This window comes from Embleya sp. NPDC059237, from assembly GCF_042754105.1.
Lineage (GTDB): Bacteria > Actinomycetota > Actinomycetes > Streptomycetales > Streptomycetaceae > Embleya.
On the sequence record NZ_JBHZAE010000023.1, the window covers coordinates 112,472 to 197,932 of the forward strand.

The following is an 85,461-nucleotide window of genomic DNA, read 5'->3' on the forward strand; positions in this document are numbered from 1 at the left end:
AGATCGGACAGGACCGGGACGTTCAGCGCGTCCACCTGATGCCCGGTCAGGTCGATCGAGTCGAGCAGGAAGCTGGTCAGGCCGAGCACGAGCGCGTTCAGGGCGAGCCCGACCACGTAGGTGTTGACCGACAGGCGGTGGCTGAACTCGGCGTGCACGAAGCCGATGACCAGGCCGGCCAGCATGCCGAAGACCAGGCCGAAGGACGCGGAACCGGTCATCGAGGCACCCCATACGGCGTTGAACGCGCCGCCGAGCATCATCGCCTCGACCGAGATGTTGATGGTGCCGGCGCGTTCCGCGATGTATTCGCCGCAGGCGGCGAACGCCAGCGGCACGGTGAGCCGGACCGAACTGGCCAGCACCATGGCGAGGTCGTCGATCATGGCATCCTCCCGGTCTCAGGCCGCGCCGGCGGTACGACGGCGTCGCACCTCGGCGTAGGCGGCGGGGAACACCGTGGCCAGCACCATCAGCGCGGTGACCACGGCGACGATGTAGCGCGGAACCCCGGTGGCGGACAGGAATCCACCGCCCGCGCGCAGCGCGCCGAAGAACAGCGCGACCGGCACGGCGAGCAGCGGCTTGTCCCGGGCGACGAGCGCGACGAGCAGTCCGTCGAAGCCGACGTTGTCGGCGAAGCCGTCCTGCATGCGGTGGCCGTTGCCGGTGAGCATCACGCCGCCGGCCAGGCCGGCGAACGCGCCGGAGGCGAGCAGCGCACCGCCGCCGACCAACACCGCGCCCACGCCGGCCCGATGCGCGGCCTTGGGGTTGAGCCCGAGCATGCGCAGCCGGAAGCCGAGGCGGGTGCGGACCAGGACCAGGGAGGTGCCCACGGCCAGCACCAGCGCGACGAAGATGCCCGCGCCGATATTGAAGTCGGGGTATTCGCCGATCCGGGGCAGCCAGACCGACTCGGCCAGCATGTCGGTCTGCGAGGTGGTGACCTGCCCCGCCACCGCCTTCTCGCGCAGCAGCGACGGGGAGTTGACCGCGTACGAGACGGCCTGGTTCGCGACGAAGATCAGCAGCAGCGTGCTGATCACCACCGCGACGCCGCGCCAGTAGAACAGCAGCGCGGCGATGCCGGCCCACAACGCGCCGCCGACGGCCGCGCCGAGCAGGGCCAGGGTCAGCACCAGCGGTCCCGGGCCCGGGGTGAACAGCGCGATCGCCGCGCCGACCGCGGCGCCGACCAGCAGTTGGCCCTCCTGGCCGATGTTGAAGATGCCCGCACGGGCGGCGATCACCGAGCCGACGGCGACCAGCAGCAGCGGTGCGGCCTGGTCGATGCTCTGCCCGATGGCCGCGCCGTCGGCCAGGCTCCCGTCGTACATCGCGTTCGCCGCGTCCCACGGGGACTGGCCGACCAGCGCGATCAGCAGGCCGGCCAGGGCCAGTGCGGTGGACAGCGAGAGCAGGTAGAGCAGCGGGGTGCCCAGGTCGGCGAGTCGGGGTCGGCGGCGCGCGTCGGGTTCGGGCTCCGCGACGGCGGGTGGTGGTTCGGAGATCAGCGTCCCGGTGGTCGACGTCATGCCGCCTGGCCTCCCATCATCAGGCCCAGTCGCTCGGTGTCGACGTCGGCGCGGTCCATCTCGCCGACGACGGCGCCCCGGTGGATCACCGCGACGCGGTGCGAGAGGGTGAGGATCTCGCCCAGTTCGGTGGACAGGAGCAGGACCGCGATGCCCTCCCGGGCGGCGGCGTGCAGCCGCTCGGTCATGTACTCGATGGCGCCGATGTCCAGGCCCCGGGTGGGCTGCGCGGCCACCAACACCCTGGGTTTGCCGGCGAGTTCGCGGGCAAGTACCACCTTTTGCTGGTTGCCGCCGGACAGTTGCCGCATCGGGGTGTCCGGCGAGGGGGTGGCGATCTCGAACTCCTCGATCAATCGCCGGGCCCGCTCGGCCATCCGGCGCCGGCTGAGCAGTCCCCGGCGGGTCACCGAGGACAGGTCGGCCATCATCAGGTTCTCCGCGACCGACATGTCGAGCACACAACCCGACACGTGTCGGTCCTCGGGCACCACGCCGACCCCGGCGGCATGCATCGCGCCGGGCCGGCCGGCGGCGACGGCCCTGCCGCACACCTCCACCCGGCCGGCGTCCAGCGGCAGCAGGCTGGAGAGCAGATCGCCCAGTGCCGCCTGGCCGTTGCCCTCGACACCCGCGATGCCCAGGATCTCCCCCGCGCGGACCTCCAGGCTCAGCCCGCGCAGGAGCGGGCGCCGGTCGGCGGCCCGGGCATGCGCGTCGTTGATCCGCAGGCGGACCTCGCCGGCCGCCGGACGCGGCTCGGGGGCGGGGGCCGCGGCTGGTTCCCGGACGTCCAACACCGCGGTGCCGCCGGTCGGTTCGCCGGTGCCGGGCTCGATCAGTGCGTCGAGCGCGCCGACCGCGGACGCGGCGGTCCACTTGGACAGTTCGCGCCCGACCATCTCCCGGGCCAGCGCCCGGACATCGGTGTCGGCGGTGGCCCGCCTGGCCACCACGCGCCCCTGGCGCATGATGGTGACCCGGTCGGTGGCGTGCACGATCTCGTCCAGCTTGTGGCTGATCAGGATCACCGCCTTGCCCTCGTCGGCGACCACCCGGCGCAGCACGGTGAACAGTTCGCGCGATTCCTCCAGGGTGAGTACCGAGGTCGGCTCGTCCAGGATCAGCACCCCGGGGTCGCGGCGCAGACACTTGACGATCTCGACCCGCTGCCGCTCGCCGGTGGACAGGTCCTCGACGTACGCGTCGGGGTCCACCCGCAGGCCGTAGCGGTCGCCGACCTCGCGCACCAGCGTGCGCGCCCGGTCCCGGTCGACCCGGCCGCGGTCGCCGAGCACCACGTTCTCCCACACGCTGAGCCGGTCCACCAGGCTGAAGTGCTGGTGCACCATCGAGATGCCGTGCGCCGCCGCGGCCGAGGGGTCGGCGATGGTGGTCTCGGTGCCGCGCAGCACGATCCGTCCGGTGTCCGGGACGACCAGGCCGAGCAGGATCTTCATCAACGTGCTCTTGCCCGCGCCGTTCTCGCCGAGCAGGCCGTGGATCTCCCCGGCCCGAACCCGCAGCGAGACGTCGTCGCAGGCGCGCACCGCGCCGAACCGCTTGCCGATGCCGAGCAGTTGCACGACGGGGACGGTGAGCACCGAGGCGGCGCCGGGGTGTTCGGCAGGCCCGTCCAGGGAGGGGGCCGCGGGCTCGGGTGTCGGTCGGGAGGCGGTCACGGCGGTGTCACTTGCCTGCGGCGACGGCCTCATCGACCTTCACCTTCCCGCTGCCGATGTCCTGGATCAGCGTCTGGAGCTGCTGCGCCTGGTCGCCGGTGGGCTTGCAGAGCTTGACGGTGGGGACCGGGTCCTTGCCCAGGTGCCACTCGCGGGCGACGCCCATCCGCAACGTGCCCTTTTTGAAGTCCTCCAGGGCGCCGGCGAAGTAGGCACCGGGGCTGAAGATCACCGAGATCGCGTACTGCGCGCCGGGCGTGCCGCAGCGGTCGGTGCCGGGGGTGAGCGCCGGGACGCCCTTCTCGTTGGCGAGTTGGGTGACCACGTCGGTGGCGCCGCCGAGGTAGGGGTAGATCACCTTGACGCCCTGGCTGATCTGCGCCTGGGCGGCTTCCTTGGCCTTGCCGGAGTCGTTGAAGTCGCCGGTGTAGGTCTGCACCATCTCGGCGTCGGGCACGACCTTTTTGATGCCGGCCTCGAACGCCTTGGCCACGTCGCGGGCGAACTGGAGGTCGGGGCCGGTGATGTAGCCGGCCTTCCTGCCGCCGTTCTCCTTGAGGACCAGTCCGGCGGCGTAACCGGCCACGTACAGCGCCTCGTTGATGTAGTCGAGCGACTGGGTGAACTCGGCAGTCTGGGTCACGCCCTGCCCGCCGCTGATGTACCAGGTGGTGCCCTTGCACTGGGGTTCCTTGGCGGCGCTGAGCGCGTCCTTGAGTTCGCTGGCGCCGATGGCGATCATGTCGACCTTCTGCCGACACAGGTTGCGCGCCTGCTGCACGGCGTTGGCCGGGTTGATCTTGTCGACCACCACCAGCTTCCAACCGTTCGCCGTGGCATAGGTGTTCGCCTCGTCGACGAAGCTCTGGTAGTAGCCCTTGTCCTTGGTGTCGCCGGGGCTCATCACCCCGATGACGACCTTCTTGTCCTTGTTCACGTCGGGTTCGTTGGCGGGGAGGGTGCCGGCGCCGGGGGCACCGGCCGAGGCGGGCGCCCCGGCGGGGGTGGTGGAGGACGAGGAGGAACCGCCGCCACAGGCGGTGAGGAGCAGTCCCGGTATGATGACCGAGGCCGCGATGACTCGAACCATGTTCTTCATCGGAAGGTCTCCAGACGAATCAGGGCGCGTTGGTTCGACACGGACCGACGGGTACGCGGCGATCCGGGCGGGCACGGTGGGCGTGCCGTTGCCGGGTGTGCGGCCGCGGGCCGGGGTGGGATGTCGGTCCGGCGGAGGAACCCGTTCCGGTTGCGCGGGGAAATCCGGCCCGGAAGCGGGTGGGGGTCGGTGCGCGGTGCCTGCGGCGAGCGCAACCGTCCGACAGTGGTGGGGTGTTGCGGTGGTACGGGGACGTCGTGCGGGTGGCTCCGGGCGGGTGGGGCGTCAGCGGTACTCGTCGCGCGGCGGGGTGAAGATGTCCAGGATCCAGGTCTCGCCGTGCTCGGGGTCGCCGATGAACAGGCTGTCCCCGTGGTCGCAGCCCTTGGGCGCCCAGTAGACGTCGCCGGGGCCGAGCACCCGTCGCTCGTCCGAGTCGATCCGGAAGTCGAGCCTGCCCTTGAGCACCATGCCGTACTGCTCGTGGTCGGGATGGTCGTCGTAGGGGGTGGGGCCGCATCCCTCGCGGATCCGCCACAGGGTCAGCATCAATTCGTCGCCGGTGTAGACCCGGCGCCGGAATCCCGGCTTGACCTCGACGAACTCGGCGTCGTCGAAGGCCCAGACGCGTTGCGTGTCGCTCATCTCGATGCGGTCCTCTCCGGGTGGTGTGCACGGTCGTGGGGGAGGTGGCGGGCGAGCCGGCTCGGGTGGGGACCGCGCCGGGTCCGCCCGGGTGCCGTACCGGTTGCCGGTGTCGTGCCGGTGTCGTGCCGTTGCCGTACCGGTGCCGGTGCCGTGCCGGTGCCGGCCGGGTGTGGCTCGGCGCGGGTCTCGAACGGCGGGTCTAGAACATCCGGGCGGTCATCTGTCGTTCCACCTCGCCGAGGTGTTCGGCGGCTGCGTGGGCGGCGGCATCGGGGGCGCCGGCGGCGACCGCCTCGGCGATGCCGCGGTGCGAGCGGCAGGATTCGGCGATCACCTGACGGACCGCCTCGGCGTTGCCCTCGGCGGCCAGGAGCGAGGCGAAGTCGCCGGACGCGAATACCGCGTCGAGCACCTTCGCGTACAACTCGCGCAGCGTGGTGTTGCCACACGCGCGGGCCAGTGCCGCGTGGAAGCGGCGGTCCTGGCGGCGGAACGCCTCCAGGCTCATCGACGGGTCGAATCCGGCCGCCAGTTCGCCGATCTCGGCCCGCTGGTCGGGCTCGGCGCGCAGCGCGGCCAGTCGGGCGATGGCGACCTCGGTCACCTGGCGTACCTCGAACAGTTCGGACACGCGCAGCTTGCGGCCGTCGGCCGCGTCGAAGGAAACCCCGGGCAGCCGCTCGGCGACATGGAAGCGGTTGCCCCGCTTGACCAGGCAGCCCAGCGAGACCAGGCCCTGGATCGCCTCGCGCACCGAGGTGCGGGCCACCCCGAACTGCTCGCACAGCGTGCGTTCCGGGGGCAGTTGGGCGCCCGGTCGCAGGTCGCCCTCGCGCACGCTCGCCAGGAGCGCGTCGCGGACCTCCTCGGAGATCGTGCGGCGCGCGACCTTGGCGAACGGGATCCGCTCCCCCGGTGCCCGCAAGGGCACTACTCGCCCGCCAGGTGCGCGAACCGCTCGCGTTCGGCGTCCAGGTCCAGTGGGCGGATGATCGCCTCGTGTTCCTCGTCGCCCCAGTACTCGGGCGGGACCAGCCACATGACCTCGAATTCGAGGCCGTCGGGGTCCTTGGCGTACAGGCTCTTGTTGGCACCGTGGTCGCTCGCGCCGATCAACGCACCTGCGGTGGCGAGGCGTTGGCGGGCCTCGTCCAGGTCGTCGAGGGTGGGAACCTCCCACGCGATGTGGTACATCCCCACGGTGCGCCGACCGGCCTGGGACTCGCCGGCCTCGGCGCCGATGGTGAAGAACGCAATGTCGTGGTGGTTCTTCGACGCGGGGGCCCGCATGAAGACGTAGCTCCCGGGCGGGCCGTCGATGACGGTGACGAAATCCAGCACCTCGTTGTAGAACCGGGCGGTCTTGTGCGCGTCGCGCACGTACAGCACCGCGTGGTTCATCCCGGTAACGGCCACGATCGGGCCTCCTCAGGGTGTGGGTCAGGCTGTTGGTCTGACAATCAGAAGGTATGAAGCTCGGTCAGGTGTGGTCATTGGTCCCCGAGCACAACCCGGCGCTTCACCCGCTGTGCACCTGGACGTTCACCGCCTTGGTGCGGGTGTAGGCGTCCACCCCGGTCCTGGCGAAGCCGCTGGCCCGGCGCGGCTCGCCGCGTCCGCCGTTCATGTCCGGCGCGAAGTGACAGTTCACATTGACCTCGCCGCAGTCCAGCGCGTCCGCGAATCGGAACGCACGTTCGATGTCCCGGGTGAATACGGTGCCGTTGAGGCCGTACCGCGTCCCGTTGGCCAGCGCCACCGCCTCCGCCTCGTCGGCGAACGACATCGCGGCGAGCACCGGCCCGAACACCTCCTCCTGTTCCACCTCGCACCCGCGCCGAACCCGACCGAGCACGGTCGGCGCGACATAGCTCTGCGGCAGGCCGTCGGGCAGCATCGGTTTGCCGACCGCGGCGGCGTCCCCGGCGGCCAGGGCCCGGTCCACGAAGCCCCGGACCCGGTCGGCGTGGCGGGGGTTGATCAGGGGCCCGATGAAGGTGTCCGGATGCAGCGCGTCGCCCACCGGCAGGGACGCCGCGGCCGCCGCCACCGCCTCCACCACCCGCTCGTACACCGACTCCTGGACGAGCAGCCGACTGCCCGCGACGCACACCTCGCCCATGTTCACGAACGCGGCCATCATCGCCCAGCCGACCGCCTGGTCCAGGTCGGCGTCGTCGAACACCACCACCGGCGACTTGCCGCCCAGCTCCAGATGTACGGGGGTCAGGTTGCGCGCGGCGGCGGCCAGTACGTGCCGGCCGGTGTCGGTGCCGCCGGTCAGGCTGATCAGGTCGATCCTGGGATCGGTGATCAGCCGCTCGCCGACCGTGGCGCCGGGGCCGAGCACGATGTTCAGCACCCCGGCCGGCAGCCCCGCACCGGTCAGCAACCGGCCCAGCTCGACCAATGTGACCACCGCGTCGACCGGCGGTTTGGCCACGATCGAGCAGCCGGCCGCCAGCGCCGAGGCGATCCGCTGACTGCCCGTCATCAACGGGCCGTTCCACGGCAACAACTCGACCACCACGCCGGCCGGCTCGCCGAGCCGCAGGGTCAGCAGGTCCGGGCCGCCGCCGGGCAACAACTCGGGCGGGAAGGACGAGCGCCGCACGTCGCCGTGCGCGGTGCGACAGATCGCCGCGGCGTAGGAGAACGCGTTGGCCGCCTCGTAGACGTCGTTCGTCAACGCCCCCGAGACCGCCTTGCCGGTGTCCATCGCCTCCAGGGCCGCCAGTCGGGGCGCGTCCGCGCGGATCGCCGCGGCCACCGCCTCCAGCACCTCCGCCTTGCGCGGCCCCGGCATGCGGCGCCACACTCCGGCGTCGAAACTGCTGCGCGCCGCGACGATCGCCGCCTCGACCTCGGCGTCGGTCGCCGCCAGCCAGGACGCCGGGTGCCCGCCCGTGGAGGGGTCGACCACCGGCCGCGCCTCGCCGTCGAAGGATTCCCGGCCGGCGATCAACTGCGGGTACGGATCCGAGCGCAGCCAATCGGCACGTATGCGCGGCTCGCCGGTGCTGGTGTCGTCGGTCATGTGGGCAACTCCCTCGACGCGGTGGATGGGCCCCGGCCGGTCCGGTAGGCCCGGTGGGTCCCGGTGAGCCCTGGCGGGTCCCAGCGGGCCCATGGGTCCGGGCGGGTCCCGGCGGGTCCGCCGGAGCGGCGCGAGCCGTGTCGGGCACCGCAACCTGGAAGCCTCGCCCGACACGGCACCGGGCCAGGTTTTCCCTCGTCGGCCTGTGCTCGCATTGTGTTCCCGGCATGGACTGGGCGCACTTGATTGTGCTCCGGGCCACGATGCCGGCGGCCGGCGCCGGGCCTAGTGTCCCCAGACATGGCGACTGCGCAGGTGAAAGCAACATGAGCGGCCCCGGGCCGGCCCGGCCGGAGCTGCTGGTCGCGGGCGGTGACGTGGTCACCATGAACCCGCGCCGCGAGGTGCTGCTCGGCGGCGCGGTCGCCGTCGCCGGGGAGCGCATCGTGGCCGTCGGCGCCACGTCCGATTTGCGCGCCCGCTGGCCGGGCACCCCCGAACTGGACGCGAGCGACTGCGTCGTCACCCCCGGCCTGGTCAACGCCCACCTGCACCAGACCGGCGACCCGCTGGCCCGCGCACGCATCCCCGACGACCTGCCGCCGGGTGCCTCCGTCGACACCTGGGCGGTGCCGCTGCACGCGGCGCACCTGCCCGCCGACGACGAACTGTCCGCACTGCTGTCCGGCGTGGAGAGCCTGCGCAACGGGGTGACCACCGTGATCGAGGCGGGCACCGTGGCGCACCCGGAGCGGGTGGCCGCCGCGATGCACGAGGTGGGCATCCGGGGCGGGATCGGCGCCTGGGGGTGGGACGTGCCCGGCGCGCCGTTCGCCGCGCCGGCCGGCGAGGTGCTGGACCGGCTCGCCGCGCTGGTCGACGCCCACCCGGCCGGCGGCCGGGTCGAGGGATGGGTCACGCTGGTCGGGCACGGCCTGGCCTCCGACGAACTGCTCGCCGGCGCCGCCGCGTTGGCCCGTACGAGCGGCGCCCGGATGACGATGCACCTGTCCCCCTCCGGCGCCGACCCCGAGGACTACCTGCGCCGCACCGGCCGCCGGCCCGCGCTGCACCTGGCCTCGCTCGACGTGCTCGGACCGCATCTGCTGCTCGCCCACGCGGTGTGGCTGGACGACGCCGAGGTCGAGGCGCTGCTCGCCACCCGCACGGCGGTCGCCTACTGCCCGTGGGCGTATCTGCGCCTGGGCCAGGGCGTCACCCGCGCCGGCCGGCATGCCGAACTGCTGCGCCGCGGCGGGCGGATCGCGCTCGGGACGGACGCGGCCAACGCCGCCGACGCGGCCGACCTGCTGCGTACCGCCGCGCTCGCGGTGGGGCTGGCCAAGGACATGGCGCTCGACCCCACCGGACCGGGTGCCGCCGAGGCGCTGGAGTTGGCCACCATCGGCGGCGCCGAGGCGATCGGCATGGCCGACCGGATCGGCTCGCTGGAGCCCGGCAAATACGCCGACCTGGTGGTGCACGACGCCACCGGCCCGCAGTGGACCCCGCGCGGCGATGTCGCGCAGCAGTTGGTGTGGTCCGCCGACGGGCGTTCGGTGCGCGACGTGCTGGTCGGCGGCCGGATCGTGGTGCGCGACCACGCGTGCGTCGAGGTGGACGAGCGTGCCCTGCGTACCGCCGCCGCGCACGCCTCCGAGGCGCTGCTCGCCCGGGCGGGTGTGCCGCTGCGTGCGCGCTGGCCGACCCTGCGGGCGTACTGAACGCCTTCCCCGCTGTTTTTCCGCCGCAGTCTTCCCGCGAAGTCGAGGAGCCCCCATGCGAGTTGCCGTTGTCACCGCGCCCGAGCAGGTCGACCTGCGCGAGGAGCCGGTCCCCGAGGTCGGCCCCGACGACGTGCTGGTGCGCGTCGGCCGTACCGGCATGTGCACCATGGAGCGCCGGCTCTACCTGGGCACCAAGCCGATCTACCCGGTCGCCCCCGGCCACGAGGTGGCGGGCGAGGTGGTCGCGGTGGGCGCCGCCGTGGCCGGGCTGCCCGGGGTCGCGGCGGTCGGCGATACGGTCACCGTCGACCTGCTCACCCGCTGCGGCACCTGTACCTCGTGCCGGCGCGGACGCAGTGCGCTGTGCAAGCAGCCGCAGGGCGGCGCGCTCGCGGACGGGACCATCTCGATGGGCGCCGGCTTCGCCGAGTTCGTCAAGGTCAAGGCGCTCCAGGCGTATCGCACCGGCTCGGCGCCGATCGCGCACGCCGCGATGGGCGAACCGCTGGCCTGTGTGGCACATTCGGCCCGGCTCGGCGGACTGCGCGCGGGCGATCGGGTCGCGGTGATCGGTGCCGGGTTCATGGGCCGCCTGCACCTGGCCCTGGCCCGGTTCAAGGGCGCCGCGTCGGTCGGCCTGATCGACATCAGCGAGGAACGCCTGGCCGAGGCCCGCGCGGCCGGCGCGGACTGGACGAGCACCCCGGAGCAGGCCGTCGAGACCGGCGGCCGGCAGGACGTCGTGTTCGTCACCGCCGGCGCCCCGGGCGCCCTGGAGGGCGCGCTGTCCCTGTGCGACGACGGCGGCACGGTGGTGCTGTTCGGCGCCTTCCCCAAGGAGGTGCTCGCCGGGGTCGGGCCGGACCTGATCCACCATCACGAACTGAGCATCGTCGGCGTGTACAGCCAGGAGCCGCAGGACTGGACCGAGGCCGCCGCGATCATCGGCTCCGGCCGGCTGGCGGCCGACCTGGACGCGCTGGTCACCGCCACCTATCCGCTCGCCGATGTGGACGCGGCCTTCCGGCTGGCCGCGAAGTCGCCCGTCTACCGTGTCCTCGTGGGCGGTTGAGCATGCCCGGCACCTCCTCCGTCGTGGTCGGCGTCGACGTCGGCAGCAACTCGGTCCGCGCGCTGGCCCTGGATCCCGACGGCGCGGTCCTGGGCGGTACCTCCGCCGGCTACCCCGGGGCAGCGAACTGGCGCCCCGGGCACGCCGATCCGTACGCCTGGTTGGCCGCGACCACGCAGGCGCTGGCCGAACTGCGCGCGCTGGTGCCCGGTGCGGCCCGTCCCGCCGGGCTGTGCCTGGGCGGGCAGAGCCCGACGACCGTGGTCGGGGGGATCGAGGCGCCGGGCGGGGGCTCGGGGGTCGACTCGGGTGTCGGCTCCGGCGTCGGCTCCGGGGTTGCCGCGCTGACCTGTCGGCATCCGGCGGGGGCTACCGGCTCGCCCGTGGAGCAACACCACGCCCAGTACGCGGCGTTGCGCGCCGAGCACGGGCCCGACGTGCGGGCCTGGCAGCTGTACGACTGGCTGGCCGCCCGATTCGGCGCGGGTCGGGCGCAGGCGCGGTGGCCGGGGGATCCGGCGCTGGGCGACTACGGACCGGTGGTCGCCACCGGGTCCGTGGTCGGCGTGCTGGGTACCGGGCACGATCTGGCGGCGGGCACCCCGCTGGTGGCCGGTGCGCAGGATGCCTATCTGGCGTTCTGGGCGGGCGGGTTGGATCGCCCCGGGCGAGCCCTGGACCCCGGCGGGCGCACCGGTGGGCTGGCCGTGGCGGTGGCCGCCGGTTCGCCCGCCGCCGACGCGTACGCGCTGCCGGCGGCGGTGCCCGGGGTCGAGATCGTCGGCGGGCCGGTCGCCGCGCACGGGCTGATCCTGGAGTGGCTGCGCGACCTCACCGGGCGCGAGGTCCGCGACCTGTTGGCCCTGGCCGCCGAGGTACCGCCGGGCGCGCGGGGCGTGATGGTCCTGCCCTACCTCGAGGGCGAGCGCGCGCCGCGCTGGAACCGCGAGTTGCGCGGCGAGGTCTTCGGCCTGACCTCGGACAGCGGTCCGGGCGAACTGGCCCGCGCCGTCCTGGAAGGCACCGCGTACGGCCTGGCGCACATCGCAACCGGCCTGGCTGCGCAGGGAGTTCGCCTGGACACCCTGGTGTGCGCCGGCTCGCCCGCGCGCAGCGCGCTGTGGTGTTCGATCAAGGCCTCGGTACTGGGCGTTCCGGTCGAGGTGCCCGTCGAGACGGACCTGGCCGCGTACGGCGCGGCCCTGGCCGCCGGCGCCGGCGCGCGCTGGTGGCCCGCGCCCGGGGCCGGTCGGGCGGGCGACTGGCCGCGCCCGGCGATGACCGTGCTCGACCCCGAGCCCCACCCCGAGTACGCGGCCGGACTGCGCCGCTTCCTCGACCTCGGCGACGCCGCCCAGCGGCGCGCGTCCGCCGCTGTCATCACCCCCACCCGCTCCGAGGAGTCGACGTGCCCAATCCGGTGATCTTCATGGACCTGCCCTCCCCCGACGTGGAGGCCACGTCCGCCTTCTACGCGGCGTTGTTCGGCTGGGAGTTCAAGCGGCGTCCGGCCGACGAGTTCAGCGAGGTGCTGCCCGGGGTCAAGCCCAACCTGGGCATCCGCCGCGAGGCCCGCCCCGCGGTCGGTCCGGTGCCGCGCATCTACGTGATGGTCGACGAGCCGCCCGCCTACCTCGACAAGGCCGTCGCGGCCGGGGCGAGTGTGTTGTGGGAGGAGAAGCCGTGGGCCGAATTCGAGGCCCGCTACGCCGCGTTCCGTGACCCGTGGGGCAACGAGGTCGTGCTGTGGCGCGACAAGGGCACCTACTTCACGCATGGTCACGCCCACCAGGTCTGACTTCTCGTCATGCGCGGTACGGCCCAACCGCCGTTCCGTGCCCCGCCCTTCGGCGTAGCCGAACCCTCGGAAAGGATCCATCCGTGACCAACACCCTGGTCTTCGTCGACATGCCCACGCCCGACGTGCAGGCGACCACCGAGTTCTACCGCGAGTTGTTCGGCTGGACGATCAACCCGCGCCCGCAGGGCGTCTTCCACCAGATCGTGCCCGGCGAGGGGCTGCACCTGGGCCTGTTCGACGAGGCCGCCCAGGTGCCGGACCCGGCGCCGCTGCCCCAACAGCCCCGCTCCGGACTGCACTCGCGGGTGTACATCCTGGTCGACGCGGCCCCGAGCGAGTATCTGAACAAGGCGGTGCTGCTCGGCGCGACCGCGCTGTGGGAGCAGTGCTACTGGGAGGAATTCGGCGGTCACCACGCCTCGTTCCTGGATCCGTGGGGCAACCAGATCGTGATGTGGGAGAAGTGAGGCGGGGCCGCGGCGCCGATCCGCGTCGATGCGGATCGGTGCCGCGGCCCTGACGGACCGATGGATGAATCGGCGGATCAGCCGATCAGCGTCCAGGCCGGGAACACGCCGTTGGCGTCCTGGCGGCTGTGCAGGACCTGGCCGCGCGGGTCGACGATGAGCAGTTCCACCCGACCGTCGCGGTCCACCGCGGCGCCCGGCGTACCGACCTGGAAGCCGCCCCGGTCGACCCAGGCGCCGAACACGTTGTTGGGCGTGCTCTGGCGGGCGTAGCTCACGCCGCCGCCTCGGTTGCGGGCCATCAGCACGATGCGCCCGGTGCCGTCGGTGACCGCGGCGGGCTCGCCGATGCCGGACTGGCCGCTGCCGACGACCGTCGAGCCGGGCCAGTTGCCGCCGGGGGTGGTCTGGTAACGGACCGCGATCTCGGCGGTGCCCTGCTGGCGGTAGTACAGCTCGATCCGGCCGTCCTGGTCCCGGGCCGGCATCGGGCGGCTCGCGGGCACCACGACCGGGAAGGTGGTGTCCGTGGTCATCGCGCCGTTGGGCGTGGACTGGTACCAGTGCAGCACGTGGTCGACCGTCGGCGCGAACAGCTCGATCCGGCCGTCGGCGGTGACGATCCCCGTGGGCGGACCCTGGATGCCCGAACCGCCCATGTCGGCCCAGCCGCTCCAGGCGCCGTTGATCTGGGTCTGCCAGCGCGAGCTGATCCCACCGCCCGCGTTGCGGACGAAGAACTGGAGTCGGCCGTCCGCGTTGGCGATCACCGCCGGCACGCTCACCAGGAGCGCGTTGGCACCGCCGTTGGGGTTGCCGAAGGCACCCCAGGACCAGCCGCCACCGCCGAGTTGGTAGCGGGTGACGATCTCGCCGGTGTCCCGCCGCTGGCCGAAGACCTCCAGGCGGCCGTCCTGGTCCGCCGCGACGGTCAGGCCCGCGTCCAGCGGTCCACCGGGGTTGCCGTGGGTGACCGGCCCGCTCCACACCAGGGCGTCGTCCTGCGACCATTCCAGCAGGTCGCCGCTCTGGACGACGAACGCACGCAGGCGCCCGGCCGAGTCCCGGCCGATCCAGTTCGTGCCGCGCGGCGAGCGCGGGTATTCGCGGCTCGACCACTCCTCGTACTGGGTCAGGTCGGTACCCACCAACTCGCTGTCGTGGGCGATGTACACGTTGGCCGTGGCCCACTTGGCGGCCTTCTCGGCGGGCGAGAGGTTCACCGGCATGTTGCTGATGTTGTAGTCGCGATACCGATCCAACAACACCCGGTTGTTGGTCGCGCCGTACGCGATGTAGGCGGCCTCACCGAACCGGGCGGCGGCCACGTGGTCGGCGTGGTCGTGGAACAGGTTCGGGTCGGGCGCGGTGTCCTGGATGCGCACCGAGGTGGCGCCGAGCGTGCTGAGCAGTTCCCGCAGCACGTTGATCAGGTCGGCCCGGGTGTAGCTCTGCGGCCAGACCACCCCGGCCGCCTGGCCGTTGACCCGGATGGTCTGGAGCGAGGTCTCGGTGCCCGCGAACAGACCCTCCAGCGAGCCGGCCTCCGTGCCGTGCCCGTCCGGCAGGCTGAGGAAGAACAGGTGCACGTCGGGTCGCTGCTTGAGCGCGAACTTCTGCACGGTGTGGCCGAGTACGGTGACCGCGGTCGAGTCCCAACACCCCGCCGGCCCGGCCGCGGCACCGTCACAACCGCTCACCCCGGCCATCTGCGCGTAGGCGGCGAGTACGCCCGCCTGCCGGCCGGCCGCGTACACGGCCGCGTCGTCGCCGGTCTTGAAACCCTGACCCGCGGTCACATAGATGGTGCTGGTGGATATCCCGGCGGAAAGCCCCGCCTGGATGTCCGGATTCATGAACAGCAGGTCGTCGTCCTCGTGCGCGACGATCTGTACGAAGTGCGACGCGAGCGGCGCCGTGAGTGACGATTCCAACGAATCCGGGATCACTTCGTCGGCGGACACGCTCGGACGAAGCTCGGTGGGAATGCGACGTATGTGCACGGAACCCCCTAGGAGAGACGCCGTTCACGGCATGCCGACCGCCACCGGAGCGAAGGGCGGTCTACCCGGTCCGGCGCACGGAAGCCCGACATTCGGGGTCCCCCACGCCACCGATCCGAGGCATGCACGAGTACGGCTATTTTACACCCCCCACCTGCGGAAACCCTGTACAGACCGGCCCCCCAGGCGGTTGATCGTCGGATCGTACCCGGCTCCGCCGACGAGCGCTCGCATTCCCCCGCACGCCACCGCGCCGGCGACCGCGCGGCGGGCGACCCCGATCACCCGGCGTCAACCTCGCTCGGGTCGCGAAACCGGCGGCGGGTAGGGCGAATCGGCCGGATTGACGTCGGCACCGGGGCGTACCAACGCATCCAGGCGGGCCAGCGTGGACGAGGCCAATGTCACTTCGCAAGCGCCGAGTTGGGATTCCAGTTGATCCGGGGTGCGCGGGCCGAGGATGGCGGAGGTCACCTGCGGGTGGGCCAGAACGAAAGCCAGGGCCAACTCGGGGAGGCTGCAACCGGCTTCGTCTGCGATCGCGGCGAACTCCTCGACCAGGGCCGTCTTCGCGGCGCGGATCGTGGTGTCGGCGTGGTCGAAGTGCTCGGCGTTGCGCACCGCGCGGGAATCGGGCGAAACCGCCCGTCCCATACGGTATTTGCCTGTCAACCAACCGCCGTTGAGCGGGCTGAACACCAGCACGCCCAGACCGTGTCGGCCGCAGGTGGGCAGCGCGGCGTGCTCCGCGTGCCGGGCGAAGGCCGAGTAGGCCAGTTGTTCCGTCGCGAACGGCTGATGCCCGTGCCGCTCGGCGGTCCAGCGCGCCTCCACGATGGCCTCGGCGGGCAGTGCGGAGGAGCCGATCGCGCGCACCTTGCCCTGACGAACCAGGTCGGTCAGCGCGCCCAACGTCTCGTCCATGTCGGTGGTCGGGTCGGGCCGGTGCAGTTGGTACAGATCCAGGTGGTCGGTCTCCAATCGGCGCAGGCTGTCCTCGACCGCGCGCATGATCCAGCGCCGCGAGGCCCCCCGGCGCAGCGGCGCGTCCGGGTCCATCGCCTCGCCGAACTTGGTGGCGAGCACCACGTCGTCGCGGCGGCCCTTGAGCGCCTTCGCCAGGATGCGCTCGCTCTCCCCGAACGCGTACACGTCGGCGGTGTCCACGAAGTTGATCCCGGCGTCGAGCGCGCGATGCACCATGCGTACGCACGCGTCGTGGTCGGTGTTGCCCCACGCGCCGAACATCATCGTGCCGAGACACAGCCTGCTGACCCGGATGCCGGTGCGACCGAGCGGGGTGTACTCCACGGGTGTCCTCCCAGGGTGCCGTGCTTCGGACGTGCTCCCCCGAGGCTGGCACGCCGGTACGTGTGCACCGATGTGGTCCGGGCGCAGCGCGAGGGCCGTTTGTTCGTGCCTGAAGCACATATCGGGGCCGATTCGCGCCGCCTACCTTCGGCTGTATCGCAAACATCCCAGGTGACGGGGAGGACGTTGTGCTGACGGACCGGATCGGGGCCGCGGAACATGCCCTGGACGAGCGGGTGGCGGAACAACGCCGGACCGCGACCGCTCGCGAGGGCGACGGTTTGGTGGACGCCCCTCTGCCGAGCGAGATGTTGCAGCCTTGGGAGGTCTGGGATCGGGACCTGTTCGATCTGGAGATGATCCGGGTATTCGCCCGCTCGTGGATCTGGCTGGGCGACACCGAGGACCTGCGCCGGCCCGGCGACTTCATCACCGGGCGGATCGGAGCCCAGTCGGTCCTGGTGGTCAAGCAGCGCGACGGCTCGGTCAAGGGTTTCCTGAACAACTGCCGGCACCGGGCCTCCGGCGTCGCGTTCGACGCCGCGGGCAACTGTGGCAAGGCGTTCGCCTGCCCCTACCACGCATGGACATACGGGCTCGACGGCACGCTGTTGTCGATTCCGGACATGAACCGGATGTACGGTCCGGACTTCCCGCTGCACCGGTACGGCCTGGTCCCCATCCGGGTGCACGTGGCCTTCGACAAGCTCGTCTTCGCGTGCCTGTCGCACAAGGCGCCGTCGTTCGAGGAGTGGATCGCACCGCTGCTGCCGCGTTACACGGCGTATCGGATCGGTGACTACCACCGCTACCACCGCGAGTTGGACGAGGAGTATCCGTTCAACTGGAAGGCGTTCGTCGAGAACTCCAACGACGACTACCACGTGCGTTTCGTGCACCGCCGGTTGAACAAGGTGCGCAAGCAGATGGACACCGTGGTGCGCTTCGAGGGGCGAACCACCAGCGGCTACAAGCCGCACAGCGACGCGTACGACATGTCGCTGGGTCGGACCGACCTGGGTGAAGAGGATCTGCGGGGCAGCTACGCGGAGTTCGTCTATCCCAATCTGACGCCGCTGCCGTACGCCTCCCAGCTGATCATGGTGCGGGCGGATCCCATCGCGCCCGATCGCACCCGGCTGTTCTCCCGGATCTACGGGCTGACCGATGATCTCGACGTGCAGGAGCGGGAGTTGGTCAATCTGGAGCTGACCAACAAGGAGGACACCGACATGGTGACCGTGCTGATGGAGAACCTGCGGTCGCCGTTTTATCGGGTGGGTCCGCCCAGCGCGTGGGAGGGCCGTGCCCAGCACATGATGCGGCAGATCCGTCAGGACATGGCGACGCCGCTGGCGGCGGACGAGTTCGACGGGCCGATCGACTGAGTGCCGTCGGGCGGCGGCGCAAGCACAGGCGGCACACACACGGAGCACGCCCACGCAGCACACGCAGCACACGCACCACACCGGACCGAGAGGAGCCACCGCGATGGAACCGACGTTGACCGAGGCCCGCTGGACCCATATCGCGCTGCCGTCGTCCGACCTGGAGGCGGCGATCGACTTCTACACCTCGTTCACCCCGCTGGTGGTCGTGTCGCGGCACAGCGACGACGCCGGCGCCAACGCGTGGTTGTCCAATCCCAATCAGGTACAGACGCCGTTCGTGCTGGTCCTGGTCGCCTTCGACAAGGACCGGGGTAATCCGCAACCGCAGCTGACGCCGTTCGCGCATCTGGGCATGGAAGTGCCGTCGCGGGGCGACGTGGACACGATCGCCGAGCGGGCGCGTGCGGCCGGCTGCCTGCACTGGGAGCCGATGGATGTGCCGCCGCCGGTGGGCTACATCTGCGCGCTGAAGGATCCGGACGGCAATGTCGTGGAAATCTCGCACAACCAGCAGGTGTTCGCGGAGGTTCGTGAGCTGTGGGGTGAGCGGGAGGGCGGGGGCGGCGCGGTTGTTCGGGACGGCGGGGATGTTCGGGGCGGTCGGAACGTGCGGGCCGATGCGTGAGTGAGGCGGCGGCGGGGACTCGGGCGGCGGTCGAGGCGTATGTCGCGGCGCTCAACGGGGGTGATCCGGACACGATTGCGGACCGGGTGAGTGTCGACTTCCACAACGAGCACACCTCGGCGCTGGGGCGCAGTCTGCGTGGGCGGGCCGCCTATCGCGAGCGGCTGCCGCACTTCCTGGCCGAGTTCGAGGAGTTGCGCTATGTCGTGGAGGAGCTGCTGGTGGACGGCGATCGGGCCGCGCTCGCCTACACGATGACGTGCCGGCCGCGTGGCTCGCGGGCCGCCGAGCCGGTGCGGATCCGTGGGGTGTTCCGGTTTCGGGTGGTGGGCGGGTTGGTGGCGCATCGCGTGGACTACTGGGATGGGGGCGAGTTCGAGCGGCAGGTCGGGGGCGCCGATGCGGCGCGGCCGGGGCCGTCCGCCGACACCGACGTGGACTGAATGTGTTTTCGGCTCCGCCGACTCGGGTGGAGAACGATCGAAGGGAACGACTGTGCAGACCTATTCCGCTACCGGAGCGGGCAAGCTTCGGCGGATGCGTCGGATGTTCGGCGCGGACGGCCGGGCCGTGTTCGTCGCCATCGACCACGCCGCCTACATGGGCGAGGGGCCGCCGCTGGGTGAGCCGATGGCGCAGATCGCCGCGGGCGGTCCGGACGCGGTGCTCGCCACCTGGCATCTGGCTCGGGCCTACGCCGACACCTTCGCCGATGCGGGTCTGGTGTTGCGGATCGACGGTGGCGCCTCGGAGTTGGGCGAGTTCGCGCCGGGTGATGTCACCGACATCATGCATCTGCCGGAGCAGGCGCTGAAGTTGGGCGCGGACTGTGTGGTGGTGCTGGCCTTCCCCGGTGCGCCGGACGAGCATCTGTCGTTGCAGCGGCTGGCCCGGCTGACCTCGGAGTGTGAGCAGCTCGGCCTGCCGGTGATGGCGGAGATGATTCCGGGGGGCTGGGGCAAGGCCGTGCCGTGGACCACGGAGAACGTGGCGCGCGCGGCGCGGATCGGTGCGGAACTGGGGGCGGACATCGTCAAGACCGTCTGCCCGGGCCGGCCCGAGGAGTTCGCGGCCGTGGTCGAGGCGTGTCCGGTTCCGGTGGTGGCGCTGGGTGGGCCGAAGTCGGACAGTGAGGACGAGGTCGTCGCGTTGGCGGGCGGCGTGGTCGCGGCGGGCGGGGCGGGGGTGGCCTTCGGGCGGAACGTGTGGGGGTCGGCCAAGCCGCAGTTGCTCGTGGAGCGGCTTCGCGATGCGGTCCATGGGGGCGGGGCGGGCTAGCGGTCTTGGTGGCCGGTCCTCAAACGCGCCCAGGGCCGGGCTCGGGCCGGGTGGCACCGGGCCGGCCTGCGGCCCGGCTGTCCTCAAACGCCGGACGGGCTGGAATGGCTCGGTCGGCCCTGCCCGGAACCGAGCACGGGCCCGATGCCCCCGGGCCGGCCTGCGGCCCGCTTGTCCTCAAACGCCGGACAGGCTGAAGTGGGTCCGTCGGCCCCGCCCAGCGCTGGGCTCGGGCCAGGCGACACCGGGCCGGCCTGCGGCCCGCTTGTCCTCAAACGCCGGACGGGCTGAGGGGGGTCCGTCGGCCCCGCCCAGAGCCCGACTCGGGACCGGTGCCGTAGGGCCGGCCTGCGGCCCGGCTGTCCTCAAACGCCGGACGGGCTGGAATGGCTCGGGCGGCCCCGCCCGGGACCGAGCACGGGCCCGATGCCCCCGGGCCCGCCTGCGGCCCGCTTGTCCTCGAACGCCGGACGGGCTGCGGGGGGTCCGTCGGCCCCTTCCAGGGGCTGGGCTCAGGCCCCGTGCTGCGGGGCCGGCCTGCGGCCTGGCTGCCCTCGAACGCCGGACGGGCTGAAGTGGGTCGGGCGGCCCCGGCCAGAGCCCGGCTCGGGACCGGTGCCGTCGGGCCGGCCTGCGGCTCGGATGTCCTCGAACGGCGGATGGGCCGAATTGCCTGGGGCTGAGTCTGGGATGGGTGCTGCCGGGTGGTTGGACTCGAACGTTGGACGGGCTGAAGTGGATCGGGAGTTGCGATTATGTTTCAGCGGGTTACCTCCGTGTCTCGGGTGGTCGTTCGGTTTGCCGGGGATTCCGGGGACGGGATGCAGCTTGTGGGGGATCGGTTCACCGCGCAGAGCACGCTTTTTGGGAATGACGTGTCCACGTTTCCGGATTTTCCTGCGGAGATTCGGGCGCCGGGTGGGACGTTGCCTGGGGTTTCGGCGTTTCAGATTCAGTTTGCGGATCATTCGGTCAGCACTCCTGGGGACGCCGCCGATGTATTGGTGGCGATGAATCCGGCTGCTTTGCGAGCCAACCTGGGTGGGCTGCCGCGTGGGGCGGACGTCATTGTGGATACCGATGAGTTCACCGCGCGGAATCTGGTCAAGGCCGGATATCCGGCGGGGGTCGACCCGCTTGTCGATGGATCGTTGGCCGGCTATCGGGTGCATGCGGTGGCGTTGACCGGGCTGACCGTGGGCGCGTTGCGGTCCTTTGATCTGCCCCGGCGGGATGCCGAGCGGGGTAGGAACATGTTCGCGTTGGGGCTGCTGTCGTGGATGTATCACCGGCCGACCGAGGCGACCGTGGCGTTTTTGCGGGAGAAGTTCGCTCGGCGGCCGGAGTTGGCGGCGGCCAACGTGGCGGCGTTCACCGCGGGTTGGAATTTCGGGGAGACCACCGAGTCGTTCGGCGGTGGGTATCGGGTTGCGTCCGCGCCTCGGGCGCCGGGTCGGTATCGCACCATCACCGGCAATCGTGCGCTCGCCTACGGGTTGATCGCCGCCGCCGATCGGGCCGGACTGCCGCTCTTTCTCGGGTCGTACCCGATCACGCCGGCCTCGGACATCCTGCACGAACTGAGCCGGCAGCGGCATTTCGGGGTGACCACGTTCCAGGCCGAGGACGAGATCGCCGGGATCGGGGCGGCGCTCGGTGCGGCCTTCGGTGGCTCGCTCGGGGTGACCACCACGTCCGGGCCGGGGTTGGCGCTGAAGTCGGAGACGATCGGGCTCGCGGTCTCGCTCGAACTCCCACTGGTGGTCGTGGACGTACAGCGCGGTGGGCCCTCGACCGGGCTGCCCACCAAGACCGAACAGTCCGATCTGCTCCAGGCGTTGTACGGGCGCAACGGCGAGTCGCCGGTGCCGGTGTTGGCCGCCTCCTCCCCCGGCGATTGTTTCGCCGCCGCCGTGGAGGCGGTTCGGATCGCGGTCACCTACCGCACGCCGGTGGTGCTGCTCTCCGACGGCTACCTGGCCAACGGCTCCGAGCCCTGGCGGGTGCCGAACGTTGACGAACTACCAGTGATCGACCCGGCGTTCGCAACCCGGCCCAATGCGGTCGACGCCGACGGCGCGCCGTGCTTCCAGCCCTATCTGCGCGACCCGGACACGCTGGCCCGGCCCTGGGCGGTGCCCGGCACGCCCGGCCTGGAGCACCGGGTGGGTGGTCTGGAGAAGGCCGACCGCACCGGGGAGATCTCCTACGACGCGGCCAACCACGATCACATGGTGCGCACCCGGCGGGCCAAGGTGGACCGGATCGCGCGTGACCTGCCGCCGCTGGTGGTGGACGATCCGGGCGGCGCCGCCGAGGTGTTGGTGCTCGGCTGGGGCTCCACGGCCGGGCCGATCGCCGCCGCGTGTACCGAAGTCCGCGCTGCCGGAGGCGCGGTGGCCCGGGCCCAGCTGCGTCATCTGGACCCGTTCCCGGCCGATCTCGGCGAACTCCTCGGCCGCTACCGGCGGGTGCTGGTCCCGGAGATGAACCTGGGCCAACTCGCGGGCCTGCTGCGGGCCCGGTACCCGGTCGACGTCGAATCCCTCACCCAGGTGCGCGGCATGCCGTTCAAGGTGGCCGAACTGCGCACCGCGATCGAGAAGGTCGCCGCCGATGTCTGACACGCCCCTGCTCACCATCGCCGAACGGCCGGCATCCCCGCCGACCGCCCGCGACTTCCGCAGTGACCAGGAGGTGCGCTGGTGCCCGGGCTGCGGGGACTACGCCATCCTGGCCGCCGTTCAGGGCTTCCTGCCCGAACTGGGCCTGCGCCGGGAGAACATCGTCTTCGTCTCGGGCATCGGCTGCTCCAGCCGCTTCCCGTACTACCTCAACACCTACGGCATGCACTCGATCCACGGCCGGGCACCGGCGATCGCCACCGGCCTGGCCGTGTCCCGTCCGGATCTGAGCGTGTGGGTGGTCACCGGTGACGGCGACGCGCTGTCCATCGGCGGCAACCACCTGATCCACGCGCTGCGCCGCAACGTCAACCTGAAGATCCTGCTGTTCAACAACCGGATCTACGGTCTGACCAAGGGTCAGTACTCGCCCACCTCGGAGACCGGCAAGATCACCAAGTCCACCCCGATGGGCTCGCTCGACCACCCGTTCAACCCGCTGTCGGTGGCCATCGGCGCCGAGGCGTCGTTCGTGGCCCGGTCGATCGACTCCGACCGCAAGCACCTGACCTCGGTGCTGCGCGCGGCGGCGGCGCACGAGGGCACGGCCCTCGTGGAGATCTACCAGAACTGCAACATCTTCAACGACGGCGCGTTCGAGCGGTTGAAGGCGCCCGGCACCCGGGACGAGCACGTGTTGCGGCTCGAACACGGGGCGCCGATGCGGTACGGCCCGGCGGGCGCCCGCACGGTGGTGCGCGATCCGGGCGGCGGGTTGCGTCCGGGGGCCGGGGACGACGCGGTCGTGGTGCACGACGCGCATATGAGCGACCCGGTCCCGGCGTTCGCGCTGTCCCGGTTGCCGGAGGCGGGTGGGCCGACCCCGATCGGGGTGTTCCGCAGCGTGCGCCGACCCACCTACGACGGCGCCGTGGTCGAGCAGGGCCGCCGAGTGCGCGCCGAGCGCGGCCCCGGCAGCGTGGCCGACCTGCTCGGCGGCGGCGATACCTGGACCGTGCCGGCGCCCACCCGAAGCGAGGCGAGATGACCTACGTCATCGGCACGAACTGCGTCGACGTCAAGGACCGTACCTGCGTGGCGGAATGCCCGGTCGCCTGCATCCACGAGGGCGACCGCATGCTCTACATCCACCCCGAGGAATGTGTGGACTGCGGCGCCTGCGAACCGGTCTGCCCGGTCGAGGCCATCTATCACGTGGACGACCTGCCGGCCGACTGGTTGTGGCACCTGGACGCCGCCGCCGAGGCCACCGCCGGACGGACGGACGCGGAACCGGTGTCCGACCCGGCGACGGTAACCGCGCTGCCGCCCGCGATCCAGTGAACCTCCTTGCTGTTGACCCGAGTTGATTCAGCTCTCCGTACACCCGAGAAGAACAGGAGGCCCGAGATGACCGACTGGCGCCTTGCCGTGGACATCGGTGGCACCTTCACCGACGTGGTCCTGTTGGATGCCGACACCGGCCGTGTGGTGGTCGAGAAGACGCTGACCACCCCGGCCGCCCCGCTCGGCGGCGTCCGGACGGGGGTGACCTCGGCACTGGCCAAGGCCGGCATCACGCCGGCCGACATCACCCGGCCGATCGTGCACGCCACCACGCTGATCACCAACGCCTTGATCGAGGGCAAGACCGGCCGGGCAGCGCTGGTGACGACCCTGGGCTTCGGCGACACGCTGGAGATCCGCAACGAGCACCGCTACGACATGTACGACCTCCAGATCGAGTTCCCGGCCCCGCCGATCCCGCGCGAGCTGGTCTTCGAAATCGACGAGCGCACCACCGCCACCGGTGAGGTCCGCACCGCCCCGAGCGAGGCCGAACTCGACGCGCTGGCCGCGCGGTTGGCCGCGCACGAGGTGGAGTCGGTCGCGGTGTGTCTGCTCAACTCGTACGCGGACGCGACCAACGAGCGGGCGGTCGCCGAGGGGTTGGCCAAGCGGCTGTCCGTGCCGGTGTGCGCGTCGCACGAGGTGACGCCGCAGATCCGCGAGTATCCGCGCATGGTCACCACCGCGTGCAACGCGGCCACCATGCCGGTGATCGGGCCCTATCTGGCCGAGTTGCAGGCCTGGTTGAGCGCCGAGGGCTTCGGCGCATCGGTGCTGATGATGCTCTCCAACGGCGGGGTGGTCTCCGCCGACGACGCCCGTCGGGTACCGATCCGACTGGTCGAGTCCGGGCCGGCCGCGGGCGCCCTCGCCGGTGTCTGGTATGCCCGAAGGCTGGGTGAGGAACGGCTGTTCTGCTTCGACATGGGTGGCACCACCGCCAAGTCCTGCCTGATCGAGGACTATCGGCCGGAGTTGACCAACGCGTTCGAGGTGGCCCGGGTCTACCGGTTCAAGAAGGGCTCTGGCTACCCCTGTTCGATCCCCTCGGTCGACCTCGTGGAGATCGGCGCGGGCGGCGGCAGTCTGGCCCGGGTGGACGAACTCGGCCTGCTCAAGGTCGGTCCCGACTCCGCCGGGGCCGATCCGGGCCCGGTCGGCTATGCCCGAGGCGGCACCGTACCCGCCACCACCGACGCGGACCTGGTGCTCGGGCTGCTCGACCCCCAGTACTTCCTGGGCGGCGAAATGCCGCTCGATCTGCCTGCCGCCCGGGCCGCGTTCGCGCCGCTCGCCGAACGGCTCGGCGCCGGCGCCGACGCGGACCACGTCGCGGTCGGCGTGTACGAGGTGATCAACCAGAACATGGCCGCCTCCGCGCGGATGCACGCCGTCGAGCGCGGCATCGACCTGCGCGGCGTCTCGCTGATCGCGTTCGGCGGTGCGGGACCGGTGCATGCGTGCGGAGTCGCCACGCTCCTGGAGGCGCCCCGGGTGATCTTCCCGGTCAACGCGAGCGTGTTGTCCGCGTTCGGCACGCTGGTCAGCCCGGTGCGCATCGACCTGGCCCGCAGCATGGTCCGCACCCTCGACGAGGGGGTGTCCGCCGACCGGGACACGCTGCTCGCGGACATGCGCCAGGAGGCACGTCGGGTACTGGCCGCCGCCGGGGCGGAGGCGGGCGATGTGCGCTACCGCTACGGCCTGGACGCGCGCTACGAGGGCCAGGGCAACGAGATCACCCTGTGGGTGGGCGAAGGCGACGCCTGGCCGACCACACTTGCCGACACCGTCGAGCAGTTCCACACCGAGTACCAGAAGATCTACGGGCTGCGGATCCCCGACGTCGGCGTCGAGGTGGTCACGTGGCGGGTCGCCGCGTGGTCGGACGCGCCGGGCTTCGAGGTACCCACGGTGCCGATCGGCGCGGGCGAGCCCACGCCGAACCGCTATCGCGCCGCGCGCTTCCGGTTGGGCGCGCCCGCCGTCGACGTCCCGGTGTACCGGCGGGCCGAACTCGGGGCGGGGCACCGGTTCGTCGGGCCCGCACTGGTCGAGGAGCGGGAGACCACGTCGGTCATCCCCGACGGCTGGACCTGCGAGGTCGCGCCGGACGGGTCGATCGTGGCCACGGCGACGGCTGCCGCTCCCGCTGCTTCCGGTGTTTCTGCCGCTCCTGCTGTTTCTGCTGCCGCCGCCGGCGCTGCCACCGCTGCCACCGAGGAGGGATCCGCGTGACTCGCACCTTCGACGCGATCGAGTTGGAGGTCCTGTGGGGCTCCCTCGTCGCGACCGTCAACGAGCAGGCCAAGGCACTCCAGCGGGCCGCGTTCAGCCCGATCGTGCGCGAGGCCGGCGACCTGGCCAACGCGCTGTTCGACCGGCGCGGTCGGATGGTCGCCCAGGCCGTCACCGGTACCCCCGGGCACATCAACTCGCTGGCCATCGCCTGTCGCAACATCCTGGACCGGCACCCGGTCGACTCGCTCGCCCCCGGGGACGTACTGGTCACCAACGACCCGTATCAGACCGCCGGGCAACTGCTGGACGTCACCGTCCTGGTGCCGGTCTGGCGCGGCGGCCGGGTGATCGCCTTCTTCGGCTCCACCATCCACCACACCGACGTCGGCGGCTACGGCATCGGCGCGGGCGCGCGGGACGTGTTCGAGGAGGGCCTGTGGATCCCGATCAGCAAGCTCATGGTCGGCGGCGAACGCAACGAGCCCGTCTGGGACTTCATCCTGGCAAATGTCCGCCAACCCACGCACATGGCCGGTGACCTGCACGCCCAGATGGCCTCCGGCGAGGTGGGCGCGGCGCGGCTGAAGACACTGCTCGACGCCTATGCGTTGGCGGACATCGAGGATCTGGGCGACGAGGTGATCCGCCGCTCCGAGGAGGCCACCCGGCGAGCGATCCGGGCGCTGCCGGGCGGTACGTACGAGGCCGCGTCGGTGTTGGACCTGGCGGACGGCTCGGAGATCACCATCAAGGTGGCGGTCACCATCGACGCCGAGGCGGGCGAGATCCTGGTGGACTACGCCGGTTCGTCCGGGGCGAGTCCGTTCGGGATCAACGTGGTGAAGAACTACACGCACGCCTATACGACGTTCACCCTGCGCAGCCTGCTCAATCCCGATGTGCCCAACAATGCGGGCTCGTTGGCGCCGATCCGGGTCGAGGCGCCGGTGGGCAGCATCGTCAACGCGGTGTCGCCGGCGCCGTGCACCGCGCGCCACGTGGTGGGCATGTTCCTGCCGATGCCGCTGCTGAACGCGATGTCCCAGGCGCTGCCGGAGGCGGTGATGGCCGAGGGTTCGGCGGCCGTGTGGACCATGCAGGTCAGCGGACACGACGCGGAAGGCAGGCCGTTCATCACCGCGATGTTCACCTACGCGGGCGGCGTCGGCGCGCGGGCCGGCAAACCCGGGCTGTCCACCACCTCGTATCCGACCGGCGTGTCCGCCGTGCCGTTGGAGGTGGTCGAGGCGTCGGCACCTATTCGGTTCCTGCGCAAGGAACTTCGGCGCGGTTCGGGTGGACTCGGCGCGCAGGAGGGCGGGATGGGGCAGACCATCGAGTTCACCGTGGACTCGCCGTCGCCGTGGGTGCTCAACGCGGTCGCCAGCCGGCTCGCGCGCGGCCCGCGCGGGATCTTCGGCGGCGGGGAGGGGGCCACCGGGCGCTTCCTGGTCAACGGCGAACCGGTGCGCACGCAGGCCCGGATCACGCTGCAGCCGGGGGATGTGGTGCGGCTGGAGCTGCCGGGCGGAGGGGGGTACGGGACGCCGGTGGCGGCGGGGGTGGCCGGGGCTGCTGGGGCGGGCGGCTCGGCGTGACGCGTGGGCGTCGGCGCGCGGCTCCTGCCTGGTCGCGCGTCGGCGCCCGGTCGCGCGTCGGCGCCTGGTTGTGCGTCGGCGCCTGGTTGTGCGTCGGTGCCTGGTTGTGCGTCGGTGCCTGGTTGTGCGTCGACGCTTCGCTGGGCGCCGACGGCCGGTTGTGCTCCGACGCCTGATTGTGCGTCGACGCTCGGTTGCGGCGCACCCGTACGGTGGCGAAGTTCCGTGAGTTTTGTGCCGTCAGCCGAAGTCCTCATGTCCGTACGACAGTTGCCTTGGAGGTTCATGTGGCGTCCGAAGCGCCCACCTTCGCCGCGTGCTGGTCCGCGACCGTGGCCGGTCGGCCGCATGCGCCGTTCCTGATCTGGGAGGGGCCGGACGGGGAGGTGACCCGCTGGACCTATGGCGAGTTCGACGCTCTCGTGGCGCGGGTGGCCGGCGGGCTGACCGCGCGTGGCGTGCGGCCCGGGGACCGGGTCGGCATCGTGCTGCGCAACTGCCCGGCGTACGTGGCGTTGTGGCTCGCCTTGGTCCGGCTCGGTGCGGCGATGGTCTGCCACGATCCGTCGGCGACTGCCCCGGAACTGGCCGCGCAGCTGCGGCGGACAGGGGCTCGACTCGGGTTCTGCGCGCCCTCGCGTGCCGCCGACTACCGGGCGGCGGCGCTGGATTCGGACCCGGCCGTGGTCGTGGTCGAGGTCGGGGAGGACGACACCGCTCTTGCGGTCCTGTCGGGTCGGCCGGCAGTGGTCGGTGATACTCCCCCACCGGGGCCTCACGGCCTCGCGGGGTTGATGTTCACCTCCGGCACGACGGCCGCGCCCAAGTGTGTGATGGTCACTCAGGCCAACTACGCCTTCGCCGGAAACGTGATGGCAGCTGCTGCCGAACTTGGCTCTGATGACCGGCAGTTCGTCGTGCTGCCGATGTTCCACGCGAACGCGCAGTACTACTCCTTCGCGGCGGCGATCGCGGTGGGGGCGAGCGTGGTGTTGTTGCCCACCTTCTCCGCGAGCCGCTTCGTCGCCCAGGCCGCTCGGCATCTGGTCACCCACGTCAGCCTGTTCGCCGCGCCGATCCGGATGATCCTGGCCCGGACGGCGCGGCGGGAGCCGGTCGCCGGTCTGCGGGTGCGGCATTGCTGGTACGCGCAGAATGTGACGGACGAGCAGTACGAGCGCTTCGCGACGCTGCTCGGCGGTTGTCGGCCGCGCCAGTTGTACGGCATGACCGAGACCATCCCGGCGGTGCTGAGCAATCCCGTCGCGGCGCCGATCCCGGGGTCGATGGGTCGGCCGACGCCCGGGTGCGTGGTGGCGTTGCACGACGGGGAGATCGTGGTCGGCGGTACGCCCGGGGTGAGTCTGTTCGCCGGGTATCTCGACGATCCGGCCGCCACCGCCGCCGCCTACCGGGACGGCTGGTTCGTCACCGGGGACCGCGCTCGGGTGGACCCGGACGGGCACTTCCACTTCGCCGGCCGGCGTGGCGATGTGCTCAAGGTGGCCGGGGAGAATGTCTCGATCGTGGAGATCGAGGCGGTGTTGGCCGAACATCCGGCGGTGCTGGAAGCGGCCGTGGTGGGTGTACCGGACGAGATGCGCGACGAGGTGCCGGTGGCGTTCGTGGTGGCCGCGCCGGGGGTCGAGCCGGCCGCGCTCGACGACCTGGCCGACTGGTGCGCGGCGCGGCTCGCGAAGGCGAAGCGGCCGGTGCGCTTCGAGCGGGTGGCGGAGTTGCCGCGTACCTCCGTGGGCAAGATCCGCAAGTTCCTGCTGACCGAGAGGACTTCTCCGTGACCGACGTCGTACCCTGGCCGCTGCCCGCCACCGCCGCGCTTGCCGATGTGCTGCAACTCCGGGATCGGGCGGGGTGGTTGACGCCGCCGTTGCGGCCGTTCCACCGGGGTTCGGGCGCTGTGCTCGGGTCGGCGCGTACGGTGCGGTTGGCGGCCGGGGCGGGCACGCACGGGCTCAAGCCGCTGCATGCGCTGCTCGCGGAGGACCTGGCCGGCCGGGTGGTGGTGATCGGCGGCGCGGACGCGGCTCCGGGGGCGGTGTGGGGCGAGATTCTGAGCACCGCCGCGTTGGCCCGGGGGGCGGTCGGCGCGTTGATCGAGGGGGCGGTGCGGGACGTGCCGGCGGTGGCCCGGCTGGGGTTGCGACTGTGGGCCCGGTCCGAGGCGACGGCGGGTCCGGGCGGGGCGGTACATGTGGCCGAGATCGGCGGCCCGATCCGGATCGGCGACACCGCACTGGTGGAGGGCGATCCGATTCTGCTCGACGAGGGCGGTGCGGTGGCGTTGCCGGCCGCCGACGCGGACGTCCTGCTGGCGGAGGCGCTGACGTATCACCGCGCGGAGGAGGAGGTGCTGGCCGCCCTGACGGCGGGCCTGCGCCTCCCCCGGGCCTACACCCCCAAGGCCGAGGCGATCACCCGTCTGCGCAACCGCTGACGCTCGGGACGCACGTGTGGGCCGCCGGCGCGGTGCTCGGCGGCCCACACGTGATCGGGGCAGACGTCAGTCGTGGGCCGGCTGCTCCAGGAAGGAACGGATCGCATCGGCGACCCGGTCGGGGAACTGGGCGTGCGCGTAGTGGCCCGCGCCCTCGACGAGTTCGAGCCGGGCGAGGCCCTTGGGCATGGCGTCGACGACGGCCCGGCCCTCGGCGCCGGCGTCGGGCCAGTCGGGGTCGAGGGTGCCTTCGAGGACGAGCGCCGGGCACTGGATGTTGCCCAGTTCGGCGCCGGCGTCGGTGGGCGGGACCATGCCCATCCTGGCCACCACGGCCATCCGTCCCGGGCGGCGCAATTCGGTGTCGAGCGTGGCGATTTGGGCGGCGAAGTCGGCCGGCTTGGTACCCGGGTAGGCGTGGTCGAGGTAGCGCTTCCACACCCCGACGTTGCGGAACATGCCGGCGCCCATCAGCAGGGTCATGCCCTTGCGGTAGCGGGCGTTGGACCCCAGGGCCCGGAAGTCGACCTTCTGGGCCCGGGTGAACGGGGCGATCTCCACGATGGCGTCGACCAGTTCGGGCGCCCGAGCCGCGGCGATGGTGGCCGATCCGCCGGAGAAGGAGTGTCCGACGATGACGGCGGGGCCGCCGCCCAACTCCCGGATCAGGGCGAGTAGATCGTTCGCCGTGTCGGTGCGGGTGTAGGAGGGCCATCCGACGGTCGACTCGCCGTGCCCGCGCAGGTCCACACAGGCCACGCGGTATCCGGCGGAGAGCAGGATGTCCGCAAGCTCCCGAAAGACCGACCGATTGTTGCCCATGCCGGGCGAAAGCACCACCAGCCGCCCCTCGCCGCGCACATCGTAGGCAAGCCGCCCACCCTCGATCTCCAGGAACTCGGTCATCGCCGTCGCCTTCTTCCCCGTGACGCATCCTCGAACACCCCGAAGCTAACACCGTTAGCCACCCAAGTCAACGACCCCACCCACCCCAGGAACCCCACCCACCAACCCAGCCGAAAGAACCCGACACGGGAGCGAGACGAGACCAAAGGCGGGTACAGCCACGCACCCGGAGACGGCCGGACGCGAAGGCGCACGGTCGGGCGCGGTCGGATGCGGAGGCCGGCGGGCGCGGTCGGGCCCCGAAAGAACCCGACACGGGAGCGAGACGAGGCCCAGACGCGGATACAGCCACGCACCCGGAGACGGCCGGACCCGAAGGCGCGCGGTCGGGCGCGGTCGGATGCGGAGGCCGGCGGGCGCGGTCGGGCCCCGAAAGAACCCGACACGGGAGCGAGACGAGGCCCAGACGCGGGTACAGCCACGCACCCGGAGACGGCCGGACCCGAAGGCGCGTGCGGAGGCCGGCGGGGCACGGGCACGGTCGCGGAGAGGTGACGCACGGCGTGGCGCAGCGTGGTGGCACCGGCGGCGAACCGACGACGGCGCGGAGCGGCGAGGGAACGCGGTGAGACGACCGAGCGGGTTGCGCAGGGCGGAGACGTCGGCGAGGCAACAGCACACGGCAGCGTCTCGGGAATCCCGGCCGACCGGTGGATATCACCGGGTGACCCAGCGGATCTCCCGATCCCCGGATCCGCGACCCACCGGGCCGGCGGATCGGCGGGCGGGTGCGGGCGCAGAGCCGGGCGGGTGCAGGCCCGAAGGCGAGCGGGTGCGGGCGCGGAGGCGAGGGGTGGGGCTGCCGTGGCCGGAAGGAGGCCGGCGTGAGCGTGGGTGGTGTCCGGCGCCCTCCGGCGTGCGGGGGTGGGCGTGCGTGCGTGGTGGATCGGGTTTGGGCGGTGGCTTTGTGGTGTGTGGCCCTGTGGAGGGCTGGGGTCTGGTGTCGATCAGGTTCTGCGGGAGATGACCATGATGTATTCGCAGGGGGCGTTCGTTCGGTTGGCGAAGCCGTGGTCCGCGTCGGCTTGGAAGAACAGCGAGTCGCCTGTGTCCAGCGTTTCGTTGATACCGCCGATCGCGACGGTGAGGGTGCCTTCGAGGACCACGAGTTGTTTCTCCGTCCCCGGCGGGTACGCCGGCAGCAGCCCCGTGGAGACCTGTGCCGGGAGGTGATGGACGACCATCTCGGCTCGCCCCGCACCCGGCGCCGCCGACACGATGTGCCGCTCGAAGCCCGTTTCCGGGTCACGGAAAACGGGGCGATCGTTCCTGCGCATGGCAACGGCCACCCCGGCCCCGGCGGCAGCCGGCGCACCGATCAGGTCCGAGAGCGACGCGTCGAGCGCGTGGGCGATCCTGGACGCGACACCGATCGTCGGGCTCTTCTCGCCGCGTTCGACCTTGGACAACATCGCCCGGCTCACCGACGACCGCGTGGACAACTGCTCCAGCGTCAGGCCCGCCTCCTCGCGGCGTCGCCGCACATTGCCGCCGAACGCACCGGCCAGGTCGTCACCGTGCCGTGGCTCGGCCGCGTTCTCGTCTTGCTCGACCACCGTGCTCCTCGATCGATGGATGCCTCACTGCCCACAGTGTAGGGTTTCTTCTATAGAAGATTCAGCGTCTTCCATCAGAGACGTGCTGTGTGCGCCCGATACGACGGAGGGGTTCCATGCGTTTGATCTCGAGTGGCCGGCACCATGCCACGTTCGAATTCGGCGATCTGCAGGTGGTCGCATTGCGAGACGGGTACATCGACATGCCGCCGACCCGGCTCCGCGACGAGCACGGGTGCACGCTCGACGAGTTGCCGGCCGCCGTACCGCTGGCCGGCGACAACCTGCGGCTGTCGGTCAACGCCTTCTTCTTCACCGACGGCACGCGGTCGGTGCTCGTCGACACCGGCGCGTCCGACGTTTGGCACGAGCCCACCATGGGATTGCTCCACGACGCGTTCGACGAAGCGGGCATCGACCGCGCGCGAGTCACCGATGTGGCCATCACCCACAGACACGAGGACCACGTGAGCGGCCTGATCGCGCCGGACGGTTCGGAGGCGTTCCCCAAGCTCGAACGCGTGTGGATCGGCGCGGGCGACGTCTCGGTGTTCACGGGCCGGCTCGAACCGATCCGCGACCGGGTCGTACCGGTGACGGACAAGGTCGCGATCAACGACTGGACCACCGCGATCCCGACGCCGGGCCACACCCCCGGTCACACCGTCTACGAGGTCGGGAGCGGCGCCGGCCGGCTGCTCGCCTGGGGCGACACCGTGCACGTTCCCACGCTTCAATTCGAACGGCCGAAGGTGACCTGGGAGTTCGACGGCGACCAGTCCCAGGCCCGCGCCGCACGGGCGGCACTGCTCGAACAACTCGGCCGGCCATACCACTTCGTCGCCGGCGCCCACCTCGACTCACCCGGCATCGCCCGCGTGACCCCCTCCGGCGACGGTTACGCGCTGGAATACCTCGCACCACCGATCGGCTGATCGAACCCGCCGGCGGCAGACCGCGCCCGCGTTCTGCGGGTAGCAGGCGTATTCCCCGCGCGTACAGCTGGGCCACGGGCACCACCGGGAAAGCCCGGGCGCTCGTCCCACCCGCGATCGCCCGTCGACTCGTGCCACAGGGTGTACTACGGCAAAGGATGGTCGGCGCAAGAACGCGACCCGGCCCGCCCCCGGTTCGGTTCGGGGGGCGGGCCGGGTCGTTCTCGGGTGTGGTGGCGTTACTTCGCTGCGGCCTCGGCGGCGGCGAGCTTGACGCAGACCGCGACGGCCCGCATGGCGCGGTGCACCTCGTCGACGGTCGGGTAGCTGGGGGCCAGCCGGATGTGGTGGTCGCGCGGGTCGTTGCCCTCGGGGAACGCGGCGCCGGCCGGGGTCAGCGCGACGCCGACCTCCTTGGCCAGCCGGACCACCTCGGCGGCGCAGCCGTCCGGCACCTCCAGGCTGACGAAGTAGCCGCCCTCGGGCCGGGTCCAGCTCGCGATGCCGAGCGCGCCCAGTTCGCGATCCAGGACCTCGTACACCGCGGCGAAGCGCGGCTCCAGCAGCTCGCGGTGCAGCTCCATGTGCGCGAGCACGCCCTCGGCGTCGCCGAAGAAGCGCACGTGCCGCAGCTGGTTGACCTTGTCCGGGCCGATGGTCTGCTTGGCCAGCAGCCCGGTCAGCCAGGCAGTGTTCGCCGCGGAGGAGCCGAAGAAGGCCACCCCGGCGCCGGCGTGGCTGATCTTCGAGGTCGAGCCGAAGACGAACGCGCGGTCGGGGTTGCCCGCCTCGGCACAGGCGTCCAGGATCGACAGCAGTTCGACCGGCTTGTCGGTCAGGTGGTGCACCGCGTAGGCGTTGTCCCAGAACAGCCGGAAGTCCGGCGCGGCGGTGGGCATCGCGGCGAGCCGGCGCACCGTCTCGTCGCTGTAGCTCTCCCCGCTCGGGTTGCTGTACTTGGGCACACACCACATGCCCTTGATCCGCGCGTCGGCGGCGACCAGCGCCTCGACCGCGGCCAGGTCCGGGCCCTCGCCGGTGAGCGGGACCGGGACCATGCCGATGCCGAACCGCTCGCACAGCGCGAAGTGCCGGTCGTAGCCGGGCACCGGACACAGGAACAGCACCTCGGGCTCGTCCACCCAGCGACGCTCGGCGCCGGGCACCTTGGACAGCAGCGCGTGCGCGATCACGTCGTGCATCAGGGTCAGGCTGGCGTTGCCGAGGGCGAGCAGCTGCGCGGCCGGGACCTGCAGCAGTCCGGCGAAGATCTCCCGCAGCTCGGGCAGGCCGTTGAGCCCGCCGTAGTTGCGGCAGTCGGTGCCGTCGGCGGCCTTGAAGTCGTCGCCGCCGGGCAGCGAGAGCAGCCCGTTCGCCAGGTCCAGTTGTTGCGGCGAGGGCTTGCCCCGGGTGAGATCGAGGCGAAGTCCCTCGGCCGCGAGGGCCGCGTACTCCTCGCGAACGGCCGCGAGGTCGATTTCCGGACTGGACACGTCGGTGCTGAGCGGCACGAGATCCCCAAAATAGGCGGAGGCCGCAGACACGTGCGGCGGGGGCCCGCCCAATCTAGCAATACCCGGGGCCCGGCTCCGCCCCGACGGCGGCCCCGCTCCCGGATCGACGATCACGCGCCGCCGCGACTCCTCGTTCGTTCATCCGTTCGGGAAGTCCGCCCGCACGAAGTGCAGCTCGCGCCGGGAGCGGTGGTCGTTGATCAGGCTGTGCGTGTCCACGAACAGGGTCAGCGCGTCCTCGGCGAGCCGGCCCACGTACTCCACCGTCCCGGACCCGTCGGTCGCCGCGAACGAGATCGCGGCCCCGTCGAGGTGGTAGGTGCCCTGGCTGCTGCCCTCGTGCCGGGGCCCGAACCAGCGACAGATCAGCGGGATCATCTCGGCACCGGTCACGCAGGTGACGGTGCTGACCCGATCCGGGTCGGTGAAGCGGACGTAGTGGGTGAACGAGAGATCGCCCATCACGGTTTCCGGCTCGACGTCCACGTACAGCCCGTCGCGGCGCGGCACCGGCCCGCCTCCCGCGAGCGGCGCCGCCTTGGGATCGTCCGGGTCGGTCGGTCCACGGAACTCGCCATCGCCGTCCAACGGTTGCTCCTTCGGTCGATTCCGAAGGACGCTACCGCTCGCGCGCGCCGGCGCCCGTGCCCCGGGCCGGCGGGTCCGCGCGGCCGGCGCCGCGGCCCGCCCGCCGGGAGCCGGACCGCCGGGATTCCTGCGATGTAGGCCCCCCGCAGAGGGGTGGTGCCGCCTACGATCGGGCGAGACATCCTCGATTCGGGAGCAGGACGATGAGCTCGTGGCGGACGACGAAGCGCTTTCGGCCCGGCGGCGCGGTACCGGCGGGCACGGAGGCGGCGGGGGCTCGGCGGGCGCCCGTGGTGGTGGACTGCGCGCTCTACGACAAGGGGGTCCGACGCCCCGGTGAGGTGCCGTTGCAGGACGCACTCGACGCGGCCGAGGCGAGCGAGGACTGCTTCGTGTGGATCGGGCTGCACGCCCCGCTCACCGAGGATCTGGCCGAGATCGCCGCCGCCTTCCACCTGCACCCGCTCGCCGTGGAGGACGCGGTCGAGGCGCATCAGCGGCCCAAGCTGGAGCGCTACGACGACACCCTGTTCCTGGTGCTCAAGACCATCGTCTACGTCGAGCACGACGCGCTGACCGCGACCAGCGAGGTGGTGGACACCGGCGAGATCATGGTCTTCGCCGGCGACAAGTTCGTCGTGGTGGTCCGCCACGGCAGCGCGCCGCCGCTGGTCGAGCTGCGCCAGTCCCTGGAGGCCGATCCCGAGCGGCTCGGGCACGGCCCGGCCGCGGTGGTGCACGCGATCACCGACCGGGTGGTGGACGACTACCTGCTGGTGGCGGACAAGGTCGAGGACGACTTCGAACGCCTGGAGGAGGAGGTGTTCTCGCCCCGGCCGAGCAACGACGCGGAGCGCATATACCAGCTCAAACGCGAGCTGATCGAGTTCAAGCGCGCGGTACTGCCGCTGGCCCGGCCGCTGGAGCGGCTGGCCGACGGGGGGCTGCCGGGGGACGGCACGGTCTTCGACGCCTATCTGCGCGATGTGGCCGACCACCTGGCCCAGGTGCGCGAACGGCTCGTGGCGTTCGACGAACTGCTCGACTCGATACTCTCGGCGAGCCTGGCCGGGGTGACGGTCCGGCAGAACACCGACATGCGCAAGATCGCCGCCATCGCGGCGATCCTGGCCGTCCCGACGCTGATCGTGGGCATCTACGGGATGAACTTCGAACACATGCCCGAGCTGAAGTGGACGTACGGCTATCCGAGCGTGCTGGTCGTGATGGTCGGTGCCTGTGTCCTGATGTTCCGCGCCTTCCGCCGCAACGACTGGTTGTGAGTCCCGGCCGTCGCGGCCGGGGTTCGGCTCAGCGCCGGGCCGGTACGGCTGCCGCGGGGACCGGTTCCGGGGCCGGTCGGGGTCGGTCGAGGGTGGCGGGCCCGGGCGGGCGGCCGGGCGGCGGGCCCGGGTGGGTGGGTCGGCGCGGCCGGATGCGCGCAGGCGCGGCCTCGCCGGCGCGGTATTCGACCAGGCGCGTCCGTACGCCCGCCCAGGTCGCCCCGGCCGCGGCCAGGACCAGGAGCGTGGCGATCAGGCCCAGGTCGGCGAGCGCGTCGCGGCCGGCGTTCGCCTCGGCGTCCATGTGCGTGCGGTTGATCGCGGTGACCGCCTCCAGCGACTCGATCAGGTGGTCGAAGGCCCAGTTGGAGTTGTTCTCCCGGTGGCTGGTGGCGAAATCGATCGCGCCCCGCAGGTCGCCCCGGGTGACCATGGTGCGCAACTGCCGGTCGTAGTCCTGGTATCGGGTGTACCAGCGCAGCGCGTCCTCGGCCGCCGCACGCTCGCCGGCGAAGGTGATGTTGCGGAACTCCCGGCCGAACCGCCCGTCGAACGGCGGGGTCGCCCCCTTCGCGAGGCCCGGGAGGCCGGTGATCGCCGACCGCAACGCCTCGGCGTAGCCGTCGAGTCGCACCCCGTCGAAGCCGGCCAGCTCGCGGGACTTGGCCTCGAACGCGCGTTCCGCGTCCGTCGCGCGGGCGCGGTCGAGCAGGAATCGGCTCTCGTCGCGGTTGGCGTCCGTGGCCACGGCCCGGGCCCTGGTGAGTTCGAGGACCGAGTCGAACGCGTCCTTCTTGGCGGTACGCAGGTGCTCGGCGGCGGCCAGGGTGGCACCGGTACCCGTCCACACCAGCGCCACGGCCAGCACGGTCGCGATCAGCATCCCCGGATTGACCACCCGGCGCGTGCGCACGGCCACGAACGCCTGCCCGCAGAGCAGGACGCCGATCGCGCCCGGGCCGAGCGCGAGCAACCAGCCGCCCAGGTCGCGGGCTCGCCCGTAGGTGTCGCGATAGGTCGCCTCGACCGCGCCGGCGTTGGCCGCCGAGAGGCGATCGGCCTCCGGCAGCAGGGTGTCGCGCATCAGGTCGGCCGCCTGGCGCAGCAGCGGGAGCGCGGGTGAGGCGTCGGTCAGGGCGCGGGCGTCCGACTGCCGGTCGAGCAGGGTCGCCTGCCCGGCCAGGTTGTCGTACAGCCCGACCTTGTCGACGAGGTCGGCCAGCGTACGCCGGGCCTCGTCGCCTTCGATGCCGGCGCCGGTCTCCTCGATCGCGTCGCCGAGCGCCTTGCGCTCGGCCGCGTAGTTCGCCGCCGCCTGCTCCCGGGCGAAGCCCAGCCCCCGCTCGTCGCCGACCAGGACGGTATTGGCCAACTCGGCGTCCATCCCGGACAGGGCCCCGTGCAGCGCGTTCGCGGACACGACGCGCGGACCGGCGCCGGCGCCGACCGTACGCAGCCCGTCGTCGGCGGCGGAGATCGCCGCGAGCAGGACCCCGAGGTAGGCGACGAGCGTCACGACCACGCCGGCGACGAGGAGCCGCAGCGAGACGGGCGTGGTCAACCGCCTCGCGCGCCCACCCCCGGCACCCACCGGATGGTCGCGGCGAGGCCGACCCCGGAGCGCCATCCACCCGCCACGACCACGCCGAGCACTCGGTCTCGGACCCGAATTCCCGCTGTTCCCCGTGCTGTTGCTCCCCCGCATGACGCCGACGCTAGGCAACACCGACGACTTGCACCGTTGCCGGAACGAACCCGTACGCCCTGCATACGCGTTCACGCGGAATCCGTACGCGTCCTTGATGCGGAAGGGGGGCGTTCGCGGGGGTGGGAGCGTTCGCGGGCGCGGGGTGGGGGTTCCGCGCGGCGCGGGCCGGGGGTTCACGAGACGGGGGCGTGAGGGGCTGCGAGGCGCAGGTGTGGGGTGTGCGGGTTCGTGGGGCTTGGGGGCTCGTGGGGGTGGGGCGAGGGCGGGTGGCGGGTGGGGGCGCTGCCGGGGGTACCGGGCATGGCGTGTTTGTACGTGGGTGTGTCAAGAGGGCGTCAGGTGGGGGTGGTTTGGGCGTCAGGGGGGTGTGAAGGCGGGAAGTGGGGTGGCTTGGGGAACGTAGCGTCGGATCCATGGCACGGCCCTCGGGGCTCGCTCTCGGCACGTTCCTCAATGCGTGTCCCGGGCGGGGTCGACGGTTTCCCGGGGGTCGTGCCCGATGCCGAGTGGTGTCGGGCACCTGAGGCCGTCATTTCGCGCCGGGAGGAGAACCCCATGAAGGTCACGGGCTTGGGTATCGCCGCCGTGGGAAGCTGCTCGGCCGCCGCGCCGACGTCGGCGCTGCTGCTCGACGAGGCCGCCGTACGCGACACGTTGGCCCGTTGCGGGCTGAGCGGCCGCGACCTGGACGGGCAGTACTGCCTGCTCTGTGACGAGGCCGCCGCCGGCGCGCCGATCGCGTTGTCCGGGCGGCTGGTCCTCGACCGGGTCGGCGTCGGGCGCATCCACGCCTACCACGCGGTGCACTGCGGCGATCATCCGCTGTCCGCGCTCGGCACGCTCGCCGCGCACCTCGGGGTCGACCCGGCCGCGCGGCGCGGCCTCGTGCTGGCGCCCGCCCACGACGAACACCCCGCGGCGGCGGCCCTGGTCCTGGAGAAGGGGCTGGACCGCCATCGTCTGCTGGCGGTCTCCGTACGGGACCCACACCGTGCCGGCGCCGGTCACTCGCGGGTACGGATACCGGCCCGGGAGCGCACGCCCGTTCGTGTCGGCGCCGGATCCGGCGCCCGCCGGGTCGAACCGGGCCGGTCCGCCGTGGCCACCATGGTCGACCGGGTCCACGTGTCCTGGCGGGAGCACCACGGCGAGTCGCTGCGGAACGACCCGATCGCCGTGTCGGCCGTGGTCGCCCAGACCCTGCGCCAGGCCGGCATCCCCTGGTCGACCATCGACCACGTCGCGCTGCACACCCCGTCCGCCGCGACCAACCGGGCCTTCCGCCGCCACTTCGGCCTCCAGCACCACCAGGTCACCGACATCGGCCCGGAAACCGGCCGCCCGCGCGCCACGGGCCTGCTCATTGCCGCCCGGATGGTGCTCGAATCCGACCGCCCGCGCGGCACCCGCGTCCTGCTCACCTCCCTGGGCGGCGACGGCGCGATGGCCGCCGCCGTACTGGAGATCTGAGCGCGCCGAACCCCCGCAACGCGGCTCCGCCGCCGACAGCGGGCCTCGGCTAGGGCTTCACCCGTAGGCCGGCGATCAGGATCTGCGCCAGCCGCCGCGCGTCGTAGCGGGCGTCGTTGTCGGCGCCGATGCAGAGGTTGCCGACGCCGCGCATCAGGTCGTACGCCTCGATGTCGGGGCGGATCTCGCCGGCGACGGCCGCGGCGGCCAGCAGTTCGGTGCACACCGGCAGGAGCCGATCGAGGAAGTAGTGCAGCAGCGCCTCGAAGCCGGCGTTGTCCGACTGCAACACGGCCGCGAGGCCGTGCTTGGTGACCAGGAAGTCGACGAACAGGTCGATCCAGCGCCCCAGCGCGACGTACGGGGTCGCGCTGGTCGCGAGCAGCTCCGGTCCGGCCTCGGCGCAGGTCTGCACCTGGTGCCGATACACCGCGATGATCAGGTCCGCCCGGGTCGGGAAGTGGCGGTAGATCGTGCCCGTGCCGACCCCGGCCCGGGCCGCGATGTCGCGCACCGGGGCCTCCACGCCCGAGGTCACGAAAACTGCGGCGGCGGCATCGAGCAGGATCTCCTCGTTGCGCCGCGCGTCCACGCGCTTGGGCCGCTCCACGCCGTCCTTCACCCTGCCGCCCCTCTCCCGCCGGATCCGCCGTCGGAACAGCGTTCCGCTTGTCCATGATGCCAGAGCGGGTACGGCCGGCCCGCTCCCGCTCGGCGCGACGATCGCGCACGCCGGCCGGGTGTGGCCGCCGCCTCGATCGATCCGGTCGGCCCGCCGCCGGTGCCCGATACCGTACGGGCCGGCCGCCGCAGCCCGGCCTCGTCCACCGTCGTGGCGCAAGTCCCGTGGATCCGGCGGGCGTTGGCACTGCGGCAGGCGGGGGCGCCGGCCCGCGGTGAGGGAGTCCCGGTCGCGAGGGTGGACGGGCGGATGCCGGCCCGCGCCGGGGCGGTGCTCGACGGGCCGGCCGACCGTGTCGGGCACGGCCCGTTCGTGGCCGGGATCATCGCGGCGCGGCCGACGTCCGGATTGGGGTTCGGCATCGACCCGAGCAGCCGCACACCCGCCAGGCGCGCGAGCACCGCACAGTGCGCCGTGACCGGCGACGGGCCCGGCCCGCGCCGTCGTCACCGCGGTCCACGTGGGCGCGCGGCGCCGAGGCGGGCAATCCGCGGAGCTTCCCGGCGGCGTATCCCGACGTGCTCACGGCCGGCACGATCGGCCCGGACGGCGCATGCGCGGCGTACGCGCAAACCCGACCCGTGTCTGGGCCCGGGCCGCACCGGGCGTGTCGGCCCGGGCCGCTTCGCCGGGAGCGGGGCGCGGCGGCGGCGGTGCGGCGGCATACGGAAGGGCTGCCACGGCCGGACCGACCCGGCAACGGGTGCTCCGTGTCCCGAGGCAGGCCGCACCAGTGGCCGAACCCGAGCCGGCCCGGCGCCCTTCCGCCCCACCGGCCGACCTGTGGCTTACTCCGCCCGGCCCGGCCGCGCCGCCCCCCACCTACCCCACCGGCGCCCCCCGCGCCGCCAACCGATGCCGGGCCGCGCGTCGTTCCGCCTGGCGGGCCGGGTTTGGCACCGGGGCGGCCAGCAACAGGTTGCGGGTGTACGGGTGTTCGGGGTCGGTGGTGACACGCGCCGCGTCCGCGCATTCGACGATCTCGCCGCGCGACATCACCGCGACCCGGTCGCTCACGTGGCCGACCACCGACAGGTCGTGCGCGATGAACAGGTAGGCCACGCCGGTGGCCTGCTGGAGTTCGACGAGCAGGTTGATCACCTGCGCCCGGGTGGACAGGTCGAGTGCGCTCACCGGCTCGTCGCAGATGATCAGGCGCGGCCCGGGCGCGAGCGCGCGGGCGATGGCGACACGCTGCCGCTGGCCGCCGGAGAGTTCGCGGGCCGCGCGGGTGGCGGTGTCCGCCGGGAGACCGACCGCGTCGAGCAGTTCGCCGATGCGCTCGCGCGCCGCCCGACGGGTGTGCGTGTGCCGCGCGGTGAGCGGTTCGGTGAGGATGTCCCCGATGGTCATCGACGGGTTCAGCGAGCCGTACGGGTCTTGGAACACCACCTGGATGTCCCGGCTCAGCCCGCGCCGCGCCCGGCGGCCCAGGCCGTCGATCCGGGTGCCGGCGAAGGTGATCGTGCCGCCCGCCACCGGCGCGAGGCCGAGTACCGCGCGCCCGAGGGTGGTCTTGCCGGAGCCGGACTCGCCGACCAGGCCGAGGGTTTCGTGCGCGTGCACCTGCAGGCTCACCTCGTGCAGCACGCGCAGCGGCGGGCGCCGCCGACCGCCGGTGCGGTACTCCACCACCAGTTTGTCGACGGCGAGCAGCGGCTGCGCCGGGTCTGCGGCGGCCGTCGCGTTCACCGGTTCCATACGATCACCTCGTTCTCCACCCGGACGCAGCGCACCGCGCCGTCCCGGTGGGTGGTCGGCTCCGGGTGGACCGCGCAACCGGGTGCGGCGTACGCGCAGCGCGGGGCGAATCGGCAGCCGCTCGGCCGGTCGTGCACCGAGGGCACCCGGTCCGCGATGGTGGGCAGTCGGCTCCGGGCGCCGGCGCCGTCCGGGATGGCGGCGAGCAGCGCGGCGGAGTACGGGTGCGCCGGGCGGGCGAACAGGTCCGCCGAGGTCGCGGTTTCGACGATCTCCCCGGCGTACATCACCGCCACCCGGTCGCAGATGTCCGCGACCACCCCCAGGTCGTGGGTGACCAGGATCATCCCCATGCCGTGCTCGCGCTGCAGCGAGCGCAACAGGTCCAGGATCTCGGCCTGCACGGTGACATCGAGCGCCGTCGTCGGCTCGTCCGCGATCAACAGGTCGGGTTCGGCGGCGACGGCGCCCGCGATCAGGATGCGCTGGGCCATGCCGCCGGAGACCTGGTGCGGGTAGGCAGCGAACACCCGGGCCGGGTCGGCGATGCCCACCCGGTCCAGGAGTTCCAGGGCCCGGCGGCGGGCGGCGTCGCGGGACAGGCCCAGGTGCGCGCGCAGCGGCTCGACCAGTTGGCTGCCGATCCGGAAACTGGGGTCGAGGTTGGACATCGGGTCCTGCGGGATGTAGCCGATCCGGCGCCCGCGCAGCGCGTTCACCTCCCGCTCGGACAGCGCCGCGAGGTCACGCCCGTCGAACACCACCCGTCCGGCCCGGATTTCGCCGCCGGCGGGCAGCAGGCGCAGTACGGCCAGCGCGGTTTGCGTCTTGCCGCACCCGGATTCGCCGACCAGGCCCAGGATTTCGCCCCGATCCACGCTCAGCGACACCGCGTCCACGACGGCGGCCTCGCCACCGGGCGCCGGGTAGGCGACCTCCAGGCCGTCCACCACGAGCAGCGCGCCGGTGTCGACGCCCACCGCCCGCTCGCGAGCCGGCCCCCGTACCCGCCGGCGCCGCGTCGCCGAGGCGGGCTTCGGCGCGTCCTCGAAGGCGTCCCGAAGTCCCGCGCCGAGCAGCGTGACCGCCAGCACGGTGAGGGTGATCGCCGCGCCCGGCCACACCGACAACATCGCGTTGTCGTACACGTGTACCGAGGCGTCGTTGAGCATCGCCCCCCAACTGGCCCGGTCCGCCTCGCCCAGGCCGAGGAAGGCGATGCCGGATTCGATGATCAGCGCGAGGCCGAAGATCAGCGACGCCTGGGTGATGATCGGGACCCGCACCACGCGCAGGATGTGCCGCCCCATGATCCGCGGGTCGGACAGGCCGGCCACCCGCGCGGCGTCCACGTACGGCTCCCCGCGCACCCGTTTCACCTCGCCGCGCACCAGCCGAAAGACCGGGGCGGCGGTGAGCACGCCGAGCACGACCATCGAGCCGACCAGGCCGGGCCCCTGCACCGCGACCAGCGCGAGCAGGACCACCACGCCGGGCAGGGCCAGGAACAGGTTGGCCACCCAGCTCGACAGCGCGTCCCACCAGCCGCCCACGTAGCCGGCCGCGAGCCCGGTGGGCACGCCGATCAGCAGCGCCACCCCGGTGGCGATGGCGCCGGCGAGCAGGCTGGTGCGGCTGCCGTACAGCAGTCGGCTCAGTACGTCCCGGCCGGAGCCGTCGCCGCCGAGCGGATGGGTGCCGGACGGGTCGGCCAGGACCGCGTCCAACGCAGCCTTGTTGGGCCCGTGTTCGCTCAACAGGCCCGCGAATACGCCGGTCACGATCACCAGCAGCAGCACGGCCGAGGCGGCGACCGCGATCGGGTCCCGGAGGAAGCGCCCGGCGGGCCCGTGCCGGCGCGGCGCGGCGGCCGGGACGAACTCGGGCGCGGGCTTGCCCCGTTCCGCGGACTCCACCGGGGCCTCGGCGGTCGGCGGCGCGACCGCCGCGGTCTGGTTGTCGTTCATCTCATGCCGACTTTCGGATCGAGCACGCCGGTCGCCAGATCGACGACCAGGTTGACGGAGACCACGACGCACACGCTCACCAGGACGACCCCCTGCACGGTGGGTACGTCCGACTGCGAGGTCGCGCCGATGGCCAGCGAACCGAGCCCGGGCAGCGCGAAGATCTGCTCGATCACCAGCGCGCCGCCGAGCAGCCCGATGAACTGCAGGCCGACCACGGTCAGCGCGGGCGGGGTCGCGTTGCGCAGCACGTGGACCAACAGCACGCGTCGTAGCGGCAGTCCGCGGCTGCGCAGGGTGCGCACGTAATCCCGCTCCAGGACCGTGGCCACCGCGTTGCGGGTCTGCTGGGCGATCGCGGCGATCCCGGAGACGGCGATCGTGGCCACCGGCAGCACCAGCGAACGGGCCCAGTCCACGGGCGATTCGGCGAGCGGTACATAGCCGGTGGCGGGCAGCCAGTCGAGCTTGACCGCGAACAGGGCCACCAGCAGGATGCCCACCCACAGGCCCGGGATCGCGAAGCCGGCCACCGCGAGCACGTGCACCGAGCGGTCCACCATCCCGCGCCGGATCGCGGCGAACAGCCCGAGGGCGATGCCGAACAGCGCGCAGACCAAAGTCGCGGTCAAGGTCAGGGACAGTGTCACCGGCAGTTTGGTGCCGATCGAGTCGGCGACGTCCAGACCGGTGGTCCACGAGGTGCCCAGGTCGCCGCGCAGCGCCGCCCACAACCAGTCCAGGTAGCGCGGCACGACCGGCTGGTCCAGGCCCAACTCCGCGCGTTTGGCCGTTAGTTGCTCGTCGGTGGCGGACACGCCCAGGATGCCGCGGCCCGGGTCGGGCAGCAGGTCCATCAGGAAGAAGGTCAGCGCGGAGACCACGAGCAGCAGGGCGACGGCCGAGATCAACCGACGGGTGAGGAAGGTGATCATGGCGACGCTCAGCCGGCGAGCTTGTAGTCGGACAGGGAGAAGAAGGTCTGCCCGGGCTGGTTGCTCAGCGTGATCCGCTTGGCCGAGAACATCACCGTCTCGCCGCGGAAGAGCGGCGCGAACCACGCCTGTTCGACCACGTGTGCGTTCAACTGGCGGTACAGCGGGCCCTGGTCCTGATCGCTCGCCTTGGCGATCCGTGCCAGCAGGTCGACCGCGACCGGGTCGTTGACCTTGAACGGATTGGTCGGCGCGGTCGGCGACAGCAGCGCGTTGGCGTCGATCCAGTTCTGCGTGGTGCCCCAGACGTACATGAACGCCGGGAATCGGCCGCTGAAGTACTGCACGGAGAGCTGGTTGGTGCTCACCGGGGTGTACTCGACCTTGATGCCGACCTGGTTCAACTGCTCGGCCAGCACCGGGTAGATCGCGGGCACGAAGGCGTTCTCGCTGGGCAGGCTGAGCTTGAAGCCGTCGGGGAAGCCGGCCTCGGTGAGCAGCTGCTTGGCGCGGGCCGGGTCGTAGGGATACTTGCGGTCCAACTCCGGGTCGTAGGCCGGGGATCCGGCCGCGAACATCTGCGTGGTGGGGGTGCCGACGCCGGCCATGATGGCCTTGAGGATGCCGGGGCCGTCGACCGCGTGGTTGATCGCCTGACGCACGCGGGCGTCCTTGAGCGGCGGGGCGATCTTGCCGTCCCGGTCGACCAGCCACAGGCCGGTGACCTGGCCGGGTTGGCGGGTCACGGTCAGGCCGGCCTGTTTGGCGGCGTCCATCCGGGCCGGGGCGCCGATGCCGGCGTCGGCCTGGCCGGTGAGCAGCGCGGTGGTGCGGGCGTTGGTGTCCGGGATCGCCTTGATCACGACCTTGTCGAACGGGTACGCGGCGGGGGTGCGGTAGCGCGGGTTGCGGGTGTAGGTGTAGCGGTCGCCGCGGGTGGTGTGGCCGGTGTCCAGGATGTACGGGCCGGTACCCACGGGTTGCGCGTTGGCGTCGGCGAAGGCTTTGGGACCGACCATCATCCCGGCGACCAGACCGAGGTTGAACAGCAGTGCCGGATCGGGGGTCTTCAGGGCCAGTTCGACCTCGGTGGGGCTGTTGACGGTGACGCCGGCGACGGTGGCGACGGCGAAGGAGCTGGGTCCGTTGCTCGTGGCCATGCGGTCCAGGTTCTGTTTGACCACGGACGCGTCGAACGGGGTGCCGTCGCTGAACGTGACGCCCTCGCGCAGGGTCATCCGCAGGTGCCGGCGCTCGGGGTCGGTGTAGGTCCACGCGGTGGCCAGGCCCGGGCCCACGCTCTGGTCGGGGTTGACCGTGGTGAGCGCGTCGTACAGGGGCTGGAGGTAGGCGAGCATGTTGCCCCCGGCCGTCTTCGCCGGGTCCAGGCTCGCCGCGTCGGCCGCGGCGGCCAGGGTCAAGGTCTTGCCGCCGGCGCCCTTCGAGGTGTTCGAGCCGCCGCAGCCGGCAACGGCGGCCACGACGAGTCCGGCGGTGGCGAGGGCCGCTACGCGGCGGCGTCCCAGGATGGTCATGACTGGTCCTTAGTCGAATTCGCGGGACGAATTCGGGAATCGAATTCCCCGGTGCGGTCGGCCGGCCGAAATGTTGGCCGTTACACGTAACGGAAGTGTGCGGTCGGGATACCCGGCGTATTCACGCGACGGTTACGTGGGTGGATGGATTCGGCTGGGCATTTCGGCCGACCTCGCGGCGTGCTCGAATCGCCGCCGGACGGCCCGGGGGTGCGGGTGGGCGCGGCGGGTGCTGCGGCGGTGCGGGTGTGGTGGGACGAAGGTGGCGCGGGCGCCGGGTGGGGTGGGCCCGGGTGGGCCCGGGTGGGCCGAGCAGGCCAGGCCGGTGGGGTCAGGCCGGGTGGGCCGCCCGCCACGTGTTCGCCTGGGCGGCGATCAGCGCGGTGAGGTCGCCCATCGCGACGTTGTAGTCGACGGTGTGCGTGCCCAGCGGGACGGACAGGCCACTGTCGGGGAACATCCCGGCGCCGCCGGTGATGTCGAACCAGGTCGCGGTGCCGTTCGCGTCCTGGGTGAAGGCGCACTTCCCGCTGATCCTGTCCTGGTATCGGGTGTAGCCCGACGGGTCGTCGGCCAGTTCGTACGCGGACAACACGTGCGCGAGGTGGCCGCGCGGGTTGAGCCGGTTGCCGTCCATCAGGCGGCGGGTGGGCATGTACATGTCCAGCGGTGTCGCCGTGTCGGCCGGTGTGCCGCGCAACAACGCGGCCGGGTTGACGCACATCATCTGGTGCCCCGGTATCGGTGTGCGGCCGAACGCCGATCCGGCCGGGAGCCCGCCGCCGGGCGGCAGCGCGTAGCTGTTGTAGGCCACCACGCACCCGGTCGGGATCGGCGCCTGGGGCCCGGAGCGTACGCACGTGGGGATGTGCTGGAAGGTCGAGGCCGGGTCGGCGCCGCCGCCCTGGGTCCCGCCGATCGGCACTTGGAGGTAGCCGCCGAGCAGCACCGCCGACACCAACCGGTCCTGCACGGCCGGGTTGCCGTCGATCTCCTGCTGCATCACCCGGGACAACACGCCGGTGCCCTGGGAGTGGCCCAGGAGCACCACGCCGCGCCGCTGGTGGGTGACCGGGTCGGTGTTGTGGTTGGCCCAGTAGTCGCGCCAGGCGTCCAGGACGTCGCGCGAGCCGGTCTCCGCGTCCAGCGGCACGCCCAGGCCGCCGACCAGCAGCTCGGAGAACGACGCCTGCCGATACATCGGGGCGAACACCCGACACGTGCCGGCGAAGCGGCCGATCTGGTCGAGGGCGGCCGCGAGCGCGCTGTTGGACGGGCTCGGGGGCAGGGATCCGATCCGCAGCAGCGGGTTGGGCAGCAGATCGACGGTGGGGTACGCGTAGAAGCAGTCGATCTGCGGGTTCGCCGGTGCGGCGAACGGCTCGGGTACGCGCGAGCCGTCGGCGCGGACCGAGGTGGCGTCGAGTGTGGTGGTCGCCCCGTTGAGGTAGCGGGCGCTGAACGTGCCGTCGGGGCCCGGGCGTTGCGGGTTGCCGGCGAGGTCCTGATTGCAGGGGTTGGTCGCGAGGCCGGGGCGACAGAGCCAGACCGTCTCCTTGAGCGGGGAGGTCAGGCTCTTGCCGGCCGGGTCGGCGGTCGAGGTGGTGTTCGCTGGGATGTTCGTGGCTGTGTTCGTGACGGTGTTCGCGGCGATGTTCGTGGCGCTGTTCGGCGTGCTGTTCGGGGCGGCGGACGTGCCGGTCGGGATGACGGCGGCGGCCAGGGTCAGGGACAGCGCGCCCAGGGCGAGGAAGATTCTCGATCTGCTCATGGCGTGAGCTCCGATCCAGGTGTCGTGAACTTTCGACGAGATGGAACTTACTAAGGACTAAGTAAATAATCTAGAGTGCCGATGTGACTGAGAATTCGGATGCACGTAAACCAGCCGTCGGCCGCGCCCGGGGCCGCACCAAGGCGCCGACCGCGAAGGGGGAGGAGCGACGTCGGGAGATCGTCGCCGCCGCATCGGAATTGTTCGCCCGGGCGGGCTTTCGCGGCACCGGTATGGCGGAGGTGGCCCAGCGGGTCGGCATCACCGAGCCCGGCCTGCTCTACCACTTCGGCAGCAAGGAGGGCCTGCTCCGGGCCGTGGTCGAGCACCGGGACCTGCGCAGCCAGGCGTTCGCCCGGGACATCGCCGCGGTGGGCGGGCTGCAGGCCCTGCGCGAGATGCCCGCGTTCGCCCACCGCAACCGCGAACAGCCCGGTCTGGCCAAGCTGTTCGCGGTGCTGCTCGCGGAGAACCTGGATCCGGGCGACCCCGAGCACGACTTCTTCGTCCGGCGCTACCGCGAGATGCGCGCGGTGGTCGCCGGGATGATCCGCGAGGGCCAGCGCGGCGGCGAGATGCGGGCGGATGTGAGCCCGGAGCTGAAGGCGATCGAGATCCTGGCCGCGCTCGACGGCATCGCCTCCCAGTGGCTGCTCGATCCCGAGGAGGTCGACCTGGTGGTCAGCATCGAGGAGTACGCCCGGACGCTGATCCGGGACCTGGCCACCCATCCCGAGCCGGCCGAGACCGGCGCGCCCGAGGAGGTACAAGGATGATCGACGGCGGCGGTCGGGACTTCCCGCCCGCGTTCCTGTGGGGCGCGGCGACCGCGGCCCACCAGGTCGAGGGCGGCCTGACCGACAACGACTGGATCGACTGGGAGAACGCCGGCCGCACCGCCGAACCCAGCGGCGCGGGCATCGACCAGTGGCGCCGCTGGCCGACCGACATCGCGCTGCTGGCCGAACTCGGGCACACCGCGCACCGGATGTCGATCGAGTGGTCCCGGCTCGCGCCCTCACGCGGAGTGTGGGACGCCGCCGCGTTCGACCATTACGCGCGGGTGCTGGACGGCCTGTACGAGCACGGCCTCGCGGCGTTCGTCACCCTCCAACACTTCACCCTGCCGCGGTGGTTCGCGGCGTCCGGCGGCTGGCTCGCGCCCGACGCGCCCGAGATCTTCGCGGAGTTCGCCGCCGAGGCCGGGCGGCGGCTCGGGGATCGCATCCCCTTCGCGGGCACGGTCAACGAGCCGCAGATCGTCGCTTTCAACGGCTACCTGAAGGGCAACCACCCACCCGGGTACCGCGATCGGGATCGGATGGTCACCGCCAACGAGACCCTGATGCGCGCGCACGACGCCGCCGTGACCGCGTTGCGCGCGACCGCGCCGAACACGCGGGTGGGCGTGTGCCTGCAACTCCCGCTGGTCCAACCGGCCGACCCGGACAATGCCGCCGACGTCGAACTCGCGGACTGGTACCGGGAGATGCTGGTCAGCCGGCACCTGGAACACCTGCGCGACGCGCCCGATGCGGGCGATTGGGTGGGCGTGCAGTACTACACCCGCGCCCGGGTGAACGCGGCCCTGGAACAGCAGCGACTCGGCGAGCCGCCGGCGGGCACGCCCACCACGCAGATGGGGTGGGAGGTCTATCCGGACGGGCTCACCGAGATGTTGCGGCTGACCGGCAAGACCACCGGCCTGCCGATCTACATCACCGAGAACGGCATCGCCACCACCGACGACGCCGAGCGGGTGGCCTACCTGGACAGCCACCTGCGCGCCGTCCGGGCCGCCCTCGCGGACGGCGTCGACGTGCGCGGATACCTCCACTGGTCCGCGTTCGACAACTTCGAGTGGACACACGGCTACCGCCCCCGCTTCGGCCTGATCGGCATCGACCGCGACAACGACCTGCAACGCGTGATCCACCCCAGCGCACACGCGTACCACCGGGTGATCACAACGGGCCGGCTGGCCGCCCTCCACGAGCCGGCAGCCGCCCCGAACGGGCCCTCGGCCGCCGACCGCGCGAAGCCCGGTGCGGGCGCAGTCGTGCCCGAACCCGCCTCGACCACGCGCCCGGCCACCGCCGGTGGTGGCGCGGAGGCGGACGCGACCGGGAGCGGGGGCGGCGGCCATGCAGGCGGCGGTTCGGCGGGGAGCGGCCCAGGGGGGTTCCCAGCCGTGGGGACCAGCCCGGCCGCACCTCCGGCCGCCGGCCCTGCGGAGCCCGGTGCGGGTGGGAGCGCGGCTGTCGGGCGGGCTGCGTCCGGGCCGGCCAGCTTCTCGTCCGGCGGCTCGACCGATGCGGGCGGCCACACGGAACCCGGGGCGGCTCACCCCACGCCCGACGAACGGACCCATCACGACGGCCGTGCAAAGCCCGGGACGGTTTGCCCCACGCCCGACGGTCCCGCCGATGCCGACGGCTGCGCGGAGGCCGGGGCGGCTTGTTCCACGCCTGACGAACCGACCGATGCAGGCGGGCACGCGGGGCCCGGGGCGGGTCGCTCCACGCCCGACGGTCCGGGCGATCCCGGCGGCTGCGCGGGGGGTGCGACAGGGCGCTTGTCGGCCGGCCGGTCGGGGCTTTGTTCCGGTTCGGAATTCCATGAGTTGTCCGGTCGTTCGGCCGGCTTGTTGAAGGAGATGCTTGTGAGGATCGATCCGCCTGTGGTGCGACTGTTGCAGCGTGTGGCCGCCGGGGCGCAGCCCGAGTCGCGGGATCTGGCGTTGCGGCGCGCGCAGTCGGCCGCCACCATGCGGCTCGCGGCGTTCCCGCCGGGGCCCGACATCGAGGTCACCGAGCACACCGTGCCCGTCGCCGACGGCGAGATCGCGGTGCGGGTGTGGCGGCCGAGGAACCCGCAAACGCCCGTCCCCGCCTACTTCTTCCTGCACGGGGGCGGCTGGGTGCTGGGCAACCTGGACACCGCCGAGGCCGAGTGTGGGCCCGTCGCCTCGCTCGTCCCGTGCGCCGTGGTCCACGTCGACTATCGGCTCGCCCCCGAACACCCCTTCCCCACCCCGCTGGACGACTGCCTGACCGCCTACGCGTGGCTCCTGGAACACGCCGACGAACTCGGCATCGACCCGAACCTGGTCGCCATCGGCGGCGCGAGCGCCGGCGGCAACCTGGCCGCCGCGATGTGCCTGGCGCTGCGCGACCGCGGCCTGCCGCAGCCCAGCCTCCAGGTCCTGGACGCCGCCCCGTTCGACCTCACCCCGATGCCGGACCCGGTCGCCGCCGGCGAACCGGCCCGACCCGGCCTGTCGGTCGCCGAGTTCAACACGTTCGCGCGGCACTACGTGCCGGAGGCCGAGGCCGCCGTCAACCCGCTCGTGTCCCCGCTGCGCGCCGCCGACCTGTCCGGCCTGGCCCCGGCCCTGGTCGTGGTGGCCGAGTACGATCCGCTGCGCGACCAGGCCGAGGACTACCTCGCGGCGCTGCGCGCGGCCGACGTCCCCGCCGCCGGCATCCGCGTACTGGGCCACATCCATGGCGGCTGGGTCGTCCCGGCCACGGTCACCCACACCCTGGTCAACGAAATGCGCGCCGCCGCCCTGCGCCACGCCTTCGCCGGCACCCTGGTCGGCCCACTGACCCCGCGCCTGATCGACCGCATCGCCGCCGCCGAGCCGGCCCCGCAGCCCGCCTGACCGGCGGCCCGGCACGTCCGGGCCGAACCGGGACGGCGGCCGGCGCCGCACGCCGCGACACGTGCCCGTCGCGGCGCGCGGCGCCGGGTTCAGCGGACCGTGACCTCGTCGACGAAGACGACGGCTCGGCCCGTACCACCCGCGCCCCGACGCTCGAACTGCACGCCGATCTCCCGGATATCGCCGGGCGAGCCGACCCCGGCCAGGTTGAGGGTCAAGGTCGTGGCGTCCGGCCCGAGCGGAACGGCGCCGGCGTCGTACCACGTATTGGCGGCGGTGGTCTTGACGTAGAGCTTGGCCGTGCCGCCCGACGCCGTGGCCCGGACAGTGGCGGTCAGGGTTCGGCGACCGGACAGGTCGGACTGCGCGCGGCGGTCCACGTACGCCTCCGGGGCCGCGAGGTCGATCTCGGCGCCGAGCGAACGGCCGCCCTCACTCGCCCAATCGTTCGTACTCGCGGGCGCGGTCGCGGTGAGGTAGCCGGTCCAGCCCTCGGTACCGGACTCGAAACCCGAGAGCAGGGTCGGCGCGGCAATCGCGGTGACGTCGTCCACGTACACCGCGCTGCGCCCGCTCGCGCCCGGGGCGGGCCGGAACAGTACGCCGATCTCGCGGACGTCGCCGAGGTCGGCCACGCGGCTCAGATCCAGGCTCAACACCGCGCCGTTCGGGCCGATGCGGACCGCTCCCCCGTCGTACCAGGCCGACCCCGCGCCGGTGCGGAGGTAGAACTTGGCGGTGGTGCCGGCGGCGTGGTTGCCCCACTCGGCGGTGCGGACCGTCGCGGTCAACGCCCGGTAGCCCGTCAGGTTTTGCGGGGCGACGCGGTTCAAGTACGCCTCGGGGGCGGCAAGATCGATGTCCGCTTTGAGGGATCGGCTGCCCTGCGCCGCCCATTCGTCCACCGACCAGGGCCCGGCCAGGACCTGCCATCCGCCCCAACCCTGCGCGCCGGACTCGAAGTCCGCGAGCGGGACGGGCGTTCCGGCGGGGATGAGCCCACCCTCGGTGCGCGCGGACAGCGCGATCTCACCGCGCGTGATCGTCCACGGGTCGCTCATCAGCCGGGCCGCGCCGGTGTTGGCGGTGGGCCGCCACTGGTCGTTCCAGGCCATGAAGTAGGCGGTGGCCGGGAATCGGGTACGGATCGCGTCGATCCACTTCCCGTAGTCCAGCGGTATCTCGATCACCCCACCGGGACCGCTTCGCGGCCCGATCTCGGCGAACGCGAACGGCTTGCCCAGCGCGACGAGTTCGTCGTACCCCTGAACGGCGGCGGGCTCGCGCACATAGCAATCCAGGCCGACGACATCGGTATACGCCCCACCCGGGTAATAGGACGAGCGTTTGCCGTAGTTGCAGTCCGGCGCGTACACCCACAGCAGGTTGTGCAGGCCCTTGACCTCGGTGAGATAGCCGTACATGTCACGCCACACCGCGGCGAACGTCTGCGGATCCTGCGCACTCCACCAGAACGAGTCGCCGTTCATCTCGTGCAACGGCCGGAACAACACCGGCACACCCGCATCCGCGAGATCGCGCAACCCCTCCGCGACCCGGTCGAGTTCGGCCTGCCAGCGCCGACCGGTCCCGGTGGTGCGGTCGGTGAGCCGATCGAACGTGGCCAACTTGCTGAACAGCCCGCTCCAGTCCGGCTGATCCGGATTGGGCAGGTGGGCGCTGACGGTGACCAGGCCACCGGACGCCGCCCAGTCCTTCAGGGTCGCGTTGCAGGTGTGGTCGATGGCGTTGCCGTCATGCCCGTAGTCACACCCCAGCAGCCCGGGATACGCACCGGTCTGCGCCTTCGACTCCTCCACCTGGTCGAGGGAGAAGGTCTTCCCGCTGTATCCGGCGAACTGTCCGGACACCACCCGGTTCTGCGCCCGATTGCCCAAGTGCCCGAGCCAGTCCCGGACATCGCGGGTGGCGGAGGTGGCCTGCGCATCACTCGGCGGCACCGAATGCGCCCGAGCCGCCGACACCCCCGTCCCCGTCGAAACCACCAACGCAGCCACCAAGGCCGCACATCTTTGCCCCCATCGCGATCGCACGCAGCTCAACCCCCGTCGAAAGTGATCATCACGACGGCACACAGGCTAACCACGTCGGCGACGGCACGGTCGACGTGCGGACCATGACCTCTCGCCCTTTTGGCTCGATTCCGCCCGATGGACATCCCCGATGCTCGTATTCTGACCCCGCCATGGCGGAGTGCCGACTGGGGTGACGATGGAACCCGGCCGGATCATCGGGGGACGCTACGAGACGATCACGCCCACGCGACGCGGTCGTCGCGATCGTGGCGGTGAAGTATGGGACGCGCGCGACCTGTTGCACGGCCACATCCTCACGCTCGAACTCCACTGCGCTGCACCCGATGCCGTGACGAACCTTCCTCAGGGGCGTACGCCGGGGGCGGTCCGGTTCGATCACCCGCATGTGGCCACCTTCCATGACTGGGGTATGGACCGGGACACCCTGTTCATCGTGACGGAGCGGCTCCACGGCTCCACCATCGAGGAACTCGTCCGGCGGAACGGGTTGATCCACGGCGAACTCCTGTACACCATCGCCGTCGGGATCTGCGAGGCGATGGACGCGGGGCATCTGTTCGGGGTCATCCACCGCGACCTCAACCCGCGCAGCGTGATGCTCACCGGCAGCCACCACTGGGTGAAGGTTCTCGATTTCGGGATCGTCGAATTGCTGGAGACTGTGGTTCCTCCGTTGCGCCTGGTCACCGCGAGCTGCGCGGCGCCGGAACGCCTGACCGAGGACGGCGACGAGCGCACGGACCTGTACGCGTTCGGCAGCCTGCTGTTCCTGATGGCCACCGGTCGAGCACCCTTCGTCGGGGCCGATGACACGGAAATCATGCGACGCAAGGCGGCCGAGGACGCACCTCGACTCGACACCCTTCGGCCGGACACACCCGCCGCGCTGACAACGCTCGTGGCAAGTCTCCTGGAGCGCGATCCGGCACGACGCCCCCGGTCGGCTCGAGAAGTGCGCCTACGCCTCGACGGCATCGGGCTGTGGAATCCCCGGCCCGATTTCGGGCCGGGGATTCCTGCGGCCGGGGTCGGCAACGCGCCACCCACACCGGGCCCGCCGCCTCGGTCCGCGCCGGGAAGTCACGGCCCGCGTCCGCACGCGTCCGGTCCCCCTCGCGATGTGTACTCCGACATCCCGGACCCGGACATGGACCCTCCGCTCAGCAGCCCGAGGCGGTCGTCACGGGGTGGACGGATTCGTGGGCTCGTCGACCGGCTCCGCGCTCGCTGGGCCTCGACCGACGCTCACCCGCCGGGCGACGACGCCCAGTACGACGAAGCCTGGGGCTTCGATGAGGTATCCCTCCCCGAGGACTCGGAGTACGTGCTCGATATCCACGACGAGGCGCTGTTTTCCGCCGAGCGATCCGTCTTGGTGAAGCAAGTCTTGGCGGGCCTCTACCCGCGTTCCGTCGAACCGTCCGCCCGGGCGGCGATCAGCCCCGGCGACCTCGATCGGGTGGACGCGCAGGTGATCAACTTCCGCATCGAGGACGCGCCGACGGACACGGAAGGCCGACTGCGCGTCGATCGGGCGTACGTCGGGATGTTTCGCGTGGGCGCGGACGATCCGCGGAACCTGGCCGAGGGAGAGCGCCGCATCCCGGCCGCGGACATCCCGGCCGCGGGCCTGCACACGACGTGGGTCGTGTGGTCGAACACCGTGATGCTGGAGGCGCATTCGGGTGTCGCCGCCGGGTACGACGGCGTCGAGGTCTCCGTGGCCGAGGAGGGGGAGCGTACCCAGTGCATGGCGCGGTTCGACCTGCTCGTCCCGCCGTCGGGCGAGTCCACCGCACGCCGACTACGGCTGACCCCGCGCGTCGCGGACGGGGCGCGGATCGACGTCATGGTGTTCGTCGGCGAGGACGTCTACCGCGAACTCGTCATCCGCCTCGATGTCTTGGCCGACACGCCTCCCGCTCCCGCGCCGACCTCGTCCACCGCGTCGACCCCGTCGGGCCGGCCGGGCCCGTCAGTGCCATCGGCCCCCACGTTACCCCCGGCGGTCCCCGCACCCCCGCCGCCCCCGGCACCCTGGGCACCTCCGGAGCCCCCGACTCCCCCGACGCCCCCGCCGCCGCTCGCGCGCCCGCCACAACCCCATCCGCCCACGCGTCCCGGCCCCCGCCCGCCCCGCGTACGGTCGGCGACCCGCGCGTCCCCCCGCGGCGCCGGAATCACGTCCATGCACCTCACGCGCAGCCTGCCCGCCAGGCACACGCGGCCACGAACCGCGCCCGCCGAAGAACCCCGTGACCGCACCACACTCAGCCTCTTCCTGGTGCCGCCCCAAGCCTTGTGGGAGAAACGCGCGTTCACGCCCGCCATCGGCACCGACCTGTACACACACGGCCAAGTCCCCTGGACCTTCAAGGACGTCGCCAGACAACGCATCGCCGAGGCCCGACGCGCCCTCGAAGAGGTGCGCGAACTGCTCGCCGAGCACTGCCCCGACATCACCCCCGCCGACCTCGAAGCCCGCCTGGCCCACTACCGGTTCGACAACCCCGCCCGCCCCGACGCGTACGCCTTCGGAACCACCGACCCGAGCACCCGGGACACCATCGCCCGGGACCGCCGGATGCGGAACCTGGCATACGCCGGCGCCCGCCTCCGCGACGCGTTCTTCCCACCCGGCACCGCGCTGCGCGAACGCATCGACGCGCTCGGCCCCGGCGACCACCTGCGGATCACGTGGTACCCCGAACCACCATACGAACTCCCGCACGTGCCCTGGGGTTTGATGTACCGCGGCGGCATCCCCGCGCAGGGCGCCCCGATCGACGCCGACGACTTCCTCGGCCTGCGACTGCGGATCGCGCACCGCGCCCACCGGCGCGAGTCGGACCGCGCCCTGGAACCGGCCGCGACCCGGGCCCACCTGCTGTACTGGGGCGCGGGGGCGAATGACGAGACCGCCCGCGCGGCACGCGAGCACGAGGCCGAACTACGCTCTTGGTCACCGCTGTTACTGCCCGCCGCCGCGGACAACCGCAAGGCCGAGCTGACCGAGTTCCTGCGTTCGCCCGCACCGCGCCCGGTGTCCCTGGTCTACGTCTACTGCCAGTGCACGACCGGAACCGGAACGGCACCCGTACTACGCTTCGGCGCGAGCAACGACGACGAGGACGTCCTGGAGTTGGTCGACCTCGGCGACGAACCCTTCGCGGACCAACCCCTGGTCTTCGTCAACGCGTGCGAAACGGTCTCCGCCGACGCCTTCTTCACCAACGAACTCCGGGAAACCTTCCTCAGCCGGGGATGTCGGGCGTACATCGGCACCGAGTGCAAGGTCCCGACCGTGTTCGCGGCCCGATTCGCCACCGTCTTCTTCCACTTCCTCTACACCCGCGACCACCACACCCGAAATCCCACCGCCGTCGGGGACGCCCTCGCACAGGCCCGGCGGTTCTTCCGGAACGTGTACGGGCACCCCGGCGGGTTGTTCTACTCCGCCGTCGACGACGACCAGGTCTTCGTGGCCCGCTCGGACGAGGTCAGCACCGCGCTGGGACACCACACACCGACGAACGGCTTCGGCCACGGACCGCCCCGGACGAGGAGACCATGACCGAGCCCACCGCGGACCCGATCCCGCGCTTCCTCACCGCCGACAGCAACGAGCGCCTGGCCCTGGCGCACGACCCCCGCGCGAGCGCCGCGCTGACCGAACTCCTCGGCGCCGACGCCCTCGCCGAACTGCGCGGCCTCTCGCCCACCGGCACACCCCACCTCGGCGACGCGGGCCCCGTCGACCTGATCTTCGTCCCCGGCGTGATGGGCAGTGTCCTCGCGAGCCAGGGCCTGGGCGGGGTGTGGTGGCTGGACATCCGCTCCCGCGCACACATCGACGACCTCGCGCTGTCCCCGGACGGACACCACGACGCGCACCCGGCGTTCCGAATCGCCCCCGTCGCCGTCGACGCGAGCTACGAGAGTTTCCTCCTCGCCGGCGCGCGGCGCGCCGACCTGCGGCACAGCGCGTTCGCCTACGACTGGCGCAAGCCCCCACACCTCGGCGCGGACCTGCTCGCCGAACGTATCCTCGCGCTGCGCCCGAAGCCGGACACCCGCCGCCCGGTGCACGTGGTGGCGCACAGCATGGGCGGCCTGATCGTGCGCACCGCGCTGATGCGCCACCCCGAACTGTGGCGGCACATCGGCAGGATCGTCTTCCTCGGCACCCCGCACCACGGCGCTCCGGCCATCGGCGGCTACCTGAAGAACCACCTGTGGGGATTCGACACCCTCGCCCTGCTCGGCCGCTACCTGAGCCGCGACACGCTCCGCTCGATGTGGGGTGTACTCGGCCTGCTGCCGGCGCCCGCCGACGTCTACCCCGGCGGCGAACACCCGCACCCCTGCCTCAACTTCGACGCATACCGCGCAACGGACTGGCGCCTGGACCTGTCGGCGGCCGGCGAACTGCGCCTGCAAACGGTCCTGGACGCCGCGGCGGCGCACCACCGCGCCCTGCACACCTGGCACGCGGAACTGGGCCAGAGCCGACGCGATCGGATGGCGGTGATCGCCGGGGTCGGCTACCGCACCCTTTTCCGCCTCGCCTACGTCCCCCGTTTCGGGCACCGGTGGGAGCACATGGACCGCGTCACCCGCAGGATCCCGGGCAATCCGCACCGGGAGGGCGACGGCCGGGTGCCCGTCGCCTCGGCCCGCCTCGCCTCCATCGGCGAGATTCGCTACGTGCGCGGCGAACACGGCGCCCTGCCCGCGATACCCGCCGTCCAGGACGACACCTGGCGCTTCCTCACGGGCCGCCCCATGCGTCTGCCCCGAACGCCGGCCGCCGCCCTGAGCCCGCACCTCGCCGGCGACGAAGCCGTGTCCACCCCCGCGCTCACCGGCTCCCGCGTGGATCGCGACCGGGATCCGGAGGATCCCGGCTACCTCGACTTCGACGCCCCCTCCCCCGATGTACTGGACGGCCTGGACGAGCGGCTGGAGGCGGGCCGGCTACCGGACTTCGTCCGAACCCGGCTGCTGTGACCGGGCGGCACCGGCGTCCGTCGGTGCGCACAGGGTCCGGCGGACCGCGTCGCGGAGCCAGCGGTGGGCGCCGTCGGCGGTGTGCCGGGGGTGCCAGGCCATGCCGATGGTCACCACCGGCAGGTCCAGGGGGATGTCCAGCAGACGCAGCCCGAGGGCTTCGGCGTCCCGGGTGAGGGGCGAGGGGGCCGCGCCGGGAAGCGCGGCGGGTACGAGGCACACGACGTCACTGCGGGCGGCCAGGGTCATCGCGGCCAGGTGAGCGGGAAGGACGATGCCGACCCGCCGCCGCAGGTCGTGCTCGGCCAGCGCCGCGTCCAAGGGGCCGGTGAACCTGCCGCGGCGGCTGACCGCGACGTGTTCGGCGGCGGCGAGCCGAGCCGGCGTCAGCTCCCCCTCGGTCAGCGGATGGCCGGGCCGCACGGCCGCCACCATGCGCAGCTCGACCAGTGCCTCGACCCGGGTCTCCGGATCCACGTGGTCGATCGAACCGACCTCCAGGTCGATCCGGCCGTCGCGCAGCGCGGGCCCGGCCTCCAGTTCCTCGGCCCGGATCCGGAACGAGACACCCGGCGCCTCCCGCCGACCCAGCTCCAGCAGCCCCGGGGCCAGCGCCGCGCCGACCACGTCCGCGGCCTGGAGCGTGAACGTGCTGCGCAGGCCGGCCGGGTCGACGCTCGCGCCCGGCCCGAGCAGCGCTCCCAGGCTGCGGACGACCGCGGCGGCCTCCTCGCGCAGGGCCTGGGCGCGCGGGGTGGGAACCATGGCCTGCCCGGCCCGGACCAGGAGGGGGTCTTGGAGGATGCGGCGCAACCGGGCGAGGTTGCGGCTCATCGCGGCGGGCGAGGTATGCAGCCGCGCGGCGGCGCGCGTCACGCTGTGCTCGGCCAGCAGGGCGTCCAACGCGATGGCGAGATTGGCGTCGATGACCGGATCCGGGCTGCTCACCAGCATTATTCCATTTCAGTCAATGATTCCGTGCCGAAGTTCCCATTGTGGCATCACGGTGACCCTCAGCAGGATGAGGGACGTAACGAACCGGCACGACACACGAGGTTTTCCATGATCGTCATCACCGCTCCCACCGGGAACATCGGCCGTCACCTGCTCTCCGCGCTGCTGAAGTCCGCCCCCGCCGCGGGCGAGGAACTGCGCGTGATCGTGCGCGACCCCGCCCGACTCCCCGAACAAGCGCGCGGAGCCGTCGACGTGGTCACCGGCTCGCATGCGGACGCCGACGTCCTCGACCGGGCCTTCGACGGCGCGGACGCCGTCTTCTGGCTCGTCCCCCCGGACGCCGCCCTGACCCCGCACGACGCCTACATCGGCTTCAGCCGCCCCGCCGTCAAGGCGCTCGCCGCCCACGGGGTCGGCCACGTCGTCGGCGTCTCCGCACTCGGCCGCGGCACCGCGCTCGCCGACCGGGCCGGCATCGTCACCACCTCGCTGGCCATGGACGACCTCATCGCCGAAAGCGGCGCCGCCTACCGGGCCCTGGCCTGCGCGTCCTTCTTCGAGAACTTCCTGGAAGAGGCCGACTCGATCCGCGAACACGGCTTCTTCACCGACACCGTCGAGGCCGACCGCAAGGCCCCCCTCGTCGCCGTCGCCGACATCGCCGCCGCCGCGGCCGACCTGCTCCTGGACCGCTCCTGGACCGGCACCGGCAGCGTTCCCCTCCTCGGACCCGAGGACCTGTCCGTCAACGACCTGGCCCGCATCATGACCGAGCAGTTCGGCCGCCCCGTGCGCTACGAGCGCCAGTCGCTCGACGACATGTACACCACCCTCGTCGGCTACGGCCTCAACGAGGCGTTCGTGCAGAGCATCGTCGACATGAAGCGGGCCAAGGACCAGGGCCTGGACGCCGGCATCACCCGCACCCCGGAAACCACCTCGCCCACGAGCTTCGAGCAGTGGTGCGCCCAAATCCTCAAGCCCGCAGTCCTGTCCTGAGATCCGCCGCCGAGCGCCCGGCGCCCGGCGAACTCCCCGATACCACCTACCACCCGCCTTGGAGGCATCCCGATGTCCACCGACCAGACCGAACCCCCGGTCACCGCGTTCATGCTGGTCAAGACCACACCCGAGTGGCTCGCCCTGACCGTCGAGGAACGTGTGCACGCCTTCACGACCCAGGTCCTGCCGGCCATCGAGGCCAAGACCACCGGCGTGCGATCACGCTTCTACGACACGGAGTTCTACTCCGTACGCGTCACCGACGTCTGGGTATGGGAGGCCGACGACCACAAGGCCTACCAGCTCCTGATCGACGCTCTGCGCGAAACCCCGTTCTGGGACCGCTACTTCGAGATCGTCGACCTCCTCGTCGGCACCGAGAACGGCTACGCCCGCACGTACGGCCTCGAACCCGTGACCACCATCAGCACCTGACCCACCGATGCCACCTCACACTCGTGAGGCGACCGGCTGTCGCCGGGAGTTGAGTGAAACGCTCGGCCGGGATTCCCGAATCCCGGCCGAGCGTTTCGCGTTGCCCACTCGCTACGCGCAGGAATCCGCCCACACGTGCGAACGCGGGAACACGCTCCCGTCGAGGTTGCGGCGGCTACCGGGGGGAACGCAGCCGATTTCCTTCTGCAGGTGTTTGTCCGCGAAGTAGGTCACATTGATCAAGGTCTCGCCCGCCGCGGCGCCCTTTCCGTTGTTGAAGACCGATCGTGGCGCAGTGGTGCCCGCCCAACTACAGACGTTCTTCCCCGCGAGCCAGTCGGCTTCGTCTCCCACCCAGGCACACATCCGGCCCCCGCCGTCGGGCTCGGTGAAGAAGCAGACGCTGCCCGGGATGCAGCGGTCATAGGCGACGGGAGTGGCCGGGGCCGATGGCGTACCCGCCGGAGCGGACGGGGGTTCCGACCCCTTGGCCGTCGGGGAGTTCGAGTCGTCCGAGCCCAGGAGAAACGCCGTACCCGCCGCCACCACGCAGACCGCCGTGACGAGGGCGGCGGAGAGCAGGAGGCGTTTTCGGCGCGACGACTCGGGGACCCCGGTGGGAAGTTGCAGCCGCTCGATGCGCCGGAGCAGGGAGCGCGCGTCGTGCGGGGCGCGCGCGTCGTGGCTCGGCGCCAGACAGTCGCCGATGATCTCCCGCCACCCGGGCGGCAGTTCTGGAGCCAGGCGCAGATCCTGCTCGCCTCGTACGTAGTGCGTCAGCGCCGTGCGGCGCGCGGCGGCGGTGGGCCCGGGCAGCGGCATGGTCCCAGTGAGCACGAGGTGGGCCAGGACCCCGAACGCCCAGATGTCGGCGGTGGGGCGCACCAGTCGGCCGCGTTCGGTGATGTCGCTCCACAACAATTCGGGCGGGGTGAAGTCGGGTGTGGCGAAGCCGGGCGCGTAGGCGTGGGTGCCCTCCAGCTCGGCGGCCATGTTGAAGTCGGCCAGCCGGATGGTGCCGTCCGCCATTACCAGTACGTTGCCGGGCTTGAGGTCGCCGTGCACCCAGCCGGCCCCGTGCAACTGCACCAGCCCTTCGCAGATCTGGGTGAGCAGCACCGGCGCGGACGGGGGTTGCGGTGTCCGGCTGAGGACTTGATCGAGCGAGGTTTCGGCATGGTCCAGCACGAGGACGGTGGCACCGTCGAGGTCGGGCAGATCCGGGTCGTCGACGGTCAGCACGTCGTGCATGCGGATGAGCCGAGGCGCGTGCACGCGGCGCAGCACCTCGATCTCACGCTCCGCCAGGTCGCGCAGGTGCCGCAGTTGGCGCGGCGTGCGCGTGCCGGTGGGCAGGAACTTCAGCGCGGCCCGGCGCGGTTCGACCGCCGTGGTGCGACGCGCGGTGTACACGCTGCCGAACCCGCCGGAACCCAGCAGGCGTTCGACCCGCCAGGAGCCGATCTCGTACCCGTCGGGCACGGTCACGGTGCTCGGTCGCGGCTGCTGCCCGGTCACCGCTCCTCTCCGACGCCGGCGTCCTCACCCAGGAGGGCCAGGTCCTCTTCCCGAACCAGATCGAAGCGCAGCGCCACCGCGACCAACGACTCCTTGATGCCGTTGCGCCGCAGGCCCGTCTCCGCGCTTTCCCGCGGTGGCCGCAAACGCAGCTTCACGGCAAGGTAGTTGATGTTCCACTGGACCGTCGCACGGTTGGCCGCGGACCACCCCGGACGCAGCCGCCGTACGATCTCCTCGGACGTGGGCAGCGCGGTGTGCGCCGGCATGTCGCGCAGTCGCGGCTCGCACAGGGCGACCAGGACCGCGAAGTAGCGTTTGCTGCGATCCAGGCAGAAGGCCGGCACGGTGGTGGCGCCCTGCGGCTCCCACGGCTCCGAACCCAGGTAGTCGTGGCGCGGCGCCCACACCTCGACGGCGAGCAGTTCGTCCGCCGCGGGTAAGAGGATGCGCGCGAACTCGAAGGGAATGGGCGCGTCCAGGCGACCGGGAGCGAGCTTGATGTGCTCACCCGCTCCTTCCGGGTTCTCCACGACATAGGTCTGCCGGCGGTTGAGATTGCTCAACGTCCAGAACGCACCCACGGCCGTGATCTCCCCCGCCAAGCGGGACACCCCCTTGTGGGCGAGCACCAGACTGTGGCTGTGACCCAAGAACTCGGCCTCGCGGCCGAAGACCAGCCGCTCACCGGGAACGAGGCCCACTTGGTCCTGACGTCCCGTACATCCCGGCGGTACCACGATGATGCCGTGCATACATCCCCCATGAGTTTGTCGACCAGCGTACGGCCGCACCCGGTCGTCCATGCCGCGGTTCCAACATCTCGGTTCGTGGGGACAACCGTGGGGCGGGCTCGGGGTGACGGTTCGGGTCGGTAGCGTGGTCGGCGTGCACATACATCCCGAAGGCGAGGCGCCGGTGGCGGAGTTCCCGTGGTTGGGGGACCTCGCCCGGGTCGCGATGTTGCTGAATCCGGCGAGCGGTGTGCCCGATGTGGGTGACAGCGGTGTGGGCGGGCCGTTGTTGTGGCCCGCCGGAGAACCGTGGCCGCAGTGCTCCGTCGGTCACTGGGTCTACCACCGCGACCCGCTCAGCGCGGCGGAGCGCCGGGAGTGGCAGGAGATGGACGAGGCCCGCAAGGCCCGCGCACGCAACGGCACCGGCGCACACAACGTCCTCACGCACGAGGAGGCGGCCGCGCAGAAGCAGATCATGAACGGTGCGAGTTCCCTGGACATGCTCACGTGGGAACGGATCTCGACGCGACCGGACCCGTGTACCGATCCCGTGGCGATGGTGCCCGTGCTGCAGTTGCGCGCGTGCGATGCCCCTCGCGTGTTCGAGGGACGCGACACGGACCTCCTCCAGGTGTTGTGGTGTCCGAACGACCACGAACACGAGGACGTGGCCGGCGGATACCCGTACGGCGGCCCGCGGCTCGAACTGCGGTGGCGGCGCAGCACGGAGGAAGGGCTCACCCCGGCCACACCGCCGCAGCCGCGACGGGCGGCGGACGGGTACATCCCGCAGCCGTGCACGCTGAGCCCCGTCGAGGCACAGGACTTCCCCGAGCACGACGACCTTCCGGAGGACCTGCGGAACGTGGTCGAGACCTGGTGCGAGAAGCAAGACTGGGACTACCACGCCGATTTCGCCTGCCTGGACGGATGGAAAGTCGGCGGTTGGCCGTCCTGGCACCTCACCGACCTCCAGCGGATCATGTGCTCCCGACCGGATTGCGGACGCCGCATACAACTGTTCCTGACGATGGACAGCGGCGGTGATCCGTCGCTCACTGTCGGCCGCTTCGGTGAACTGCGTGTGTTTGTCTGCCCCGAAGACCCGGGTCACCCCATCGCCTCGAACATTCAGTAGCCGGTTTCGGCGAAATCCCGCGCTCCCGCTTGGACCATCGCGGTCGCCACCCGCCGCCCCCGGGGCCTGCGCGCCCTGGTCGTATCCGGCGGTTTCGCCGCCAACCCGGTCACCTCGAAACCGTGGAAGGCCCTGATGCGGGCGATCGGCAAGGCCCGCGGCCCGCTCTACCGACAACTGACGCTGCGAGCCCACGCCCACCGGCTCGCCTCCCCGTTCGACGGCGAGGGACAGGTGCCCTGGAACGAGGGGCGCAGCCGCGAACTGTTCCTCGACAACACCCCCGCCGTCTCCTTCGGCGCCCGCGTGCGGACTGCTCTCGCGGCCGACTACGTCGACGTGCTCGGCCGAATCCAGGTCCCGACCGGCCGACCACCCGCGACGGCGCCCGTGCGTAGGGCCGAACACCTGCGGTTGGCGATCCTGGCAGCGCAACGCGAAGGCAACCGGCTGCTGATCCAGGCCCTCAAGCCCCACGGCATCACCCCGTCCCAGGCCGAGGTGCTGCGGCTGCTCCAGCAGCACGGCACCTTGAGCCTGAGCGGGCTCGGGCAGCTCCTGGTGTGCGAGAGCGGCACCAACGCCAGCCGGCTGGTCGACCGCGTCCGCGTCCGCGTCGAACCGCCGGAGACCCGGCCCGACCTGCTCATCGACCGTGTCGCCGCCTGTTTTCGAGACTTGATCATGCTTGTGGTCCGACGATGGGTGCGTGACGGGTTGGCGTAAGGCGTGTCTGGTGGGTGTGGCGGTCGTCGGGGTGGTGGCGGCGGTGGGGTTGGTCGTGTTGACGGTGGTCGCCGATCTCGACGCGGCGGCCGCGGTGGGCAGTGTGGTGGGGGCGGTGGCGGGTGTCGCGTCGACGTGGGTGTCGGTGGCGGCGTTTTTGGGGGCGGCCGGGTCGACGACGGTGCGTGCGGATGGCGGGTCGAACGCGGCGGGCGGGGACATGCGCAACGCCTCGGCCCGTGACACCGGCTCCGGTTCCGGGTCGGCTCCGGTGTCCGGGCCGGGTGTGTCCGCGTCGGGCGGATCGAACGCCGCAGGTGGAGACATGGACGGTCCGACCGCGCACCGCGGCCCGTGACGCGGTGGCGCCGCCCCGCGCGGCCCGCCGAAGCCGACGCCCCTACCGCGGTGCCGGGTGTTTCGGCGACGGCGGGGTCCAACGCGGCGGGGCGCGACCTGGTCAACCCGGTGGCGATCCACGCCGAGTACGCGTTGCCGGCGGAGGCGTACGCGCCGATCCCCGACGACGCCGCCCGTCCGGGGGTGGCGAACATTCGCCGCACCGCGTTGTTCGTCGGCCGCACCGGCGAACTCGGCGCGCTGGAGACCGCGTTCACCCGGACCGGTGAGGTCGTCGTGCACGCGGTGCACGGGTTGGGCGGGGTCGGCAAGTCCGCGCTCGCCGCGCACTGGGCGGCGGCCCGGGACGAGCCGGTGCGGTGGTGGATCACGGCGGAGGACCCGGCGAAGGTCGACGCGGGACTGGCCGCGCTCGCGCGTGCCCTGCACCCCGGACTGGGCACGCTGCCCGCCGAGTTGCAGACCCAACGCGCCGTCACGTGGCTCGCCGGCCACGACGACTGGCTGCTCGTCCTGGACAACGTCGAGGACGCCACCCACATCGACCCACTGCTCGACCGGATCGCCGGACGGGGCCGGATCCTGATCACCACCCGCCGCGCGACCGGCTGGCACCATCACGCCACCACCATCCGCCTGGACGTCCTCGAACCAGCCGAAGCCGTGGACCTGTTCACCCGCATCCTCACCCACCAGGGCCCACGCGAGACCGACGGCGCCGACGCGGTCTGCGCGGAACTCGGACACCTGGCCCTGGCGGTGGAACAGGCCGCCGCGTACTGCGCGGAAACCGGGGCGGGCGATCCCCTTGTACGAACGCACTCTCGCCGACGCCGAGCGGGTCCTCAGCCCCGGTCATCCGTTGATTGCAGCGGTGCGCGTGGGCCTGGAACGGGCGCTGTCCACGTAGCAGGCAATGGCGGCCACCCGCAGGGTGGTTACGGCGGCCCAGGCTTGAACAGCCCAGCCGCCGGCGACGTCCCGAGCGGTGTGAGGCTGTGATGACGGCGCGTCCTACGGCTCGACGTCCGTCCGGTCCGAATCGGGCGGGTTTCGGAGGGATGGGTTCAGAGTCGGTAGCAGCCGTATGCGCGTGGGGCGGGGGCGCCGGGTGGGGTGGGGAAAGGGCGGGATCTGGCGGGTGGGGCGCCGTCGCTTGGGAACCAGATGCCGTCGTCCGGTACGAGGAGGGTGAGTGAGGCCGTCCAGGTGGGTTGGGCCGGGTCGAAGGGTTGCACGCGGGCTTCGCCGGTGTTCGGGTCGATGTGTTCGATCGTTCCGGGCGGGTGGGTTCGGCGCAGGCTGTCGCTCGTGTGTTTCGCCTTGTCGCCGACTCCGATGCGGCCGGGCCTGGGCGGTGGCGGGATTCGGCGTGCGTCGTCCGAGGGCATGACCCAAATGACCCGGCCGCCGCGCGGTTGCACGGTGAGCTTTTGGCCGCCGTCCGGGAGGGGTTGCGCCATGAGGATCTGGCCGGGCCGGCGCACCTCGCGGATGGCGTCGTTGGTCGGTTCGACCCAGTCACCCTCGCGATACATCACGGCCCACCCCCGCAATTTCGGCGGATTCGTCTTCCAACACCCGCAGGTGGCCGCAGTGCGTCCGGAACTCGGTGCCGCCGGCGAGGCGCACGAACGCCTGGAGGTTGATCACGGCGGCGAACGTCCCGATCCGGCCGGAGAGTTCGCATCGGACGGCGCGCTTGCCGTTGGCCTTCCAGAAGCGGGCCACGTGGTCCGTGGTCCAGTCGTGCGGGTCCTCGGGATAGTTATCTACGGTGGGCATACCTGTCCTCTCGGTTGCCGCCAGTACTGATTCGGCCACTCTGTGAACAAGCATCGATCCGACGCCTAGGCTGCAATAGCCATTGGGGTTTACGTGACCTGCCATAAAGGGGGGATCCATGAGCGATGAGGCCCAGGACGAGGCGCCAGTCGTAGAGGTGTTCGGACGCATGGTCGCAACGCTTCGCGAAGCCGCCGGATACCGGCAAGCCGAACTCGCGCGCGCCACCTATGGTTTGAGTCCCGCCCGGTTGAACCAGATCGAGCGAGGAACCGGGCACCCCCCGACTCTGGCGAACGCAATAGCTTTGGATGCCACCCTCAATAGCGATGATCTCCTGACGAAGCTGTGGAAGCACGTCACCAGTCGGATCTTTCCGGCGTGGTCCCAGCCCTTCATGGATTTCGAGAGCAGAGCCGTCGAGATCCGCAAGTATCTCGTCCAGTTCGTGCCTGGCCTTCTCCAGACGGAGGACTACGCCCGGGCAGTGCTGCGCTTGGGCCGGGCGCTGCGGGATGAGGCTCAGCTCGAAGAACGGGTTCTCGGTCGATTGGGTCGGCAGGAAAGGCTCACCGGTCCGGACGCGCCACATCTCTGGGTGGTTCTTGACGAAGCTGTCATTCGGAGACCAGTCGGCGGGCCAGACAGCATGCGTCAGCAGCTTGCGCGACTACTCGCAACCGAGCACCACGACCGAATCAACGTACAGATTCTCCCCTTCGGTGAGGGTGAACACCCGGGCATGGGGGGCTCGTTGACGCTCCTCACGATGCCGGACAAGCGCAAGGTCGCCTACACCGAAGGCGCGGATGTCGGACGTATGATCGAGGATCCAACCGAGGTCGGACAGTGCACCATCACTTACGATCTGCAACGGGCGCGAGCCCTACCGGTCGGAATGTCCATGAACATGATCCGAGAAGCCATGGAGGGCCTGGACCGTGCGCGCTTCCCGAGTTCAGCTCGAACCCTACGCCTGGCGAAAGTCCAGTCACAGCAATTCAGAGGGAGGAGACTGCGTGGAAGTCGGCACCGCCACCTCCCTCGTCCCCGTTCGTGACAGCAAGGACCCGGAGATAGGCCGGCTCATATTCGGCGCCGCCTCGTGGGCGGCGCTGACGGCTTCGCTGCGGGCCTGACATCCCGTCAGCCCGGTGTCGTGTGGCCGGCGCGTGTGAAGCGGGCGCCCCACTCCCGGATGTGTGCGGCGAACTCCGGTGGGCCCAGGATCTCGAACTCGGCGCCCACGTTGCCCAGTGCCTGGGTCGGCCAATCCAGGGACGTCGAGGTCATGGTGAGCAGGCAACTGTCCCCGTCGAGCGGTTCGATCGTGCCCCAGCGGCCGACCAGTTGCCGCACGTGCGAGGACGGCGCGTGCACACGGACCTCGACTGTATACGGAGCCGGCGCCCCGCTCGCCGCCCGAACGAAGGCCACGGCGTCGTCGGCCGGTAGCGGGCGCGGTCGAAAGCGCGCGCCGGTCGCCGTCGGGTCGGTCAACCGGTCGAGGCGGAAACTGCGCCAGTCGTGCCGAGCGAGGTCGTAGGCGACCAGGTACCAGCGTCCGCCGAGCGCGACGACGCGGTGCGGCTCGACCTCGCGCTCCGTAGGCGCGGACCCCCTGGCCGTGTAGCCGAACCGCAGCCGCTCCTCGTCCCGGCACGCCTGCACGATCACGGTGAGCACCCCCGCCGCCACGACCGGCCCGGACACGGCGGCGGAGAGCGTCATCGCGCGCAGGGCGTCCACCCTGGCCCGCAGCCGGGGCGGCAGGACCCGTACCACCTTGGTGAGCGCCCGCAGCGACGCCTCTTCCAACCCCGCGATCCCGCTCTGCGCCGCGTCGCCGATGCCCACCGCGAGGGCCACCGCCTCCTCGTCGTCCAGCAGCAGCGGCGGCAGTACCGCGCCGGGCGCGAGCTGGTAGCCGCCGTCGGTACCCCGGGCGGCGTTGACCGGGTAGCCGAGTTCGCGCAACCGCTCGATGTCGCGGCGCAGCGTGCGTTCGGAGACCCCGAGCCGGTCGGACAGTTCCGGGCCGGACCAGTGCCGATGGGTCTGCAGCAACGAGAGCAGTCTGAGGGTCCGTGAGCTGGTGTTCGCCATGCCGACAATCCTGCCCGGACTTCCGGTCGGAAAGTGACCGGAAGCCTCCCTAGAGTCGATCTCGAAGGTCACACCCGAGGCAAGGAACAAGACACGTGATCACTCGTGAAGTCCGACTGACCGCCCGAATCACCGGTACGCCCACGCTCGACCATTTCGCCGTCGCCGAGACCGAGGTGGACGGCGAGGTGCTGGTACGTACCGACCGGATCGGGCTCGCCGCGACCTACCTGGAGCTGATGCGGGCCGACTGCACCATCCCGGTGCCGGCCTGGCAGCCGGGGCAGCGGGTGGGGGTGGCCGTCGTCGGTACCGTGGTCCGATCCGACAGCCCCGACCTCGAAGTCGGCGACCTGGTGCAGTCGATGGCCGGCTGGAGCGAGTATTCGGCCGGACCGGCCGACTCGTACCTCAGGCTCGACCGCGAAGCGTTCGCCGACCCCGGCCACCACCTGGGTCAGGGCCCGACCGCCTACTACGGGATGGCCGACGTGGCGGGCGTGGGCGAAGGCGACGTGGTCTTCGTCTCCGGCGCGGCGGGCGGGGTCGGCTCGCTGGCCGGGCAGATCGCCAAGTGCCGCGGCGCGGCACGGGTGATCGGCAGTGCGGGCAGCGCGGCGAAGGTCGACTGGTTGGTGAACGAGTTGGGCTACGACGCCGCCTTCGACTACCACGACGGCCCGACGGCCGAACGGCTCGCGGAACTCGCGCCCGACGGCATCTCGGTCTTCTTCGACGTCGTGGGCGGCGAGCAGTATCGGGGCGCGCTCCAGGCGGCCCGCCCGGGCGCACGCTTCGCCCTCTGCGGGTCGCTGTCCAGCCAACTGGGCGACGCGGCGGACCGTTTCCCGCAGCCCGACCGCGCGGCGGCCGAGGCCGCGGGCGTCGAACTGCTGCCGTTCTCCTGCCACCACACACCGGATCAGATCGCGGCTTGGCGCAAGCACTTCGGCGGTTGGCTGAGCGAGAGCCGGTTCGTCTACCCACAGACGGTCGTCGAGGCCGGAATCGCCGACGTACCGCAGGCGTTCCTCTCCCTGCTGCGGGGCGCCTACCGCGGCAACGTCTCGGTACGGCTGCCGTAGGCACCCGTCCCTGCGCCCCCTCCCCGCACTGAACCGACCACAGCAGCCCCACGCCGGGAAGTCCGGTGCTCGGCGGGTCGGTTGTCCCCTCGGCGCCGGGTGCCGGATCGGTCCGCAGGTCCAAAGGCGCGGATCGGTCGCGACCGGGGCCGTCGTGCGCGTATCCTCCGGCTCCTGCCAACTTCGTGATCTTGGAGGCCCTTCGTGCCCACCCTGCCGTGGACCGTGCCCAACGCGCCCGGGGACACCACGTCCGCCCTGGTCATGGCGTCGCGTTTCGAGGTGCGCAGCCTCAAGGACGTACCGCGCTTCTTCACCAAGTCGCTCGCCGCCTGGCGCCAGGTCAAAAGAGCCCCCGGCTGCCTGGGCGCCTCCCTCATCGCCCGTCCCTTCAAGCGCACCTTCCTGACGCTCTCCGCGTGGGACGACCGCCAGTCGCTCATGACCTTCAACGGCACCGATCCGCACCGCGGCATCGTGACCGCGATGCGCCCGACGATGAAGACGTCGACCTTCGTCTTCTGGAACGTCGAGGTCGGCGACCTCCCCATCAACTGGGCCGACGCCGAACGCCGCATCGCGGAAAAGGCCGCGACCCAACCGGACGCCGGCTAGTACTCGGCGGCGGCTCCCGGGGGCCGGAACGGCCCGACGGCGGTTGCCGCGGGGTATACGCGATCGACCGACACCCTGGGCCCGGGGTGTCGGTGCGACCAAGCGAAAGTGCCGTATTCGGCTGAACGGAACACCGGTTCAACGAAGTGACCGGGGCGTACTCCTGGTATGACTACCTATTCACGACTCGCAGTCGGCGACAGTGCCGCCGTCGGGGCCGACGTCGCACTGGTCGATCCCGGTGCCACCGAAGAGGGCGTCGACGCCCGCTCCACCCTTGAGGATGTCGTTCCCGGCGTCGCCTTCCAGCGTGTCGTTCCCGTCGCCGCCGATCAGCAGGTCGTCGCCGGCGGCGCCGCGCAGCTGGTTGTCGGCGGCGTTGCCGGTGATGGCGTCGTTGTACTGACTGCCGCGCACGTTCTCGACGTCGGAGTGCACGTTGATGTTCGTGTAGCCGTTCTGGCCGTCGTCGGCGACGTCGTCCAGGGTCACCGTCACCGGGCCGGTGGCCAGGGTGAAGGCGATCTCGTCCCGACCGGCGCCGCCGAAGACCTCGCGCGGCGCGGTCGAGGTGGGGTCGTACACGACGATCGCGTCGTCACCGTCGCCACCTCGGGTGACGGTGCCCACCCTTGCGTAGAGGACGTCGTCCCCCGCGCCGCCGTCGAGCTCGCAGCGCGACGCGTCCACGACGTCGTCGTCCGCGCCGCCGTTCACACGGCAGTTCACGCCTGCCCTACCCGTCAGCTGAACGATGTCGTCTCCGGCACCGAGGTCGACGACGACCGAGGTGAAGTTGGCGCTCTGGCAGACGGCCGCTCCGGAGGCGTTCTTCGTGCAACCGTTCCCGACCGTCACGCCACCGCCGGGGGTGGAGTCCGACACGGTCCAGCCGGACGCGGATCCGGTGACCGTGACGAGGTTGTCCACCGCGCCGGCCGAGGTCGCGTGCAGCACACCGTCGTTGTCGACGTACACCGCGGTGCGCGCGACCGCGGCAGCCGATCCGGATGTGCCGGCTCCGGCGATCCCCGTTCCGGCGATCCCGACCGTCACGAGCAGCGCGGTCGATAACCGCGCTAACCGACGTCCATGAGACATCGAAGTTCCTCTCCTTCTCTCACTCTTCGCGCGTATACCCTTCCGGGGGACGCTCGAGATGACACGAACACCGCCACGTCGCGCGGCCATTGGCGGCCCGCGTACGAAACGGGCCCAGGGGAGCATCCCTCGTGGACCCGCGACGGCGTGGGCGTCTACCCACGCGTCACAGAATCCCCTTCCGGAACATCCGCCACAGCGAGGATTTCAGACAAAAAATTCGAATAGTGACGATCTTGGTGTCGGCGGCGCGCGCGGTCAGTAGACGCCCCCAGGGCCGCTTCGAACGCCATTTCGAGTGCTGTTCCGCCGGTTTTCGGTCAACCCATCCCGTCTCCGACCCGGCGGATACATCCCGAGGTCATCCGAACAATCCGAACAGGACACCCGAGACCGTGCACCGGAGTGGCCCGATCTCGGCGGCTCAGTGACCAACTCCCTTTGGAGAAAGGTGAGTTCGAAGATCCGATGGCGGCTTTCGGTGACCCGCACGAGCCGGCCCGGTGCCGCGTTACCGGGGTCCTCGGTCGGGCAACGGGGTGTGTGGGCGCAGGCGTTCGCCCTGGGGGCCGAACATGATCAGGTATTCCACCGGACCGCCGGGGCCGGCGTTCGCGACTCCGTGGGCGGTGCGGGTGTCGAACTCGGCCGTCTCGCCGGCGGTCAGGACGAGGTCCTGGTCGCCGAGGGCCAACCACAGGCGCCCGTACAGGACGCACAGCCATTCGTAGCCGTCGTGGGAGATCTGCCGGGGCCGCGCGGGCGGCGCGTCGATCGCCGGCAGGACGTGTTTGTGGGCGTGCAGGCCGCCGACGTAGCGGGTCAGCGGCAATACCGCCTTGTCGTCGCCGGCGCGCTGCGGTGTCGCAGGGCGTGGTCCGGCCGGGCCGGCGGGTGCGGTGCCGGCCAGCTCGTCGAGGGAGACGTCGTACGCCTTCGCGAGGCGCAGCAGCACCTCCAGGGTCGGTCTGCGCCGGCCGTTCTCCATCCGGGACAGCGTGCTCGGCGCGATGCCGGTCGCGCGGCCGACAGCGGTGAGCGTGGCGCCGCGCCGCTCGCGCGCGATCCGCAGGCGCGGGCCCATGGCCGCCAGAGCGTCGGCCATCCCGTCGTCCATCCCCGGCCCCGGACCCGGCCCCAGTCCCTGCCCGGGCTCCGGCCCCGGCCCCGGCCCCGGTCCCCTCCCCGACTCCGACTCCGACTCCACCATCCCGCTCCCTCCGCCCATGTCGCCTCCACCCCCCGTCCTGCAAGTTTGCCAGGATGTCAATGCCGCTCGCCCCGCGCACCCACCGCACCGCATGATCGGTGGGTGACCGCGGCCGGCCGTGAACCGAGGAGCCGCCCGTGAACCGAGGAGAAGCGATGCACCACCCCGCGCCGTCCGCCGACCGACGCCACCGCACCATCGAGGCCCCCGCCGGGCGTCTGCACCTGGTCGAGCAGGGCACCGGACCGCTGGTCCTGCTCGTCCACGGCTTCCCCGAGTCCTGGTACTCCTGGCGCCGGCAACTCCCGGCCCTCGCCGCGGCGGGCTACCGGGCCGTGGCGCTCGACGTACGCGGCTACGGCCGCTCCTCCAAGCCCGCCGCCCCCGACGCCTACCGCATGCTCGACCTGGTCGCGGACAACGTCGCCCTGGTACGCGCCCTGGGCGAGGAGCAGGCGGTGATCGTCGGGCACGACTGGGGCGCCAACATCGCGGCGACCTCCGCCCTCCTCCACCCCGAGGTCTTCCGCGCCGTCGCGCTCCTGAGCGTGCCCTACGCCCCGCCCGGCGGCCCCCGCCCCACCGACGTCTTCGCGCACATGGGCGGCGACGAGGAGTTCTACGTCTCGTACTTCCAGGAGCCCGGCCGGGCCGAGGCGGAGATCGAGCCCGACGTCCGGGGTTGGCTCGCGGGCTTCTACGCGGCCCTGTCCGCCGACACCATGCCGGCCCAGGGCGCGCCCGACCCGCACTTCGTGGCCCGCGCCGGCGGCCGGCTGCGCGACCGCTTCCCCGTCGGCCGCCTGCCCGCGTGGCTGACCGAGGACGAACTCGACGTGTATGCCAGCGAGTTCGAGCGCACCGGCCTGACCGGTGCCCTCAACCGCTATCGCAACATGGACCGCGACTGGGCCGACCTCGCCCACCATGCCGGCGCCCCGATCAAGCAGCCGTCCCTGTTCATCGGCGGCGCCCTGGACGCCTCCACGACCTGGATGGCCGACGCCATCGCCGCCTACCCCACCACCCTCCCCGGCCTGACCTCCTCCCATGTCCTGGACGACTGCGGCCACTGGATCCAGCAGGAGCGCCCCGACGAGGTCAACCGCCTCCTGACCACCTGGCTCGCCGGCCTCCGGGGCTGAATCACCCGCCGCGACCGAATCACCGCCGCGCCGGCCGGACTTCGCCCGAGGGCGCCCCCGACCGGCGCAGCGGCCGGCGCAGCGGCCGGTCAGGACAGGCCGGAGCCCAGCGCGAGGAAGGCACAGATCAGTACGAACAGGATGGCCAGCAACGGCGCGGCGAAGCGCAGGTATTGGTTGTAGCCGACCTTGGCCAGCGACACCCCACCCATGATCACCGCCGTCGTCGGCACCCACAGATTCATCCACCCCGACGCCGCCTGCCATGCCGTGACCACCAACGCCCGTGGCACATCGGCGAAATCGGCCAGCGGCGCCAGGATCGGCATCGCCAGCGTCGCGTGCCCCGAGGTGGACGGGATCAGGAACGCCAGGGGCAGGTTGACCGCGAAGATCAGCAGGCCGAACACCGCCGATGTGGAATCGGAGACCGTGCTCTCCATCGAGTGCAGCACGGTGTCGGTGACCAGAGCGTTGTTCATGATCACGGTGACCCCGCGGGCCAACATGATGATCAGCGCCGGCGAGATGAAGTCCGCCGCGCCCTGGATGATCGTCTCGGACAACTTCTTCTCGCCCATCCGGGCCAACAACCCGACGATGACCGCCGCCACGATGAACAGCGCCGCCAACTGGGCGAAGGACCAGTCGAGTTCCCACCCGTAGGGGGTGGCTTCGGCATCGCCCGTGAGGACCTGCGCCCACGGGATGATCGAGAAGATCATGAACACGAACGTGATCGTCACCGCGACCAGCACGATCTGGTGCGTCCGGGTCAACGGCGCCGGATCCGCGCCGGTCGCCGCCGCCTGCGCCTGTTCGCGGTCCCCCGGCAGGAAGCCCACGAACGAGCGGGACGGATCGGCCTTGACCCGGCGCGCGTAGCGCACCACGTACAGGATCGTCACCGCCGTCAACACGATCAGCATGATCAACCGGAGCACGATGCCGTCGCCCAGCGAGATCCCCGCCGCCGACGAGGCCACGCCGGTCGCGAAGGGGTTCACCGTGGAACACAGCACGCCCACGCCCGCGCCCAGGATGATCGTGCCGGTGGCCACCATCCGGTCGTAGCCGAGCGCCAGCATCAGCGGCACGATCAGGCCGTAGAAGCCGAGCGTCTCCTCGGCGAAACCCTCCACCGAGCCGAGGATGGAGAACACCGTCATGATCGCCACGATCAACACCGCGCCGCGTGTGCGCAGTCGATGCGCCAGCCGGGCGATGCCCCGATCCAGCGCGCCGGTGGCGAACACCACCGTGATGAACGCCCCGATCGCCAGCACGAACAGGAACACCGCCGCGCTGCCGTACAGATCACCGGAGTTGTCGGGCGCGACCTGTCCGCTCTGCCCGTCCTTGATCCCGTACAGGCCGTTGACCGGCGACAGGAACAGGTCGTTGAGCCGCTGGATGAAGTCCTCGGGCGACTTGGTGTGGTGGTAGCTGCCCGCGATCGGCTTACCGTCCTCGCCGCGCCGGTACTCGCCCGTCGGAATCGCGAACGCCAGCGCCCAGACCGCGATCGTCACGATCGCCAATACCGTCAGCGCGCTGGGAAAGCGGAACCCGCGCTTCGGCGAGGGTGTTTCGTCCTCGGCCTCGGTCGGCGGGGCTTGGTCGGTGCTCACGCGGTGCTCCTCGCGGCTGCTGGTGGTTCGATGTGGCTGCCGGTGGTTCGTGGGGCGTCGGGGTCGAGGCGGTGGCGACGCGGGCGCCGGGGCGGGTCCCGCGTGTCCCGCCTCAGTCGCGCCGGAACCGCTCGGCGTATGCCGTGAAGAAGGCCGCCTCCGCGATCACCGCGTCGCGCAGTTCGCTCACCAGGACCCGCTCGTTGGGCCCGTGCAGGTTGCACATGCTGTCCTGCGCCCCGAACAGCAGGATCTCCGCGCCGGGTTGAGCCGCCGCCAGGCTGTTGACCAACGGGATGGAGCCGCCCGCCGCCGCGTGTACGGGCTCCTCGCCCCACGCCGTGCGCAGCGCCTCGTGCGCGGCGGCGTAGGCCACGCCGTCGGTGGCCGCCGCGAACCCCGACCCGGGCGCGCCGGCCTGAGTCACCGTCAGCGGTACGCCGAAGGGCCTCAGGCCTTCCAGGAATTCGATCAGCAGGCGCTGTGCCTCGGCCGGGTCCTGGGCCGGGTGGCAGCGCATGTTGAGCTTGGCCCGCGCGGAGGGGACCACGGCGGAGGCCGCGCGTTCGACGGAGGGCGCGTCCAGGCCGGTCACCGTGATGGCCGGGCCGGACCACAGGCGCGAGCCGAGATTGCCGGTGCCGATCAGCGGCATGCCGGCACGGATCCCGGCGAGCCGACGGAACTCCTCCTCGCTCCAACCGCCGCCCGCCCACTGCTCGCGGCGCAGGCCGGGCACGGCGACGTCGCCCTTGGCGTCGTGCAGGGCGGCCAGCGCGTGCAGCAGTACCAGGAGCGCGTCCGGTGCGGCGCCGCCGAAGTTGCCGCTGTGCTTGGCCTCTTCGAGCGTGTGCACCTCGACGATCACCTCGACCACGCCGCGCAGCGCCACGGTCAGCGTGCCGGTGCCGGGGCGGATGTTGCCCATGTCGGCGATCACCATCGCGTCGCAGGCGAACTCGTCCGGGTGCGCCTGGGGGTAGTCGTCGAAGTCGCTCCCGTACTCCTCCTGGCCCTCGAACACGATCCGGATCCCCACCGGCGGCCGGCCGTCGAACGCCCGCAGCGCGCCGACGTGCACGATCAGGTTCGACTTGTCGTCCGCCACCCCGCGCCCGTGGATCGCCCCGTCGACATCGGTCGGCTCGAACGGCTTGGTCGTCCACAACGCCTCGTCGCCGGCGGGCTGTACGTCGTAGTGCCCGTAGAGCAGCACGGTCGGCGCGTCCGGATGCGGCGGCAGGATGTGGCCGGTGATCACCGGGGAGGTGTCCGGCAGCCGCAGCGCCGCGATGTCCTGCACGCCGGCGTCCCGCAGCAGGTCGACCACCAGGTCGTGGGCCTGGGTCAACGGCTCCGGCGGGTAGCCTGGGAAGGCGATCGACGGGATCCGGGTGAGCCGCCGCAGTTCGGCGCAGAGGTCGTCGAGCATCCCGTCGACCCGGGTGGTCAACTCGTCCATCGTGGTACTCCTTGGCCGCCCCGCACGCGGCGCGCCGATCGCGTCGCCCGGCCCATACTCATGCAAACCGGGCACACGGCCAGGGTTCGGCGCGCCTGCGGGGGCGCCCTCACCCGGGTGGGCGCACGGATGCGGCGGCCGATCGAGTGAGGGTGGGGCGGGGGCACGCACGGAATCGGCCCCCTGCCTCGGACGGGAACGAGGCAGGGGGCCGACGGCACCGCGTCACGGGGAACGCGGTGGGGGTGGGCGGTCGGGTCAGTCCCGTTGCGGACTGATCCGACCACCCAGGTACAGGAATCGCCCGCCGGTGCCGAAGGAGGCGAAGGTGAGCGGATGCCAGGTCGGCGACCCGGGCAGGCGTACCGCGAACACGTCCTCGGCGACCGGCACCATCCGCATCTCGGTGACCGCGTCGGGCAGGGTGTCCGCCAGCGGCCCGGTCAGCTCGCGGCGGAGCACCAGACCGTCGGGCGTCACCGTCACCTCGTCGCGCTGTGCGGCGCGTTCGTAGACCCCGACGTAGCGGTCCACGTCCACGGCCGGCGGCTCGGCGGGCGGCGCGAACGGCTCGTTCGGCGCGATGCCCGCCACCTCGGCGAGGATCTCCGCGAACAGCTCCTCGGAAAGCACCTCCCCCTGCCCGCCGTTGGTCAACAGCGCCACCGCCAGGCCGTGTTCGGGCAGTACCTGGAGGAAGGCGAGCTGGCCGACGGTGCCGCCGTTGTGGCCGCACAGCTCCTGTCCGTCCACCGACCACAGGCGCCAACCCAGACCCCAGGCGGTGCCGGTCAACGCGGTGTCGGGTACGTCGACCTGCCGCTCGCGCATCGCGGTCGTGTGCTGCGCGGCGAGCAGTCGGCGGCCGTCGGCGGCGAGGCCGTCGGTCAGGTGCAGCCGGGCGAAGGCGAGCAGTTCGGCCGCGGTGGAGGAGATCAGGCCGGCCGGTCCGAGGCAGCGGGGCAGCCCCGAAACCGGTGCCACGGTCGGCGCGCCGCCGCCTTCGGAGACGTGCCCGATCGCGGCGCTGAGCAGTAGCGCCTCCTCGGGCAGCGTGACGGTGCGGGTCAGCCCGAGCGGGGTGCTCAGCCGCTCGCGCAACACCTCGTCCCAGGTCTTGCCGGTCAGGTGCTCGATCACCCGGCCGGCCAGCACGAAGCCCGCGTTGCAGTACGACCAGCCGGCGCCCGGCGGGAAGACCTGCGCGACGTCGACGAGGGTGTCCACGTAGCGGGCCACGCAGTCGTCGCCGCGCCCGGTGTCGGGGAAGTGGTCGCCGTCGATGCCGGAGGAGTGCGTGAGCAGGTGGCGCATGGTAATGCGCTTGGGCAACTCCGGGTCGGAAAGCCGCAGTTCCGGCATCAGCTCGGCCAACGGCTGGTCCAGGTCCAGCAGTCCGTCCTCGACCAGCTGCATGACCAGCGTGGTGGTCCACACCTTGCTGATCGAGCCGATCTGGAAGACCGATTCGGTGGTGACCGGGACGCCGGTGTTCAGGTTGAGGACGCCGTGGGCCGCCTCGATCAGGTCGTCGGGGCCGTGGTCGCCGAGGCGCAGGACGGCGAGCGTGGCGCCGGGGACCTGGTGGCGCGAGGCCAGCGTGGACAGGCGGCGCTGCCAGTGCGCGGCGTCCAGGCGGGCCGGGCGGGTGCGGCCGGCGGGGCCGGCGTACTGCTCGACCCAGTCGATGATCCGCCGGTTCCAGTCGAGGCGGTGCGAGGGGCGGCCCTGCAGGATGAACAGGTGCGAACCCTCGGGGTAGAGCACCATCCGGGTCGGCACGCCCTGCTCGCGCAGCGCGCTGAACCACTGCTGGGCCTGGCCGACGGGGCACCGCATGTCGGCGCCGCCGTGCACGATCAGGGTCGGGGTGCGTACGTCGCCGACCCGGGTCAGCGGGTTCATCGCGGCGTAGCGCTCGGGCTCCTCGCGGTAGCTGATGTCGCCGAATTCGGCCCGGGCGAGGAAGGTGCCGGCGTCGGAGGTGCCGGAGATGCTGACCAGGTCGCTGACCACGCCGCCGGCGACCGCTGCGGCGAAGCGCCGGTCGCGGCTGGTCAGGTAGCAGGTCATGTAGCCGCCGTAGCTGTAGCCGGCGACGGCGAGCCGGTCGGGGTCGGCGATGCCCTCGGCGACGAGGGTGTCCAGCGGCTCCAGGAAGTCGGCGGCGTCGGCGAGGCCCCATTCCCCGACGGCGGCGGTGAAGAAGTCCTCGCCGTAGCCGTCGCTGGCCCGGGGGTTGGGCAGCAGGATGGTCCAGCCGCGCTCGACCAACACCTGGTGGTAGAGGTGGATCGAGTCGGCGGTGCCGCCCCACGCGTTGTGCGGGCCGCCGTGGATGTCCATGAGCAGCGGGCCGGGGCCGGTCGCCTGCGGGTCGCGGATCACCCGGGCGTGTACGACGGTGCCGTCGGAGATGGTGAACCGGCGGTCGACGGCGGTGAACAGTTCCACGTCCGGCAGCGCGTCGGCGACGTGCGTGGTGAGTATGCGCTCGGTGCCGTCGGCGGGGTCGACCAGGACGATCTCGCCGTACGAGGTGGGGGTGGCCAGCACGATGGCGACCGGCCCGGGGGTCTGCGGGATCGAGAGGCCGGAGACGCTGCGGTTGTCGCCGCCGACCAGCACGCGCGTGGTGTCGGTGACGGGGTCGAGGACCAGCAACTGGGTGTCGCCGGCCTCCCGGGCGCAGAACAGCAGTTCGCGGCCGTCGGCGGTGAATCGGGGCAGCGCGCCGGGGTACCCGCCGCCGCCGGACATGATGTTGCGGTCCAGCGAGGCGGCGAGTTGGGCGACGGGGCCGCCGGCGAGGGGAATGCGGAGCAGGCGCGCGTGTCCCGTGCCGTTGTGGGTGGCGCCGACGACGAGCAGCGCCTCGCCGTCGGGGGTCCAGTCGACCGGGCCGATCATGGCGTCGGCGGGGCCGACCCGCTCGGCGGGTACGCCGGGGGTGGACGGGTCGAGAACGTACGCCGCCGACAGGTTGTTGATGTCCGCGTCGGTGCCGCGGCCGGCGGAGAAGGCCAGTCGGCGGCCGTCGGGCGACCAGGCCGGCTCGCTCGCGTGCCACTCCCCCTCGGTGAGCTGGGTGACCTCGCCGGTGTCCGGGTCGAGCACGTGGAGGTGGCTGCGCATGGTGCCGAGCAGGCCGGCGCCGTCGGCCTGGTAGTCCAGGGCATCGACGACCAGCGGCGCGTGGCCCCGGGCGGCGCGGGCGGCGTCGTCCTCGCCGGGGACGGCGTGGGTGTCGACGGCACCGGTGAACGCGATGCGGGAGCCGTCCGGGCTCCAGACCGGGCGGCCGGCGCCCAGCGGGAGGCGGGTCAGCTGCCGGGGGTCGCCGCCGGTCACGGGCAGGATCCAGATCTGCGGCGGGCCGCCGGCGGCGCGCAGGAACGCGATCCGTGTACCGTCGGGCGACCAGGCCGCGCTGCCGTCGCCGGGACCCTCGGTAAGCCTGGTCGCCGGGGCGTCGGCGGCGGTGGCCACCCACCACAGGCTGCGCACCGGACGGTCCGCCTCGGCGTCGACCCCGACCAGCGTGTAGACGACACGAGTCCCGTCGGGGGAGATCGACGGCTGCTCCGGCAGCACAATCGCGGTCAGGTCGTCCAGACGCAGACGTCGTGTCATGGCTTCCTCCATCCTGGGTCGGCCTCGGCCCGGTCCCGCCGACCCCGGCGGCGGCGAATGCCACGACGCTAGAACGCCGAACGCCCGGGAACTTCGTGGCAACGAACCAAGGTGAAGCCCCCTTTCGGTGCGACCCCACCAGGCGGGGTGGAACGGGAGGGGGTAGGCGGGAGAGGCGGGGCCGGGGCGGGGGCCGAGGGCCGGGGGCGGGGGTCGGGAGCCTGGGCCCGGGCCCGGGGCCGGAACCGGGAGGCGGGGGCCGGGACCGGAGGCCTGGGCCCGGGGTCGGGGGCTTGGGGCCGGGACCGGGACCGGGCGCCGAGGGCCGGGGGCGGGGGCCAGGGTCCGGGGGCGGGGGCCAGGGTCCGGGGTCGGGAGCCCGGGGCCGGAACCGGGAGGCGGGGCCAGGACCGGGCGCCAGGGTCCGGGACCGGGAGGCGGGGGCCGGGGGCCAGGGTCGGGGGCCTGGGACCGGGAGGCGGGGCCGGGGTCGGGGTCGGGGGCCAGGGTCGGGGACCAGGGGTCCGGGGCCTGGGGTTGGGGTGGCGGTCGCGGGTGGGGAGAAGGGGCCGGCGAACGACAGGGCTGGGCGGCGGGCAGCGGGCAGCGGGCAGCAGAGGGGCTGCGGCACGCGGAAGGCGACAGGGCAAGGGGCGGGCGTCGGACGGCAAGCGGCGAACGGCAAGCGGCAAGCGGCAAGCGGCGGACGGCAAGCAACGGCAGCTGGCAACGGGCAGCAGCGGACAACGAGCGGCAGACAGCAGACAACGAGCTGCGGGCTGCGGAGTGCGGACGGCGGCAGCGGCAGCGGGCAGCGGCAACGGCAGCGGCAGCGGCAGCGGCAGCGGCAGCGGGCAGCGGCAGCGGGCAGCGGCAGCGGCAACGGCAGCGGCAGCGGCAACGGGCAGCGGCAGCGGGCAGCAACGGACAACGAGCGGCAGACGGCAGACAACGAGCTGCGGGCTGCGGAGTGCGGACGGCGGCAGCGGCAGCGGCAGCGGGCAGCAGCAACGGGCAACGGCAGCGGGCAACGAGCTGGGGCGGCAGGCGGCAGGCGGCAGGCGGCAGGCAACGAGCGACGGACAGCAGGCGGATTGCCTGAGGTGTGCGGTGTCTATGCGCAGCGGATGGCGAGCGGTGAAACGGCGGGCACGGGTTGGGGGCGGGGTGGGGGATGGGGCGGGGTGGGGATACGGGACAACGACTTCGGCGCCACCGCTCGACCCGCGAGCCGGCGCGGCGTCACCCGCCTGCCGCCTACTGCTCGGGCCTACGGCCGTCGCCTGTAAGTCGCCGACCACCAACCGCGACTACTTCCTACCGGTCGCCGCCAACCCGCAACCCCCAACCGCCGCCTATCGACTGCCACTGCGGGATGGCGCCCCGCCGCCTTCCGACTGCTGTCCACCAACAGCCGACTGCCCACGCCTACCGGCCACCGGCCACCACGCGCCGCTCGTCACGCCACCGCCTGCCGACCACTGCTCGCCAACGGACAACCGCACGCGTCCACCGTCTGCCGGCCGCCGCTGCTCGGCAATGGGCAACCGACGGACAACCGCCCGCGTCTATCGCTGCGGGTGGACGCTGCTTGCCAACGGCCGCTCGCGCGCGTCGACCACCCGGCGATGCCCGCAGCCGCCGGACGCTACGGCGTCGGCGTCGACTCCTCGCCCTCCAAAGGCAGTTCGTCCCTCAGGAGGCTGTAGAAGACCACGTCCCGCCACCGGCCCGCTCGGAAGAGATACGCGCGGGCCACGCCCTCCGGTGTGAAACCGACCTTTTCCAGCGCGCGTTGTTCGGCGACGTTGTCGACCTCCGTCGCCGCCTCCACCCGCGCCACCTGAGTGTGGTCGAACAGGTAGCGGACCAGCAGGAGTTGGGCTCGGGTGCCGAAGCCCTGGCCCCGCACCTCGGCGAACAGGTTTATCCCGACGTTCCAACAGTAGGAGGTGCGTGAGGTGACGATTTTGCGCCAGGCCACGAAACCCAGGACATCCGCCCCGCGAACCACCAGCAACTGCCCTCCGGCGTCACCGAGAAGGCCGCTCTCGGTCCACTCGCGCCGCCACCGCCCGGGATCCGCCCAGCCCTGCCAACCGAACGGACCGACCGCCTCGGGATCCGTCGAAAAACGTTCGAGAAGGGGGAGGTCGCCCTCGACCACCGGCCGCAGCGACACCTGTTCGTCACTCATGGTCCCGAACTCCGTTCGATCGTCGCGCTTTCGTCGACACCGCCGGGGCGCGGAGCCGACCCGCCGGGTACACGATCGGCCCGATCACCACGGCAGCCGAGAATACCGCCGCAACGGCCGCCTGCCGATGCCCGAACACAACGCCCCTGGGCGACGCGGAAATCGAACGCCTACTCGGACACTGCCGATTCGAGGGAGTCCTTCAGATACTCATTGCGCGCGACGATCAACCGCACCATGTATCGATGCAGCCCGATCCACCCGACGACGGCGCCGATCGGCCCGAACGGAGCGGCGTAGTCGACGACATCGCGCATCACCGTGCCGCCGGCCCCGTCCGAGGTGAAGCGGTGCTCGTGGCGCCAGTGCGCGAACGGCCCGCCGACCTGCTCGTCGACGAACCGACTCGGCTCCTCGTACGCCGTGATCCGCGAGGTCATCCGCCACACCACACCGAAGTGCCGCGCCCGCCAGGTGACACTCTCGCCGAGTCCGATCCGCCCGGCCGTCACCCCACCGATCGCCCGCTCCCCCGACGAAGCCATGGACGCGGTATGCGCGTCGATGTCCAGGGACGCTTCGAAAGCCCGTGCGGGCGCGACACGGATGCGCGTGGTCGTCTCGAAGTGCGGCACGGATCGAGCGTACGCGCCCGCCTGGAACGGCCGCCGGACGGGCGCCAGGCGCGCACTGGGCTTCGGCAACTCTCGCGCGAACAGCGGGATTTGCGACACCCTGACCCCGGTCCGGGGCGGACCGTGGTGCCTGCCGGATGCCCCGAAGCTTCGTGCGGCCTCGATGTACGCCCGCGCTCCCGTGAGGTCGCCCGGTGTTTCCCTCCCGGTCGCCCCATGTGGTCCGCGGTTGGGCTTGGGTGGTCGCGGACGAGCCATCCCGCCGCGCGCGGCGCGGCGCGGACCCGCCTGCACCCCGCTCTGCCGTTCGACACACCCGACGTGACGAATCCAAGGAGTAAGGCCATGGCGTTCCCCCAGTGCCCCCGGTGCGGCTTATCGAACGAAGTCGTGCCGGATCGGAGCAGGCAACCGGACCCCGGGCCCTCGACCGAGATTCCCCCGTGGTTCGGCTGGGTGCTCCTGCCCGCAGCCACACTCGCCCTGTCGGTGTTCGTCGGCTTGTACATCGGAATGCCGTTCGGGGCGGTCTCGTTCGGAGCCTGGTTCTGGATCCGTTCGGACGCGAACGGCGGCAGCGGTCGCCCACGGCCGCCCGGCAACGAGTTCCTGTGCAACCGCTGCGTGCACAGGTTCGCCACGCCCGGACACATCTAGTACTGCAACGACACTTCGTGATACGAAGTCCCGTTCTTCGTTGGTAAGTTCGCGTCGTGGGGATCGTTGACGGATGGTCAGATGCGTTTGGTGA

At 71.8% G+C, this 85,461-nt stretch carries 70 protein-coding genes (1 of these 70 running past the window's edge); 35 read left to right on the forward strand and 35 right to left on the reverse strand.

Annotated features, from left to right (window positions below; genetic code table 11):
* From ACFXKZ_RS45385 to ACFXKZ_RS45420, 8 genes are all read right to left on the reverse strand, one after another.
* Nucleotides 1-386, reverse strand: partial view of an ABC transporter permease gene (locus tag ACFXKZ_RS45385; protein WP_380011768.1) — the start only. Its footprint begins 523 nt before the window's first position; only the first 386 of its 909 coding nucleotides appear in the window; the start codon lies at nucleotides 384-386; its stop codon lies off the left edge, out of view.
* Nucleotides 387-401: 15 nt separating this feature from the next.
* Nucleotides 402-1,538 (reverse strand): ABC transporter permease, encoded by a 1,137-nt coding sequence (locus tag ACFXKZ_RS45390; RefSeq protein WP_380011771.1) that lies wholly within the window; start codon nucleotides 1,536-1,538, stop codon nucleotides 402-404.
* On the reverse strand, nucleotides 1,535-3,220 hold the full coding sequence (locus ACFXKZ_RS45395; protein ID WP_380011774.1) for an ABC transporter ATP-binding protein: 1,686 nt from the start codon (nucleotides 3,218-3,220) through the stop codon (nucleotides 1,535-1,537). The genes ACFXKZ_RS45390 and ACFXKZ_RS45395 overlap by 4 nt, the downstream gene beginning before the upstream one ends.
* A gap of 7 nt (nucleotides 3,221-3,227) precedes the next feature.
* Complete coding sequence (locus ACFXKZ_RS45400) at nucleotides 3,228-4,310, reverse strand: BMP family ABC transporter substrate-binding protein (protein WP_380011777.1); 1,083 nt, start codon at nucleotides 4,308-4,310, stop codon at nucleotides 3,228-3,230.
* 294 nt (nucleotides 4,311-4,604) lie between these two features.
* Nucleotides 4,605-4,964 carry a cupin domain-containing protein gene (locus tag ACFXKZ_RS45405; protein WP_380011780.1) on the reverse strand — a complete coding sequence of 120 codons (360 nt, stop codon included), beginning with the start codon at nucleotides 4,962-4,964 and terminating at the stop codon, nucleotides 4,605-4,607.
* A 202-nt stretch (nucleotides 4,965-5,166) separates the two neighbouring features.
* Nucleotides 5,167-5,892: a FadR/GntR family transcriptional regulator gene (locus ACFXKZ_RS45410; RefSeq protein WP_380011783.1), complete on the reverse strand. Its 726-nt coding sequence runs from the start codon at nucleotides 5,890-5,892 to the stop codon at nucleotides 5,167-5,169.
* Nucleotides 5,893-5,897: 5 nt separating this feature from the next.
* Nucleotides 5,898-6,383: a VOC family protein gene (locus ACFXKZ_RS45415; protein ID WP_380011786.1), complete on the reverse strand. Its 486-nt coding sequence runs from the start codon at nucleotides 6,381-6,383 to the stop codon at nucleotides 5,898-5,900.
* Between the two features lie 103 nt (nucleotides 6,384-6,486).
* A complete protein-coding gene (locus ACFXKZ_RS45420) occupies nucleotides 6,487-8,004 on the reverse strand; it encodes an aldehyde dehydrogenase family protein (RefSeq protein ID WP_380011789.1) in 1,518 nt (505 codons plus the stop codon).
* A 326-nt stretch (nucleotides 8,005-8,330) separates the two neighbouring features.
* On the opposite strand from ACFXKZ_RS45420, the gene ACFXKZ_RS45425 reads away from it, so the two are divergent.
* The 5 genes from ACFXKZ_RS45425 to ACFXKZ_RS45445 all read left to right on the forward strand — a co-directional run bounded on the left by ACFXKZ_RS45425 (nucleotide 8,331) and on the right by ACFXKZ_RS45445 (nucleotide 13,071).
* Complete coding sequence (locus ACFXKZ_RS45425; RefSeq protein ID WP_380011792.1) at nucleotides 8,331-9,728, forward strand: amidohydrolase family protein; 1,398 nt, start codon at nucleotides 8,331-8,333, stop codon at nucleotides 9,726-9,728.
* 55 nt (nucleotides 9,729-9,783) lie between these two features.
* Complete coding sequence (locus tag ACFXKZ_RS45430; protein ID WP_380011795.1) at nucleotides 9,784-10,803, forward strand: zinc-binding dehydrogenase; 1,020 nt, start codon at nucleotides 9,784-9,786, stop codon at nucleotides 10,801-10,803.
* A 2-nt stretch (nucleotides 10,804-10,805) separates the two neighbouring features.
* Nucleotides 10,806-12,227: an FGGY-family carbohydrate kinase gene (locus ACFXKZ_RS45435; RefSeq protein ID WP_380011798.1), complete on the forward strand. Its 1,422-nt coding sequence runs from the start codon at nucleotides 10,806-10,808 to the stop codon at nucleotides 12,225-12,227.
* Nucleotides 12,212-12,601 carry a VOC family protein gene (locus tag ACFXKZ_RS45440; protein WP_126638600.1) on the forward strand — a complete coding sequence of 130 codons (390 nt, stop codon included), beginning with the start codon at nucleotides 12,212-12,214 and terminating at the stop codon, nucleotides 12,599-12,601. Before ACFXKZ_RS45435 ends, ACFXKZ_RS45440 begins: the two co-directional genes overlap by 16 nt.
* An 83-nt stretch (nucleotides 12,602-12,684) precedes the next feature.
* Nucleotides 12,685-13,071: a VOC family protein gene (locus ACFXKZ_RS45445; RefSeq protein ID WP_380011801.1), complete on the forward strand. Its 387-nt coding sequence runs from the start codon at nucleotides 12,685-12,687 to the stop codon at nucleotides 13,069-13,071.
* Between the two features lie 77 nt (nucleotides 13,072-13,148).
* Here ACFXKZ_RS45445 and ACFXKZ_RS45450 read toward each other — a convergent pair whose 3' ends face one another.
* Both ACFXKZ_RS45450 and ACFXKZ_RS45455 read right to left on the reverse strand, forming a co-directional pair.
* Entirely contained in the window at nucleotides 13,149-15,035 is a 1,887-nt protein-coding gene (locus ACFXKZ_RS45450; RefSeq protein ID WP_380011804.1) for a PIG-L family deacetylase, read from the reverse strand.
* Nucleotides 15,036-15,365: 330 nt separating this feature from the next.
* Entirely contained in the window at nucleotides 15,366-16,385 is a 1,020-nt protein-coding gene (locus tag ACFXKZ_RS45455; RefSeq protein ID WP_380011807.1) for an aldo/keto reductase, read from the reverse strand.
* 188 nt (nucleotides 16,386-16,573) lie between these two features.
* On the opposite strand from ACFXKZ_RS45455, the gene ACFXKZ_RS45460 reads away from it, so the two are divergent.
* The 11 genes from ACFXKZ_RS45460 to ACFXKZ_RS45510 all read left to right on the forward strand — a co-directional run bounded on the left by ACFXKZ_RS45460 (nucleotide 16,574) and on the right by ACFXKZ_RS45510 (nucleotide 29,947).
* On the forward strand, nucleotides 16,574-17,773 hold the full coding sequence (locus tag ACFXKZ_RS45460; RefSeq protein WP_380011810.1) for an aromatic ring-hydroxylating dioxygenase subunit alpha: 1,200 nt from the start codon (nucleotides 16,574-16,576) through the stop codon (nucleotides 17,771-17,773).
* A 103-nt stretch (nucleotides 17,774-17,876) separates the two neighbouring features.
* Entirely contained in the window at nucleotides 17,877-18,401 is a 525-nt protein-coding gene (locus tag ACFXKZ_RS45465; RefSeq protein ID WP_380011813.1) for a VOC family protein, read from the forward strand.
* Nucleotides 18,398-18,844 carry a nuclear transport factor 2 family protein gene (locus ACFXKZ_RS45470; protein WP_380011816.1) on the forward strand — a complete coding sequence of 149 codons (447 nt, stop codon included), beginning with the start codon at nucleotides 18,398-18,400 and terminating at the stop codon, nucleotides 18,842-18,844. The genes ACFXKZ_RS45465 and ACFXKZ_RS45470 overlap by 4 nt, the downstream gene beginning before the upstream one ends.
* A 52-nt stretch (nucleotides 18,845-18,896) precedes the next feature.
* The gene (locus ACFXKZ_RS45475) at nucleotides 18,897-19,679 is read left to right on the forward strand and encodes a class I fructose-bisphosphate aldolase (RefSeq protein WP_380011819.1); all 783 of its coding nucleotides are present in this window, start codon (nucleotides 18,897-18,899) and stop codon (nucleotides 19,677-19,679) included.
* A 755-nt stretch (nucleotides 19,680-20,434) separates the two neighbouring features.
* Nucleotides 20,435-22,303, forward strand: coding sequence for a 2-oxoacid:acceptor oxidoreductase subunit alpha (locus tag ACFXKZ_RS45480; RefSeq protein ID WP_380011822.1), 1,869 nt, complete (start codon nucleotides 20,435-20,437; stop codon nucleotides 22,301-22,303).
* The gene (locus tag ACFXKZ_RS45485) at nucleotides 22,296-23,351 is read left to right on the forward strand and encodes a 2-oxoacid:ferredoxin oxidoreductase subunit beta (protein ID WP_380011825.1); all 1,056 of its coding nucleotides are present in this window, start codon (nucleotides 22,296-22,298) and stop codon (nucleotides 23,349-23,351) included. Before ACFXKZ_RS45480 ends, ACFXKZ_RS45485 begins: the two co-directional genes overlap by 8 nt.
* Nucleotides 23,348-23,647 (forward strand): ferredoxin, encoded by a 300-nt coding sequence (gene fdxA / locus ACFXKZ_RS45490; RefSeq protein ID WP_380011828.1) that lies wholly within the window; start codon nucleotides 23,348-23,350, stop codon nucleotides 23,645-23,647. Before ACFXKZ_RS45485 ends, fdxA begins: the two co-directional genes overlap by 4 nt.
* Before the next feature lie 66 nt (nucleotides 23,648-23,713).
* On the forward strand, nucleotides 23,714-25,891 hold the full coding sequence (locus ACFXKZ_RS45495; RefSeq protein WP_380011831.1) for a hydantoinase/oxoprolinase family protein: 2,178 nt from the start codon (nucleotides 23,714-23,716) through the stop codon (nucleotides 25,889-25,891).
* Nucleotides 25,888-27,492 (forward strand): hydantoinase B/oxoprolinase family protein, encoded by a 1,605-nt coding sequence (locus tag ACFXKZ_RS45500; protein WP_380011834.1) that lies wholly within the window; start codon nucleotides 25,888-25,890, stop codon nucleotides 27,490-27,492. The genes ACFXKZ_RS45495 and ACFXKZ_RS45500 overlap by 4 nt, the downstream gene beginning before the upstream one ends.
* A 287-nt stretch (nucleotides 27,493-27,779) precedes the next feature.
* The gene (locus ACFXKZ_RS45505) at nucleotides 27,780-29,291 is read left to right on the forward strand and encodes a class I adenylate-forming enzyme family protein (RefSeq protein ID WP_380011837.1); all 1,512 of its coding nucleotides are present in this window, start codon (nucleotides 27,780-27,782) and stop codon (nucleotides 29,289-29,291) included.
* Nucleotides 29,288-29,947 carry an RraA family protein gene (locus ACFXKZ_RS45510; RefSeq protein ID WP_380011840.1) on the forward strand — a complete coding sequence of 220 codons (660 nt, stop codon included), beginning with the start codon at nucleotides 29,288-29,290 and terminating at the stop codon, nucleotides 29,945-29,947. The genes ACFXKZ_RS45505 and ACFXKZ_RS45510 overlap by 4 nt, the downstream gene beginning before the upstream one ends.
* Nucleotides 29,948-30,013: 66 nt before the next feature.
* On the opposite strand, the gene ACFXKZ_RS45515 is transcribed toward ACFXKZ_RS45510, so the two are convergent.
* Both ACFXKZ_RS45515 and ACFXKZ_RS45520 read right to left on the reverse strand, forming a co-directional pair.
* The gene (locus tag ACFXKZ_RS45515; protein ID WP_380011843.1) at nucleotides 30,014-30,853 is read right to left on the reverse strand and encodes an alpha/beta fold hydrolase; all 840 of its coding nucleotides are present in this window, start codon (nucleotides 30,851-30,853) and stop codon (nucleotides 30,014-30,016) included.
* 947 nt (nucleotides 30,854-31,800) lie between these two features.
* Nucleotides 31,801-32,409 (reverse strand): helix-turn-helix domain-containing protein, encoded by a 609-nt coding sequence (locus ACFXKZ_RS45520; RefSeq protein ID WP_380011846.1) that lies wholly within the window; start codon nucleotides 32,407-32,409, stop codon nucleotides 31,801-31,803.
* A gap of 116 nt (nucleotides 32,410-32,525) precedes the next feature.
* Here ACFXKZ_RS45520 and ACFXKZ_RS45525 point away from each other — a divergent pair, with 116 nt between their 5' ends.
* Complete coding sequence (locus tag ACFXKZ_RS45525) at nucleotides 32,526-33,344, forward strand: MBL fold metallo-hydrolase (protein ID WP_380011849.1); 819 nt, start codon at nucleotides 32,526-32,528, stop codon at nucleotides 33,342-33,344.
* Nucleotides 33,345-33,583: 239 nt separating this feature from the next.
* Here ACFXKZ_RS45525 and ACFXKZ_RS45530 read toward each other — a convergent pair whose 3' ends face one another.
* Together ACFXKZ_RS45530 and ACFXKZ_RS45535 are read right to left on the reverse strand one after the other, a co-directional pair.
* Nucleotides 33,584-34,855, reverse strand: coding sequence for an aminotransferase class I/II-fold pyridoxal phosphate-dependent enzyme (locus ACFXKZ_RS45530; RefSeq protein WP_380011852.1), 1,272 nt, complete (start codon nucleotides 34,853-34,855; stop codon nucleotides 33,584-33,586).
* Nucleotides 34,856-34,996: 141 nt separating this feature from the next.
* Nucleotides 34,997-35,446, reverse strand: a complete 450-nt coding sequence (locus ACFXKZ_RS45535) for a hypothetical protein (RefSeq protein WP_380011855.1) — start codon at nucleotides 35,444-35,446, stop codon at nucleotides 34,997-34,999.
* Nucleotides 35,447-35,649: 203 nt separating this feature from the next.
* On the opposite strand from ACFXKZ_RS45535, the gene ACFXKZ_RS45540 reads away from it, so the two are divergent.
* Nucleotides 35,650-36,729 carry a magnesium and cobalt transport protein CorA gene (locus ACFXKZ_RS45540; RefSeq protein WP_380011858.1) on the forward strand — a complete coding sequence of 360 codons (1,080 nt, stop codon included), beginning with the start codon at nucleotides 35,650-35,652 and terminating at the stop codon, nucleotides 36,727-36,729.
* Between the two features lie 28 nt (nucleotides 36,730-36,757).
* On the opposite strand, the gene ACFXKZ_RS45545 is transcribed toward ACFXKZ_RS45540, so the two are convergent.
* Nucleotides 36,758-38,290, reverse strand: coding sequence for a hypothetical protein (locus tag ACFXKZ_RS45545; RefSeq protein ID WP_380011861.1), 1,533 nt, complete (start codon nucleotides 38,288-38,290; stop codon nucleotides 36,758-36,760).
* 702 nt (nucleotides 38,291-38,992) lie between these two features.
* Between ACFXKZ_RS45545 and ACFXKZ_RS45550 the strand changes: the two genes are divergently transcribed.
* The gene (locus tag ACFXKZ_RS45550) at nucleotides 38,993-39,907 is read left to right on the forward strand and encodes a 3-oxoacyl-[acyl-carrier-protein] synthase III C-terminal domain-containing protein (protein WP_380011864.1); all 915 of its coding nucleotides are present in this window, start codon (nucleotides 38,993-38,995) and stop codon (nucleotides 39,905-39,907) included.
* Between the two features lie 49 nt (nucleotides 39,908-39,956).
* Here the strand turns inward: ACFXKZ_RS45550 and ACFXKZ_RS45555 are convergent, their stop codons facing one another.
* The 6 genes from ACFXKZ_RS45555 to ACFXKZ_RS45580 form a co-directional block, all read right to left on the reverse strand.
* A complete protein-coding gene (locus ACFXKZ_RS45555; protein ID WP_380011867.1) occupies nucleotides 39,957-40,529 on the reverse strand; it encodes a TetR/AcrR family transcriptional regulator in 573 nt (190 codons plus the stop codon).
* Between the two features lie 882 nt (nucleotides 40,530-41,411).
* Nucleotides 41,412-42,290, reverse strand: a complete 879-nt coding sequence (locus ACFXKZ_RS45560; protein ID WP_380011870.1) for an ATP-binding cassette domain-containing protein — start codon at nucleotides 42,288-42,290, stop codon at nucleotides 41,412-41,414.
* Nucleotides 42,278-44,257 carry a dipeptide/oligopeptide/nickel ABC transporter permease/ATP-binding protein gene (locus tag ACFXKZ_RS45565; protein ID WP_380011873.1) on the reverse strand — a complete coding sequence of 660 codons (1,980 nt, stop codon included), beginning with the start codon at nucleotides 44,255-44,257 and terminating at the stop codon, nucleotides 42,278-42,280. Before ACFXKZ_RS45565 ends, ACFXKZ_RS45560 begins: the two co-directional genes overlap by 13 nt.
* Complete coding sequence (locus tag ACFXKZ_RS45570) at nucleotides 44,254-45,192, reverse strand: ABC transporter permease (RefSeq protein WP_380011876.1); 939 nt, start codon at nucleotides 45,190-45,192, stop codon at nucleotides 44,254-44,256. Before ACFXKZ_RS45570 ends, ACFXKZ_RS45565 begins: the two co-directional genes overlap by 4 nt.
* Nucleotides 45,193-45,200: 8 nt before the next feature.
* Complete coding sequence (locus ACFXKZ_RS45575; RefSeq protein WP_380011879.1) at nucleotides 45,201-46,727, reverse strand: ABC transporter substrate-binding protein; 1,527 nt, start codon at nucleotides 46,725-46,727, stop codon at nucleotides 45,201-45,203.
* A 331-nt stretch (nucleotides 46,728-47,058) separates the two neighbouring features.
* Nucleotides 47,059-48,498 (reverse strand): DUF3089 domain-containing protein, encoded by a 1,440-nt coding sequence (locus tag ACFXKZ_RS45580; RefSeq protein ID WP_380011882.1) that lies wholly within the window; start codon nucleotides 48,496-48,498, stop codon nucleotides 47,059-47,061.
* A gap of 83 nt (nucleotides 48,499-48,581) precedes the next feature.
* Between ACFXKZ_RS45580 and ACFXKZ_RS45585 the strand changes: the two genes are divergently transcribed.
* Both ACFXKZ_RS45585 and ACFXKZ_RS45590 read left to right on the forward strand, forming a co-directional pair.
* Nucleotides 48,582-49,274, forward strand: coding sequence for a TetR/AcrR family transcriptional regulator (locus ACFXKZ_RS45585; RefSeq protein ID WP_380011885.1), 693 nt, complete (start codon nucleotides 48,582-48,584; stop codon nucleotides 49,272-49,274).
* A complete protein-coding gene (locus tag ACFXKZ_RS45590) occupies nucleotides 49,271-52,165 on the forward strand; it encodes a family 1 glycosylhydrolase (RefSeq protein WP_380011888.1) in 2,895 nt (964 codons plus the stop codon). Before ACFXKZ_RS45585 ends, ACFXKZ_RS45590 begins: the two co-directional genes overlap by 4 nt.
* 89 nt (nucleotides 52,166-52,254) lie before the next feature.
* Here ACFXKZ_RS45590 and ACFXKZ_RS45595 read toward each other — a convergent pair whose 3' ends face one another.
* The gene (locus tag ACFXKZ_RS45595; RefSeq protein ID WP_380011891.1) at nucleotides 52,255-54,126 is read right to left on the reverse strand and encodes a glycosyl hydrolase; all 1,872 of its coding nucleotides are present in this window, start codon (nucleotides 54,124-54,126) and stop codon (nucleotides 52,255-52,257) included.
* 271 nt (nucleotides 54,127-54,397) lie between these two features.
* On the opposite strand from ACFXKZ_RS45595, the gene ACFXKZ_RS45600 reads away from it, so the two are divergent.
* Nucleotides 54,398-57,796 (forward strand): protein kinase, encoded by a 3,399-nt coding sequence (locus ACFXKZ_RS45600; RefSeq protein ID WP_380011974.1) that lies wholly within the window; start codon nucleotides 54,398-54,400, stop codon nucleotides 57,794-57,796.
* On the forward strand, nucleotides 57,793-59,232 hold the full coding sequence (locus ACFXKZ_RS45605; RefSeq protein WP_380011894.1) for an esterase/lipase family protein: 1,440 nt from the start codon (nucleotides 57,793-57,795) through the stop codon (nucleotides 59,230-59,232). The genes ACFXKZ_RS45600 and ACFXKZ_RS45605 overlap by 4 nt, the downstream gene beginning before the upstream one ends.
* On the opposite strand, the gene ACFXKZ_RS45610 is transcribed toward ACFXKZ_RS45605, so the two are convergent.
* Nucleotides 59,200-60,186, reverse strand: a complete 987-nt coding sequence (locus tag ACFXKZ_RS45610) for a LysR family transcriptional regulator (protein ID WP_380011897.1) — start codon at nucleotides 60,184-60,186, stop codon at nucleotides 59,200-59,202. The two genes, ACFXKZ_RS45605 and ACFXKZ_RS45610, sit on opposite strands and share 33 nt — an antisense overlap.
* Before the next feature lie 108 nt (nucleotides 60,187-60,294).
* On the opposite strand from ACFXKZ_RS45610, the gene ACFXKZ_RS45615 reads away from it, so the two are divergent.
* The gene (locus tag ACFXKZ_RS45615) at nucleotides 60,295-61,188 is read left to right on the forward strand and encodes an NAD(P)H-binding protein (RefSeq protein ID WP_380011900.1); all 894 of its coding nucleotides are present in this window, start codon (nucleotides 60,295-60,297) and stop codon (nucleotides 61,186-61,188) included.
* 72 nt (nucleotides 61,189-61,260) lie between these two features.
* On the forward strand, nucleotides 61,261-61,626 hold the full coding sequence (locus tag ACFXKZ_RS45620) for a darcynin family protein (RefSeq protein ID WP_380011903.1): 366 nt from the start codon (nucleotides 61,261-61,263) through the stop codon (nucleotides 61,624-61,626).
* A 111-nt stretch (nucleotides 61,627-61,737) separates the two neighbouring features.
* Here ACFXKZ_RS45620 and ACFXKZ_RS45625 read toward each other — a convergent pair whose 3' ends face one another.
* Entirely contained in the window at nucleotides 61,738-63,144 is a 1,407-nt protein-coding gene (locus ACFXKZ_RS45625) for a protein kinase (RefSeq protein ID WP_380011906.1), read from the reverse strand.
* Complete coding sequence (locus ACFXKZ_RS45630) at nucleotides 63,141-63,899, reverse strand: FHA domain-containing protein (protein ID WP_380011909.1); 759 nt, start codon at nucleotides 63,897-63,899, stop codon at nucleotides 63,141-63,143. Before ACFXKZ_RS45630 ends, ACFXKZ_RS45625 begins: the two co-directional genes overlap by 4 nt.
* Nucleotides 63,900-64,032: 133 nt before the next feature.
* On the opposite strand from ACFXKZ_RS45630, the gene ACFXKZ_RS45635 reads away from it, so the two are divergent.
* From ACFXKZ_RS45635 to ACFXKZ_RS45650, 4 genes are all read left to right on the forward strand, one after another.
* Nucleotides 64,033-65,019: a hypothetical protein gene (locus ACFXKZ_RS45635; protein ID WP_380011912.1), complete on the forward strand. Its 987-nt coding sequence runs from the start codon at nucleotides 64,033-64,035 to the stop codon at nucleotides 65,017-65,019.
* A gap of 135 nt (nucleotides 65,020-65,154) precedes the next feature.
* A complete protein-coding gene (locus ACFXKZ_RS45640) occupies nucleotides 65,155-65,745 on the forward strand; it encodes a hypothetical protein (RefSeq protein ID WP_380011915.1) in 591 nt (196 codons plus the stop codon).
* A complete protein-coding gene (locus ACFXKZ_RS45645; protein ID WP_380011918.1) occupies nucleotides 65,729-66,103 on the forward strand; it encodes a hypothetical protein in 375 nt (124 codons plus the stop codon). Before ACFXKZ_RS45640 ends, ACFXKZ_RS45645 begins: the two co-directional genes overlap by 17 nt.
* A 50-nt stretch (nucleotides 66,104-66,153) precedes the next feature.
* Complete coding sequence (locus ACFXKZ_RS45650) at nucleotides 66,154-67,107, forward strand: NB-ARC domain-containing protein (RefSeq protein ID WP_380011921.1); 954 nt, start codon at nucleotides 66,154-66,156, stop codon at nucleotides 67,105-67,107.
* 65 nt (nucleotides 67,108-67,172) lie between these two features.
* Here the strand turns inward: ACFXKZ_RS45650 and ACFXKZ_RS45655 are convergent, their stop codons facing one another.
* On the reverse strand, nucleotides 67,173-67,643 hold the full coding sequence (locus ACFXKZ_RS45655) for a hypothetical protein (RefSeq protein WP_380011924.1): 471 nt from the start codon (nucleotides 67,641-67,643) through the stop codon (nucleotides 67,173-67,175).
* A complete protein-coding gene (locus tag ACFXKZ_RS45660) occupies nucleotides 67,627-67,890 on the reverse strand; it encodes a hypothetical protein (protein ID WP_380011927.1) in 264 nt (87 codons plus the stop codon). The genes ACFXKZ_RS45655 and ACFXKZ_RS45660 overlap by 17 nt, the downstream gene beginning before the upstream one ends.
* Nucleotides 67,891-68,008: 118 nt before the next feature.
* On the opposite strand from ACFXKZ_RS45660, the gene ACFXKZ_RS45665 reads away from it, so the two are divergent.
* Together ACFXKZ_RS45665 and ACFXKZ_RS45670 are read left to right on the forward strand one after the other, a co-directional pair.
* Entirely contained in the window at nucleotides 68,009-68,950 is a 942-nt protein-coding gene (locus tag ACFXKZ_RS45665; protein ID WP_380011930.1) for a Scr1 family TA system antitoxin-like transcriptional regulator, read from the forward strand.
* Nucleotides 68,910-69,029, forward strand: a complete 120-nt coding sequence (locus tag ACFXKZ_RS45670; RefSeq protein ID WP_380011933.1) for a DUF397 domain-containing protein — start codon at nucleotides 68,910-68,912, stop codon at nucleotides 69,027-69,029. Before ACFXKZ_RS45665 ends, ACFXKZ_RS45670 begins: the two co-directional genes overlap by 41 nt.
* Nucleotides 69,030-69,036: 7 nt before the next feature.
* Here ACFXKZ_RS45670 and ACFXKZ_RS45675 read toward each other — a convergent pair whose 3' ends face one another.
* Nucleotides 69,037-69,996, reverse strand: a complete 960-nt coding sequence (locus ACFXKZ_RS45675) for a helix-turn-helix transcriptional regulator (RefSeq protein WP_380011936.1) — start codon at nucleotides 69,994-69,996, stop codon at nucleotides 69,037-69,039.
* Nucleotides 69,997-70,091: 95 nt separating this feature from the next.
* On the opposite strand from ACFXKZ_RS45675, the gene ACFXKZ_RS45680 reads away from it, so the two are divergent.
* Both ACFXKZ_RS45680 and ACFXKZ_RS45685 read left to right on the forward strand, forming a co-directional pair.
* Entirely contained in the window at nucleotides 70,092-71,081 is a 990-nt protein-coding gene (locus tag ACFXKZ_RS45680) for a zinc-binding dehydrogenase (protein ID WP_380011939.1), read from the forward strand.
* A gap of 204 nt (nucleotides 71,082-71,285) precedes the next feature.
* A complete protein-coding gene (locus ACFXKZ_RS45685; RefSeq protein ID WP_380011942.1) occupies nucleotides 71,286-71,696 on the forward strand; it encodes a DUF3291 domain-containing protein in 411 nt (136 codons plus the stop codon).
* A gap of 180 nt (nucleotides 71,697-71,876) precedes the next feature.
* Here ACFXKZ_RS45685 and ACFXKZ_RS45690 read toward each other — a convergent pair whose 3' ends face one another.
* Both ACFXKZ_RS45690 and ACFXKZ_RS45695 read right to left on the reverse strand, forming a co-directional pair.
* The gene (locus tag ACFXKZ_RS45690) at nucleotides 71,877-72,797 is read right to left on the reverse strand and encodes a calcium-binding protein (protein ID WP_380011945.1); all 921 of its coding nucleotides are present in this window, start codon (nucleotides 72,795-72,797) and stop codon (nucleotides 71,877-71,879) included.
* Between the two features lie 511 nt (nucleotides 72,798-73,308).
* Nucleotides 73,309-73,902 carry a helix-turn-helix domain-containing protein gene (locus ACFXKZ_RS45695; protein ID WP_380011947.1) on the reverse strand — a complete coding sequence of 198 codons (594 nt, stop codon included), beginning with the start codon at nucleotides 73,900-73,902 and terminating at the stop codon, nucleotides 73,309-73,311.
* A gap of 260 nt (nucleotides 73,903-74,162) precedes the next feature.
* Here ACFXKZ_RS45695 and ACFXKZ_RS45700 point away from each other — a divergent pair, with 260 nt between their 5' ends.
* Nucleotides 74,163-75,152: an alpha/beta hydrolase gene (locus ACFXKZ_RS45700; protein WP_380011977.1), complete on the forward strand. Its 990-nt coding sequence runs from the start codon at nucleotides 74,163-74,165 to the stop codon at nucleotides 75,150-75,152.
* An 89-nt stretch (nucleotides 75,153-75,241) separates the two neighbouring features.
* Here the strand turns inward: ACFXKZ_RS45700 and ACFXKZ_RS45705 are convergent, their stop codons facing one another.
* From ACFXKZ_RS45705 to ACFXKZ_RS45725, 5 genes are all read right to left on the reverse strand, one after another.
* Nucleotides 75,242-76,783 carry a YfcC family protein gene (locus ACFXKZ_RS45705; RefSeq protein WP_380011950.1) on the reverse strand — a complete coding sequence of 514 codons (1,542 nt, stop codon included), beginning with the start codon at nucleotides 76,781-76,783 and terminating at the stop codon, nucleotides 75,242-75,244.
* A 112-nt stretch (nucleotides 76,784-76,895) separates the two neighbouring features.
* Nucleotides 76,896-78,245 (reverse strand): M20/M25/M40 family metallo-hydrolase, encoded by a 1,350-nt coding sequence (locus ACFXKZ_RS45710; protein ID WP_380011953.1) that lies wholly within the window; start codon nucleotides 78,243-78,245, stop codon nucleotides 76,896-76,898.
* 258 nt (nucleotides 78,246-78,503) lie between these two features.
* Nucleotides 78,504-81,878 (reverse strand): serine hydrolase, encoded by a 3,375-nt coding sequence (locus tag ACFXKZ_RS45715; RefSeq protein WP_380011956.1) that lies wholly within the window; start codon nucleotides 81,876-81,878, stop codon nucleotides 78,504-78,506.
* Between the two features lie 1,648 nt (nucleotides 81,879-83,526).
* Complete coding sequence (locus tag ACFXKZ_RS45720) at nucleotides 83,527-84,075, reverse strand: GNAT family N-acetyltransferase (RefSeq protein ID WP_380011959.1); 549 nt, start codon at nucleotides 84,073-84,075, stop codon at nucleotides 83,527-83,529.
* A 170-nt stretch (nucleotides 84,076-84,245) separates the two neighbouring features.
* Entirely contained in the window at nucleotides 84,246-84,710 is a 465-nt protein-coding gene (locus tag ACFXKZ_RS45725) for an SRPBCC family protein (RefSeq protein ID WP_380011962.1), read from the reverse strand.
* 456 nt (nucleotides 84,711-85,166) lie between these two features.
* Here ACFXKZ_RS45725 and ACFXKZ_RS45730 point away from each other — a divergent pair, with 456 nt between their 5' ends.
* A complete protein-coding gene (locus ACFXKZ_RS45730; protein ID WP_380011964.1) occupies nucleotides 85,167-85,367 on the forward strand; it encodes a hypothetical protein in 201 nt (66 codons plus the stop codon).
* Nucleotides 85,368-85,461: the final 94 nt, after the last annotated feature.

What these genes read in the sequence shown, in the direction of transcription:
- ACFXKZ_RS45390 (WP_380011771.1), bottom strand. Translation starts at nt 1,538, where the DNA reads ATGACGTCGACCACCGGGACGCTGATCTCCGAACCACCACCCGCCGTC.
- ACFXKZ_RS45400 (WP_380011777.1), bottom strand. Translation starts at nt 4,310, where the DNA reads ATGGTTCGAGTCATCGCGGCCTCGGTCATCATACCGGGACTGCTCCTC.
- ACFXKZ_RS45405 (WP_380011780.1), bottom strand. Translation starts at nt 4,964, where the DNA reads ATGAGCGACACGCAACGCGTCTGGGCCTTCGACGACGCCGAGTTCGTC.
- ACFXKZ_RS45420 (WP_380011789.1), bottom strand. Translation starts at nt 8,004, where the DNA reads ATGACCGACGACACCAGCACCGGCGAGCCGCGCATACGTGCCGATTGG.
- ACFXKZ_RS45425 (WP_380011792.1), top strand. Translation starts at nt 8,331, where the DNA reads ATGAGCGGCCCCGGGCCGGCCCGGCCGGAGCTGCTGGTCGCGGGCGGT.
- ACFXKZ_RS45430 (WP_380011795.1), top strand. Translation starts at nt 9,784, where the DNA reads ATGCGAGTTGCCGTTGTCACCGCGCCCGAGCAGGTCGACCTGCGCGAG.
- ACFXKZ_RS45435 (WP_380011798.1), top strand. Translation starts at nt 10,806, where the DNA reads ATGCCCGGCACCTCCTCCGTCGTGGTCGGCGTCGACGTCGGCAGCAAC.
- ACFXKZ_RS45465 (WP_380011813.1), top strand. Translation starts at nt 17,877, where the DNA reads ATGGAACCGACGTTGACCGAGGCCCGCTGGACCCATATCGCGCTGCCG.
- ACFXKZ_RS45480 (WP_380011822.1), top strand. Translation starts at nt 20,435, where the DNA reads ATGTTTCAGCGGGTTACCTCCGTGTCTCGGGTGGTCGTTCGGTTTGCC.
- ACFXKZ_RS45485 (WP_380011825.1), top strand. Translation starts at nt 22,296, where the DNA reads ATGTCTGACACGCCCCTGCTCACCATCGCCGAACGGCCGGCATCCCCG.
- fdxA (WP_380011828.1), top strand. Translation starts at nt 23,348, where the DNA reads ATGACCTACGTCATCGGCACGAACTGCGTCGACGTCAAGGACCGTACC.
- ACFXKZ_RS45495 (WP_380011831.1), top strand. Translation starts at nt 23,714, where the DNA reads ATGACCGACTGGCGCCTTGCCGTGGACATCGGTGGCACCTTCACCGAC.
- ACFXKZ_RS45515 (WP_380011843.1), bottom strand. Translation starts at nt 30,853, where the DNA reads ATGACCGAGTTCCTGGAGATCGAGGGTGGGCGGCTTGCCTACGATGTG.
- ACFXKZ_RS45525 (WP_380011849.1), top strand. Translation starts at nt 32,526, where the DNA reads ATGCGTTTGATCTCGAGTGGCCGGCACCATGCCACGTTCGAATTCGGC.
- ACFXKZ_RS45540 (WP_380011858.1), top strand. Translation starts at nt 35,650, where the DNA reads ATGAGCTCGTGGCGGACGACGAAGCGCTTTCGGCCCGGCGGCGCGGTA.
- ACFXKZ_RS45550 (WP_380011864.1), top strand. Translation starts at nt 38,993, where the DNA reads ATGAAGGTCACGGGCTTGGGTATCGCCGCCGTGGGAAGCTGCTCGGCC.
- ACFXKZ_RS45560 (WP_380011870.1), bottom strand. Translation starts at nt 42,290, where the DNA reads ATGGAACCGGTGAACGCGACGGCCGCCGCAGACCCGGCGCAGCCGCTG.
- ACFXKZ_RS45565 (WP_380011873.1), bottom strand. Translation starts at nt 44,257, where the DNA reads ATGAACGACAACCAGACCGCGGCGGTCGCGCCGCCGACCGCCGAGGCC.
- ACFXKZ_RS45570 (WP_380011876.1), bottom strand. Translation starts at nt 45,192, where the DNA reads ATGATCACCTTCCTCACCCGTCGGTTGATCTCGGCCGTCGCCCTGCTG.
- ACFXKZ_RS45575 (WP_380011879.1), bottom strand. Translation starts at nt 46,727, where the DNA reads ATGACCATCCTGGGACGCCGCCGCGTAGCGGCCCTCGCCACCGCCGGA.
- ACFXKZ_RS45580 (WP_380011882.1), bottom strand. Translation starts at nt 48,498, where the DNA reads ATGAGCAGATCGAGAATCTTCCTCGCCCTGGGCGCGCTGTCCCTGACC.
- ACFXKZ_RS45590 (WP_380011888.1), top strand. Translation starts at nt 49,271, where the DNA reads ATGATCGACGGCGGCGGTCGGGACTTCCCGCCCGCGTTCCTGTGGGGC.
- ACFXKZ_RS45600 (WP_380011974.1), top strand. Translation starts at nt 54,398, where the DNA reads ATGGAACCCGGCCGGATCATCGGGGGACGCTACGAGACGATCACGCCC.
- ACFXKZ_RS45605 (WP_380011894.1), top strand. Translation starts at nt 57,793, where the DNA reads ATGACCGAGCCCACCGCGGACCCGATCCCGCGCTTCCTCACCGCCGAC.
- ACFXKZ_RS45610 (WP_380011897.1), bottom strand. Translation starts at nt 60,186, where the DNA reads ATGCTGGTGAGCAGCCCGGATCCGGTCATCGACGCCAATCTCGCCATC.
- ACFXKZ_RS45615 (WP_380011900.1), top strand. Translation starts at nt 60,295, where the DNA reads ATGATCGTCATCACCGCTCCCACCGGGAACATCGGCCGTCACCTGCTC.
- ACFXKZ_RS45620 (WP_380011903.1), top strand. Translation starts at nt 61,261, where the DNA reads ATGTCCACCGACCAGACCGAACCCCCGGTCACCGCGTTCATGCTGGTC.
- ACFXKZ_RS45630 (WP_380011909.1), bottom strand. Translation starts at nt 63,899, where the DNA reads ATGCACGGCATCATCGTGGTACCGCCGGGATGTACGGGACGTCAGGAC.
- ACFXKZ_RS45640 (WP_380011915.1), top strand. Translation starts at nt 65,155, where the DNA reads ATGCGGGCGATCGGCAAGGCCCGCGGCCCGCTCTACCGACAACTGACG.
- ACFXKZ_RS45655 (WP_380011924.1), bottom strand. Translation starts at nt 67,643, where the DNA reads ATGTATCGCGAGGGTGACTGGGTCGAACCGACCAACGACGCCATCCGC.
- ACFXKZ_RS45660 (WP_380011927.1), bottom strand. Translation starts at nt 67,890, where the DNA reads ATGCCCACCGTAGATAACTATCCCGAGGACCCGCACGACTGGACCACG.
- ACFXKZ_RS45665 (WP_380011930.1), top strand. Translation starts at nt 68,009, where the DNA reads ATGAGCGATGAGGCCCAGGACGAGGCGCCAGTCGTAGAGGTGTTCGGA.
- ACFXKZ_RS45675 (WP_380011936.1), bottom strand. Translation starts at nt 69,996, where the DNA reads ATGGCGAACACCAGCTCACGGACCCTCAGACTGCTCTCGTTGCTGCAG.
- ACFXKZ_RS45690 (WP_380011945.1), bottom strand. Translation starts at nt 72,797, where the DNA reads ATGTCTCATGGACGTCGGTTAGCGCGGTTATCGACCGCGCTGCTCGTG.
- ACFXKZ_RS45695 (WP_380011947.1), bottom strand. Translation starts at nt 73,902, where the DNA reads ATGGCCGACGCTCTGGCGGCCATGGGCCCGCGCCTGCGGATCGCGCGC.
- ACFXKZ_RS45700 (WP_380011977.1), top strand. Translation starts at nt 74,163, where the DNA reads ATGCACCACCCCGCGCCGTCCGCCGACCGACGCCACCGCACCATCGAG.
- ACFXKZ_RS45710 (WP_380011953.1), bottom strand. Translation starts at nt 78,245, where the DNA reads ATGGACGAGTTGACCACCCGGGTCGACGGGATGCTCGACGACCTCTGC.
- ACFXKZ_RS45715 (WP_380011956.1), bottom strand. Translation starts at nt 81,878, where the DNA reads ATGACACGACGTCTGCGTCTGGACGACCTGACCGCGATTGTGCTGCCG.
- ACFXKZ_RS45720 (WP_380011959.1), bottom strand. Translation starts at nt 84,075, where the DNA reads ATGAGTGACGAACAGGTGTCGCTGCGGCCGGTGGTCGAGGGCGACCTC.